The organism is Nonomuraea sp. NPDC048901 (assembly GCF_040649695.1).
Classification (GTDB): Bacteria; Actinomycetota; Actinomycetes; order Streptosporangiales; family Streptosporangiaceae; genus Nonomuraea.
This window is the reverse complement of sequence record NZ_JBEZFW010000012.1, coordinates 287,280-372,438: the sequence shown is the minus strand read 5'-3', so window position 1 is coordinate 372,438 and position 85,159 is coordinate 287,280. Positions and strand designations below refer to the sequence as shown.

The 85,159-nt window shown below is 68.8% G+C and carries 83 protein-coding genes and 4 pseudogenes (1 of these 87 running past the window's edge); 45 read left to right on the top strand and 42 right to left on the bottom strand.

Annotated features, from left to right (window positions below):
- Positions 1–105 (top strand): annotated as a pseudogene (locus AB0C30_RS37220) (IS5/IS1182 family transposase); the annotation flags it as partial.
- Positions 106–261: 156 nt separating this feature from the next.
- Positions 262–1,458, top strand: coding sequence for a pentapeptide repeat-containing protein (locus AB0C30_RS37215; RefSeq protein WP_357952860.1), 1,197 nt, complete (start codon positions 262–264; stop codon positions 1,456–1,458).
- Between the two features lie 11 nt (positions 1,459–1,469).
- Here AB0C30_RS37215 and AB0C30_RS37210 read toward each other — a convergent pair whose 3' ends face one another.
- From AB0C30_RS37210 to AB0C30_RS37175, 8 genes are all read right to left on the bottom strand, one after another.
- Positions 1,470–1,625, bottom strand: coding sequence for a peptidoglycan-binding domain-containing protein (locus tag AB0C30_RS37210; protein ID WP_357952859.1), 156 nt, complete (start codon positions 1,623–1,625; stop codon positions 1,470–1,472).
- A gap of 530 nt (positions 1,626–2,155) precedes the next feature.
- Entirely contained in the window at positions 2,156–2,278 is a 123-nt protein-coding gene (locus tag AB0C30_RS37205; RefSeq protein ID WP_357952858.1) for a hypothetical protein, read from the bottom strand.
- Positions 2,279–2,309: 31 nt separating this feature from the next.
- On the bottom strand, positions 2,310–3,536 hold the full coding sequence (locus AB0C30_RS37200; protein ID WP_357952857.1) for a DUF6236 family protein: 1,227 nt from the start codon (positions 3,534–3,536) through the stop codon (positions 2,310–2,312).
- 217 nt (positions 3,537–3,753) lie between these two features.
- Positions 3,754–5,943, bottom strand: coding sequence for a serine/threonine-protein kinase (locus AB0C30_RS37195; RefSeq protein WP_357952856.1), 2,190 nt, complete (start codon positions 5,941–5,943; stop codon positions 3,754–3,756).
- A 2-nt stretch (positions 5,944–5,945) separates the two neighbouring features.
- Positions 5,946–8,315 carry a protein kinase gene (locus AB0C30_RS37190; RefSeq protein ID WP_357952855.1) on the bottom strand — a complete coding sequence of 790 codons (2,370 nt, stop codon included), beginning with the start codon at positions 8,313–8,315 and terminating at the stop codon, positions 5,946–5,948.
- A 273-nt stretch (positions 8,316–8,588) separates the two neighbouring features.
- Entirely contained in the window at positions 8,589–9,947 is a 1,359-nt protein-coding gene (locus AB0C30_RS37185) for a serine/threonine-protein kinase (protein WP_357952854.1), read from the bottom strand.
- A 194-nt stretch (positions 9,948–10,141) separates the two neighbouring features.
- Positions 10,142–10,975 (bottom strand): siderophore-interacting protein, encoded by an 834-nt coding sequence (locus AB0C30_RS37180; RefSeq protein ID WP_357952853.1) that lies wholly within the window; start codon positions 10,973–10,975, stop codon positions 10,142–10,144.
- Between the two features lie 165 nt (positions 10,976–11,140).
- Positions 11,141–12,115 (bottom strand): alpha/beta hydrolase, encoded by a 975-nt coding sequence (locus AB0C30_RS37175; RefSeq protein ID WP_357952852.1) that lies wholly within the window; start codon positions 12,113–12,115, stop codon positions 11,141–11,143.
- 85 nt (positions 12,116–12,200) lie between these two features.
- Here AB0C30_RS37175 and AB0C30_RS37170 point away from each other — a divergent pair, with 85 nt between their 5' ends.
- Genes AB0C30_RS37170 through AB0C30_RS37160 form a run of 3 tightly spaced genes read left to right on the top strand, consistent with a single transcriptional unit; the run spans position 12,201 to position 14,687 of the window.
- The gene (locus AB0C30_RS37170) at positions 12,201–13,142 is read left to right on the top strand and encodes an ABC-2 family transporter protein (protein WP_357952851.1); all 942 of its coding nucleotides are present in this window, start codon (positions 12,201–12,203) and stop codon (positions 13,140–13,142) included.
- Entirely contained in the window at positions 13,135–13,923 is a 789-nt protein-coding gene (locus AB0C30_RS37165) for an ABC-2 family transporter protein (protein ID WP_357952850.1), read from the top strand. The genes AB0C30_RS37170 and AB0C30_RS37165 overlap by 8 nt, the downstream gene beginning before the upstream one ends.
- A gap of 2 nt (positions 13,924–13,925) precedes the next feature.
- A complete protein-coding gene (locus AB0C30_RS37160; protein ID WP_357952849.1) occupies positions 13,926–14,687 on the top strand; it encodes an ATP-binding cassette domain-containing protein in 762 nt (253 codons plus the stop codon).
- A gap of 84 nt (positions 14,688–14,771) precedes the next feature.
- On the opposite strand, the gene AB0C30_RS37155 is transcribed toward AB0C30_RS37160, so the two are convergent.
- On the bottom strand, positions 14,772–15,254 hold the full coding sequence (locus AB0C30_RS37155; RefSeq protein ID WP_357952848.1) for a hypothetical protein: 483 nt from the start codon (positions 15,252–15,254) through the stop codon (positions 14,772–14,774).
- 120 nt (positions 15,255–15,374) lie between these two features.
- On the opposite strand from AB0C30_RS37155, the gene AB0C30_RS37150 reads away from it, so the two are divergent.
- A complete protein-coding gene (locus tag AB0C30_RS37150; protein ID WP_357952847.1) occupies positions 15,375–15,908 on the top strand; it encodes an MFS transporter in 534 nt (177 codons plus the stop codon).
- 47 nt (positions 15,909–15,955) lie between these two features.
- Positions 15,956–16,705, top strand: a complete 750-nt coding sequence (locus tag AB0C30_RS37145) for a YcnI family protein (protein WP_357952846.1) — start codon at positions 15,956–15,958, stop codon at positions 16,703–16,705.
- Positions 16,706–16,816: 111 nt separating this feature from the next.
- Here AB0C30_RS37145 and AB0C30_RS37140 read toward each other — a convergent pair whose 3' ends face one another.
- The 3 genes from AB0C30_RS37140 to AB0C30_RS37130 are packed head-to-tail and all read right to left on the bottom strand — an operon-like array spanning position 16,817 to position 19,885.
- Positions 16,817–17,761, bottom strand: a complete 945-nt coding sequence (locus AB0C30_RS37140) for an ABC transporter permease (protein ID WP_357952845.1) — start codon at positions 17,759–17,761, stop codon at positions 16,817–16,819.
- Entirely contained in the window at positions 17,748–18,731 is a 984-nt protein-coding gene (locus AB0C30_RS37135) for an ABC transporter ATP-binding protein (protein WP_357952844.1), read from the bottom strand. Before AB0C30_RS37135 ends, AB0C30_RS37140 begins: the two co-directional genes overlap by 14 nt.
- A complete protein-coding gene (locus tag AB0C30_RS37130) occupies positions 18,728–19,885 on the bottom strand; it encodes a sigma-E factor regulatory protein RseB domain-containing protein (RefSeq protein WP_357952843.1) in 1,158 nt (385 codons plus the stop codon). The genes AB0C30_RS37135 and AB0C30_RS37130 overlap by 4 nt, the downstream gene beginning before the upstream one ends.
- A 145-nt stretch (positions 19,886–20,030) precedes the next feature.
- Between AB0C30_RS37130 and AB0C30_RS37125 the strand changes: the two genes are divergently transcribed.
- Complete coding sequence (locus AB0C30_RS37125) at positions 20,031–20,705, top strand: response regulator transcription factor (protein WP_357952842.1); 675 nt, start codon at positions 20,031–20,033, stop codon at positions 20,703–20,705.
- A complete protein-coding gene (locus tag AB0C30_RS37120; RefSeq protein ID WP_357952841.1) occupies positions 20,698–22,044 on the top strand; it encodes an ATP-binding protein in 1,347 nt (448 codons plus the stop codon). Before AB0C30_RS37125 ends, AB0C30_RS37120 begins: the two co-directional genes overlap by 8 nt.
- A gap of 126 nt (positions 22,045–22,170) precedes the next feature.
- Here AB0C30_RS37120 and AB0C30_RS37115 read toward each other — a convergent pair whose 3' ends face one another.
- Positions 22,171–23,040, bottom strand: coding sequence for a LysR family transcriptional regulator (locus AB0C30_RS37115; protein WP_357952839.1), 870 nt, complete (start codon positions 23,038–23,040; stop codon positions 22,171–22,173).
- 624 nt (positions 23,041–23,664) lie between these two features.
- On the opposite strand from AB0C30_RS37115, the gene AB0C30_RS37110 reads away from it, so the two are divergent.
- Both AB0C30_RS37110 and AB0C30_RS37105 read left to right on the top strand, forming a co-directional pair.
- Entirely contained in the window at positions 23,665–24,642 is a 978-nt protein-coding gene (locus AB0C30_RS37110; protein ID WP_357952838.1) for a neutral zinc metallopeptidase, read from the top strand.
- 135 nt (positions 24,643–24,777) lie between these two features.
- A complete protein-coding gene (locus tag AB0C30_RS37105) occupies positions 24,778–26,619 on the top strand; it encodes an LCP family protein (RefSeq protein ID WP_357952837.1) in 1,842 nt (613 codons plus the stop codon).
- A 98-nt stretch (positions 26,620–26,717) separates the two neighbouring features.
- Here AB0C30_RS37105 and AB0C30_RS37100 read toward each other — a convergent pair whose 3' ends face one another.
- Both AB0C30_RS37100 and AB0C30_RS37095 read right to left on the bottom strand, forming a co-directional pair.
- A complete protein-coding gene (locus tag AB0C30_RS37100; protein WP_357952836.1) occupies positions 26,718–27,476 on the bottom strand; it encodes a maleylpyruvate isomerase family mycothiol-dependent enzyme in 759 nt (252 codons plus the stop codon).
- Between the two features lie 196 nt (positions 27,477–27,672).
- Positions 27,673–28,167 (bottom strand): ATP-binding protein, encoded by a 495-nt coding sequence (locus AB0C30_RS37095; protein ID WP_357952835.1) that lies wholly within the window; start codon positions 28,165–28,167, stop codon positions 27,673–27,675.
- Positions 28,168–29,245: 1,078 nt separating this feature from the next.
- Between AB0C30_RS37095 and AB0C30_RS37090 the strand changes: the two genes are divergently transcribed.
- A complete protein-coding gene (locus AB0C30_RS37090) occupies positions 29,246–29,575 on the top strand; it encodes a hypothetical protein (RefSeq protein WP_357952834.1) in 330 nt (109 codons plus the stop codon).
- A 141-nt stretch (positions 29,576–29,716) separates the two neighbouring features.
- On the opposite strand, the gene AB0C30_RS37085 is transcribed toward AB0C30_RS37090, so the two are convergent.
- Together AB0C30_RS37085 and AB0C30_RS37080 are read right to left on the bottom strand one after the other, a co-directional pair.
- Positions 29,717–30,034, bottom strand: a complete 318-nt coding sequence (locus tag AB0C30_RS37085) for a hypothetical protein (RefSeq protein WP_357952833.1) — start codon at positions 30,032–30,034, stop codon at positions 29,717–29,719.
- Between the two features lie 101 nt (positions 30,035–30,135).
- Positions 30,136–30,903 carry an alpha/beta hydrolase gene (locus AB0C30_RS37080; RefSeq protein ID WP_357952832.1) on the bottom strand — a complete coding sequence of 256 codons (768 nt, stop codon included), beginning with the start codon at positions 30,901–30,903 and terminating at the stop codon, positions 30,136–30,138.
- A 202-nt stretch (positions 30,904–31,105) separates the two neighbouring features.
- On the opposite strand from AB0C30_RS37080, the gene AB0C30_RS37075 reads away from it, so the two are divergent.
- The 5 genes from AB0C30_RS37075 (at position 31,106) to AB0C30_RS37055 (ending at position 34,302) form a co-directional block, all read left to right on the top strand.
- On the top strand, positions 31,106–31,726 hold the full coding sequence (locus tag AB0C30_RS37075; protein WP_357952831.1) for a hypothetical protein: 621 nt from the start codon (positions 31,106–31,108) through the stop codon (positions 31,724–31,726).
- 153 nt (positions 31,727–31,879) lie between these two features.
- Complete coding sequence (locus AB0C30_RS37070) at positions 31,880–32,491, top strand: AAA family ATPase (protein ID WP_357952830.1); 612 nt, start codon at positions 31,880–31,882, stop codon at positions 32,489–32,491.
- 114 nt (positions 32,492–32,605) lie between these two features.
- Entirely contained in the window at positions 32,606–33,313 is a 708-nt protein-coding gene (locus AB0C30_RS37065) for a nucleotidyltransferase domain-containing protein (protein ID WP_357952829.1), read from the top strand.
- A 141-nt stretch (positions 33,314–33,454) separates the two neighbouring features.
- Complete coding sequence (locus AB0C30_RS37060; RefSeq protein WP_357952828.1) at positions 33,455–33,679, top strand: hypothetical protein; 225 nt, start codon at positions 33,455–33,457, stop codon at positions 33,677–33,679.
- Positions 33,676–34,302 (top strand): hypothetical protein, encoded by a 627-nt coding sequence (locus AB0C30_RS37055; RefSeq protein ID WP_357952827.1) that lies wholly within the window; start codon positions 33,676–33,678, stop codon positions 34,300–34,302. Before AB0C30_RS37060 ends, AB0C30_RS37055 begins: the two co-directional genes overlap by 4 nt.
- Here AB0C30_RS37055 and AB0C30_RS37050 read toward each other — a convergent pair whose 3' ends face one another.
- On the bottom strand, positions 34,303–35,322 hold the full coding sequence (locus AB0C30_RS37050) for an MFS transporter (RefSeq protein ID WP_357952826.1): 1,020 nt from the start codon (positions 35,320–35,322) through the stop codon (positions 34,303–34,305). It lies immediately after the preceding gene.
- A gap of 173 nt (positions 35,323–35,495) precedes the next feature.
- On the opposite strand from AB0C30_RS37050, the gene AB0C30_RS37045 reads away from it, so the two are divergent.
- The 3 genes from AB0C30_RS37045 (at position 35,496) to AB0C30_RS37035 (ending at position 38,281) form a co-directional block, all read left to right on the top strand.
- Positions 35,496–36,680 carry a PHB depolymerase family esterase gene (locus AB0C30_RS37045; RefSeq protein ID WP_357952825.1) on the top strand — a complete coding sequence of 395 codons (1,185 nt, stop codon included), beginning with the start codon at positions 35,496–35,498 and terminating at the stop codon, positions 36,678–36,680.
- Positions 36,681–36,795: 115 nt separating this feature from the next.
- Positions 36,796–37,635 (top strand): helix-turn-helix domain-containing protein, encoded by an 840-nt coding sequence (locus AB0C30_RS37040; RefSeq protein ID WP_357952824.1) that lies wholly within the window; start codon positions 36,796–36,798, stop codon positions 37,633–37,635.
- A 64-nt stretch (positions 37,636–37,699) separates the two neighbouring features.
- Complete coding sequence (locus tag AB0C30_RS37035) at positions 37,700–38,281, top strand: dihydrofolate reductase family protein (RefSeq protein ID WP_357952823.1); 582 nt, start codon at positions 37,700–37,702, stop codon at positions 38,279–38,281.
- 173 nt (positions 38,282–38,454) lie between these two features.
- Here AB0C30_RS37035 and AB0C30_RS37030 read toward each other — a convergent pair whose 3' ends face one another.
- The 3 genes from AB0C30_RS37030 to AB0C30_RS37020 all read right to left on the bottom strand — a co-directional run bounded on the left by AB0C30_RS37030 (position 38,455) and on the right by AB0C30_RS37020 (position 41,104).
- Positions 38,455–39,753, bottom strand: coding sequence for a serine hydrolase domain-containing protein (locus AB0C30_RS37030; RefSeq protein WP_357952822.1), 1,299 nt, complete (start codon positions 39,751–39,753; stop codon positions 38,455–38,457).
- 212 nt (positions 39,754–39,965) lie between these two features.
- Complete coding sequence (locus AB0C30_RS37025) at positions 39,966–40,619, bottom strand: hypothetical protein (protein ID WP_357952821.1); 654 nt, start codon at positions 40,617–40,619, stop codon at positions 39,966–39,968.
- Positions 40,620–40,693: 74 nt separating this feature from the next.
- On the bottom strand, positions 40,694–41,104 hold the full coding sequence (locus AB0C30_RS37020; protein WP_357952820.1) for a hypothetical protein: 411 nt from the start codon (positions 41,102–41,104) through the stop codon (positions 40,694–40,696).
- 152 nt (positions 41,105–41,256) lie between these two features.
- Between AB0C30_RS37020 and AB0C30_RS37015 the strand changes: the two genes are divergently transcribed.
- The gene (locus AB0C30_RS37015; protein WP_357952819.1) at positions 41,257–41,655 is read left to right on the top strand and encodes a hypothetical protein; all 399 of its coding nucleotides are present in this window, start codon (positions 41,257–41,259) and stop codon (positions 41,653–41,655) included.
- 126 nt (positions 41,656–41,781) lie between these two features.
- Positions 41,782–42,435, top strand: a pseudogene (gene istB, locus AB0C30_RS37010) (IS21-like element helper ATPase IstB).
- 95 nt (positions 42,436–42,530) lie between these two features.
- Here the strand turns inward: istB and AB0C30_RS37005 are convergent.
- Together AB0C30_RS37005 and AB0C30_RS37000 are read right to left on the bottom strand one after the other, a co-directional pair.
- Complete coding sequence (locus tag AB0C30_RS37005) at positions 42,531–43,256, bottom strand: dienelactone hydrolase family protein (protein ID WP_357952818.1); 726 nt, start codon at positions 43,254–43,256, stop codon at positions 42,531–42,533.
- A gap of 632 nt (positions 43,257–43,888) precedes the next feature.
- On the bottom strand, positions 43,889–45,058 hold the full coding sequence (locus AB0C30_RS37000) for an alpha/beta fold hydrolase (RefSeq protein WP_357952817.1): 1,170 nt from the start codon (positions 45,056–45,058) through the stop codon (positions 43,889–43,891).
- A gap of 99 nt (positions 45,059–45,157) precedes the next feature.
- On the opposite strand from AB0C30_RS37000, the gene AB0C30_RS36995 reads away from it, so the two are divergent.
- On the top strand, positions 45,158–45,775 hold the full coding sequence (locus tag AB0C30_RS36995) for a TetR/AcrR family transcriptional regulator (RefSeq protein ID WP_357952816.1): 618 nt from the start codon (positions 45,158–45,160) through the stop codon (positions 45,773–45,775).
- 50 nt (positions 45,776–45,825) lie between these two features.
- Here AB0C30_RS36995 and AB0C30_RS36990 read toward each other — a convergent pair whose 3' ends face one another.
- The gene (locus AB0C30_RS36990; RefSeq protein ID WP_357952815.1) at positions 45,826–46,554 is read right to left on the bottom strand and encodes an AAA family ATPase; all 729 of its coding nucleotides are present in this window, start codon (positions 46,552–46,554) and stop codon (positions 45,826–45,828) included.
- 172 nt (positions 46,555–46,726) lie between these two features.
- Here AB0C30_RS36990 and AB0C30_RS36985 point away from each other — a divergent pair, with 172 nt between their 5' ends.
- From AB0C30_RS36985 to AB0C30_RS36970, 4 genes and pseudogenes are all read left to right on the top strand, one after another.
- Entirely contained in the window at positions 46,727–46,915 is a 189-nt protein-coding gene (locus AB0C30_RS36985; protein WP_357952814.1) for a hypothetical protein, read from the top strand.
- Positions 46,916–46,999: 84 nt separating this feature from the next.
- The gene (locus AB0C30_RS36980) at positions 47,000–47,716 is read left to right on the top strand and encodes an NADPH-dependent F420 reductase (protein ID WP_357952813.1); all 717 of its coding nucleotides are present in this window, start codon (positions 47,000–47,002) and stop codon (positions 47,714–47,716) included.
- 148 nt (positions 47,717–47,864) lie between these two features.
- Positions 47,865–48,242: a MerR family transcriptional regulator gene (locus AB0C30_RS36975; RefSeq protein ID WP_357952812.1), complete on the top strand. Its 378-nt coding sequence runs from the start codon at positions 47,865–47,867 to the stop codon at positions 48,240–48,242.
- Between the two features lie 206 nt (positions 48,243–48,448).
- A pseudogene (locus tag AB0C30_RS36970) lies at positions 48,449–48,826 on the top strand (transposase); the annotation flags it as partial.
- 169 nt (positions 48,827–48,995) lie between these two features.
- Here the strand turns inward: AB0C30_RS36970 and AB0C30_RS36965 are convergent.
- Positions 48,996–49,796 carry a UbiA family prenyltransferase gene (locus AB0C30_RS36965; RefSeq protein ID WP_357952811.1) on the bottom strand — a complete coding sequence of 267 codons (801 nt, stop codon included), beginning with the start codon at positions 49,794–49,796 and terminating at the stop codon, positions 48,996–48,998.
- 464 nt (positions 49,797–50,260) lie between these two features.
- Between AB0C30_RS36965 and AB0C30_RS36960 the strand changes: the two genes are divergently transcribed.
- Positions 50,261–50,767: a hypothetical protein gene (locus AB0C30_RS36960; RefSeq protein WP_357952810.1), complete on the top strand. Its 507-nt coding sequence runs from the start codon at positions 50,261–50,263 to the stop codon at positions 50,765–50,767.
- A gap of 136 nt (positions 50,768–50,903) precedes the next feature.
- Here AB0C30_RS36960 and AB0C30_RS36955 read toward each other — a convergent pair whose 3' ends face one another.
- Positions 50,904–51,119, bottom strand: coding sequence for a hypothetical protein (locus AB0C30_RS36955; RefSeq protein WP_357952809.1), 216 nt, complete (start codon positions 51,117–51,119; stop codon positions 50,904–50,906).
- 71 nt (positions 51,120–51,190) lie between these two features.
- Here AB0C30_RS36955 and AB0C30_RS36950 point away from each other — a divergent pair, with 71 nt between their 5' ends.
- Complete coding sequence (locus AB0C30_RS36950; protein WP_357952807.1) at positions 51,191–51,394, top strand: hypothetical protein; 204 nt, start codon at positions 51,191–51,193, stop codon at positions 51,392–51,394.
- On the opposite strand, the gene AB0C30_RS36945 is transcribed toward AB0C30_RS36950, so the two are convergent.
- Entirely contained in the window at positions 51,382–51,843 is a 462-nt protein-coding gene (locus tag AB0C30_RS36945; protein ID WP_357952806.1) for a hypothetical protein, read from the bottom strand. The two genes, AB0C30_RS36950 and AB0C30_RS36945, sit on opposite strands and share 13 nt — an antisense overlap.
- A 195-nt stretch (positions 51,844–52,038) precedes the next feature.
- On the opposite strand from AB0C30_RS36945, the gene AB0C30_RS36940 reads away from it, so the two are divergent.
- Positions 52,039–52,944 (top strand): UTP--glucose-1-phosphate uridylyltransferase, encoded by a 906-nt coding sequence (locus AB0C30_RS36940; RefSeq protein WP_357952805.1) that lies wholly within the window; start codon positions 52,039–52,041, stop codon positions 52,942–52,944.
- Between the two features lie 139 nt (positions 52,945–53,083).
- Here the strand turns inward: AB0C30_RS36940 and AB0C30_RS36935 are convergent, their stop codons facing one another.
- A complete protein-coding gene (locus tag AB0C30_RS36935) occupies positions 53,084–54,052 on the bottom strand; it encodes a YafY family protein (protein ID WP_357952804.1) in 969 nt (322 codons plus the stop codon).
- A 92-nt stretch (positions 54,053–54,144) separates the two neighbouring features.
- Between AB0C30_RS36935 and AB0C30_RS36930 the strand changes: the two genes are divergently transcribed.
- The 3 genes from AB0C30_RS36930 (at position 54,145) to hemE (ending at position 57,329) form a co-directional block, all read left to right on the top strand.
- On the top strand, positions 54,145–55,008 hold the full coding sequence (locus AB0C30_RS36930) for an NADP-dependent oxidoreductase (RefSeq protein ID WP_357952803.1): 864 nt from the start codon (positions 54,145–54,147) through the stop codon (positions 55,006–55,008).
- Positions 55,005–56,108 (top strand): winged helix DNA-binding domain-containing protein, encoded by a 1,104-nt coding sequence (locus AB0C30_RS36925; RefSeq protein ID WP_357952802.1) that lies wholly within the window; start codon positions 55,005–55,007, stop codon positions 56,106–56,108. The genes AB0C30_RS36930 and AB0C30_RS36925 overlap by 4 nt, the downstream gene beginning before the upstream one ends.
- 141 nt (positions 56,109–56,249) lie before the next feature.
- Positions 56,250–57,329 carry a uroporphyrinogen decarboxylase gene (gene hemE / locus AB0C30_RS36920; protein WP_357952801.1) on the top strand — a complete coding sequence of 360 codons (1,080 nt, stop codon included), beginning with the start codon at positions 56,250–56,252 and terminating at the stop codon, positions 57,327–57,329.
- 193 nt (positions 57,330–57,522) lie between these two features.
- Here hemE and AB0C30_RS36915 read toward each other — a convergent pair whose 3' ends face one another.
- Positions 57,523–58,131 (bottom strand): XRE family transcriptional regulator, encoded by a 609-nt coding sequence (locus tag AB0C30_RS36915; protein WP_357952800.1) that lies wholly within the window; start codon positions 58,129–58,131, stop codon positions 57,523–57,525.
- A gap of 112 nt (positions 58,132–58,243) precedes the next feature.
- Here AB0C30_RS36915 and AB0C30_RS36910 point away from each other — a divergent pair, with 112 nt between their 5' ends.
- Positions 58,244–59,062: an MBL fold metallo-hydrolase gene (locus AB0C30_RS36910; RefSeq protein ID WP_357952799.1), complete on the top strand. Its 819-nt coding sequence runs from the start codon at positions 58,244–58,246 to the stop codon at positions 59,060–59,062.
- Between the two features lie 319 nt (positions 59,063–59,381).
- Here the strand turns inward: AB0C30_RS36910 and AB0C30_RS36905 are convergent, their stop codons facing one another.
- Both AB0C30_RS36905 and AB0C30_RS36900 read right to left on the bottom strand, forming a co-directional pair.
- The gene (locus tag AB0C30_RS36905) at positions 59,382–59,603 is read right to left on the bottom strand and encodes a hypothetical protein (protein WP_357952798.1); all 222 of its coding nucleotides are present in this window, start codon (positions 59,601–59,603) and stop codon (positions 59,382–59,384) included.
- A 70-nt stretch (positions 59,604–59,673) separates the two neighbouring features.
- Entirely contained in the window at positions 59,674–61,020 is a 1,347-nt protein-coding gene (locus AB0C30_RS36900) for a transposase (RefSeq protein WP_357952872.1), read from the bottom strand.
- A 66-nt stretch (positions 61,021–61,086) separates the two neighbouring features.
- Here AB0C30_RS36900 and tnpA point away from each other — a divergent pair, with 66 nt between their 5' ends.
- On the top strand, positions 61,087–61,503 hold the full coding sequence (gene tnpA, locus AB0C30_RS36895; RefSeq protein ID WP_357952797.1) for an IS200/IS605 family transposase: 417 nt from the start codon (positions 61,087–61,089) through the stop codon (positions 61,501–61,503).
- Between the two features lie 298 nt (positions 61,504–61,801).
- On the opposite strand, the gene AB0C30_RS36890 is transcribed toward tnpA, so the two are convergent.
- Positions 61,802–61,927, bottom strand: a complete 126-nt coding sequence (locus AB0C30_RS36890) for a hypothetical protein (RefSeq protein ID WP_357952795.1) — start codon at positions 61,925–61,927, stop codon at positions 61,802–61,804.
- Between the two features lie 38 nt (positions 61,928–61,965).
- Between AB0C30_RS36890 and AB0C30_RS36885 the strand changes: the two genes are divergently transcribed.
- Positions 61,966–62,856 carry an aminoglycoside phosphotransferase family protein gene (locus AB0C30_RS36885; RefSeq protein WP_357952794.1) on the top strand — a complete coding sequence of 297 codons (891 nt, stop codon included), beginning with the start codon at positions 61,966–61,968 and terminating at the stop codon, positions 62,854–62,856.
- Between the two features lie 142 nt (positions 62,857–62,998).
- On the opposite strand, the gene AB0C30_RS36880 is transcribed toward AB0C30_RS36885, so the two are convergent.
- Together AB0C30_RS36880 and AB0C30_RS36875 are read right to left on the bottom strand one after the other, a co-directional pair.
- Positions 62,999–63,208 (bottom strand): hypothetical protein, encoded by a 210-nt coding sequence (locus AB0C30_RS36880; protein ID WP_357952793.1) that lies wholly within the window; start codon positions 63,206–63,208, stop codon positions 62,999–63,001.
- 347 nt (positions 63,209–63,555) lie between these two features.
- Complete coding sequence (locus AB0C30_RS36875) at positions 63,556–64,557, bottom strand: hypothetical protein (RefSeq protein WP_357952792.1); 1,002 nt, start codon at positions 64,555–64,557, stop codon at positions 63,556–63,558.
- Positions 64,558–64,845: 288 nt separating this feature from the next.
- Here AB0C30_RS36875 and AB0C30_RS36870 point away from each other — a divergent pair.
- A pseudogene (locus AB0C30_RS36870) lies at positions 64,846–64,968 on the top strand (IS5/IS1182 family transposase); the annotation flags it as partial.
- Between the two features lie 94 nt (positions 64,969–65,062).
- On the opposite strand, the gene AB0C30_RS36865 reads toward AB0C30_RS36870, so the two are convergent.
- From AB0C30_RS36865 to AB0C30_RS36845, 5 genes are all read right to left on the bottom strand, one after another.
- Positions 65,063–65,443 carry a DUF5360 family protein gene (locus AB0C30_RS36865; protein WP_357952791.1) on the bottom strand — a complete coding sequence of 127 codons (381 nt, stop codon included), beginning with the start codon at positions 65,441–65,443 and terminating at the stop codon, positions 65,063–65,065.
- Positions 65,444–65,450: 7 nt separating this feature from the next.
- Entirely contained in the window at positions 65,451–66,002 is a 552-nt protein-coding gene (locus AB0C30_RS36860) for a TetR/AcrR family transcriptional regulator (RefSeq protein ID WP_357952790.1), read from the bottom strand.
- A 414-nt stretch (positions 66,003–66,416) separates the two neighbouring features.
- On the bottom strand, positions 66,417–66,677 hold the full coding sequence (locus AB0C30_RS36855) for a hypothetical protein (RefSeq protein ID WP_357952789.1): 261 nt from the start codon (positions 66,675–66,677) through the stop codon (positions 66,417–66,419).
- A 1,000-nt stretch (positions 66,678–67,677) separates the two neighbouring features.
- Complete coding sequence (locus AB0C30_RS36850; RefSeq protein WP_357952788.1) at positions 67,678–68,817, bottom strand: acyl-CoA dehydrogenase family protein; 1,140 nt, start codon at positions 68,815–68,817, stop codon at positions 67,678–67,680.
- Between the two features lie 37 nt (positions 68,818–68,854).
- Complete coding sequence (locus tag AB0C30_RS36845) at positions 68,855–72,367, bottom strand: indolepyruvate ferredoxin oxidoreductase family protein (protein ID WP_357952787.1); 3,513 nt, start codon at positions 72,365–72,367, stop codon at positions 68,855–68,857.
- Between the two features lie 95 nt (positions 72,368–72,462).
- On the opposite strand from AB0C30_RS36845, the gene AB0C30_RS36840 reads away from it, so the two are divergent.
- Positions 72,463–72,939, top strand: coding sequence for an Lrp/AsnC family transcriptional regulator (locus AB0C30_RS36840; RefSeq protein ID WP_357952786.1), 477 nt, complete (start codon positions 72,463–72,465; stop codon positions 72,937–72,939).
- A gap of 124 nt (positions 72,940–73,063) precedes the next feature.
- Positions 73,064–73,408: an Lsr2 family protein gene (locus AB0C30_RS36835; RefSeq protein WP_214643165.1), complete on the top strand. Its 345-nt coding sequence runs from the start codon at positions 73,064–73,066 to the stop codon at positions 73,406–73,408.
- 315 nt (positions 73,409–73,723) lie between these two features.
- Here AB0C30_RS36835 and AB0C30_RS36830 read toward each other — a convergent pair whose 3' ends face one another.
- Entirely contained in the window at positions 73,724–74,713 is a 990-nt protein-coding gene (locus AB0C30_RS36830) for a LacI family DNA-binding transcriptional regulator (RefSeq protein ID WP_357952785.1), read from the bottom strand.
- A gap of 189 nt (positions 74,714–74,902) precedes the next feature.
- On the opposite strand from AB0C30_RS36830, the gene AB0C30_RS36825 reads away from it, so the two are divergent.
- Genes AB0C30_RS36825 through AB0C30_RS36800 form a run of 6 tightly spaced genes read left to right on the top strand, consistent with a single transcriptional unit; the run spans position 74,903 to position 83,371 of the window.
- Complete coding sequence (locus tag AB0C30_RS36825) at positions 74,903–76,762, top strand: beta-L-arabinofuranosidase domain-containing protein (RefSeq protein ID WP_357952784.1); 1,860 nt, start codon at positions 74,903–74,905, stop codon at positions 76,760–76,762.
- Between the two features lie 12 nt (positions 76,763–76,774).
- Positions 76,775–78,145, top strand: coding sequence for an extracellular solute-binding protein (locus AB0C30_RS36820; protein WP_357952783.1), 1,371 nt, complete (start codon positions 76,775–76,777; stop codon positions 78,143–78,145).
- Entirely contained in the window at positions 78,145–79,026 is an 882-nt protein-coding gene (locus AB0C30_RS36815) for a sugar ABC transporter permease (RefSeq protein ID WP_357952782.1), read from the top strand. The genes AB0C30_RS36820 and AB0C30_RS36815 overlap by 1 nt, the downstream gene beginning before the upstream one ends.
- The gene (locus AB0C30_RS36810; protein WP_357952781.1) at positions 79,023–79,925 is read left to right on the top strand and encodes a carbohydrate ABC transporter permease; all 903 of its coding nucleotides are present in this window, start codon (positions 79,023–79,025) and stop codon (positions 79,923–79,925) included. The genes AB0C30_RS36815 and AB0C30_RS36810 overlap by 4 nt, the downstream gene beginning before the upstream one ends.
- 13 nt (positions 79,926–79,938) lie before the next feature.
- Entirely contained in the window at positions 79,939–81,852 is a 1,914-nt protein-coding gene (locus AB0C30_RS36805) for an Ig domain-containing protein (protein WP_357952780.1), read from the top strand.
- 16 nt (positions 81,853–81,868) lie between these two features.
- A complete protein-coding gene (locus AB0C30_RS36800) occupies positions 81,869–83,371 on the top strand; it encodes an Ig domain-containing protein (protein WP_357952779.1) in 1,503 nt (500 codons plus the stop codon).
- A 45-nt stretch (positions 83,372–83,416) separates the two neighbouring features.
- Here the strand turns inward: AB0C30_RS36800 and AB0C30_RS36795 are convergent, their stop codons facing one another.
- Positions 83,417–84,682, bottom strand: coding sequence for a hypothetical protein (locus AB0C30_RS36795; protein WP_357952778.1), 1,266 nt, complete (start codon positions 84,680–84,682; stop codon positions 83,417–83,419).
- Positions 84,679–85,159, bottom strand: the final stretch of a protein-coding gene (locus AB0C30_RS36790) for a glycoside hydrolase family 43 protein (protein WP_357952777.1). It continues 911 nt past the right edge of the window; only the last 481 of its 1,392 coding nucleotides appear in the window; its start codon lies off the right edge, out of view; the stop codon is at positions 84,679–84,681. Before AB0C30_RS36790 ends, AB0C30_RS36795 begins: the two co-directional genes overlap by 4 nt.

Below are 85,159 nucleotides of genomic sequence, written 5' to 3'. Positions count from 1 at the left end.
TCCTGGAAGGTGCTCACCAGGCTGCGCTGTTGTCCGCATCGCACGACCGCGCTCGTGCAGGCGAACCTCGTGCTGCAGCTCGTAGAAGAAGGCCGCTCAGGATGAAAAGGGCTCAGTGAACACGTCGTCGGACACCGCCCCCGTTCACAGGCACGATCGCGACGAACAGCGCGGCGACGATGGTCTTGGCGTACCGGCCTACCTTCATGAATGCCTCCCGGCATGCGAAAGACCCCGCCGCTCGGCAAGAGCCTAGACTTCTTGATCTTCAACCAGCTCGACAAGCCGTTACTTCACGGATCATGGTCGGCAACCGACTTCTTCAGCTACCGTCCGACCATGACCAGCCAGGACGAGTCCACCCTTCGCCTGCCGCCACCCGCACAGACGGCAGACGTCTCACCGACGCGGAAGCCGCAGGCCAAGGTGACCCGGACCTTCCGAAACCTGGCACGGCCGAAACCGGCCCTAGAATCACCCACCCCTCCTCCGGAGGTTCGGCCAAAGAGACGAAGGAGGCCGCGCGTCACCCCACCCACTCAGGAAGAACTCGACAGATTGCCCATTGAGAAGCGGCAAGAGATGTACGACGCCCGCCGGCAGCGACCTTGGCAGCACCTCACGTCGATCGGCGTACTACTCGGCCTCATCTTCACTGGTGGCGGTCTCGTCTACACTGCGCGGACATACGACACGGGCCAGGAAACCCTTCGAACCACGCAACAGCAGCAAATCACGGACCGCTACACCAAGGCAGTTGAGTCAATCGGCAAAGACAAGCCGATGGAGGTCCGCGTCGGCGGCTTATATGCGCTCGCCAGGGTTGCCAAAGATTCTCCTCCAGACGCTTCTACTATCGAGCAAGTCGTGACGGTATACACCTTGGAACATGACCGCGAAGACCTTGAGCGATCGCAAGATATTCGCGAGCCTAGGACCATCACTCCGTGGCACACCGGGGTCGATTTAGTTGCGGCCCTAAAAGTGCTGAGACAAGTGCACCTCGTCGACAACGGCAGCCTTGGGCTCCGCTCCCCTCTTCGGACAGCACGATTCATGGGAGCAGTTTGGAATGGCATGGATCTGTCCGAAGCGATGCTTTCCGAAGCGGACCTGACCGGCGCGAACCTGACTAGCGCTAACCTGATCAGCGCCGATCTGACCGATGCGAACATCAGCCGTGTGAATGCCACGAATGTCTGGCTGATCGACGCGAATTTGACCGGTGCAACCTTCTACGCTGCGGACCTGACCAGTGCGGCCTTTTCCGACGCCAACCTGACAGGCACAGATCTCACAAATGCGATCTTGGCGGACGCGGACCTATCTGGCGCGGTCTTGACCAACGCGACCTTGACCGGCGCGGACCTCAGAGGTGCGGACCTCAGAGGTGTACGCGGGGTGACGCCCGACAAGATACGCAAGCAGGCACGAACGGACGCCACGACTCAGTTCTGATCTCTCCTTGTTCATGACACTCGCAGCAGCGCCGCCCATGTCTTCGACCCGCACACACCATCCACCGCCAACTTCGCGGCCTTCTGAAACTGGCACAGCGCGTCGTTCGTCGCATCGCCGAACACCGTCTCGGCGATGCCGCCGTTCAGCCCGGCCCCCTCGCGCATGCAGCAGGTAGAACAGCGTCTTGACATGCCAGCGCAGCGGATCATCCTCGCTTCGGTCCTGTCATATGTCGTGACCGCAGGTTGGCTTGGTCGTGAGCATGCCGGTGCCCAGCGTCGGTAGGGCGCGTTTTCGTTGGGACACGCCAATGGCAAAACTGCGCGAAAACGTGGGCTCGTACGGCAAGGCCCCGTATCGTGCCAGGTAGAGGGCCTTCTCCTACTGGATCCACCCCGGACGGCGTCCACTGCGCATGCCGCGCATGGAGCCTGCTTCGGATGGGGTTCTTCGTCGGACAGGAGTTGGTTCGTATGGACCTGCAACGTGCGCTTCTTATAGCGCTCGCGATAGTCGCCTCCACCAGCATCGCGACTGCTCTCATGCTCGCGGACGGCTCCACGTGGCCCGCCGCACTCCTAACTGGCCTCGCCGCCGGCGGCGCCGTTTTGTGGGGGCTGCTCGGCTGTTTCAGGCGCCACCCATAGACGCACGGAAGGGACCCAGCTCTTCTCTAGGTTGGGCCTCTTCCTCGTCACCCCGGCACGGTTGGGGCCGCCACGAACAGCCCGTCCGGCAGCCGCCGCCCTCGCCCGTCGCGCCGTTCGACGCTTGCGACCCAGCCGTGCCGTGTCAGCTCGACGGGCGCTGCCCGCACGTCGCTCAGGCTCGCCTACATCTGAGCGCGGTTACGGCAACTGTCGCCGAACTGGGCTCGCAAAATCACTGGCCACCTTGTTGAGCAACGACTTCGGCTCTAGCTTGCCGACATGCAACAGGTAGCTCACGGACGAAGCAGCCAGCTTCTCGGCTCGTTCCTTCCTGGCTCCTCGCACGACGCCGAAGAGGCCGAACACGGCTCCGGTGCCTGCGAGGATGGGGTGGCCGGTGGCGACGGCTCCGCCCACAGCGGCGGCGGCAAGAGCCGGTACCTCGAACTTGACGTTCAGCGCTCCGAGGACCGAGTCAACACGAGCGCCTCGCATAGCCTTCCGTAGATCTCCCAGGGGTCGTTCGAATCGCCGCTCCACTTCCTGCCGGAGATAGACGTCGAGGACGTTGGGGTCTTTAACGTCTGCAAGAGCGTCGGCCAACTCGGCAACGGTGGCGGTCACAAGTTCACCGAACGCGTCGAAGTCAGCCCCGTACTTCTGACGGAGCCGGACGATCTTCTTGGTGGGGATGTCATTGAGGTTGGATGGGATGGCCACCTGCAGGGCCAAGAAGGCGAGCCTGTCGCTTAAGGCCTGCACCTCCCGGGCGGGGGTCTGCTTCCCGGTTGAGGCAAGCAGAGCATCGGTGATCTGGTCTGCTGTCCATTCCCGATCCGCGGATTGCGTGCCGATCTGGTCCGTGGTGGGCTGTAGGAGGCTTTGCCGCGCGACTTCCTTAGTAAGGGCGCATTTGTACGCCCATGCGAGTGTGGGATGCACGATGACCCAATGTTCGTGTCCTCCTTGGATACGTGATCCTAAATAGGCGAGGCCAGCCGTGAACAGCGTTTCACGGAGAGCGGGTTCGATTTCCCCGGTGATGATGCCTGTCGGCAGAGGTTCACCATCCGCATCGACTTCCAGTACAGCGGGCTCCGCGGTATGACTCCATTCATGGACGTTGCTGTGCCCTATCTGGATGGGAAGAGCGTCGGGCTTTGGGGGACGCAGATGACGTAGCCGGTCGGCGTGCGCCGTAATCACCTGAGCGAAAGTCGGAGCTATAGCCGACGCGGCTTGATCAGGGGCCACGTCTGCGACGAAGCCGAGCCCGTCCGCCAGAGCTCGCGCGACAGGGGAGTCGTTTGGCTGGTACCCGGCGGGCACGACGCGCGCCATGGCGGGCCAGTACAGTGCCGCCGCCTTTAGCCATCGGTCATCGCGGAAATGAATGTAGGGATAGTAGAGGCCGATTCGTTGCACGCTTCATCGTCTCTCGGCCGACGTGCCTGACCAAAGGTTTTCTCCGAAAATGGCCGGCCACGCAGCGCTGCCCGCGCCCCGCCTGCCGTGAACTCGGTGATCCGCTGGGGCTGATCTGCATGGCGATGGGTCTCGCCGGCCACCTCCAGGGCATGGGTCGGTGTTCTCCCGGCGAACCCGGCCGCGCCAGACGTCCCCCCGGCCTGGCGCGGCCACCTCATGCCCTGGCCCTGCTGTACCAGAGGGTGACCGCCTTGAGTTCCGTCGCGGGCCCTTCGGCGAGGACTCGCTGGGTCTTGCCGTTCAGGTCGGCCAGGACCAGCCGAGTGGTGCCTGCCTTGGTGACCGTGGCGAGGAAGTGCTCAGAGTCCAGCCAGCCGTTGAAGACCGTGCTCTCGTCACTCGGTATGACGGCTCGCCTGGCGCCGGTCGTCGCGTCCCACAGGCAGGTGCCCTTGAGCGTGCCCGGGCAGACAGTGGCGAATACCGTAGCGGTCCCTGTGCCGATGCGCACCGTGGCGGTGCCCACATTCATCAGATCGCCCTTGTCGCGGAACGTACGGATGACCGTGCCGTCCAAACCGACGAAAGCGATCGCGCCGTCCGCCTCCTGGCGCATCAGCGTCGAGGCGTCCGGGCCCCAGGAATAGCCGCCCTTGCGCCCTCCGGTCGTCAGGCGGGACCGGACGCTCTTGGTGGCGGCGTCCACGATCACGAATCCCGCCATGTTCAGCGAGCCCGGTTTGCGGGCAAAGAGGGTCATGAGCAGGTGACGGCCGTCGGCGTTCCACCTCGCGTCCATCGTGTCGCCGGGTTTGTCCGCGGTGCGGAGCTCGACGTCCTCGCCGGTGGCCGGCGTGACCAGCCTGATCGTGTTGTAGTCGGTACGGCTCAGCGTGGTGACGGACAGGGCGGCCACGTACGCACCGTGCGGCGAGACCGTCGGCTGCTGGAAGTTCCCGAAATACTGGAATTTGCCGGTCTTGGCATCGCGGACATAGGCGGGAGAACCCTCGCCCTGCTGCGCGGTCCCGTAGGCGGAGCTGACCCAGACGGGGTCGGCGGGGTTCTCGTGCAACGTGATCTTGGTGCCGGGGATCTTCACCGTGGTGGTCGAGGTCGTGGGCATCACGTCGTCGGCCGTCGCCGCGCCGGACGATGTCGAGGACGGGCCGACGGTCTGAGCGGTGGCTGGGGCTCCGGTCCCTGGGGCTTCGGTCCTTGGGGCTCCGGTCCCCGTGACGCTGGTCCCTGGGGTGCCGGTTCCCGTGGCGCCCAGGACGGTCGTACCGGCCTGCTTGATCGTGACGGCCACCGCCGCGGCCGCCACCAGCACCGCGGCGGTACCGATCAGCGCCACCCGCCGCCCGGAGCGCCGACCCGGAACCAGCGTCGACGGGGATGGCCCAGAGGGGACGGAAGGCACACCAGAAGCCGGCGGCACCGAATGCGGCACAGACGGCGACTCGGACTGCGATCCCCCGGACGGGGTCGCAGACGGTGAGGCGGCAGCGGGTGGAGCGGTAGTGGGCGAGGCGCCGGTGAGTCGAGCAGGGGTGGGTGGGGCGGCGGATCTGGTGCCCTCGGTGAGCAGGCCCTGGGGTGGGACCGGATGGCCGAGCAGAGTGAGCAGCGCTCGGGCGGCTGTGGGCCGGGCGGCGGGGTCCTTGGCCAGGCAGCGGGCCACCAGGTCACGCAGGTCGCCGCGCAGGTCGCCGAGGTCGGGTTCCGCCGACAGGATCCGGTTCAGTACGGACGGCAGGTCTCCCGAGCCGAAGGGCGGTTTGCCGGAAGCCGCGCACACCACCGTGGCCGCCCAGGCGAACAGGTCCGCGGGCGGCCCGGCGCCGGCGCCGCCGAACTGCTCCGGAGCCATGTACGGCGGCGTGCCCACCAGATGCTCGCCGGTGAGCTCACTGGAGTCCAGCGCCCGGGAGATGCCGAAGTCGATCACCCGGGGACCGTCCCTGCCGAGCAGTACGTTGCCCGGTTTGAGGTCCCGGTGCACCACCCCGGCCTGGTGGATGGCGGTCAGCGCGGTCAGGCTGCCGATCGCCAGGCGGCGCAGCTCGGCCGGCCGCAGCGGGCCCCGCTCGGCGAGCACTCTGGCGAGGGAGGGCCCGTCGACGTACTCGCTGATGACGTACGGCACGCCGTTCAGTTCGCCGGTCGCCAGCACGGTCGCCGTACAGAACGCCTTGACCCGTCGCGCGAGCTCGATCTCCTTGGCGAACCCCGCCCGCCCCTCATCCCCGGTCGCGTGTGTCAGCAGCTTGATCGCGACGCGCTCCCCCGCTGCCGACTCGCCGAGATAGACGACCCCCTGGCCGCCCTGGCCGAGCCGGCCCGCGACGCGGTACGGCCCCACCTGGGCGGGGTCGCCCGCGAGCAAAGGGCGCGGTTCCATGGTCACGGAGCCTTGGGCGCGAACTGCCGGGCGCTGTTGTTCGGGGCGACGTCCGCGAGGACGCGCTTGACCTCGCCCAGGAAGTCCACGATCTCGACGTGGGCCCTTCCCTTCTTGGCGGACTCCTGCACGAGGATGTTGTCCTCGTTGAACCAGCCGAGCACGTAGGAGTCGTCCTTGACGCCGGGCACGGTGGCCGTGCGGTCACCGGTCGTGGCGTCCCAGATGCAGATCTCCTTGTTATTGGGGCAGACCGTCATGAACTGCTTGCCCGACGGGGAATACCAGGAGACGTCGCGAGGCCTGCCCACCCAGTGCATGCTGTGGATGACTTTGCCCGACATGTCGTACGTCTCGATGCCCTGACTCTTGGTGGCGCTATAGCCTCTGGCGATCTTGCCGTCCGGGGTGAACGCGAACGGCAGGCTGCTGGCGTCCTTGTACTGCGCTTCCACGACGGTGGCCGTCCGCGCCTGGACGTCGATGACCGCGAAGCCCGTGATCAACGTCCGCTTGGCGTTCGAGACCGACAGCAGCAGCCGCCTGCCGTCCCGCGACCAGGCTGGGGACCAGGTCTGCGCGGGCTTCTTCACCGTGTTGACGGTGAAGGACTCCTTGGTGTTCAGATTGGTGAACCGCACCTGATCCATGTCGGAGCTCTGGAACTTGACCCACGGGTTGAGCGCCACCCAGTCGCCCGTCGGTGACAGGCGCGGCTCCTCGGCCAGCCCGACCTCTTTGAACTGGCCGGACCTGTCCCTGGCGAACGCCTTGTACGGGCTCTTGACCTGGAGGTAGGCGGCCAGCCATACGGGGTCGGCGGAGTTCTCGTGCAGGATGGCGTCGACGTCGGCCAGCTTGACGTCTTTGTCGGCCTTGGGCGCGACGCTGGCGACCGGCGCGCTGGTCACGCTGGGGGTGATCGGGGGCGCGGCGGTGATGACCGAGGTGGGCGCACCCGACGCGGCACCAGACCGTACGGGACCGGAGCCAACAGCCCCGGAACTGACGGGACCGGGGCTGACGGGACCGGCCGAAGCCGAACGGGGTGCGGCCGGGCCGGAGGCCGCCACGAGCCGCTGGCCGGTCAGCGCGTAGACGCCGATGCCCGACACCAGCGCCCCGGCGACGAACGCGGCCACAGCGATCAGCACTCCCCGGCCCCGCCGTGCGGGCAGCGCCGCCGCGACACCGTCCGACGCCCGCCCACCTGCCCCATGCCGCTCAAGCCCATCCGGCCCTCGACCGTCCGCCCCCTGCCGCTCAAGCCCGTCCGGTTCTCGACCGTCCAACGCCCGCCCTTCCGGTACCTGCCCGGTCGGCCCCGGCCACTCCAGTGCCTGCCCGGCCGACGACGGCCGCCACGGCGACGGCGGCGGCAACTGCGACGAGGGCGACTGCGAGGGTGGCGGCGAATCCAGGGAGGAGGAAGGCCGCGGCTGCGAGTCAGGTGGTAACCGTGGCGGCGGCAGGTTGTAGGGCAGCCCGGACGGTGGCGGCAGCCGGGCGGTCAGGAAGTTGGTCTCCCCGACCAGCCGCAGCAGCACCTCACTCGATGTGGGACGCGAGGCGGGATCCTTCGACAGGCAGGCCACCACGAGATCGCGCAGGTCCCCGAGGTCGGGCAGGTCGGGCTCGCCGTTGGTGATCCGGTTGACCGTGCCCGCCATCGAGCCGCCGTCGAAGGGAGAGCGGCCGGACGCCGCCGACACCAACGTCGCCGCCCACGAGAACAGGTCGGCCGGGGGCTCGGCGGCGGCCCCGCCGAGCCGTTCGGGCGCGGTGAAGGCGGGCACGTCCACCTTGCGGGTCGTGGCGGACGCCGTGCCCGCCATCGCCCGGCCGATGCCGAAGTTGATCAGCCGCGGCCCGTCTGGGCCGAGCACCACGTTGCCCGGCCGGATGTCGCCGTGGACGACGTTCGCCTGGTGGATGGCCACCAGCGCGGTGACGGTCCCGACGGCGAGCCGGTGCAGCGCCGTGTTCCGCAGCCGGGTGCCCGTCGCGGTCGTCCGCTCCAGCGTGGGGCCGTCGATGTACTCACTCACCACGTACGGCCGGCCGTCGTGCAGTCCAGACCCGAGCACCTGGGCCGTACAGAAGGCGGAGACCTCCTGGAAGGGCTCGATCAGGCGCAGGAAGCGCTCCTGGTCGATCTCCGGGTGTAGCAGCTTCACCACGACGAGTTCCGCCGATGACGGCGGCGGAGCCGACTCAACCTCCGACTCCGGCGGCGACGGCGGGGGCGGCGATTCATCCGTTCCGGCGGGGTTCGGCGTGCCGACGAAGACGTCCGGGCCCAGCCGCCCGATCAGCCGGTACATACCCACCTGGACGGGCTCTTCCTCGCGCAGCGGTTCGAACTCCGGCATCCGGATTTCTCCTCCCGGCACAACCAGGCCGTAGATCACCAATTATGGTGACTTGCCGCCAGGAATTGCAGGGGTTGCCAGCGATCCGGGGCTCAGGAGGAGCCGGTGGCCGGAGCGGTGACCGTTTCCGATACCGATGGGGTGATCGACGGGTCCGGCGACTCACCGGGGCCGTCCTGCGGGATCGTGGTGATGGACGCCGACGGTGGCGGGCAGTCGCGCCTGGCCGAGCCGCCGCGTCTCTTTCCCGCGGGGCCGGCACAGCCGCCCGTGTCAGCGTCGCCCGGTTCGCCCGGTTCGTACGTCGTCGGCGGATGCCAGGCCGTCTTCCGCTCGGGCGAGGGGTCGAGCACGATGACCGGGGCGGTCGTACGGGCCCGGGTGGCGGACACCGGCGGCGAGGTGATCGCCGTGCCCGCGACGGTGGCCGGGACGCTGGTCAAAGGCGTGATAGCGGGGCGCCTGGTGGAGTCGGCGCTTTCGTACGGCTGGACGACGGGCCGGTTCTCCGGCGGCGGAGAGGCCCCGCCGATGCTCGGACCACCACCGCCGCCGCCCGACGCCGCGATCACGGTGACGGCCGCGATGGAGACCGTGGCCAGCGCCGCGAAGGTGGCCGTGCGACAGGTGCGCCCCGGCCTTGGCCCTGCGTCCGCGCTTCGGCGTGGTCGTCGCCTCCTCGCCGGTCTCAGGCGTGAGCCGTACCCCTTCGCCGGTCTCGGGCGCGAGCCGTAGCCTGCCCGCTCCCGGCGGATAGGGCACGGGCGTCCAGATCTCCGCGAGTACGCCCGCCACCGCGGTCCGCAGGTCCCACGGATCGCCCACGCCCCCGGCGGCGAGCAGGACGCGTAACAGGTCGGCGGCCTTGGGCCGGTCGCCGGGCGCCTTGGCCAGCGCCGCCTCGACCGCGGGCCGCAGCAGGGCGGGCACACCCTCGACGCGCGGCGCCTCGAACAGGATGCGGCGGGTCAGCACATCGGCCTCGCCGCCGCCGAACGGGTGGTGCCCCGTGGCGGCGAACGCCACCAGGCAGCCCCACGCGAACACGTCCGACGCGGGCACGGCGGGCCCGCCGGTCAGCCGCTCGGGCGCCACCCAGCCCGGACTGCCCATGACCTGTCCCGCCTGCGTGTGCGCCGCCAGCGTGTCGACGTCTCGGGCGATGCCGAAGTCGATCACCCGCGGCCCGTCCTCGGACAGCAGTACGTTGCCCGGCTTGAGGTCGCGGTGGACCAGCCCCGCGTCGTGCACGGCGACCAGCGCCGCCGCCACGCCGAGCCCGGCGCCGTAGGCGAGGTCGGGCGTGAGCGGGCCGCGCGCCATCACGACCTGGGACAGGGCGGGGCCTGGAATGTACTCTGTGACCAGGTACGGGCGGTCCCGGTCGGTGCCGTCCTCGATCACGGCCGCGGTGCAGAAGGGCACGATTCGCCGCGAAAATGCGACTTCCTCCGCGAAACGGGCCCGCAACGTGGGATCGTTGAGGTGTACCGCGTGCGGCGTCTTCAGCGCCACCAGACCGCCCCGCGGGTGTTCGGCCAGATAGACCACCCCCATGCCGCCGATGCCGAGGCGGCCGAGGAGCAGGTATCTGCCGATGATGACCGGGTCGCCCACCGTAAGCGGCCGCACGCCTGGAGGCATGTCGCTCGCACCACGCGCCATCGGTTCTCCGCTCGCTGTCTGGGACACGGCCAAAGCACACTGTCGTCCCATTCGAGCGGGGTTTCCGCATGGTTTTCACAAGGGGTATCGGAGGTAAGGCGGTCGTGCCTCCACGGTAAGTAAGTGGTGTGACTCGATGGCCTGAAGTGGCGTTTTACCACCTAGCCGAGGGCCGCGGCCTCCTCGGCCTCGACCTGGCGGTTCCAGTCGCGCTTCGCGGCCCGCCAGCCCTCGTCGTCGGCGCCGAGCCGCCAGTAGCCGGAGATCGACAGCTGCTCCATTGGCACCTTGCGTTCGACCCGGAGATGGCGGCGCAGCTCCTTGACGAACCCCGCCTCCCCGTGGACGAACGCGTGCACGTCACCGTCGGGGAACTCCAGCTCGCGCACCGCCTTCACCAGCGCCTCACCGACGGGCGCGCCGCCGCGGTGCAGCCAGACGAGCCGCGTCTCACCCGAGACCCGCAGCTTCTGCTCCTCCTCCGGCCCGCCGACCTCGAGGAAGGCGTAGGCGGTGGCGCCGTCGGGCAACGCCTCCAGCGCGGCCGCGATAGCCGGGAGCGCGCTCTCGTCGCCGACGAGCAGGTGCCAGCCCGCCTCCGGGCGCGGCGCGTAGGCGCCGCCTGGGCCGAGCATGAACAGCTCGTCACCGGGCACGGCCCGCGCGGCCCACGGCCCGGCGATGCCCTCCTCGCCGTGGTAGACGAAGTCGAGCGTCATCTCCCCGGCGTCGGGGTCCCAGGCGCGCACGGTGTAGCTGCGCAGCCGCGGCCAGACCTCCCGTGGCATGGTCTCGCGTACATGCTGGACGTTGAACGGGACCGGATAGTCGACCCCCTCGTGCGGGAAGACCAGCTTGACGTAGTGATCGGTGAGACCCGAGGTGGCGAAGTCCCGTAGATCCTCACCACCGACCACGACACGGATCATGTGCGGCGTGATCCGCTCCGTACGTACCACTACGCCACGGTGGTGATCTCTGGGCTTGTCAGCCATCGGAACACTCCTCAAATATTAGGTATGCCTAACCTACACCCTGATTCCCGGTCTGGTCAGGGCGAGCGGCCACGGGCAACGACAAAGACCTGATTCCCGCACACCATTCACGCGCCGCGACCCATCCAGCATCGCATCACGACGACCACCCTGAACCCCAAGGGGTCAGGCCGCGTCCTCCAGAGAGGACGACCGCACCGCCGCGACCGCGGCGAAGAACCTCGTCATGTGCCGGAAGGCCAGCCTGCCCTCGGGCAGCACGTCGGCCAGGATCGGGAACACGTGCGGCATTCGCCGCCACTCCTCATACGTCACCGGCACCCCCGCCAGCCTGGCCTTGACCGCCACGCGCCGGGCCTCGTCCCGGAGCACCTCCGTCGAACCGGTGACGATCATGAGCGGCGGCAGACCGGTGAAGTCGCCGAGCACGGGCGACACGAGGGGATCACGCGAGTCCAGGCCGGAGGTCCAGCGCCGGGCCAGCCAGCGGATGCGGCCGGCCGGCAGCATCGGGTCCTGCCAGCGGTTCGCGCGCTTGGGCAGGTCCGTCAGGTCGGCCCAGGGCGACAGGCAGACGGCCGCGGCCGGGAGTGGCAGGCCGCGGTCGCGCAGGGCGAGCAGGGTGACGAGGGTGAGGTGCCCGCCCGCCGAGTCGCCGCCGAACAGGACGTCCTCGGTCGCGTACCCCCGCTTCAGCAGGCAGTCGTAGGCGTCCAGCGCGTCGCTCAGGGAGTCGGCCAGCTTGTGGACCGGTCCCTGTCGGTAGTCGAGGGCGAGCACCGGGCGGCGGGCCGCGACGGACAGGCGCCAGGTGATCGGCCGGTGCGTCCTGGGCGAGCAGGAGAAGTAGCCGCCGCCGTGGAAGTACAGCAGCACCTTGCCCTCGTCGGGCGCCGCGCCCGCGCGTACCCACTCACCGCCGCACGCGGAGAAGGCGGCCGGCTCGACGTCCACGTGGCCGGGCGGCCGTAACGGCACCAGCCGGCCCAGCTCGCCGAGCCGGGCGGCGCAGTCGATCGTCACGGGGTGGCGCATCAGGAGGTGGGAGGCCGGCTTGAGGGTCCCGCGCATCAGGCCGGTGACCGCGCGAGCCTGCCAGCTCAGTGGATAGTCGGGAGTGACGTCCCTGTCCAAGTCCATATATCCCTCCGATGAATCTCCTTCCCCCCAGAACATCGCTCTACTCGCAAGTAAGTATCTCCTCGCTTACGGGACTATTTCCGCGATGTGTCACAACAGGCCGGATGGCGGTCGCGCGTCGTTTATCGCGTTGCGGATCGCCGACCGGAAAGCAGATAATTCAAGGCTTCCATCGGCTTACCCGCGTGCGGGTCCGGGCACGGTTGGTCACCGTGTCATCACTATCCGGAGGTGCAAAACCATACCGCTCTATGCCCGGCTGGTCCGGTACGGCTTCCGCAAACACGCCACCTACGTCTGGGCCGCGATCGCGGGCGCCTTCACCAACAGCGTCTTCGGCATTCTTCGCGCCTACATCCTCATCGCCCTCTGGCAGGCCAGACCCGGCCTGGCCGGCTACGACGTCACCCAGGCCGTCACGTTCTGCTTCATCACCCAGGCCCTCATCGGCCCGATGCAGCTGTTCGGCACCGGCCTGGCCATCCCCGAGCGGATCCGCAGCGGCGACATCGCGCTCGACCTCGTCCGACCCGCCTCGCTCCTGCTCTGGTCCCTGTCGGAGGACCTGGGCCGGGCCTGCTACCTGTTCCTGGTGCGCGGCATCCCGCCGATGCTGCTGGGCGCCGCGTTGTTCGGCGTCACCTATCCGGCCGGACCCGGGCAGTGGTTCGCCTTCCTCGCCGGCTTCCTGGCCGGGATGATCGCCAGCTTCGGCTGGCGCTACCTGGTCTCGCTGTCGGTCTGCTGGCTGATCGACGAGCGTGGCGTGGGGGCGTTCTCGCTGGTGCTCACCACGCTCTTCAGCGGGATGCTGCTGCCGCTCAGCCTGTTCCCCGGCCTGCTCGGCGACCTGGCCAAGGCGCTGCCGTGGGCCGCGATGGTCCAGGCACCCACCGACCTCTACCTCGGCAAGGCGCCGGTCCTGGAGACCCTGGCCTTCCAGAGCTACTGGGCTGCCGCGCTGCTCGCCGCCGGTGCGCTCGGCACGCGGGCGATCCGCCACAAGGTGGTGATCCAGGGTGGTTAGCACATATTTCCTGCTGGCCTGGACCTGGACCCGCGCCGCGATGGCCTACCCGGCCTCGTTCGTCCTCACGATCGTGCTCGGCCTGTTCGTGGCGGGCACCGACGTGGCGGTGATCCTCATCATCTTCGCCAACACCACCTCCCTGGCCGGCTTCTCCCGCGAGGAGACGCTCTTCCTGTACGGCACCGCGAACCTGGCCTTCTGCCTGTGCGACCTGTTAGTCGGCAACATCGACCGGATCAGCCAGCACATCAAGGCGGGCACGTTCGACACCATTCTGATCAGGCCCGTGAGCGCCTGGATCCAGCTGGCGACCGACCGTTTCCTGCCGACCCGCGCCGGCCGCGTCCTGCAGGCGGCGATCGTGCTCGGCTACGCGATCAGCGCCCTCGACCTCGACTCCGGGCGGCTCTGGATGGTCCCCGTCATGATCGCGACGGGGATGGTCATCTTCGGGGCGCTCTGGACGCTGACCGGGGCACTGCAGTTCGTGCTGACCGACGCGCCCGAGGTGACCAACGCCTTCACCTACGGCAGCGGCCAGCTCACTCAGTACCCGTTCGCCATCTACGGCCGCGACCTGGTGCGCGGGGTGACCTACGTGCTGCCGCTGGCCTTCATCAACTGGCAGCCCGCCCTCTACGTGCTGGACCGGGACGACCCGTTCGGCACGCCGGGCTTCATGCGCTTCCTCGGGCCGGTCGCGGCCCTGGTCCTCGCCCTGCTCGCCGGGTTCGCCTGGCGCCTGGGCATCCGGCACTACCGATCCACGGGGAGTTAGGGATGATCGAGCTCGACCAGGCCGGGCGCTCGTTCAAGGTGCGAAGGAGTCTCAAGCTCAAGGGGAACATCGTGCACGCCGTACGCGACCTGTCGTTCACCGTGGCGCCGGGAGAGTTCGTCGGCTACCTCGGCCCCAACGGCGCCGGCAAGTCCACCACGATCAAGATGCTGTGCGGCATCCTGACACCCACGTCGGGGCGGGTGCGGGTGGCCGGGCTCGACCCCTCGCGCAAGCGCACGACGCTGGCGCGGCGCATCGGCGTGGTGTTCGGGCAGCGTACGACGTTGTGGTGGGATCTTCCGCTGCGGGACAGCTTTGAGCTGATCCGGCTCCTTTACAAAGTAGATCGCAAGGTATTCAAGACGCGGCTCGACGAGCTGACCGAGACGCTCGACCTGGGGAGCTTCACCCGCACGCCGGTGCGTCAGCTCAGCCTGGGCCAGCGCATGCGCGGCGACCTGGCCGCCGCGCTGCTGCACGCGCCGGACGTGCTGGTGCTCGACGAGCCGACCATCGGGCTCGACGTGGTCAGCAAGTCGAGCATCCGGGCGTTCCTGCGCCGGCTCAACGCCGAGCAGGGCACGACCGTCCTGCTGACCACGCACGACCTGGGCGACATCGAACGGCTCTGCCGCCGGGTCATGCTGATCGACCACGGACGGCTGGCGTTCGACGGCACGCTCGACGAGCTGATGGCCACGGCGCCCGAGAAGTCCACGATCGAGGACGTGGTCACCCACCTCTACACGGGCAGCCGCTGAGCACCCGACTCCCACGAGCACCCGTGAGAGCGAGGCGTTCATGCGGACGCCGGCCCGCATGAACGCCGGCCTCGAGGACGACGATCAGTAATAGCCGCCCTGGGGGCTCTCCTCGTAGTCCTCATCCTCGTCCTCGTGCCGCCGCGACCAGCGCGACGGCATCAGCACCGGGATGAACAGGGCGACCCCGAGCAGGGCGAACACGCCCGAGGTCAGCAGCGTCTTGTCGCCGGTGCCGATGTCCCTGATGATCTGGTTCACCGACGGCTCGGCGGGGATCAGGGAGATCGCCCGGTTCACATCGAGGGAGTAGACCACGGTCCAGGCCAGCAGCACCATCGAGGGCACGAACGTGGCCATCGGCGAGACCCGGCCCGCCACCACGAGTCCCACGACCAGCCCGACCGCCGCCATCGCGCCGAGGGCGATCCACATCTTCTGGCCGCCGACGGGGTTGGCCGACGCACTGGATAATGCCTGCTGGACGGCCCAGCCGCCGCCTCCCAGCACCGCTGCGGTCACCACGACGCCGATGAGCAATCCTGCAAAGTGCCGCAACGTTCTCACCTCAATGTCAACGTGTTCGGCACGACCCTAGCGACAATTGCCGCAAATCGACCAGCATTGCGCGGCTTGGGAGTAGCGGTCTCCCCGATCTCTGCCCCCGTGAGAGCATGTGACACACCCATGCGCGCGGAACTTCCCCTCAGGCTCGCGCGGACGGCCGCCTTCGCCGCCGTCTGCGTGGGACTCGCCGCGCTCGCGCACGCGATGGGCGGCGGTTCGGTTCCCCCGCCGCACACGGCCGCGCTCGGCCTCGGCGCCGTGCTGCTGCCGGCCCTGGCGCTGAGCGCCCGGGAGCGCTCGGCCGCGACGATCAACGTCGCGCTGATGTGCGCCCAGTTCGGGCTGCACGAGCTGTTCGGCGCCGACGGCACCGCCTACGTCATCTCGCACTCGCACGGCCGCGGGCTCGGCCAGGCCGCCGGCATGCTGCTGGCGCACCTGACGGCCACGCTGATCACGGGATGGTGGCTGGCGCGCGGCGAGAGCGCGCTCTGGGCGCTGCTGCACCGCCTCGGTCACCGTCTGGCACTGCTGCGCCCGGTCGCCGTTCCCGCCGTGCGGCCGGCCGTCCCGATGGTGATCGTACGGATCGTCCCCGTCGATCCGCTGCTCCTGCACTGTGTCGCCAGGCGTGGTCCTCCGCTGCCCGCCTGATCCTCTGACACCTTTTCGACCCCCGCTCATTCCAGTGGAGATCCATCATGTCCTTCGTGCGACGTACGGCCACGGTCCTGGCCGCCGCCACCGCCATCACCGCCGGCCTCGCCCTTCCCGCGCTGGCCCACGTCACGATCAACCCGGGCACCGCCGAGCAGGGCGGCTTCAGCAAGGTCGCCTTCCGGGTGCCCAACGAGCGCGACGACGCCTCGACCGTCAAGGTCGAGGTCTCCTTCCCCACCGACCACCCGCTGGCGTTCGTCTCGGTCAAGCCGGTGCCGGGATGGAGCGTCAAAGTCACCGAGGGCAAGCTGCCCAAGCCCGTCAAGACCGAGTACGGCGATCTGAAGGAGGCCGTCACCAAGGTCGTCTGGTCGGGCGGGAAGATCGGCAAGGGCGAGTTCCAGGAGTTCGAGGTGTCCATGGGGCAGTTGCCCACGGACACCGATCAGCTCGCGTTCCCGACGACGCAGACATACTCCGGCGGCGAGGTGGTCAAGTGGGCGGACGCCCCGAAGGCGGACGGCAGCGAGGCGGAGCACCCGGCTCCGACGCTCAAGCTGACCCCCGCGACCGCGTCCGACTCGCACCACAGCGGCTCCCCGTCGGCCGCCGCGTCAGCCCCCGCGGCCTCGGCGCCGGCCTCCGCTGACGGCATGGCCCCGTCGGTCAGCAAGGTAGCGGCCGGCTCGTCCTCGGACGGCACCGCGCGCCTGCTGGGCGGTGCCGGGCTCGTGGTGGGCATCATCGGCATCATGGTCGCCGTCCTGGCCCTGCGCCGCCGCCCGTCCTGATGGCCGGGCCCCGCGCCGCCGCCCGTCCTGACGTACGGGCGGCTCGGGCGGCTCTCTGTTGAAGGCGGACCGCCGAGACGGTCCGGGTCGGATCTCACCGGCCCGGACCGCTCAGGAGGTGATGTCCTTGCCCGAGAAGCGGGCCCACGCGATGGAGCCGAACAGCAGGATGTACGCCCCGAAGACCAGCAGCCCCTGACCGAGACCCGCGAAGTCGACGGGACTGCGCAGCACCGCGTCGAACTTGGTCCACCAGCTGGGCAGCAGGTAGGGCGTGATCGCCTCGAGCTGCGGGATCGCCCTGAGCACCTGGGTGACGATGATCAGGACCATCGTCGCCGCGATGGCGCCGATGGACACCTCGGTGAACGTCGACAGGGCCACCGCCACGGCCGCCAGGGCCGCCATGCCCGCGCCCACGTACCCGACGGTGAGGAGGATCCGCAGCAGGCCCTCGGCCACCGAGATGGTGCTGCCCGACAGCAGCGTCACCGGCCCCACCGGGAACAGGATCAGCCCGGTGACGAGCGCCGACAGCGCCACCACGACGGTGATCGCGTAGCCGAACACCACCGCGTTGAGGTACTTCACGACCAGCAGCCTCGTCCGGCCGGCGGGCGCGGCGAGCAGGTAGCGCAGCGTCCCCGCGCCCGCCTCGCCCGCGATCGAGTCGCCGCCGACCACGCTCACCGCGATCGGCATCAGCAGCAGCACCAGGAAGGAGAACGAGGCGAACGTCAGCATGAGGCTGTTGCCCGCCACAGCGCCGATGAGCCCGCCGACCGCCTCGTCGGCGCTGGCGATGCGCAGCGCGATGCCGATCAGCACCGGCACGCTCGCCAGGACGGCCAGCATCACCTGATTGCGGGGCCGCCGGAACGTCAGGCCGAGCTCGGAGCCGAGCAGCCGCCAGAACGCCGACGCCAGGCGCACCGGCGGCGCGGCCGGCTCGGATGAACCGGGCGCCGAGGACGGCCGCCGCTCGGCGGTGCGCATCGTCTCGGTCACCGGCACCAGCCCCGGCGTCCGGCGCTCCTGCGTCTCAGCCGTCGACATCGAATCCCTCCCCTGTCAGTCCCACGAACACGTCCTCCAGGCTCGGCCGTACGACGGCCAGGCCGCGCACGGCGACGCCCTCCCGTACCAGCGTCGCGTTGATGTCCTCGGGCGCGTGCGCGCCCAGGTCCGCCGTCACCGCCGCGACGCCCCCGTCAGGCGTGCGCACGTCGGCCAGACCGAGCGTGCCGAGCACCCGCGCCGCGTCGGCGACGTCCGGTGTCTCGACTCTGACGCGGGTGGTGAGGCCGCCGTTGAGCGAGGCGATCGTGCCCTGGGCGACCAGGTTGCCGGCCCGCATGATCGCGGCGTGCGTGCACATCTGCTCGACCTCGGTCAGCAGGTGCGAGGAGACGAAGACCGTGGTGCCGTCTGCGGCGATCTCCTTGACCAGCGCGCGTACCTCGCGGGTGCCCTGCGGGTCGAGCCCGTTGGTGGGCTCGTCGAGTATGAGCAGCTCACGGGGTCCGAGCAGGGCGGCGGCGATGGCCAGGCGCTGGCGCATGCCGAGTGAGTAGTTGCGGAAGCGCTTGCCCGCGGCCGCCGACAGGCCGACCCGCTCCAGGGCCTCGGCGACCCGCTTCTTCGCGGTGCGGCCGGCGGCGGTGGGGTCGGCGGCGTCGAAGCGGTACAGGTTCGCCTCGCCCGACAGGTACGGATAGAACGCCGGCCCCTCGACCAGCGCCCCCACCCGGGGCAGTGCGTCGGCCAGGGGCAGGCCGAGCACGGAGTACTCGCCGGCCGTGGGCGCCACCAGGCCGAGCAGCATGCGGATCGTGGTGGTCTTGCCCGAGCCGTTGGGCCCGAGGAAGCCGAAGACCGATCCGCGCGGCACGGTCAGGTCCAGTGCGTCGACCGCGACCTGGCCGCCGCGGAAGCGCTTGGTCAGGCCCTGGGTGACGATCGCCGAGTCGCCGGAGGGCGGGGCCGCCCCGAAGGGCGCCCCCGCTTCATGCGTGACAACGGTCACTTGGTGCCCGCCGCCTTGGTGATCTCCTCCGGCGTGACCGCGCCGACCAGCAGCCGGCCGTCGTCGGTCAGCAGCGCGGTGACGAGCTTGGTCTTGATCAGCTTGCCCGAGCCCCACGTGCCGCTGACGGGGGTGGCCGTCTTGAGCACGTTCTGGACGAGCGCGCTCGGGTCGGCGCCCTCCGAGCCGCCCTTCCAGTGGCTGCCCGGCTTGCCGTCGGACGGGGTCTCGGCCGGCTTGGCCGTCAGGTCCGCCAGCGTGGCGGGCAGGACCGCGACCCTGCTCCAGCCGGCGCCGACGACCTTCGCGCCCTTGGCGGCCTCCTTGGCCGACTCCGTCTTCTGCTCGGCGTGCTCGGCGTCACGGCCGGCACCGAGCGTCTCCTCCTTGACCTTGGCGCCCGCGGGCGGGGTGAAGGAGAAGTTCTCCTCCGCCGGCGGCGTGAAGGTCACCTGGGTGAAGCCGACCTGGAAGGCCGGCTCGGCCGAGCCCTTGGCGAAGACCTGGACCTGCAACGGCATGTACGTCTCACCGTCGAGCGCCAGCCGCACCTCCTGCACCAGCGAGCCCTCGTCCTTGGGGGCGAGCACGAGCTGGTAGGCGGCACGGCCGGCCACCTGGGCGTTGTTGGTCACCCGGATCGCGGTGTGCTCGTCGGCGTTGGCCAGGAGCTTGGCCGCCACCTGCTGCGGGGTCACGTCGGCCGGCCCCGGCGTGGGCAGCTCGTGCGGCTTCTCGGCGCCCTTCGCCACCTTGATCTTGGTCGCCGTGTTGTCGCCGCTGTCCCAGTACCAGATCTGGTCGCCATTGACGATCAGGTTGGACTCGTCGAACTGCGTCGGCATGGCGACCCTCAGCTTGTCGCCGGCGCCGTACCAGACCTTCACCTCGTGCGAGCCGGACAGCAGGCTCAGCGGCGACGTGCCACCCATGTCGGGCAGTGCGGGCAGACCGAGCGAAGCGGTCTGCTGCACGGTGCCGGACATGGGCGGCGGGCCGGCCTTGTCCTTGGTGGCCGCCGCGGCGTCGGCGAGCAACTGCTGCGCCGTACGCTCGGGCAGCACCGGATCGCCGCTGACCGCGGCGATGACCGGACCGGCCCCCATAGCTCCGGCGATCACGGCCGCGGCCGCGATCGGAACTCCCCATCTCACGAACGTTCCTCTGCGCATCTCACTCCTTAACGGTATGTCGATGACCAGAGCCTGCGTCATGCATGCTTAGGCGAGCCTGAGACCAGCTGAGACGGCTCTCAGCCTTCTCAGCGTGGTCACAGGGGAGGAACGGGAGAATCGCCACATGAGAGTACTTGTCGTCGAGGATGAGCGGCGGATGGCGGCCGCGCTGCAGCGGGGGCTCCAGGCCGAGGGGTTCGCCGTGGACCTCGCCCACGACGGCGAGCAGGGACTGCACGCGGCCAGGCACGGCGACTACGACATCGTGGTGCTCGACATCATGCTGCCCAGGCTGTCGGGCTACAACGTGTGCAAGCAGTTGCGCGCCGAGGAGAACTGGGTGCCGATCCTGATGCTCTCCGCCAAGGACGGCGAATACGACATGGCCGACGGCCTCGATCTGGGCGCCGACGACTACCTGACCAAGCCCTTCTCGTACGTGGTGCTGGTGGCCAGGCTGCGCGCGCTGCTGCGGCGCGACTCCGGGCGGCGGCCCGCCGTGCTGACGGCGGGCGACCTGACGCTGGACCCCGCGCGGCGCAGGGTGGAGCGGGGTGAGCAGGTGATCGAGCTGACGCCCAGGGAGTTCGCGCTGCTGGAATATCTGCTGCGCCGGCGCGACGAGGTGGTGTCGAAGTCGGAGATCCTGGAGCACGTGTGGGACACCTTCGACACCGACCCGAACGTGGTGGAGGTCTACGTGGGCTACCTACGGCGCAAGATCGACGCCCCGTTCGGCAGGAACGCCCTGCAGACCGTGCGCGGCGCGGGCTACCGGCTGGCGGGCGACGGTGGCTGACTCGCCGCTGCTCTGGTGGCGCCGCCAGGGGCTGCGCTTCCGGCTGACGGTCGTGGCCGCCGCCGTCCTCGCGCTCGCGCTGGCCATCTCGGCGTCGGTGCTGCTGACCGTCCTGGACCGGGCCCTCATCGGTACCGTGGACGACTCGACCAGGCAGCAGGCCCAGACCGTGCGGGTGCAGGCCGACGCGGGCACGCTGACCAGTCCGATCGCCACCCACGACGGCACGATCGTGCAGGTGATCGACGCGGCGGGCCGCATCACGGACGTCACGTACGGCGCCGACCGGCTGGTCCCGCTGCTGGACGCGCGGGAGCGGGCCGAGGTGCTGCGCGACGGCCAGGCGACGTTCCTGGACGGCCGGCCGTTCGCGATCTCGGGGCCGCTGCGCGTGGTGGTCATCAGCGCCGACCATGGCAGGACCGTGGTCGCGGCCCGGCCCATCGGCGAGATCCAGACCAGCCTCGGTACGGCCGGCCGGGTGCTGCTGGTCGGCACGCCGATGCTCATCGTGGCGCTGGCCGTGGCGAGCTGGGTGGTCATCGGCCGGACGCTGCGGCCGATCGCCGCGCTGCGCAGGGGCGCCGCCGAGATCACGCACACCGCCAGGTCGCGCCGGCTGCCGGTGCCCGAGTCACGCGACGAGGTGCACTCGCTGGCCACCACGCTCAACGACATGCTGGCCCGGCTGGAGGAGGCCGAGCAGCGTCAGCGGGCGCTGGTCTCCGACGCCGCGCACGAACTGCGCAGCCCGCTGGCCAGCATCCGGCTGCAGCTGGAGGTGGCGCTCGGCCATCCGGAGGGCCAGGACTGGCCGGAGACGGCCGAGGGCGTGATGGAGGACGCGATGCGGCTGTCCAGGCTCGCCGAGGACCTGCTGGCGCTGGCCCGCCTGGACGAGCGCGGGGGCGTGCCGGCCAGGCGCGAGCCGGTCGATCTCGACGAGGTGGTGCGCCAGACCGTCGACAGGTACGGCGAAGCCCGGCTGACCGTGTGCGATCCCGTCGTGGTCCGCGGCGACGCGCTGGACCTGAGCCGGGTGCTGACGAACCTGGTGGACAACGCCGTACGGCACACCTCGTCGAAGGTGGAGGTGGCGCTGACGGCCGACGGGGTGCTGACGGTGACCGACGACGGGCCCGGCATCCCCGAGCAGGATCGCGAGCGGGTGTTCAACCGGTTCACCCGGCTGGACTCGGGCCGCAGCCGCGACGAGGGCGGCGCTGGGCTGGGCCTGGCCATCGTCCGGGAGACCGTGCGGGCGCACGGGGGCGGGGTGCATCTGGAGGACGCCGCACCGGGGCTGCGTGCGGTCGTGCGGTTGCCTGTGGCGAGATGAGGAGGGGGTTCGCGCACGGGGTGCGTGCGGGGTTCGTACGGGGTTTCTGCGGGGGGTTCGTGCGGGGGTGAGTCCTCGCTTCCGGCCGGGCGCGGCGGCGGCCGAAGGCGATGTGCTCAGGACGGGTCAGGCGGCGCTGCCCTTTTCGGCGGCGGCCAGGAAGTCCTGGGCGATCAGCGGCAGGCGGCGACGGGCGTGCACGACGGCGATGACGCGGCGGACCGCGGGTTCCAGCGAGCGCACCACGAGGCCCGCCCGACCGGCCTGTTCGGCCATGCCGCGGTACCACAGCAGTGACGCCTGGCCGGTGCGTACGGCGTTGAGCCAGCCGTTGCGCTCGTCGGTTTCGAGCACGACGACCGGGCTGACGGCGTACTTGCCGAACATCGCGTCGAGTTCCCTGCGCCGGACGCTGCCCCGTGCGGGCAGGGCCAGGCGCATCCCGTCGAGCTTGCCCATGGGCACGGGATTGGGCAGTTCGAGGCCGGGCGGGGAGATCAGCACGATCTCCTGGCGTTCGAGCGGATGGGTGATCAGATCGGTGGGTACGGGCAGATCGGTCAGGCCGAGGTCGGCCCGCTGATCCCTGATGGCGTTGACGACGGCGTCCCGGCCGTCACAACGGACGATGTGCACGCGGACACCTGGGTGCTCGGCGGTGTAGGCGGGCAGCAGCCGTCCGGCCAGGCCGGGTTCGAGGCTGGGCGTGGCGGCGATGCGGAGCTCCGCCTCCCCTGTGCTGCCGTGATTGGACAGGCTCTCGATCTCGTGTACGGCATCAAGAGCCTCCCTTGCCAGTTTGACCACCCGCCGGCCTTGTGCGGTGACGACGACACCGCGTCCGGACCTGGCGAAGAGCGTCATGCCGAGTTCCCGTTCCAGATCGCGGATCGCGCGCGAAAGCGCAGGTTGCGCGATATAGAGCGATCTGGCCGCGTCGGTCATGGTGCGGTGCTCCGCAGTCGCGACCACGTAGCGGAGCTGCTGGAGGTTCATGTCAAAGAAGCTAGGACACCAGCTGCCGCGCGGTCCGGGACATAGCAGAGATCACCTCGAATGATTTCGGACCGTAGCCAGACACCGCGACTTCTGTGACGGGTGATAAATCGGTATGCTTCTGCCCCAAATTCGGCAAATGTCCAACCAGTGACGTACCAAGTCACCCTTTACGGACAACCGAGTCAAGGGGGATACACGGTGACAGGCAACGGGCAGCATCCACCCCCGCCTCAGGGGCCAGGTCAGCCCCTGCGGCCACCGTCGCGTCCGTGGCCGCCGCCGGGTCACCGCGAGCCGCAGTCCCAGAGTTACGGTCATCCGGGGCAGCAGCCGCCTCCCCCGCCTGGACCGGTCTATCCGCCGCCTCCGCCGGGGCCCGTCTATCCGCAGGGGCCGGTGCATCCCCCGCAGGGCCAGCCGTACGGGGCGCCGCCTCAGGGGCAGCCGTACCCGCCTCAGGGGCAGCCGTACCCGCCAAGCGGGCAAGGCCGGCCGCACCCGCCAGGCGGGCCGTATGGGCCGCCACAGGGCGGCTCCTGGCATCCGCAGCAGCCGCCTCCTCCCCCGCGCCCGCCCATGCCGCCGGGGCCGTGGGGGCCGCCGCCGCGGAAGAAGTCGGGCATGGGGGTGATCGGCATCCTCGGGGCGGTCTTCGGATCGATGGCGGCGCTGTTCGTGCTGCTCGTGATCGCCGCGGCGATGCTCAAGGGCTCGTCCAGGCCCGACACGACCACGCCGGTCGCCATCCCCTCCTACACCTACAACACCGGGACGCCGTCCCCGTCGGAGTCGCGGAGCCAGACCCGGTCGAGCGAGCCGACGGCGACGCGGTCCACCGAGCCCGAGACGCCGACCCGGCCCATGCTGAACACGAGCACGAGGAACAACACCCTGTACCGGGTCGGCACCCTGCCCAGGGTGGCCTGCCCGGCGGGCGGCGCGAGCATCTTCAGCCACAGCCAGCTCAAGGCGCTGATCCTGAAGACCGGCAGGTGCATGGACCGGGCCTGGGGGCCGATCATGCAGCGGCAGGGCATCCGGTTCACGCCGCCGAGGTACTCGATCGTGGCCACGCGTGGCAGGGGAGCCTGCGGCGACTACCCGTCGCCGGGGAGCATGGTGCCGTACTACTGCCCGCGCAACAACACCATCTACGCCTCCACCTCGGCCATGGCCAGGGGCAACGGGAACGCCCGCGGCTACGGGGAGATCATCTCCTGGCACGGCGGGATCATCAGCATGCTGGCCCACGAGTACGGGCACCACGTCCAGAACATCTCGGGCGTGATGGACTCCTGGTGGAAGCAGACGGTCGACTCCAGCAGCCGGAGCGGCAAGCTGGCACTGAGCAGGAAGCTGGAGCTCCAGGCGACCTGCTTCGGCGGTATGTGGATGCGGTCGGTGGCCGCGTCCTACCCGGTCAGCACCGCGAACCGCGCCCGCCTCTTCGCCTTCTACGGGCAGGTGGGTGACTATCCCGGATATCCCCGCGACCACGGCAACAGAGTGAACAACAGCCGGTGGTTCCGTCAGGGCTGGGAGAGGAACCAGGCGTTCCAGTGCAACACCTGGATGGCGGCTTCGTCGACGACCTCCTGATGTCATGGCCTGTTCATCTCAGGTTGGGTACATGTCTTGGATGTCCCTATATGGGAGCTAGACTCCTGGCAATCTTGTGCCCTACGGGGTGCAAAAACCATGGGTTTCGCCAGGTAGGCGTGTGAAGGAGCCGGTGTGAGCAAGCGCGATGGGGTGGACACCGCGCCCGAGGGCAGGAAACGGCGCGCTCCCCGCCGCTCGGGCACAGGGTCCGAAACCGGACCAGGAGAGGGTTCGGACCCCGGCCGTTCGGGCGAACCGCCGGACGCGGACGACACCCCGCAGAACCGCACCCCCGCGGACGACACACCGCAGAGCGACGCCCCCGCGGACGGCCCCCCAGCCGCGGGCGGCCACGGCACGCGTCCGGCCGGCACGCATCCGGCGGGTCCCGGTGGGACCGGGCCGGGCGGCACCGGTCCGGGTGGGAAGGGCCGGGGCGGAAAGGGCGCTCGTGGTCCCGCGTCCCCCGGCGCTGGGCGGCCCAAGCCCCGGCCGCGGGCGGGCTCGGGGGCACCGCAGTTCGCCAAGCCGCTCTCCACGGGCGGTCTGCTCGGCTGGACCCTGCTGTCCGCCATCGTCCCCGGCACCGCTCACCTGCGCGCCGGGCGCCGTCGTACCGGCCTGATCATGCTCGGCGCGTACGTGGTGCTGCTGCTCGCCGGGCTGGCGTTCGGGCTGACGCGCAACGATGGCAACATCGCCCAATTGGTCGGCGCCGACATGCAGATGACGGTCATCGTCATCGCCGCTGTCCTCGCACTGGCCTGGTTCGCCATCATCGTGCTGTCGTACGTGGCACTCGGCCCCAACCGGCTGAACCAGCAGGGCCAGATCGTCTCCGGCATCGTGGTCGGCGTGCTCTGCGTCTCGGTCATGGCCCCCTTCGCTTTCACCGCGAACCTCGTCCTGACCTTCCGCAACGCCTCCCAGAAGATCTTCGTCCCCATCGCCCTGAGCACGGACCCGAGTGTCGCGCCGATCAAGGAGAACGATCCCTGGAACGGCAAGGACCGGGTGAACTTCCTGCTGATCGGCGGCGACGCGGCCGGCGACCGTACCGGCGTGCGCACAGACAGCATGACGATCGCCAGCGTGGACGTCGCGACGGGCAAGACGGTCCTGTTCAGCCTGCCGCGCAACCTGCAGCACGTGCACTTCCCGACGTCCTCGCCGCTGCGCAAGCAGTTCCCCAACGGCTTCATGGCGGAACTGCCCAACGGCGGCCTGCTCAACGAGGTCTGGCAGTACGCCACCGACAACCCGCAGATCATGGGCGGCAAGAACAAGGGCCCGCGCGCGCTGATGGACGCCATCGGCTACACGCTCAACTTGAAGATCGACTACTACGCCATGATGAACATGTACGGCTTCGCGGACCTGGTCGACGCCATCGGCGGCCTCAAGATCCGCGTCGAGCGTGACATCAAGTGGGGCGGCCACTTCGGCACCGCGGGCACGATCAAGGCGGGCTACAAGAAGCTGACCGGCGAGCAGGCCCTCTGGTACGGCCGGTCTCGGGTGGACAGCGACGACTTCTCGCGCATGGCCCGCCAGCGCTGCGTCATCGGCGCGTTCGCGCAGCAGGCGACGCCGGACAAGATCCTGTTGAACTTCGGCAAGATCGCCGATGCGACGAAGCGGCTCGCGCAGACGAACATCCCGCAGGAGCTGGTCGAGCCGCTAGTGGCGCTGGCCGTCAAGGTGAAGAGCGCCAGGATCACCAGCTTGCAGTTCGTGCCGCCGGAGTTCCTGTCGGGGCGTCCCGACTGGCTGAAGATCCGGCGGGCCGCAGAGAAGGCGATCAAGGACTCGGTCCGGCCGGCTCGGAGCGCGCAGGCGGCTGACGTCACGTCCTCGCCCGGGACGCCCACGACCAAGCCGACTCGTTCGTACGCAGCCGCCAAGCCGACCCAGACGCCCACCCAGAACAGCCAGAAGACCGCCCAGAGCCTGTCTGAGCTCTGCGGGCTGTAAGCCCCGCCGCCCTGCCAAGCCGCGTTGCTCTTCGGCCGCACCCACCCGGTGCGGTCGGAGAGCGCTGCTGGGTCACCGGGTCACTCAGGTCACTGAGGTTACTGGGTCGCGAGGGAGAGGAGTCGGCGCAGGTAGGTGACCTGCTCGGGGTCGCCGGTGACCGACACCTCGCCACCCCTGCCCCACACCCAGCGCAGCAACTCGTCGGGCGCCCCCGACACGACGGTCCGCGCCTGCTCGACCGCCCTGTCGGCGGTCTCGTCGGTGACGGTGATCTCGGTGGGCGTGGCCCGTACGAGCCAGGCGCGCTCTCCGCCGACGACCGCGATCGCCCCCTTGAGGTCGGGGCGCAGGGCCTCGGCGAAGCTCTCGGGGTAATGGGCGAACTCGTGCGCAAGCATCACCTTGAGCCCCTCGTCCACCCCGTCGAGGGCCAGGTCGTCGGCCGCGGGCGTCACGGGCAGGCCGGCCGCGAGCTCGGCGTCGACGCGGTGGATCACCGTCTCCTGGGCCATGCGCCTGATCCAGAAGCCGACGCTCTGGTCGGGCTCGTACCAGGTGAGCGCGTAGTCGTCCGGGGCCCTCGCGGCGAACTCCGCCATCAGCTCGGCATAGGCCCGGTCGAGCACCGCGAACGGCTCCTCACCGGACAGGTCGGGCGGCCACGGCGTCGGCCACTCCCCGCGCAGCATCGTCTCGGCCTTGTGCAGGTAGACCTCAGTGATGTGCGCGACCAGATCGGCGGCGGTCCACCCCGGACAGCTCGGCACGGGCGCCGCGTCCGGCGCGGCGGAGGCCGCGGCTCTGAGCAGGCCGTATTCATCGGCCAGACAGGCCAGCAAGCGAGGGGCATCCATGGCACCCACCCAACCACGCATCGCCGGCACACGGCATCGCATTAAAACCGGCGGCGTGTCGCCAGATAAGCCAGCAGCGTGCCTTGCCTGGTCGGCGACGTATCGCCTCAGGCCAGCGGTGTGTCGCTGTGAACAGCTCGCGGATCGAACAGGCGCCCCCACAGCGCCCGTTCCTCTCCCGCTCCGGCGTCAGGTGCTAGGCGGCGCTTCCGGGCCCTCTCCCGGCGAACAGCCCGCCCCGCCGTACGGCCGGCATCCTCGGACGCCGGTACGGCAACGCGAACCATGTCGCCTTCCCGATACGCCCCGGACTGGTGACGTACTTCTGGGGATGGCATCCCCAGAAGCCTTCGGAGAGCGCGGCGACGATGCACAGCCCCCGCCCGCGCTCGGCGTCGGCGTCGACCAGACGGGCCACCGGCAGCGGCGGACCGCAGTCCACCACCATGCACACGATCTCCTCGGGATCGGCGTGAAGCACCAGCTCATAGGGTGCCTCTCCATACAGGAAGGCATTTGTCACCAATTCGCTGGCCATTAGCACGGCGTCATCGACGAGATCGGGACTCAGTTCCAGTCCGGTCAGCGCGTCACGGACGACCGTTCGGGCATACCGGACGGCCTGCACATCTTCGCGCAGGGGCCAGGCATGCTCGGCGTGTGTTCGCGGGACGGATCGCAGTGGGGTCATTGGCTTCTCCTTCCGCGTTCAACTGTCGAAACGTGTACGGAAGAGAGGTCAAAAAAGGCGGATCTTGAAAAATCGTTTTTCGCCGGACCCGCCACGCACCGCGACCCGCCGCACATGGTGACCCGCCGCACACCGCAGCCCGCCGCACACCATGGCCCGCCGCGTACCGTGCCCCGGCGACCTCTCCGCTCGGCGACTCTCCGTAACGCCCTGCCCGGTAAGCCCAGACCTCCCAGCCGCAGCCGGGCCCCGTCCGATCGGTTCATGGCCCCGCACGCTGACTCCTTTCGCCGCGCTGACTCCTTCCACAAGGACATGTCAGCGCCACGCCAGCGATACGAAAGCCGAAGCGGCGAGCATGAAGTCCGCAGCCTCGAAATCCCTTGGAGATTCGCGACAAAAGGAGAGTCGCATTGAGAACGACAGCACGATTACTCGCGATGACGACACTGGCCGCAGGTATGGCGCTCATCGCGGCACCCGCGAACGCCGCCACGGGAACACTGACTCTTTCCACCAGCCCCGCCGGGCAAAGAATCGTGTATAACAATCCCACGGCCGGTTGTTACAGCACCACATCAGCCTTCAACAATGCCACAAATCGCACGAATGTCGCTGTCACCGTTTACCAAGGAACGCACTGCCAGGGACTGTCCCTAATCATCGCTCCGGGTACGAGTCCCGTGCCGGTCGGAGACCGTCTCAGCGTCTCCGTCCCCGCCTAAGGGTTTTCGATCCAGAAGAAGGGATGAAGTATGCACAATCGCATGGCGAGGCGAATAGCCGTCGGCGTAGTCGGCCTGGGTCTGGCGCTGACTCCCGTGGTCCCCGCATTCGCGGCGCAGAGCAGCTCGGCGAGCCGGCAAGTGGCGGGTCCCGCGCAGGTGGAGAGCCACACGGAATGGGGCGGGTGGTATTCCAGCGTGGACAGCTGCGCCGAAGTCGGCCGGGCATACGTCCACCAAAACGGAGCTATTGGATTCACCTGCCGGCCTCTCAACGGCCAGTGGGCCCTCTGGGTCGTCTACGACCCCTCCCCCTGACCTTCGATCCGATGAATCAAACTCAGGAGAGAACAGTGCGGAAAATCAAGAAGGCCGCGACGACGCTCGCGATCACGGCCACGCTCGCCGCCGGCGGCATGACGCTGGCCGCGCCGACTTGGGCGGAAAGCGCATCGTCCACCACGCAGGCGAACGCCGCGGCGGGAGTCTGGTACATCTTCAATTTCTATCCGGACGAGGGGACCTGCGAGGCTCAGCGCAGATGGGGCGCCAGTCAGGGCTGGTGGACCTGGGACCATTCGGCCTGTGCGACCAACGGTCGGGACTGGGCGCTCTTCATCCTCTACGACGCGGCCCCTTCCGCGAAGCAGGCGCCACTTCCCGAGGGTTGGCAGCGGTCCTGATTTCTCGGCGAAATATGAGATAGCGCGAAAAGGTGCCTTCTAACCTGTCTGGCGGCGACTTGCTGGGGTCGCAGCGGAGGCAGAGTGGAAGGCACCTTTTCGTACCGGAATTCGGGGTCCGGCATTCGTACGATCGCCAGGTCAGCAGGCCCTGACTTCGTCGAGGTAGGAGCCCCAGCCGTGCCGGAAGAGGAAGGTCTTGTGCGGCTTGAGCACCTTGCACTCACTGTCGAAGTTGTACTGGATGACGATCTTGACGCGGATGGTGTGCCCGCAGTCGTTGCGGACCTTGACCCACTTGTTGTAGTCGTGCCCGGTCCAGGTCGTGGCGCAGTCTGGGGCGCCGTCCCGGGCGGCCGACTCGGTCGAAGCCGAGGCGCCGTAGGCCGGAAGTGCGACCAGAGCGGCAGAGACGAGTGCCGCCATCGCCGCGAGTCGGATCTTTTCTCTCATGCTCATCTTGCGCGTCCCCTTTCTCCGTTTTCTCCGTCCGAAATGTCACGCCGACCGTAGGAGCGGGGATGTTGAGGTCATGTTGAGGATGCGTCTAGGGCCTGGCGCTACGCGCGGGCGCGGGCGTGCGGGCGGAGGGTGGCCAGCCAGCGGCGAAGGAGGCCGGCGAAGGCCTGGGGGCGTTCCAGATGCAGGAAATGCCCGGTCCCGTCCCACGTGACCATCTGTGACCCGGAAGGTGCGGGGATCGAGGACTCCCACGCGGCCGGCTCGCTCAGCGAGCGGACGCAGAGGACCGGGCGGGTGCGCCTGGCCAGGTAGCGGCGCGTCGCGGGCCGGGCGCCGAACGCGTCCGGGCCCAGGTACATGCCCTCATAGCAGGCGGCCAGTACGTGACCAGGGGTGGCGAGCAGCTGAGCGCGTACCTCGGCGGGCAGGGTGCCGAGCTGGCGGACGGCCGCCGCCGCGCCCTTGGCCCGCAGGGCGGCCAGCCGTTTGCCGAACAGCCGCTCCTCGGCGGCGTCCGCACCATAGGCGGGATCGACGACCACCAGCGCGGAGACGTGTTCGGGGTGCTCCACGGCCATGGCGGTGACGACCTGAGCGCCCATCGAGTGCCCCACGGCGACGACCGGTCCGGCGTCGAGGCGGTCGAGCAGGGCCACGAGGTCCCCCGCCAGGTCGATGGGCCGGTAGCCGTCCATGGGCGCCGGCGACCCGCCGTGCCCGCGCAGGTCGGCGGCGATCACCCGGTGACCCGGCTGGAGGGCGTCGGCGATGGGCGCCCACGTACGGGCGTGACCGCCCCAGCCGTGCACGAGGAGCAGGGTCTCGCCCTCGCCACGATCGGTGTGGCACAGCGCGATGGGGGCCATCAGCGTGAGCTCTGGCGGATCATGGGACGCCCTCCTTGAAAGCGCTTTCCAGCCATCGTAGGCGCTGCCGGCCCGAACCCGGCCGATGAGGTCTCCTGGACACCGTCGGCGTACGCGTCGCGGCCCGCACGCACCATTGACATTCACCGGCCGTCCACGCGGGCGCGCAAGATGTGTCGGAGTGATCATGTAGGTTCCTGGCATGCCTGATGACGACGATGAACCCGACGACGCTACGGATGAGCCGGCAACGGAACGCGCATTCTTACGGGAGCAGATCGAACTCGCGGTTCTCGGCGGTTTCGCCGATGAATATGACATAGAGGACTGGCTGGAGGATGAAACGACCGACGAAGATCTGCTGGAGGAGCTGAAGGCGTACGCGGAAGAGCTGTTCCGGCAGGAGCGGGCGCATGAGGACACTTGGCTCACCCCCACCGTGAACGACGCCATCGACCAGGCGTTCGAGGAGCTGAACGAGCGCGGCCTCGTCGCATTGCAGAACGCGGGTTTCACGATGTCCGACGGTTGGACCGACGCGCTCGAAGCCGCCTCTGAGCTACCGGACAAGCCCCGCGGCGCGGTCTTCTATCACGGCCAGGACCTCGAGTCCGGGGTTCAGGGCCACGGGCTGATGCTGGCGTTCGGCGCCTTCGAAGACGACGAGGCGAAGAGCGAAGCGGCGAGCGCCGCCATCGCACGAGAGGTGTGCGACACCCTCACCGCTCACGGGGTCGAGGCCAAGTGGAACGGCTCCGTCAACTCGCGCATCGAGATCACGCCGTTCCCGTGGCGAAAGCGCCGCTGGACCGATGCCCCTTGATTCTCGGCCCGCTGCCCAGGGAACAGTCTGTGACGCTATCCCCCTGGATCTGCGGATAAAGACGCTGATGCGGCACTCTTGTCACCTGACGTGCAGCAAAATGTGACCAAAGCACGTGTCCGTCCTATCGGGGTGAGGGTGAGGGTGAGGGTCTTGAGTATCTCGGTGCCGGCGGCTCCGGAGGCCGCTGGGACGCTGCGCTACCCGGCCGGCTCCCTGGTGATCCTCACCGGCCTGCCCGGCGCGGGCAAGACCACGCTGCTGCGCCGCCTGTACGCCCTGGACGGCACGGAGAGCCGCCCGGTCGTGGCGGGGTCGGTGGTGGTGATCGATTCGGCGCAGTCACGCCTGAGGTGGAGCACGCGTCTGGGCTGGGCGCCGAAGCCGGTGCGTACCGCGGTGGTGTTCACGACGCATGTGTGGCGCATCGGCCGGGCGTTGCGGGGCGGGAGCGCGGTGATCGCGCACAATCGCGGCTGCGGGTCCGCCGTGTTGCACGGGTTCGCCTGGCTGGCGCGCCGGTCGGCGGTCCCGTTCCATCTGCTGCTGCTCGACGCCCCTCCAGCGGACGCGCTGGCCGGCCAGCAGGCCAGGGGCCGGGTCGTGGCGACGCGGACGTTCGCGCAGCACAATCGCCGCTGGGAGGCGCTGCTGACGCGGGTCCGGGCCGGCCGCACCAGTCCGGCCACCGGCGCGCACGTCCTGGACCGGCCGACCGCCGATCTCCTCGAAGGCATCCACTTCGACGGGCCTGTCCCCCGCTGACCGCACGCGCGCCGCATCGGCTGCGTGCCTGGCCCTGCGGCGGGAGCCTGCGGGCTCCTACGACACCCACCACCTGCGGGCGCTGCCCGATCACCACCCCCCGAAGGATCTCCCGTGACCAACATCCCCGGCACCGTGCTGCTGGCCGGCGTCGTCGGCTCCACCGCCTACGGTTTGGCCGGGCCCGACTCCGACGTCGACCGGCTCGGCATCTTCGCCACCCCCACGCTGGCCATGGTCGGCCTGTCCCGGCCCAAGGACAGCATCGTCCACACGAACCCCGACCGGACGCTCCACGAGGTGGGCAAGTGGTGCTCTCTCGCGCTGGGTGGCAATCCGACCGTGATGGAGCTGGTGTGGTTGCCCGACGACCTGTACGAGACCCGTACACCGGTCGGTGACCAGCTGATCGCCATCCGGACCGCGTTCCTGTCCGGTCCGCGGGTCCGCAATGCCTACCTCGGGTACGCCACTCAGCAGTTCCAGCGCCTCGACCGGCGCGGCGACGGCTCGTTCTCGGCCGACACCCGCAAGCGGACCAGCAAGCACGCCCGCCACCTCGCCCGCCTCTTGCACCAGGGGCGCGAACTGTACGAGACCGGCCACCTGCCGATCCGGCTCCCCGACCCCGAGGCGATCCGCGCCTTCGGCGAAAGGGTCGCGGAAGGCAGCACCCAGGAGGCCCAGGACCTCCTGGCGGCCACCGAGAAGGCGTTCGACACCGCGCGCACACCGCTGCCCGCCCAGGCCGACGCTGCCACGGTCGAAGCATGGCTGCGCGAGGTCCGCATCGCCCACTGGAACCCACCGGCCGACCGCTGACCGCCCTGCTGCGGACCACGGCCGTCGCTGTCTACCGGGGCAGCTCAGGAACTGGTCGGGCAACAGCGCTGCGGGCAGACATGTCGCCACAATCTGCAACCTAGGTTGCCTTTAATCGTGCAACCTCGGTAGCCTAAACTGATGATGAGGAAGCGGGATCTGGAGCGACGCATGCGCAAGCTCGCCAAGGAGTACGGCGTGCCCGTTGAGTCCACCGAGGGTGGCAGTCACACCAAGTGGCATGCCGGTTCGGAGGCGATGCCCGTGCCTCGTCACTCGGAGGTCAACGAGCGGACGGCGAAAGGAATCTTGGAGAACTGGGAGAACATCCTTGCTGAGGTCGCGAAGGAGCAGGAGGAGCAGTGAGCAGGAACGACACTTTCACCATCACCGCCAGTCGGAGCGATGACTGGTGGGCTTTGACCGTCTCCGGACCCGGCCTCAAGCGGAGCTACCACACACAGGTGAAGCGCTTGGAGCAGGCGGAGGAAATGGCGCGTGACCTGGTGGCCACCATGCTGGATGTGGACATCTTCGAGATCAACGCCGACTTCGACCTGACCGTGGCCGACGATGAAGTGGCTACAGAACTGGAAGCCACGCTGGTGACACGCCTCGCGGCGACCCTCGTCAAACAGAAGGCCGCCGAAGCGACGCAAGCGACAGTGGCTGATCTGGCGCGAAGAGGTTACGTTCACCGCGACATCGGCTACCTGCTAGGCATGTCACATCAGGCGGTCGGAAAGCTGCTGAACGAGGCGGAGAAGGAGACAGCCGCTTCCGCGGACGATGCCGGTACACGTTCCCTGGCACTCTCCCTCAAGGAAATGCTTGATCGGCTGCACATGACCCGCGCCACGGAAGCGCTGTTGAAGTCTTATCTGCTCGAGGTGGCCGCGGGCGATCCGATGGACCGCAAGCTGAGCAGGCTGAGGGCGCTGGGCGAGCAGCTGCGTCACGGCAGACGGCGGAGGCTGACAGACGCCTGATCAGGGTCGGAAGGCGGAGCTGAGGCGGCACGCCCGGTGCGCGCGGTGACCACCATCACGGCGAGGCCGAGCGCCACGACCGCGGCGCCCACGTACAGCGGCGCGGTGTAACCCAGGCCCGCGAAGCCCGAACGCCGCGAGCGTGGCGGCGAGTCCCGCCAGGGACACGATCAGCGTGCGGTCGCGGTCGCGGTCGGCCCCCCGGCCCCCGGCGACGTTGCCGATCACCAGGCCGCTGCCGTAGACGACGAGCAGCCAGGCGACATCGGCGCTGGTGAAGCCGGTGACCTCGGTAAAGGTGTAGGCGATGTAGCTGAACGCCCCGAACATGCCGCCGTAGCCGAGGGCGGTGGCGGCCAGGGTCAGCCAGACCTGCCGGGAGCGGAAGGCGCGTAGCTGGGGGCGCAGACCGGCCGGCCGGTGGGCCTCGTGCACGGCGCCCGCCCAGGCCGGAACCCACACGGCGATGGCGGCCAGGGCCAGCACGCCGATCCCGGTGATGGCCCAGAACGTGGCGCGCCAGCCCCAGCGTTCGCCGACCAGAGCGCCGAACGGTACGCCCAGCACGTTGGCGACCGTCAGCCCGGCGAACATCACGGCGACCGCCTGCGAGGCCCGCTCCGGTGGGACCATGCGGCGGGCGACCAGCGAGCCGATGCCGAAGAAGGAGCCGTGGCACAGGGCGGCGACGACGCGGCCGAGCAGCGCCACGGCGTAGCTGGGCGCGACGGCGGACAGCAGGTTGCCGAGGACGAACAACGCCACCAAACCGACGAGGACGGCCTTGCGGTGGATGCGGGTGGTGGCGGCGGTCAGCAGGATCGCGCCGATCGCGACGCTCAGGGCGTATCCCGAGATGAGCCACCCGGCCGTGGCCTCGGAGACGTCCAGGCCGCGGCTCACCTGGGGCAGCAGGCCCGCGATCACGAACTCGGTCAGGCCGATCCCGAAGCCGCCGAGCGCGAGCGCGACCAACCCGGCGGGCATCCGCCGCGCGTTCCCGTCCTGTCGGATGTTCACGTATAGATCATGGGGGGTCGGTCGCCAAGCTTGACAAGGCTGTCCGCGACAGAGGTATGGGCCGGACTCACATGTGCGCCTCCGGGAATTCTGGTGCGTGCCACATATCAGGCCGTTCGCCCGGAACGTACCGTCACGGGCAATCGCCAGGCGTGTGAACCACGGAGTCGCCGATGTTTCCACTCCCCAGCCGAGCCGTCGTCAGAGCCGTGACGGCGCTCGTCCTCATCCTCGCCGTACTCGCCGTCGCGCGCCCGTCCCGGGCGGCCTCCCTGACGAAGGTCACGGGGTTCGGCTCGAACCCGGGTGCCCTGAACATGTGGGTCTACCGCCCCGACGGCCTGCCCGCGGGCTCCCCCGCCGTCGTCGCTTTGCACGGCTGTACGCAGAGCGCCGACGCCTACTACACCAACTCCGGCTGGCGGAAGTTCGCCGACCTGTACGGTTTCGCGCTGATCTTCCCCGAGGCCACCACCCCGCCGTCGAACTGTTTCCAGTGGTTCCAGGAGGGCGACATCGGGCGCGGCCAGGGCGAGGCGCTGTCCATCGCCCAGATGGTGTCGTACGCGACGAGCACCTACCAGCTCGACCCAGGTCGCATCTCCATCACCGGCCTGTCCGCGGGCGGCGCGATGACCGCGGTCATGGTCGCGGCGTACCCGGAGCTGTTCGACGCGGCGTCCATCGTCGCGGGCCTGCCGTACCGCTGCTCCCCACCCGCCTCGACCAGCACCTGCATGAACGGCCCGGTCACCAAGACCCCCAAGGACTGGGGAGCCTTGGTGCGCGGCGCGTACCCCGGATACACCGGGCCGCGACCGAGAGTCTCGATCTGGCACGGCCAGGCCGACTACGTGGTCAACAAGGCCAACGGCGTCGAACTCAGGGACCAGTTCACCGACGTACTCGGCCTGTCGCAGACCCCCGCCTCGACGACGAGCCTGCCGGGCGGCACCACGATGGAGACGTACGGCGGCGGTGAGGTCCGCTTCTACCGGATCGCCGGAATGGGGCACGGCACGCCGGTCGATCCGGGCGGCGCCGCGGAGCAGTGCGGCACGGCGGGCGCCTATTTCCTCGACACCATCTGCTCGGCGTACTACGACACCCACTTCTTCGGCCTCGACACGGGATCGCCGCCGCCCCCCACACCGACGCCCACCCCCACCCCGTCGCCGCAGCCCTGCTTCACCGCCACCAACTACGCGCACACCCAGGCGGGCCGGGCCCACCAGTCCGGCGGTTACGCGTACGCCAACGGCTCCGGCCAGGCGATGGGCCTGTGGAACACGTTCGTGACGACGACCTTGCGGCAGACGGGACCGAACTACTACGAGGTGGCCGGCACCACCTGCTAGGTCAAAGGGGGCGGTTGATCATCAGGCGCTGAAGGAGAAGCGCCCGCCGCGGTTCTACGGCGGACGGCGTGCGACGATCTGGCGGTCCGCCCGTGCATCGGCGATGCTGTGACGCGTGAAGTACGTGTCCAGAGTGCCGCGACCGCCGCTGGACGGGCTGATCGACGACCTTTACTACCTGGAGGGTGAGCCGCCGTACGCCCGGCTGACGCTGCCGCCGATGCCTGCGGCGTTGCTCGTCGTCAACCTCGGGGCGCCGTTCCGCATCCGCGCCGGCACCGACATCGAGTCGGCCGGGTACGCCGACGGCTGCGTGGTCACCATGCCCACCCGCGCCTTCGAGTTCGGCTATCCGCCGGGGACCCGGTCAGTCGGCGTGCACATCAAGCCGTGGGGGCTGGCGCCGTTCCTGCCGATGCCCGCGGCCGAGCTGTGTGACCGGCCGGTGACTGTGGAGCAGGTTTGGGGCCGGCCCGCCATCGCTGAGCTGCGGGACCGGCTGGCCACGGCGGCCGGGCCCTACGAGATGCTGACGCTGCTCGAGGAGGAGCTGATGCGACGGCTGTGCGAGACCGCCGGCCTGGGGCTGGTCCGCCATACCAGCAGCGTCATCGCGGCGACCAGCGGGGCGGTGGCGATCGGCGACCTGAGCGTGGCGGCCGGTGTCAGCAGCACTCATCTGGCGCGGCGGTTCAAGGAGCTCATCGGCGTCACGCCGAAGCGGCTGGCCCGCACCTACCGCTTCGCCGCCACCGTGTTCGCGATCGACCCCGCCGGACCGATCGACTGGGGCGACCTCGCCGGTGGCGCCGGCTACTTCGACCAGGCCCACTTCGGCCACGAGTTCCGGGCGTTCACCGGACTCACGCCGACCCGGTACGTCGAAGTCCGGCGGCGGTTCCTGCGCGAACATCCCGGCCACGTGCTGGACGGCTGGCCGCTGCCGGCCGATTGATTTCTTACAAGAGCGACAGCTCACGACACGCTAATTTGGGGCACCCCAAGCAGAGGAGAGCCCCGTGGGCAAGGTGGTCATGTACAGCTCGGTGTCGGTGGACGGCTTCGTCGCGGACGAGAACGACCAGCCCGGACCGCTGTTCGACTGGTTGTCCAGCGGTGACGTCCCGTTGGACGAGAGCGGCGAGCTGAAGGTGTCGCAGACGTCCTACGACTACACCCGGCCGTACTGGGACCAGATCGGGGTGACGATCGTCGGCCGCCACGTCTTCGACATGACGGACGGCTGGGACGGGAAGCCTCCGAGCGGCATCGACCACGTGGTCGTCGTGTCGCACCGGCCGATGCCCGAGGGCTGGGACCCCGAGGCGCCGTTTCACTTCGTCGACGGCGTCGAGGCAGCCATGGCCAAGGCGCAGGAGCTCGCGGGTGACCGCATGGTCGAGGTCGCCGCCGGCGACGTCGGTGGCCAGGTGCTTGCCGCGGGCCTGATCGACGAGGTGCGCATGGACGTCGTACCCGTCGTGTTCGGGTCCGGCAAGCGCTACTTCGGGTCGGTCGACGCACAGCACCTGTTGGAGGACCCTGACGTGGTGATTCAGGGCAACCGGGTGCTTCACCTGCGCTATCGGGTGCGCCGATAACTGATCTGAACGGGTACGCGAAGAAGCTCCTTCATGCTGGCCAGTCGCCGCCGGAGCGAAGCCATGAACCTCCCAGAAGCGCCGCACACAGCGCATCCGCCTTTCCCGGCCCGAGCCGGTGGATTTCCCGGCCCGGGCCTCTTTCTTCGGGGCGGCTACGCCGTGGCCGCGCGTCAGCCGCCACCGCCGCCGTCGCCGGGCGACGCCCCGGTGATGGCCCGCGTCTGCTGTCCGGTGATCTCCTGCAGCGGTATGTCGTCGTAGTTGCTGAGGACGACGCCGACCCACCCGGCCTCCGGGTAGATGCTCCAGTGGGTGGAGCTGCCGGGGTGGACGCCGCTGCGCGAGAGCTCCCACTGGCCTTCGACGATGTGGGCTGTCGGCCCGTAGGTGCTGAACCCCGGGGAGCCTCGGAAGTTGGGGGCCTTGACCGAGGTGAACACGTCGGCCCAGGCCGGGTCGAGCACGGTGCCGTCGTACAACGCTTCCGCGAACCGGATCAGGTCCGGTGCGGTGACGAACCCGCCGTCCGGGACGAAGTTGCGGGCATTGTTCTGGCCCGCCAGGCCCGGGCTCGGGCTGTCCTTGTCCAGGTTGCGGACGGCGTCCACCCAGCTGCCGTCGGCCTGTTTCATGTACGAGTGCGCGATGTGCTCGTCGGCCAGCCACTGCGGCCTGGTGTAGTACGCCGAGCCGGCCATGCCGCAGCGCCCGAAGATGTGCTCACGCACGTAGTCCCAGAACGTCATGCCGGTCACCGCCTCGACGATCTGCACGGTGACGTCCGCCCCCCAGCCGGGTTTCTCTGAACCCGCGCCGGGGGTGGCCACCAGCTTCGCCTGCCGTGTGTACTGCTGGTAGTACTCGTGCTGCTCCTCCTGGCTGTGGAAGATGCGTTTGTAGTCGTGCGCCGGAAAGGACAACCCGGAGGTGCCCATGAGCAGGTGGTGGATGCGCACCTGCTCAGCGATCTCCTTGGCGAAACCGGTCAGGTAGGTGCCCACCGTGTCCCACAGCTTCACCTTGCCCCGCTGCGCCAGCTGCACAATGGACAGGCTGACGAACGGCCCGCCGTAGAGATTGAACGCGACACCTTCGTGGTTACGGATCCCCTTCTCCTTGTCGGCCATGCCGTAGCTGCGCGACAGCACCGTCCGGCCCCGGTGCGACAGCAGCACCACTCCGGAGAACTTGTCCTCGGCGGCCAGCTTCGCCACGTACCGGTCGTAGGCCCCGCCGGGCCGGGTGTCCGGCGGGATCCGGTCCTGCTCGGACGGCTCGGACGCGGCGGCGGGGGCGGCGCCTAGGCACGCGCCGGCCGCCATCACACCGGCGGCCAGACCGCCCCATTCGAGCAGCCGCCGCCGCTCGACACCCCGTACGGAATCCGAGTCCATCTCATCGCTTTCCCCGCGCGAGGCAGGAGGCGAGTGCTCGTTGAGGACGCGATGGTCCTGGGCGCTGTTGGTCATGGCTGCGATATTTCGTCGCGAATATCACCGGCCCGCGCGCGTGATGTCACCGTTGCTCGACAAACCCCTGATCTCGACCGGGACTCCGTGACAGTGGCTGCTGGCCGCAGCGCCGCCCGGGAACGTTGACATCAGCGTTCGGCGTCGGCGCTCGCCCGCGTCAGTGCGCCCGGTTTGCCGCTGGACAAGGGCTCCGTCCGTCTTTCAGCTCGTCAGCCGGCAGCGACCGGATACCGGGCTGCCGCAAGGTCGTCGGCGAGATCCTTCACGGCAAGATCAGCGTTCAGCGCGGTGACCACCCCCCGCGTCAGCGGACGGAGGGCATAGACGTGCCGCACCGCATCGAGATCCACGGGCACCTCGTAGTAGTCCTCCGCGAACCGCCGGAACGCCTCCGGAGACGGATCGACGAGCCGTGCGAACAAGTACACCGCCCCATCGGGATCGCTCACACCGTCCGGGTAGTCAATCTCACCCACCCGCCAATGACCATCACCGACCTCACGCCATAGGCAAGCGGTCACGACCGGCATTCCGTCCTCATCGCAGAACGCCGGCTCCTCCGCACAAGGGCGGAAGACCTCGGGAACGTAGTCGAGCACCCCCGGCCACGGCCCATCGTTGCCGTACGGGCTCATCGCCGACTCGTGGGCGAAGCCGCGGATGTACGCACCTGCCGCGGAGAAGACGATGGAGTACTCATCTCCCGAACCGTTGCGCATCGAGGCCATCTCCTCCCCAGGGCTCCAGCCCGCGTCGAAGGAGTGGTAGCGACTGGACCATTCCGGACTCAAGATGGCCTCCAACACCGCCATGGACCGGCACAGATCGCGAAGCACCGGGATATCAGGCAGCAGCCGGGCCACATCGTGAGCAGTCATGAGCTCATCCAATCGGATGCCAGCGACATCCCTGTGTCCTTCCGATGGGCATGAGACTTTCAGCACTTCACATCCGCCATGTCCGTACCCGGCGGCAGCGACTCCCGGGTCCCGTTAGTCCAGGTGACGGCTATACCCCATGGCCGGTCGGTCGTCTCGCGGACCACCAGGTCCAGCTGGATCCGCGCCTCGTTATAGAGCGACTTCTCCAATACGCCGGTGACCCAGAATCGCCGTACACGGCGGATCAACTCGGTCCGCGCTTGCGTCGAAGGAACGTCTGCAGGCCGCTCGTCCTTCTGCACGACTTCCAGCACTGCCATGGCGATCACGATCACCAGCATCAGCGGCCACGCCACCCATAGTCTGCTCTCCCATGCTGCTGGCAGAATCCCGGTGGCGACATTGGTCGCCACGCCGAGCATCGCGATGAAGAGGACCGAGAGCACGATCTGAGCGCGACGCAGCATGACACTCTTTCTACATCTAGCGCTTGCTGGTTATGGGGGAAGGGATGCGGACCCGCGGGCGCTTCGGTCGTTCAACCGGGATGCGAATCCCCCAATGACCCGGCCGCTCTGTGTCCTCTCCTGTGGGCCGACCGCAAGCACCTGACCACGGATTGTTCTCGTCAACGCCCATCGGTGGCCAGAATGCGGCGGCTTGCAAGGCCCATGGCGACCGCGACGGCACCCGCGCGCTGATCGAAGTGCTGCTCCTGACCCGTCACATCCCTACCGAGCATCTGGTCACCGGCCTGGCCGCCGCGCTGCGGGCCGGCGCCCTCACCGCGGACGCGGTCGCACTGGAGGCCCGCAAAGCCGCTGAGGAAGATGAACAAGCCGCTCCCGAGCCCGCCCAGCACGACAACCACGAGGCAACGGTGACGTTCCTGACCGAACGGCGCCTGGCCCGGCTTCCCCGCGACACCCGGCCGCTGCCCTCGGTGACGGCCTATGACCAGCTCCTCAAACGCGCCCGGCCGCCCGACGAGCGCCCAGCCCAAGAAGGAACACCATAAGCGTCCCCCACCGCGGCATGACCGAACAGGCCGCCCGGCCTCCATCGATCAGGCCTGCTGGATGCTCCGCCTGCCCAGCTCCGCACCGCCTTTCCCGAATTGGCAGAGCAGGCGACCCGCGAGCAGATGTCCTACCTGGGATTCCTCACCGAACTCCCACTAACCGAATGCGACGACCGCGCTCGCCGCCGCTCTGAACGCCGCATCAAGGCCGCCCAGTTTCCCCGCGACAAGTCCCTGCGCGCCTTCGACTTCCACGCCAACCCCAACATCGATCCCGCCACCATCCATACGCTCGCCACTTGCGAATGGGTGAAAAGGGGTTAGCCCCTCTGCCTGATCGGCGACTCCGGCACCGGCAAGTCCCGCCTGCTCATCGCCCTCGGGACCGAGGCCGCAATGAAGGGCTACCGGGTCCGCTACACCCTCGCCACCAAGCTCGTGAACGAACTCGTCGAGGCCGCCGACGACAAGGTTCTCGCCAAGACCGTCGCCCGCTACGGACGCGTCGACCTGCTCTGCATTGACGAACTCGGCTACATGGAACTCGACCGGCACGGCGCCGAACTCCTCTTCCAGGTCCTCACCGAACGCGAAGAGAAGAACAGCGTCGCCATCGCCAGCAACGAGCCCTTCTCCGGCTGGACCCGCACCTTCACCGACCCGCGCCTCTGCGCCGCGATCGTCGACCGGCTCACCTTCGCTGGCAACATCATCGAGACCGGCACTGACTCCTACCGCCTTGCCCAAACCCGAGCCAGAGCCGAACAAGCCGGCTGACCACACTCACAGGGGTGGGACCCCAATACGCCAGAAACCTGCCGTGGTGACCGGTAAGCGCTGGTCAGCGGGTGGCCGAGCTTGGACTGACCAGATCACTCCGTCACGGGCAGGCACTCGGCGAGCAGGTCGACGACGTCGCGCCAGGCTCGCTGCGCGTGCCGTGGGTGGTAGCCGACGCCGGGGACCACGGCGTGGTCGACCGTCGGGTGGTGGAAGGCGTGCAAGGCTCCGCCGTAGACCACGAGGCGCCAGTCGACGCCCGCGGCCTGCATCTCGGCGGTGAACGCGTCCCGTTGCGCGGGCGGCATGATCGGGTCTTCCGACCCGACCCCGGCCCACACCGGGCAGCGAATGCGCGCCGCCTCGCCCGGTCGGCCCGTGGTCAGTGCGTTGACTGTCCCGATGGCGCGGAGGTCGACGCCGTCGCGCCCGAGTTCCAGCCCGATGGCGCCCCCGGTGCCGTAGCCGACGGCGGCGATCCGGTCGGGGTCGGTCCGCGGTTCGGCGCGCAGCACGTCGAGCGCCGCGTGGCCGATGCCCCGCATCCGGTCGGGGTCGGCGAGCAGCGGCATGCAACGGGCCAGCATCTCCTCGGGGTCGGTGAGCAAGCGCCCGCCGTGGAGGTCGAAGGCCAGCGCCACGTATCCCAGCTCGGCGAGCGCATCGGCTCGGCGGCGCTCGACGTCGCTGAGCCCTGGGCCCTCTGGTCCGAGCAGCACCGCGGGGCGGCGCCCGGTGCCGGAGGGCAGCGCAAGGTGCCCGATCATCGTCAGGCCGTCGGCCGGGTACTCGACCGTGCGGGTTGTCACTGTCGTCATGAGACTGGACTGTAGTGATCGTCGAACACCGGTCGGGCCGGTGTTCACCGCTGGCAGAGTTCACCGCTGGCAGAACAGCGCGGGTGTGCCTCTGAAATGCGGCGATGGCTCACAAGGTCCGTCACAAACCCCGTTCTCGCGGCAGCGTTATCGGATCATCTGCCCTGGCCACGGTGCTGGAGACTGACCCTCGCGGCAGGTTTCTGGCATATTCCGGCCCACCCCTCACACAGCGTCACGAGAGCCATGCCCCAGACCCACGGGCATGGCTCTCGTTTTCACCAACACCCAAGGCAGTTGATCAGCAAGTGGCTCTCAAACCGACCGACACATGGCTCTCGGATCCACCTTCATAGCCAGCGGGGCGAGCAGCTCATGGCGGTCCTCGCGTTCATCTTGGCGCCTTTGGCTTTCTATCTGGGTCAATTTAGTGGCCTCCTTGGCGGAGTCCTTCGAAGCGACAGCCGATGCCTCTGACGCGTCCGCGGATCGTACTGACGCCCGGTACGAAGCGTAAGCGATCACGATGGCGATCGTGCGAATGACGCCGGACACTAAGGGTGACCTACGGTCATGCCACCGGCCCTGACGGTCCCGGCCTCATGAAAGCGACCGCGGGCCGGCCTGCGAGGTCAGTCGGCGAGCAGGGTGTCGAGCCAGTCGAAGGTGCGCTGGTGGAACAGGGAGAGCGCGCCCTCGTGGCAGTGCTCGCCCGCGCCTTCGTCCTCGCGGAAGGAGATCAGCTCCTTCTGGCAGGTCAGCTCGTCGAGCAGGCGCTGCGGCTGCCCCTTGAAGAACTGGTCGTTCTCGGCGTCGAGGACGAGTGTCGGGCAGGTGATCTGGTCGGCGATACCCGCCATGGTGTACGCCTCGCTTGCCTTGACCAGTTCGTCGATGTCGGAGACACCGAAGGTCCACTGGCCGTTGCGCACAACCCAGCGCACCATGGTGTTCTGCGCCATCAATGCCTCCATGCCGCCGGGCATCGAAGCGGCACGGCCGGCGGTCGCCGCGATGACCGCGTGGAAGTCGTAGACGCCGTCGTGCAGCACGCACGCGGCGACGCGGTGCTCGAAGGCGGCGGCCCTCGCGGCGAGGTAGCCGCCCAGGCTCGTACCGACAAGCACGAGTCGCTCGGCGTCCACCTCGGGCACGGTGAGCGCGAAGTCGACGGCGGGGGTGACCACGGCCTCCCAGTCCGGCCGGAAGTGCAGGCCCTGTTCGCGGACGGTGCTGCCCTGGCCGGGGCCGTCGAAGGCGATGACGTTGTAGCCGCGCCGCAGCGCGCCCGCGGCCAGTGCCAGGTAGTCCTCCTCGAGAGTGGAGTCGTACCCGCCGTGGTAGAGCAGGGTCGGGCGCGGGGTGCCCGAATCGTCGGTGAGGAACAGGTAGCCGGGAAGCGTGGTGTCCTCGTACGGGATGCGCAGGGCGCGGGCCGGAGTGTCGAGCAGGGCGGCCGCGTCGGCGAACGTCTGCTGGGAGGCCTTGGCGAGCCGCGCCGACTCGGCGTCGGCGGCGGGATTCTCGCGGCGGTAGAAGTCGGCGGTCCGGTAGTAGTTGGACGCGCGCAGCAGCGCCTCCCGGGCGCTGACTCGGTGACCGGCGGCCAGCGCGTCCCGACCGATGCGCTCGATGCGCGCCGCCGTCGCGGCCCACTGGGCCGACCAGGCCTCCTCGTCACCTTCCGGGATCTGCCGGCAGGTGACCAGGACCTCGCCGAGGTCGGCGCCGCTATAGGCGGCGTAGCCCGCGGCGCGCAGCGCCTCGAAGGAGAAGGACTCGTTGTCGTAGAGGAATTTCATCGTCGGCTCTTTCCGAAAACGGAACGGAACGGCAGCGTTCCATTACGCCGATAAGGTAACACATGGAACGACACCGTTCCGTTCGCTATGCTCGAGAGCATGACAGTGCAGCAGCAGAAGAAGGGCCAGCCGGCGACCGGCGGGGCGGTCCTGCGGCAGCGGGTGACCGAGGCGATCACCGAGGCAGCCCTCGCCGAACTCGCCGAGACCGGGTACGCGCGAATGTCGATGGAGTCGGTGGCCCGGCGCGCCGGCGTGGGCAAAGCCGCGCTCTACCGGCGCTGGCCCTCGAAGCAGGCGATGGTCACCGAGTTAATCCGTAGCAAGGTCACCGACGCGATCCCGCCCACACCGGCCACGGGTGCCCTGCATACGGACCTGCGCGAGCTGCTCGCCACCTTCCGCGGCCAACTGGCCAATCCGCTACTCGCCCGGATCGCGGCCGGACTGCTCGCCGAGGCCAGGTACGACGACGCCCTGGCGGAAGGGCTCTACACCGGAGTGACCGCACCGCGGCGGGCGGCGGCGCGCGCGATACTGCAGGGCGCGATTGATCGCGGCGAACTCCCCCAAGGGCTGGATCTGGACCTCGGCACCGACCTGCTGATCGCACCGCTCGCATTCCGCGTACTGGTCATACAGGGCCGCAGCGACGATGAGTATCTGGAAACGCTGACCAACGCGATCGAGGCGGCGCTGAAAGCGGCCGTCCGCTGACCTCGCCGTTTCGGCTGGGGCGGAGTCAGCCAACAGCGAGGTTAAGCGTCTCAGTCCTGATCCAGGGCGTACCTCAGATAGAAATCGGGTTTGGCGAGGAATCGTCGCCAGTGGTCCACCAACTGGAGCTTTTCCCAGTCGGTGGTGCGGATACCGTGGTCACCGAGTTCGATGACCTGCGCCCCCGGAAGGCTGGTGAGAATCGGCGAGTGGGTGGCGCAGATGATCTGTCCGCCTTCGGCGGCGACGCGGTTCATGAGGGCTACCAGGCGCACGCATGACTGGAACGACAGGGCGGCTTCGGGTTCGTCCATGAGGTAGAGCCCCGGCCCCGACACCATACGCTCAAGAACGGTGAAGAACCCTTCCCCATGGGATTGCTCCGTCAGGTCGTTCTCCCAGAATCCATACCGGCCAGACACGTTCTGCCCCAGGTTGAAGAGTGTTTCGGCGCGGAAGAAGAACGCCCGCCGCTTGAGGCGGGGGCCGTGAAGCAGTCGCAGCCCCGTTGCGGTGAGGTCTGCGTCAAGGACCTCCCCCAAGGGGGTGGCGGGTCCGGTGCTGGCGTACTTGGTGCCGGCTTTGCCGCCTTCCGAGTTGAGGCCGCAAACATCGGCGACCGCTTCCATGATGGTGGACTTTCCGGAGCCGTTCTCCCCGACGATGAAGGCCACAGGGGCGGCGAGCTCGAGACCTCGTTCCGCCAGGTGGCGAACAGGCGGCAGCGTCGCGGCCCAACCTGGTGGAAGGCTGCGGGCAGTTAGCTGGGTGAGCAACACGGCTGATGCCTTCCTGCGGGCTGGATCAGCCGGGCCGCGTGCGCGCGTACCGGACTGACAAGAGTTGGGTGGTCACCACTCCGGGCGGCACGATCGAGAATATGCGCCGCGGCAGCAGACCGCTGCGGCAGACGGCCGTCGGGGCGTCGAGGACGTTCAGTACGGATATTTGGTGCTTATCGCCGCGGGGATGGCGGCGTGTGGCGCGATGTTCATGCCGGCCGGTCGCCGCCGGAGCGAAGCCAAGGACCCCCAGAAGCGCCGCGCACAGCGCATCTGCCTTTCCGCCATCGGCCCGGAAAGGATCATCGACCGCGCCGCTCCATCGCGCACCGCTGATTTGCCTCTGACATTGATGTGAGGTCTTAACGTGGCCCAGGGTGGCCGATACGTTCACGGGTGTATGGGCTCGGAGGAGGCCACGACGTAGAGGGAGGAATCGGCGATGTCGACTCTGGGAATCATCGGAAGCGGAAAGATCGGCTCGGCGGTCGCGCGGCTGGCGGTGGCGGCGGACATCGACGTGGTGATCGCCAACTCGCGTGGCCCGCAGAGCCTGGCTGCGCTGGTCGAGGAACTGGGGCCGCGAGCCACGGCAGGCACCGTGGAGCAAGCTGCCCGCGCTGGCGAGGCGACCTTGCTCAGCATCCCGCTGACCGCCTACGGTTCCGTGCCCGCCGAGCTGCTGCAGGGACGGACCGTGCTGGACACCGGCAACTACTACCCCTTCCGCGACGGCCGGATCGCCGAACTCGACGCCGAGAAGGTGACCACGACCGAGCTGGCCCAGCAGCTCTTGCCCGGTGCCCTGCTGGTCAAGGCGTTCAACAACATCCTGGCCCACCACATCCCGCAGCTCGCCCGGCCCACCGGAGCCCCGGACCGCAGCGCCCTGCCCATCGCCGGCGACGACCCCGGCGCGAAGGCTCGGGCAGCGCAGCTGATCGAGCGGCTCGGCTTCGACACCGTCGACGCCGGAACTCTGAGCGAGAGCTGGCGTTTCGAGCCCGAGTCCGGCGCCTACACCCAGATCTACCTCGCCGACCCCGACGTACCGGTCGAGCGCATACTCCAGGCCCCCGCCGCGCCGCTGCCGGCCGACAAGCTTCGCGCCGCGTTGCAGGCGAGCCAGCGGGTGAGGGTCGCCGAACGCACCTTCTAAAGCTCACACCAAGGCCTCCTGTCTGGCGCGCCGTGGCGAAGCCGCCGGGTCATGCGGGCAACGTGAAACCACCTCCAGGGGCTCGTGGGGCACGCCGCTACGCTAAACCTGACATCGATGTGCGAGGCAATCCGGGATGGAGGTGGCCGTGCGGATCGGTGATCTCGCGCAGCGGACCGGGGCCAGCGTGCGCTCCCTGCGCTACTACGAGGAGCAGGGCATGCTCGCCAGCCGGCGCAGTGCGAGCGGGCAGCGCCACTACGACGAGGACGCTGTGTGCCGCGTGCTCTTGATCAAACAGTTCTTCGCCGTCGGAATGACCGGCAAGGTCATCGCCGCGCTGCTGCCGCACGTCAAGGACTCCGGGGAGCGCTGCCCTCCGGCGGTACTACGCCAGCTCACCGCGGAGCGCGACCGCATCGACGCCCAGTCGGACGAGCTCGCCCGCACCCGGCAGACCCTGGACGCTCTGATCACGACCACGCAGGAGGCCATGCGTGGCGCCCCACCCATGAACCCCACCTGACCGGCATCCGATCAGGCCCGCCATCTTGCGAGGGCTGACCGGCCTTCATGTTTCACCCCGGCCACCGACAGTCGCTCCTAAATCGAACGGGGTGTGCTGACCGCCCCGGATGAGGCATGGGACGTGGCGGTCCGCCGGGCGGAGGTGATCGGCCCGCCGGCCGATCAGCCGCGGCTGGGGTCAGCGGCCGCGGACACGGCGGCGGCGCGATCGATGTGGGCAGCCGCTGCGTGATCGGCCTGATGGTCATGCTGGAGGCGCCCTCGGCGCTGTCGGCCGGGCTGTGCCTGGCACGCATGGTGTGCGACAAGCGGCCGTGGCTGGAGCGGCTCGGCGTGGAGGGGGTGGCCTGGCCCATGAGCGGCAAGCCGGACGAGATCTACGTGGACAACGCCGCCGAGTTCCGCAGCGAGGCGCTGCGCCGGGGCTGCGCGCAGCACGGCATCCCGCTGACGTACCGGCCGAAGGGCATGCCGCACTTCGGCGGCATCATCGAGCGGCTGATCGGCGCGATGATGCAGATGGTGCACGAACTGCCCGGCACCACCTTCTCCAACCCGGCCGAGCGCGGCAGCTACGACAGCCGCCGGGCCAGCAGCAGGGCGGTCGCCCGGCCGATGCCGCCGGACGCCCCGGTCACCAGTACCGGACCATGACGAGACGCACCTTCCATATGTGGGCCTTCCTCGCAGCCGCTCCCACGGGGGACGGGTCATCCCAGAACCAGCGGTCCGCTGACCAACCAGCACCAGGTCAGGCGTACAGCTGATAGGTGGCGGCGTCCTGCCGTGCCGTGCGCAGGACCGTCAGCCGCAGGGCGACCCACCAGCAGCCCCCGGCCAGGACTGCTGCCCACACCCACCATCCGGCCGCGGCGACATCGCGGGTCAGCCACGCGGCCGCCACCGGCAGGGCCGCCAACGCGCAGGCGGCCACCAGCCGCACCGGCCACTGCCCCACCGCCATCGGCAGCGTCCGCCGCCCGCAACGCCGGTCGCCGGGCACGTCTCGCAGGTCCTCCACGAACCCCACCAGCCAGTACGCCGTCCCCGCGGCGACCCACGGCCAGGCGCGCGGGGTAAGGGGCCCGGCGATCTGCCAGCCGGCTGCCAGCAACGCCCACGCACCGACCACGATCGCCGGATTCTTCACATACCAATGGCGCATCAGCCCTCGGTAGGTTCGCAGACCCACCATCGCGACCCACAGCACCGTCCAGGCCAGGATTCCCATCAGCGCCCCGGCGAGCAGGAACGCCGCGACCGCCAACCCCCAGCGCACCCAGGCACCGCGCGCGGTCATCAACCCGGCGGGAATCGGCCTCCAGGGCTTGTTGACCTGGTCTTCGGCAACCCCGCTGGCCTGGTTGGACAGCGTGTGAACGCACAAAATCAGCCAGAAGTAGACCAAGGCCTTGGCCAGCACCCACGGCAGCTCCGCCAGGGGCAGCGCGTACGCGCGCCACGCGGCGGCGGACGCCAGCACTCCTGGGATCACCGCGGCCGTCAGGTCGGTGACGTTGCACCGCCATGCCAGCACCACCTCTCGCCACACGCTCGCCTGCTGGAACTCGCCACGCCTGGCGGCACCTGCACTGGTACCCCAGCGTGGAGCACGCCCTCGCCGCCACGCGCGGAGCTACCGATGAGCCAACGGTCGCTCTCGCGTGGATCGTTCCATGCCAGCCGGTCGCAATGCGGCGTGGCCAGACCCGCAACAGCGCTGATCACCCGCAGAACGACAATTGCGTAAAACCCATCCGTACGGGCGCAGCAAGGCGGCCGGGTGGACTGCCGCCCTGCCCCGGCGAGGTCGGTGGCATTTATCGTCTTCTCGTCTTCGTCAATCTCCGTTCCCCAATCTCGTCACGACCGATATGCGGCAGAGCCGACGGTGGATGAGGACAGGGTTGGTGCGCGAGAGAATCCACCCGCGGTAACGCCGCTACGCCTAGGGCGTGGTATCGGAAGTGTTCTAGGTTGGCTCAGGTGAGCATGCGGGGGTGGAACTATCGGTACGTGGGACCGGCCGATCTTAAGGCCACGCTCCGGCCTGGCAGCGGCGGCTGCCGGATCGGCTCTGCGGCTGATTTCGACAACTGGGTCGCCGAGCGTTCCGCGGCGGAGCTGGTTGAGCCGTTCACCTTCGTGGTCGGCGCGGACGGCGTGCTTCGGCTGGCGCCGCGACGAAGCGAGCATGTGGCCTGTGCAGGCGGACGATCGGTCCTGAGCGCCGGCGAGATCAGCTTCACCCGCGAGGCAGGCAGATGGGTCGTGGGCGATGTCAGCAACCATTCAACCGGGTACTGCCCGGACGTTAACTCTTGGCCGTCGGTCGCCCAGGCTCTCGATTGTGTAGGGCTCGGACGGCCGTCCGGTTTCACGCACGAAGTGGTGTTCCGACGCTGTCCTGGGTGCCAGGAGCACAACATCGTGCGTGAGAGCGACTTCGTCTGTGTCTTCTGCGGCAGTGAGCTGCCCGAGAAGTGGAACGTGGACCTGCTGATTGAGAGCGGTGGGTCCTAGCCGCTCGTTGGCGGTCCGTTACGAGGACGGTCGCCTCGTAGCTGGCCATGCGCGATGCCTCTTGAGGCAGTTGATGCCGCATTTCACAGCGTGCCGCTCGCGGTAGTCGACCGGGGCGAACTTCGGCGACCAGCCATCACTCCTCGGCCAGTGGCGGGCGCGGCTGGCGGTGGATCTTGCGCGAGCGCATGCGCAGCGTCGTCAGGTGGATCAGGCGGTGGTTTAGTTGCTGGAGGCGGAGAGCATCACGCCTGAGCGGATCCGTATCCATCGGGCCGTGCGGCAACTCGCGTCGGATCTGCGGTAGATGCGGGATCCGGCGTCGGCCGACCTGGCGCGCGGTGGTGCGCACAGCACGATCGCCACCTACGTTGACGTATCCCCAACGACGACACGGCCGCCGGCCAGAAAGAAGCATGAGCCGTGGACCGCGTCGTCGAGGGGTACATCGAAGGCGTCTACTATGCCGTGACCGTGGGCCGGTCCCGCCGGAACGCCACGGCGACGATCGGCACGGCATCGCGCTCCGTGCAAGCGTGCCGACTGCTGGAGTTTCACAACGGCCGGGCGCTGCCGCAGCCCGGACAGGGGTTGCGGCTCTCCCGGGTGGGTTTCTATGGATGGTAGAGCCAGAGCTCGACCCGGTAATCCGAGACTTCCCAGCAATATGCCTGGTAGCCGCTAGCGTTCCAGACCTTTCCCATCTCGATGCACTTGTTGCAGTTGTTGGTGCCGGTGAATGCCGTGCTGTAGTTGTACCACCATGGCGGCGGCGTAGAAGAACAACTGGCGAGCAGAGCGTTCTGCGGAGCGCTCGTTACCTGAGAAGAACTGGCGAAGGCCGACTCGCCGACGCCGGCACTGGCGGGGAATGTGCCAGCAAAAAGGGCCAGTAACGTCATGAGGAACATCGTGACAAGCGCCTTGCGGATCATTTCTCTCCCCTCGATCTTGCGTTGCGGCAGGTTCTTGGTACCTATGCGTTCGATGCTGCCTCGCCAGGGTGAACACAGCCAGGGCATCCGCCGGACATCCGCCGGGCATTGTCGTCCTGGGCCATTGCCGTAGGAATCCACAGAAAAAAGATGGGAGCGAGAGCAGAACTACGCCTCGCCCAGATCCCTGGCCGTCCAGATCGCCGCCCGGGACATGTTCGGACTTGACCGGACCACGCTGGACGACGTGGACGACTACGAGCTGGAGAGCGTTGCTAGTGTCGGACCGTGTCGTGCTGGCCGGCGCGGTGTACCCGCTCAACGGAAAGAGACTTGATGCGACCGACGATCCGCAGGGCGGTGATCCCCGCTGCCGGACTCGGCTCCCGCCTCCTGCCGCTGACCAAGGCCATCCCCAAGGAGATGCTGCCGGTCGGCGACAAGCCGGTGATCGAGCACACCGTCCGTGAGCTGATCGCGTCCGGCATCACGGACATCACCATCGTCGTCTCCGGCGGGAAGTCTCTGATCCAGGACCACTTCCGGCCCAACCCCGCGCTGGTGCAGCAGCTGCGCGCCGACGGCAAGGGCGCCTACGCCGACGCTGTGGAGGAGGTCGCCGAGCTTTCCCGGCAAGGCCACATCACCTACCTCGACCAGCACGGCCCGTACGGCAACGGCACCCCGGTCCTGAACGCCGCGCACGGCATCGGCGACGAGCCGATGCTCGTCCTGTGGCCCGACGATGTATTCGTGGCCGAGGTGCCCCGCGCCCAGCAGCTGATCCGCGCCTATGAGGCGACCAGGTGCCCGGTGCTGGCCCTGATGCCGATCGACCGGCAGGACTCCGCACGGTACGGCGTGCCCGTCGTCCAGGAGAACCTCGAGCGCGGCCTGCTGCGGATCACCGGCCTGGTCGAGAAGCCCAAACCCGCCGACGCCCCCTCCGCCTACGCCGCCATCGGCGGCTACATCGTCACGCCCGCCATCATCGACGAACTGCGCGAGCAGACCAAGCGCTGGTACGAGCACCGCATCGGCGAGGTCTACCTGACCGATGCCATCAACGCCTGCGCCAGCAGCCACGTCGTATACGGGCAGGTCATCTCCGGCCGGTGGTACGACACCGGCAACCCAGCGGACTACCTCACCGCCCAGTTCGCCTCCGCCCTGGCACACCCCGAGTACGGGCCGCTCCTGCGCCGCCTCACCCGCGACCTCAGCGACAACCACCGCCCCTGATCCGCGCCCCCTGTCTGGAAATGGCGACGCCCCACAATCGTGAGGTCGCACCTCCCATCCATGCCGGGCCGGCCAAGCTCAACAAGCGCCGTGCAGGCGAAGCCTGCCTGGGTGGGGCGTCCGAGCGGAGTGAGGCCCTTCAGAGGTCGGGGCTTTGGCCCGAGCGGGTGGCCCGGATGAAGCGGGCGCCCCATTCCTGGACGTGCGCGGCGAATTCCGGCGGTCCCAGCACCTCGAACTCGGCGCCCACGTTGCCCAGGGCCTGGGTCGGCCAGTCGAGGGAGGTCGAGGTCATGGTGATCCGGCAGCGGTCCTGATCGAGCGGTTCGATGGTGCCCCATTGGCCGACCGCCTGCCGTACCCGGGCCGCGGGGGCGTGGACGAGCGCCTGGACCGTGTACGGCGCCGGGGCTCCGCCGGCCGCCTGGACGAAGGCCGCGGCGTCCTCGGCCGGGAGCGGGCGTGGACGGAAGCGGGTGCCGGTCGCGGCCGGCTCGGTCAGCCGGTCGAGGCGGAAACTGCGCCAGTCGTGCCGGCCCAGGTCGTAGGCCACCAGGTACCAGCGTCCGCCGAGTGCGACCACGCGGTGCGGCTCGACCTCGCGCTCAGTGGGTGCCGAGCCCCTGGCCGTGTAGCCGAAGCGCAGCCGCTCCTCGTCCCGGCAGGCCTGGGCGACCGCGGTGAGCACCTCCGCCGCGACGATCGGCCCGGAGGCGGCGACGGCCAGGGTCATCGCCCGCAGGGCGTCCACCCTGGCCCGCAGCCGGGGCGGCAGGACCCGTACCACCTTGGTGAGTGCGCGCAGCGACGCCTCCTGCATACCGGCGATTCCGCTCTGCGCCGCGTCGCCGATGCCCACCGCCAGCGCCACCGCCTCCTCATCGTCGAGCAGCAGCGGCGGCAGCACGGCGCCGGGCGCCAGCTGGTAGCCGCCGTCGGTGCCCCGGGCCGCGCCGACCGGGTAGCCGAGCTCGCGCAGCCGGTCCACGTCGCGGCGAAGGGTCCGCTCGGAGACACCGAGCCGGTCGGCCAGTTCCAGACCGGGCCAGTGCCGGTGGGTCTGCAGCAGCGAGAGCAGTCGGAGGGTCCGTGAGCTGGTGTTCGCCATACCCCCATCCTTGCCCGACTTCCGGTCAAAAAGTGGCCGGAAGTCTTTCTAGAGTCGATCTCAACGGCAACGCCCGAGGTGAGGACAGACGAATGATCACCCGTGAGATCCAGCTGACCGCCCAGATCACCGGCGCCCCCACGCTCGGCCATTTCACCGTCGCCAAGACGGAGGTGGACGGCGAGGTCCTGGTGCGCACCGACCAGATCGGGCTGGCCGCGACCTATCTGGAGCTGATGCGGGCCGACTGCACCATCCCGGTCCCGGCCTGGCAGCCGGGGCAGCGGGTGGGCGTGGCGACCATCGGCACCGTGGTCCGCTCCGACAGTTCCGAGCTCGCGGTTGGCGACCTGGTCCAGTCGATGACCGGCTGGAGCGAGTACTCGGCGGGCCCGGCCGCCCAGTACATGAAGCTTGATCCCGTCGCGGACCCCGGCTACTACCTCGGTCAGGGGCCGACGGCCTACTACGGGATGGCCGACGTGGCGGGCGTCGGCGAGGGCGACGTGGTGTTCGTCTCCGGCGCGGCGGGCGGGGTCGGCTCACTGGCCGGGCAGATCTCCAAGTGCCTCGGCGCGGCGCGGGTGATCGGCAGCGCCGGCAGCCCCGCCAAGGTCGGCGAGCAGTACCAGGCCGCGCTGCAGGCGGCCAGGCCCGGCGCCCGCTTCGCGCTGTGCGGCTCGCTGTCCAGCCAGCTCGGCGACGCGGCCGAACGCTTCCCCGCGCCCGACCATGCCGCGGCCCAGGCCAGCGGCATTCAGCTGCTGCCGTTCTCCTGCCACCACACCCCCGACCAGATCGCCGCCTGGCGGGAGCACTTCAGCGCCTGGCTGGGCGAGGGCCGCTTCGTCTATCCGCAGACGGTCATCAAGGGCGGGGTCGAAGACGTGCCGCAGGCGTTCTTGTCCCTGCTCCAGGGCTCCTACCGGGGCAATGTCTCGGTGCGGCTGTCATGAGAACTCTCTCGAGCAGGGTCCTGAACCGGGCCCTGCTGGGCCGCCAGTTCCTGCTGGCCCGCACCGATCACACCCCGCTGGAGGTGATCGGACGCCTGGTCGCGCTGCAGGCGCAAGAGCCGAACTGGCCCTACGTCGGGCTGTGGAGCAGGATCTGCGGCTTCACCCACGCCCAGCTCACCACACTGCTGCAGGACCGCAAGGTGGTCCGCTCCGGTCTGCTCCGCAGCACCCAGCACCTCGCCGCGGCCGACGACTTCCGCCGGCTGCGGCCGCTGCTGCAGCCCGTCCTCGACCGCACCGCCCGCTCGGCGTACTTCGCCCGCGACAACGCGGGCCTGGACACCGCCTCACTGGTCGCCACCGGGCTTGAGCTGCTGGCGGGCGAGACGACACCGCGAAAGGAACTGGCCCGGCGGCTGGCCGAACGCCACCCAGGCCGCGACGGGCGCGTCCTCGCTGGGGAGGTCGAGCTCAGAACCCCTCTCATCCACAACCCCGCCGCCGGCACATGGGGATCCTGGGGCACCCGATCGGCCGTCTCCGTCACGCCCGCCGAGACCTGGCTCGGCCAGCCCATGGCCCCGGCGACCGCCAAGGACCTCATCCGCCGCTATCTGGCAGCATTCGGCCCAGCCGGGATCATGGACGTACAGGCCTGGTCCGGGCTGACCCGCCTCGGCGAGATCGTCTCCGGCATGCGCGCCGAACTGCGCCACTACCGCGACCCCGACGGCAGGGAACTGATCGACGTCGCCGACGCGGAACTGCCCGACCCCGACACGCCCGCCCCCGTACGACTGCTGCCCGCCTTCGACAACGCCCTGCTCGGCCACGCCGACCGGACCCGCATCATCAGCCACGAGGACCGAAAGCGCGTGATGCCCGGTCAGGCACGAGTACGGCCCACCTTCCTGGTGGACGGCCACGTGCACGGAACCTGGTCCCTCCAAGGTGACACCCTGCTCATCACGCCGTTCCGCCCGCTGTCCGCGATCGATCAGGCGGCCTTGGAACAGGAGACGAAGCGCCTGCTGCCGTTCGTGGGAGGCAAGAACGTCTCCTACAGCAGCCCGGCCGTCACCAGTCTGTCGATCTAGGTAGTGGGCGTAGATAGGGTGGTAGCGCACACCTTCACTTGTAGGGGCGCGTGTGCTGATCGGGCCGGTCGGGGCTCGCGTATCTGGGCAGGACGGAGGCGCGTGAGCGTCGATATGCGGGAAGAGTCGGACGTCGATCACGTGGCGGGCGAGGCGAGACCGAAGAAGCTGCTGTTGCGCGCGCTCGCGGGCGAGCGCACCGAGCGACCACCGATCTGGCTCATGCGGCAGGCCGGACGCTATCTGCCGGAGTACCACGACGTCCGCGAGGCTGCGGGCGGAATGGTGGGGCTGTGCAATTCGCCCGAGCATGCGGTCGAGGTCACCTTGCAACCGCTCCGCCGCTTCACGCTCGACGCCGCGATCCTGTTCGCGGATCTTCCCCAGATCGCGGCGGCGTTGGGGCAGACCTTGGAGTACCGGGTCGGTGACGGCCCCGTCCTCACGCCCCCGATCCGTTCGACTTCGGACATCACCGAGTTCTTGAGCGCCTCCCGCTTGCACGAAGAACTGGCCCCGATCTACGAGACCGTCAGACGACTCACTCGCGCGTTGCCTGACGAGATCACGTTGATCGGCTATGCCGGTGCGCCGTGGACGGTCGCGACCTACATGGTCGAAGGGCGCGGCGGTGGCAGCTCAGAGCACTCCATCGTCAAGCAGTGGGCGCTGAGCGATCCGGAGGGGTTCCAACCCCTGATCGACCTGCTCACGGCGGCCACCATCGAGTTCTTGGACCGTCAGATTCAGGCGGGTGCCGAAGCGATCCAACTCTTCGAGAGCTGGGCCGGAATACTCCCCGACCCGCTGTTCCAGCGTTGGTGCGTCACGCCGGTCGCCGCCATCGTCGCGGCGCTGAAGGCGAAGCATCCGAGTGTTCCCATCATCGCCTTTCCGCGCGGCGCGGGGCTTGCCTACAACGGCTTCGCCGAGGCGACCGGCGTGGACTGCGTCGGGCTCGACTCGGCAGTGCCTGTGGAGTGGGCCGCGCGGAAGGTGCAGCAAGAACTCGGCCGGTGCGTGCAGGGCAACCTCGACCCTCAGCTCCTGGTCGCGGGTGGGCCCGCACTCCACGCGGAAACAGAGCGCATCTTGAACGCGCTCAGTGGTGGCCCGTTCGTGTTCAATCTCGGACACGGAATCGTCAAGACCACACCTCCCGAGCATGTGGCCGCTCTCGCCCAGCAGGTACGGTCCTGGTCCGCGGCTTTGACGCAGTAGAGAGCCTGAACGCGTCGGCTAGAAGGCAGCCAGTCGGCGAGCAGCGCCGGGCCAGTCGGTGCCTGGCCGCCGACGGTCAGCCGCATGGGTACCGACACGTCGCGGAGCTGCTCGCGAGTCGGCTTTTCCGGAGAATGCCGTGAGTGCGGCGATGCCCTAGCCGGCTTTGTCCAGGCCCGCAAGCTGCGGCCGATCAGGTTCTGCGCGAGATGACCATGATGTATTCGCAGGGAGCGTTCGTTCGGTTGGCGAAGCCGTGGTCCGCGTCGGCCTGGAAGAACAGGGAGTCGCCTGTGTTCAGGGTCTCGCTGATCCCGCCGATCGCGACGGTGAGGATGCCTTCGAGCACCACGAGTTGTTTCTCCGTACCCGGCGGATATGCGGGCAGCAGCCCGGTAGAGACCTGCGCGGGGAGGTAGTGGACGACCATCTCGGCTCCTCCCGCGCCCGGGGCCGCTGACACCATGTGCCGCTCGAAGCCGGTTTCCGGGTCACGGAAAACGGGGCGATCGTTCTTACGCATGACAATGGCCACACCAGACGCGGCAGCAGCCGGCGCACCGATCAGGTCCGAGAGCGACGCGTCGAGCGCGTGGGCGATCCTGGACGCGACGCCGATCGTCGGGCTCTTCTCACCGCGTTCGACCTTGGACAGCATCGCCCGGCTGACCGACGACTGTGTGGACAGCTGTTCCAGCGTCAGGCCCGCCTCCTCGCGGCGTCGCCGCACGTTACCGCCGAACGCGCCGGCCAGGTCGTCACCGTGCTGTGATTCGGGCGCGTTTCCGTCTTGCTCGACCACCGTGCTCCTTGATCGTTGGGTACCTCGCTGCCCACAGTGTAGGGTTTCTCCTAAAGAAGATAAGATCTTCTATCGGAGAGGCGCGATGTGCGCCCAACACGACGGAGGCTCCATGCGTTTGATCTCGAGTGGCCAGCTCCATGCCACGTTCGCATTCGGCGATCTGCAGGTGATCTCGTTGCGAGACGGGTACATCGACATGCCGCCGACACGGCTTCGCGACGAGGATGGGCGCACGCTCGATGAGCTGCCAGCCGCCGTTCCGCTGGCCGGCGACAACTTGCGGCTGTCGGTCAACGCCTTCTTCGTCACCGACGGCACACGGTCGGTTCTCATCGACACCGGCGCGTCCAACGCCTGGCACGACCCCACCATGGGATTGATCTACGACGCGCTCGACGAAGCGGGAATCGACCGCGCGCATGTCACCGATGTGGCCATCACCCACAAACACGAAGACCACGTGAGCGGCCTGATCGCGCCGGACGGTTCAGAGGCGTTCACCAAACTCGAGCGCGTGTGGATCGGCGCGGGCGACACCTCGGTGTTCACGGGGCGGCTCGAGCCGATCCGCGACCGGGTCGTACCCGTGTCGGAGAGGGTCGCGATCAACGACTGGATCACCGCGATCCCGACACCAGGCCACACACCCGGTCACACCGTCTACGACGTCAGGAGCGGCACCGGCCACCTTCTCGCCTGGGGCGACACCGTTCACGTTCCCACGCTCCAATTCGATCAGCCGAACGTGTCCTGGGAGCTCGACGGCAACCAGTCGCAGGCCCGCGCCGCGCGAGCGGCCCTCCTCGAACAACTGACCCGACCACACCACTTCGTAGCCGGCGCCCACCTCGACTCACCCGGCATCGCCCGCGTAACCCCCTCCGGCGACGGTTATGCGCTGGAATACCTCGCACCACCGATCGGCTGATCGAGCCTGTCGGCTCCGGGCCGCGCCGGCCTCCTCGGAGGCCGGTCGACCGGATGCCGTCTGGCAAGGGGTTCGGCCTCAGCACGCTGCTATCCGCCTTGTTCAGGGCCGCCGGCTCGGCCTCGAAGCGCTGTAAAACCTCGTTGGTGAAGACCAGCTCGCCGAGCCACCGCATGCGTTTGGCTTCGGCCAGGCGTTCGCGGGTGTCGTCTTCGCTCTGCGGCAGACGGGGACCCTGGGCCAGGTCGATCCGCAGCATCGGACAGCGGACACACGCTTCTTTGAACTTACGCTTTGAATGCTGATCGATTCCGGAGTATCAATGCTCGCGATTGAGTTCGTGGTAGGCGATCACTGTTTCAGACTTGATTTCCTGCAGGGTCCAGGGGTGGACGGAGTAGTCATCTGTTGCCACGCCTCCGTGCTCAAGCAGCAGCGCGACCATTTGGTGAACCTCTGCGGTGCCGTCGATCCGTCCGGAGATGTCGATCTGCACTGCCCAGGTGGGGTGGTGTCCGACCGCCGCTTCGAGGACCGCCACGTCCTCGGGATCCCAATCGGAGAAGAGTTGACCTGCTCCCCGCTCTGAAGGGGCGGGGATTCCCGTGCCGCTATGCGGCAGCTCGTGCCGCTTGCGCGGTCCGCGCTGTGGGACGGGGTGCTTGACGTTTCGCGGACCCGGGTGGGTCTCCACGCCCTGAGACGACCAGCCCGGCCGCCTGTCCTTTGCTCTTGATGTTCCTCGCCCCGATGATGTCGGCGTGCTCGGTGTGCCCGCAAGAGGTGCAGGAGAAGATCGCTTGGCTCTTGCGGCTCTTCTCGTCCACCTTCCCGCACGCAGGTTCCGGGCACGTCTGGGACGTGTACGCGGGGTTGATCTTATGGATGACGCTGCCGGTGTAGCGGGCCTTGGAGCGGAGAGCGACTTCCAGCCCGTACCAGCCCTTGTCGAGAATCGCCGTGTTGAGCCCGGATTTCGCCGCCGCGCCGTTGCGCAGGAACCTGCCCGGCCGGTCGGGGTCGGGCTTGGGCTTGACGGCCGTGCTCATGCCCTTGGTGTTCAGGTCTTCGATGACCACGTGCCCGTAGGCGCGGGTGAGCCGGTGCGCGGCTTGGGCGTTGAAGTCAGCGCGCCGCCACCGCACTCGCCGCATGACCTCACTCATCGCAGCCCTGACCCTCTTGCGGCGCCTCGATCCCTTCTGCGTGCGGGCGAGTCGGCGTTGCAACCGCAGATACCGTTCCGCCTGGCCGGGCGTGACATACCCGAGGTCGCCCTGCCGGTCCTGTTTCGTCTCCCGTTTCGTCTCCCGTGGCGGCTGCCGGGAGGAGACACCGCCGGTTCCGGCGTGGCGGCGGTCGAAGAACTCCCCGTCCGAGGTCACGGCGGCCGTGACCACCCCCCGGTCCACGCCCACCCAGCCAGGGCAGGCGTGTTCCTCACGCTCGGCGATCCCGTCGTCGAGCAGGAAGCTGATGAACCAGTGCTTGCCGTCCCGGGACACGGTCGCGGACTTGACGCTTCCCCCGAGCGGGCGCGACATCCGAAACCGCGCCCACCCGAACTTAGGCAGGAAGACTCGCCCCCACCTGCGGTTGATCCGCTCCACCGGCAGGTGCTTGGCGGTGGGGAAGCGAAACGAGGGCCGCCACTTCGCCTTCGACTTCCAGTGCACTCTCCACGTGCCATGCGTGCGGCACGCTTGGTCCAGGTCCTTGAGGGTCTGCTGGATCACCTGGGCGGGGGCGTCGGCGAGCCAGTCGCAGTACGGGTCCTTCTTCGCCTCGGCGAGTTGCCTGCACTGCTCGGCATAATTGATCCACCCTCCGCGCCGCCGGTATTGCCGCCGTTGTTCGAGGCCGGTGTTCCACACGGCCCGGCAAATGCCGCCCAGCCTTTCGGCGAACGCCTGCTGCCCGGAGTCGAACTCCAGGCGGTACTTCCGGCCCGCCAACATGCGCAACACCCCCTCTCCCAGGCGCCACTCTCGTCTCCCCGACTCGAAAACAATATCGTCTGGTCTATGAGCCAGGAAGTGGAATATCGACGAGGCAGACACGTGGTTTCCGCGATGCACGCCCATCTGGTCTTTATCACCAAATATCGCAGAAATGTGTTCGACAACGCGATACTGCGCCGCTGCGAAGACATCATGATCGAGGTATGCGACAGTTTCGAGGCCGAACTCCGCGACTTCAACGGCGAACACGACCACGTCCACCTGCTCGTCCACTACCCGCCCAAGGTCGCGATCAGCAAACTCGTCAACTCGTTGAAGGGCGTCTCCTCGCACTACCTGCGCAAGGAGTTCACCGGCCGCATCAACCCCGCCATCATGCACGGCCCCTTCTGGTCACCCAGCTACCTCGCCGCCTCCTGCGGCGGAGCGCCCCTATCGATCATCAAGGCGTACATCGAACAGCAACGCCACCCCACCTGAGGCTCCAAATCCACGCTCCGCGCTCCGGGATGCCCCGCCTACGGCGGGCCATCCCCCAAAGGGGGACCGCATTCATCCCCGGCCTGAAGGCCGAGGCTTTCTGCGGACCTTCGGTAACCGGTCTGCTCATCGTCGATGTCGATGTAGAGCTTGCCGTCCAGCGTCCACGGTCCGCTCTGTTGAGGCAGGAGCTGATCAAGTGAGGCGACGGTCTCAGCTCGCTCACCGGCAGGGAAGACGAACACAGTGCGCCTGGGGAGGAGCGGAGGCTGTGCGGGTTTGCGACGACCACGGATATTCAGGACTGGGTGCTGCGGCCCGTCGACGTGGTGGTGCGGATCGCGCTGTCGGCAAGAGTCGGCATTCCCAGGTGGACCGCCGCCGAGCGCCGGGCAATGAGGTTGTCGAGCTGGGCAGGTTTCACCTCCCGCTCCGCCTGCCGCCTCAGTACTGTGACTTCGCATGACCGAGATCGAGATCACCGCAGACCTGGTCCGCGACCTGCTGCAGGAGCAACATCCAGACCTTGCGGGGCTGGCCATCCGTGAGGTGGTGGGCGGTTGGGGCAACCAAATGTGGCGCCTCGGGGACGAGTTGGCCGTGCGCATGCAGCGCATGGACCCCAGCCCGGAGCTCCAGCTCAAGGAGCGGCGGTGGCTACCCGTGCTGGCCCCGCGCCTGCCGCTCCCGGTGCCGACCCCGGTGCGGTTCGGCGAACCGTCCGAGCGCTTCCCCAAGCACTGGACCGTGATGACGTGGGTTCCCGGCGAGCCGCTGGACCACGGCTCGATCAGCCGCGGCGCCCACGCGGCCGACACTTTGGCGGGTTTCCTCCAGGCGCTCCATGTGGAGGCGCCCGCCGAGGCGCCGATCGCTACGGACCGCGGTGCCCATCCCAGGAACTGCACGGTCGGCTTCGAGAACTTCTTCCAGGCCGTTGCCCTCGACGACATCGCTGCCGACGTCCGGGACGTCTGGGATGACGCCGTCGCGGCCAACGCGTGGGAGGGCCCGCGGGTCTGGGTGCACGGCGATCTCCATCCCGCGAACGTCGTCGTCTCAGACGGAACGCTCTCGGGCATCATCGACTTCGGTGGCATGTTCGCCGGCGATCCGGCGTGGGACCTCGCCGCCGCATGGGTGCTGCTACCCGCGGGCACGGCCGCACGGTTCTTCGACATGTACGGGCATGCGGACGAGGCGGCGATCCGGCGCGCCCGCGGGCTGGCCGCTATGAAGAGCCTCTTCCTGATGCTCATGGGGCAGAACGGAGATCGGGGCCTTCCCGGCGGCAAGCCGCACTGGGGACCTGCGGGCCGGGCGGCACTTGATCGTGTTCTGAAGGGCATTTGACGCACACTTCTTGCTCGGCCTCAGCGATGCGGGCGGTCAGGTTGTCGCGGATCTCCTCCGGCCGGCCGCGCTGGGCCGGGTCCGGCCGGAGGAGCGCGGCGAGGTGATGCCTCACCGGCTGATCGGCGCCGCGGATCGGCACTCAGCTGGTCGAGGCCTCCACCGAGACGCATCGGTGGAGCACGGAGCCCGTCTTGCCGGCGGGACCGTTGATCCTGATCACCGGCCTGATGTTGGTCCTTCCAGGACCCACGGTGATCAAGGCGAAGGTCGATCGAGTCTCGGCGAACTCCTGATGATTGGCGAAGTTGGCCGGTCCGAACGCCCCTTCCGACTTAAGGGAGTCGTTCAAACTGTAAGTGAGTCGCATCTCGGCACCCGCCTCAACGGAGACGTCCGCGGTGACCTCCACCTTTACTGTCGTCGTAGCCGGAACGTCGACGAAGACCGGGTTATCGAGGAGGCCCACGTACACGGCCGAACTCGCGGTAAGCGGGAAACCGCGGGGATCGCACATCGCCTGGCTGAGGGGAAGGGCGGCGGCCGGTCGGCTCAGCGCGAATGTCGTGATCGCCGCAGGCCCCCCTCACTGCAAGGGCGTTCCATCCAGTTCCACAACGAGGAACGGCCGCACGGGACGAAGCGGAGGCCGAGATACCGCAAGGGCACATACTCCTGCGCCTGGAGCCCCGCTGGCTCCTAGAAGCATGGCAAGCTGTATCGGCGGTCTTCCACATGGTCGTAGATAGCGCGCAACCACGGCTCACGAGCCGCCGGTAGCCGCGCCAGCGTGTGGAGGAACACGCCTACATCAGGTCTGAAGGGCCTCCATGGCAGCCGTGGCGGCGGATCGTCGCGGCGGACAATGTCGGGCATCCCTGCCGCCGCGAGGGTAAGACGCCGATCGTCATTGAAGGCCATGTACGTCCACACGTCAGCCGCCAGCGGCACCACCGCTCCCGCGCCGCACGGCCACACCTCGCCGCTTTGCGGATGCCGCGGCACCAGGGCGATATCCGCGGTCACGCCGGACAGGCCAGGCCCGGCCAAGACGAGGTTCCGTGCCGACGGGCCTGCAGGGAGCAGCGTGTCGAGCGCCTTGCGAAAAGCCTCGGCGACCGGTCCGTCAGGGACGGCAATCCGCTGGCCGCCTGACAACGCCAACAGGTGTGCCAACGCCACCGCGACCGCTGCTTCCCACCGTGGGCTCCACCATCCGGGCTGCTCAACGGGCGGTGTGGCCGGATAGGCCGTCCGCAGCGCCTCCCAGCCGACCACCGTGCACGCGGGGCCATCGACGCAGACGGGTCGTACGGCACTCGGATCCAGCCACACCACCTGCCAGAACCCGCAGTCATCAATGCGGGTCGCCACCGCACGCCCGCACTCCACACACGCGAGGTTGGCGCCGTTCCGGCCGTCCAGGCCACAGCAGCAGCCATCACAGCGCTCTCGGATGAGGACGGTTCGTCGGACATCGCCGGGCGCGATCCCGATGATCCCCGAGGGTCCATACGGCAGGGAATACACCTGTAGGTACACGCCACCGGCTGCCGCCTCCTCCCAGACCCGCCATGGCGGGTCGGAGGCTTGGGAATGCACCGCGTACGTTCCGGGCTCCAGAAGTGCGGGGAGCAAGTCGTGGCCGTACTTCTGATCGGCGTGGTCGGGAAGCGCGACCCGCGACACCTTCGCGGTCAAAACGGCACCACACCCCGCGCATGCGAAAACGACCAAGTGCCCCTCTCATGTCTCAACGATTCGATAGCAGCCTCTGATCTGTGGTAGCCGAGGCATCAGCTGATCCAAGTGCATGGAGTCGCCGGAAACGACATCATTCCCGAACTCATGTGCCGACGACGGGTGAATCCTGGGTCTGGCAGGAATCCCGGAAATTAGCCAGAACCGGAGCACTTGGCCGTTGACATTCGGTTGGGCGCGGGTGTTGTGCCGACCGTCGATCGCCGCGTTCTGCTCACTCAGTGTGCCCGGCTCGGACCGGGACGCCCGCGCACGGGTCCCGGCAGGGTCCGTGCCGATAAGGCGTACGGCTCCCGTTCCCGCCGCGCCTACTTGCGCAGGAGCGGTATCACCTGCACGATCCCGGAGAAGACCGGACCGCCCAGCCGTAACGGTGGTGGGTCGGCGGCGTGCGCGCTTCGCCTGCGCGGGCACCGGAAGGCCGCGTCGGCTGAGGCCTGTAGCTCTATGAGGCGGTGAAGTGTGGTCGTGGCTGCGTCAGGCAGACGATCGCGGGGATCGGGAAGAGCATGAGGTAGAGGTTCGGCAGCCACCAGGCCAGTGAGAAGTCGCCGCGCAGGGTCCAGAACGCGATCGCCATCAAGCCGGACGCCATGGTGAGCACGAGCGAGACCAGCATCAGGCCTGGACCCGACCGCGACGCTCGGCGCAGGAGGTACAGGCTGGCTAGGCCGGTGGCGCTGGCCAGCAGGTCGATCCAGAGAAACGACCAGTTCCAGTCGGCCATTACCGGGTTGGTGTAGTCGGCGAACGCCCATTCGGGCGGGATCGCACCCAGCCCGGTGATGGTGAAGTAGACGACGAATGCCAGATCCGTGAGCAGCATCAACGCTTTAGTGGCGCGTAGCACGGTCGATCGCCTCCATCAGGTAGCGCCTGGTGTGTTCGTGCAGTGCTGCGTCTGGTTCGCCGAGGCCGAGAAGCCTGGCCGCCCACCAGCCGTCGATGGCCAGCCGTACCGCCGTCGCCGCAGCCGGATCGATGCCGTCGTCGGTCAGTCTGGCCTGCCAAGCAGCGAACCGCTCTCTCAGCGGCGCCAGACCTGCCGGGTCCACGAGCACCGCGGCCAGCAGTGCTGCGGTCACCCGGTCGGCCGGAGTGTTGGTCGCGGTGTGGTGTTCGGGGATCGTCGCGTTCAGGTAAGCGCGCAGGAAGTCGCCCGGCTCGGCGCCCACCTCGGCCAGTGCCTGGTCGAAGGCCTTGATCAGGCGGTCGACCATGGCGGCGACCAGTGCCTGCTTGGTGGGGAAGTGGTAGAACAAGCCGCCCTTGGACACGCCTGCCTGCCGGGCCACCGCTTCCAGCGTCAAGGCCTCGGCCCCCTTGGACAGCAGCACCTCGGCCGCGGCGTCGAGCAGTCGCTCTTTCGAACTGAGACGAGGCACAAAGGAAACTATACCGGCCAACCGGTATAGTTTGCTTTTGTTGAGGTGGCCGGCAGGGCCCCGGTGAGACCTGGGGCGCAGGGACTATTTCCTCACGTGCCGGTTCTCAAGCACTGCGCCATGCGATGACGTGTGTCACCGATCTCCACTGGTGAGGCATCCGCCTGGGCGGCCTCGGCAGCCGATCGTCCAGCCGCCCCGCCTACGGTGAGCAACCGAGTTGGCATCGTTACGACGGCGCACGGCCCGCACAGTCTCGGTCTCGCCCACGGCGCCGGCGATACGGCCACCTGGTTGAGGAAGCCCAGCGTGGTGCACTCCCCCGAATGGCACCCGGACGAGCGCATCCCTGGCCCCTCGCCCCCGGGGAGGAACTCCCGCTCCGGCGTGGCCAGGAAGCCGTAGCGCGAGACGCTACTTGAGGATCTCGAGATGGTAGTCCGACTTCTTGTGCGACCAGTGCTCACCCGTCATTTTGCGGCACCGCCAACTCCCCTGCCACTGCTTGCCCTCGACCATGCACTTGTTGTAGCCCGCAGTGGTGAGCGGATAGGCCGCGACGTATTCCCAGACGTCGGCGCTGGCCGGAGCCGGTACGAACGCGCCGACGGCGGCCGCTGCCGACACCGCGACCGCCACATTCCTCACCTTGTTCCACATCCTGAAGTCACTCATCCTTTCTCGATTGCACAGAGAGCCTCGCAGCCGGGGCTTCTGTGTCTCTTCTCTGTTGCTTCCGGCCGAGTTCCGTTGCGCGGATTTCCGTCAGCTGTGCGGCGACGCGAGGGATCCTGGCCGTGACAAGCCCTCTTAGCGCGGGCCAGAGCCCTCATCCCCGCCTCCGCCTCCCGACTGAATCAAGCCGACGTCGCCTAAGAGCACCTGTCGCGAGCCCGTGAGATGGCGGCGCGGGTTGGCGAAGGGCGCAATGATGACAACACCGAGTTCGGACCGGCCAACGTCGCGCTGCATGAGGTGGCCGTGGCGGTGGAAGTGGGCGAGGCCGGTCACGCGCTGCGCGTCGGAGCCGCAGTAAACGCCTCGACGCTGTCGGCGGAGCGGCGGGCGCGGCTGGCCGTTGATCTGGCTCGCGCGCATGCGCAGTGTCGTCAGGTTGATGAGGCGGTGGCCCAGCTCCTTGAGGATGAGGCCATCGCTCCGGAACAGATCAGATCGTGCGGCAACTCGCGTCGGATCTGTTGTCGATGCAGGATCCCGCGTCGACTGAGCTGCGGGAACTGGCAGACCGAGTGGGTGCCTGGAAAACACCGCTGCGGCGGGTGGCAAAGCTACGAACGTCCAAGGTCTGGGATCTGGGCAGCGTCTGGCTCTACGACGCTCCTTGGAGAGGACGACCGCGGACTGCATACAATCGCGAGTTTCGCACCTGCTATCCGTCTCGGGTCGGCCACGGTCAACAAGGGCCATGCAGGCGAAGCCTGCCTGGAAGGGGCGTCCGAGCGCAGCGAGGTCCTTCAGGGGTCGGGGCTTTGGCCCGACTGGAAGCAACGCCTGAGCCCTGAAAGGCGCGAAGCGCCCCCAAGCGAAGCCCGTTGTGCGCCGAAGGCGCCCCCAAAAGAGCGCCCGGAGCGAAGCGGAGGCCCTTTTTGGCGGGGCGGGCATCAGACGGGCAACCACCGAATCGGGTAACGGGTGGGCGCGAGACAGGTCAGGGTCAGCGGGCCAGGTCGCGGCTGATCACCAGCCTTTGGATCTGGTTTGTGCCCTCGAAAATCTGCATAATCTTCGCCTCGCGCATGTACCGCTCCACCCGAAACTCACGCGTGTACCCATACCCCCCGAACACCTGCACCGCGTCCGTCGTCACCTTCATCGCGGCGTCCGTGGCCACCAGCTTGGCGACGCTGGCCTGTCGTCCGTACGGACGGCCGGCGTCGCGGCGGCGGGCCGCGTCCAGGTACGTGGCGCGGGCGCTGTCCACGGCCACCGCCATGTCCGCGAGCAGGAAGCCCAGACCCTGGTGGTCGATGATCTTGCGGCCGAATGTCTGGCGTTCCTTGGCGTAGGCGACCGAGGCGTCCAGTGCGGCCTGGGCGAGGCCGGTCGCGCACGCCGCGATGCCGAGGCGGCCGGAGTCGAGGGCGCTGAAGGCGATGGGCAGGCCCTGGCCCTCCTCGCCGAGCAGGCGGTCGGCCTCGATGACGGCGCCGTCCCAGTGCGCGCTGGTGGTGGGGATGGCGTGCAGGCCCATCTTCTCCTCCGGGCGGCCGAAGGTCAGGCCGTCGGCCGCGCCGGGGGCCAGGAAGCAGGAGATGCCCCGGCTGCCCTGGCCCGTGCGGGCGAACAGGGCGTAGAAGTCGGCCTTGCCGCCGTGGGTGATCCACGCCTTGTTGCCGGTGATCCGGTAGCCGTTCTCGACCTTCTCCGCCTTGCAGGTCAGGGCGGCGGCGTCGGATCCGGCCTGGGGTTCGGACAGGCTGTAGCCGCCGACGAGCCGGCCCGCCAGCATGTCGGGCAGCCAGCGTTCGCGCTGCTCGGGTGTGCCGTAGGTGGCCACGGGGAAGCAGGCGAGGGTGTGCACGCTGGTGGCCACCGCGACGGCGGCCCAGCGGGCCGCCAGCTCCTCCAGCACCTGCAGGTAGACCTCGTACGGCTGGCCGCCGCCGCCGAACTCCTCCGGGTACGGCAGGCCGAGCAGTCCGGCGGCGCCGAGCGTGGCGAACAGGCCCTCCGGATAGGTCTCGGCCCGCTCATGCTCATCGACCCGGCTCGCCAGCTCTTTGTCGGCGATGTCCCGGGTGAGGGCGATGAGGTCCTCGGCGTCCTGGGTGGGCAGCAGGCGGTCGACGGTCACGTTCTCTCCAGAGGGCTGGGCAGCAAGCGGTCGACGGTCACGTTCTCTCCAGAGAGCGGGGTCCGGTGGGCTCGCTCAGCTGCGCGAGGGCGGTCCTGGCGCGATCGCGGAACTCCGCGACCCGCGCGAGCTTGATGTCCTCATACCCGCGAACCGCCTCCGGCAGCGCCGCGATCGCGGCCACGGCGTCGGCGGTCGCCGGGCTCAGCCGGGCGAGAGCGTCACGCATCAGGTCACGGTACTCGGTGATGATCGCCCGCTCGACGCGGCGTACTCCTGCGTACCCGAACACGTCGAACGGCGTACCCCGCAGGAACCTGGCGGCGCGCAGCACGCGGAAGACGACGTTCGCCGAGCGGCGCAACCTGATCTTGCGCTTCATGCCCAGCGCGCGCAGCAGCGGCGGGTGCAGCAGCACCGACACGACGGCGTCAGCGCCGAACTCCCGCTCCCGTCTGGCTCGCTCGGCCGGGTCCAGGTGCAGCCGGGCGACCTCGTACTCGTCCTTGTAGGCCATGAGCTTGTGCAGCCCCTTGGCGTAGGCGAGGGCGATCGGCGCGGCGGCCTCCTCCCCCGCGCGGTCGGCGGCGAGCGCGGCCACGCGGCGCACGTCCTCGGCGTACCGGGCGGCGTAGGCCGCGTCGCGGTAGCCGGTCAGGTCGGCGATCCGCGTGGCCAGGGCCTGCTCGAACGTCTCGGCCTGCGGAGCGGGAGTCTCCACGGCCGCCAGCACCGCCTGGCGGTCGGCGACGGCGGCCCGGCCCCAGCGGAACGCCGCGAGGTTCTGCTCGGCCGCGGCCCCGTTGAGCCGGATGGCCCGTTCGACGGCCTCGGCGGACACCGGCAGGCAGCCGTGCTGGTACGCGGCGCCGACGAGCAGCATGTTGGCGGGCATGTGGTCGCCGAACAGCGCCTCGGCGAGCCCGTGAGCGTCGAGGTAGAGGTTGTCGGCGCTCCGGGTGGCCGACTCGACGCGGGTGATCGCGTCGGCGGGCGAGTCCGGTACGGTGACGCGGCCGGTCACCATGGCGGCGGTCGGCACGACGGCGCTGCTGACCACGGCGACGGTACGGTCCGGCGCGGCGACCGCCAGGTTCGTGTCGGCCGCCGCGCCGAGCAGATCGAAGCCGATCAGTACGTCGGCGGTGCCGCGCGACGCCTTCGGGGAGCCGGCGATCGGGTGCGGGGAGATGCGGACGTCGCTGACGACCGGGCCGCCCTTCTGCGCCAGGCCGGTCTGTTCGAGGCCGGCCGCGTGCAGGCCGTCGAGGTGGGCCGCCATCTGCAGGATCTGCGAGACCGTCACGACGCCCGTGCCGCCGATGCCGGGCATCCGCAGCAGCACCTCACGGCCGGGGAATCGGGTGATCGGCTCGGTCAGCTCCACCGGAAGCTCCAGAACCGGCCGTGCACCGAGTGCTTGGATCGGCCGTGGTCCACGATCCGCCGAAAGCTCCGGGGCTGGCCGCGCCTTGCCCGGCTTGACCAGCAGGAACGATGGGCAGTCGCCCTTGAGGCAGCTCAGGTCGGAGTTGCAGGACGGCTGGTGGATCCGGGTCTTGCGGCCGTACACGGTCTCGACGGGCTGCACGGACAGGCAGGTCGACACCTCGCCGCAGTCGCCGCACCCCTCGCAGACCCGCTCGTTGACCACGACCTTCTCCACGGGTACGGGCAGTTTGCCGCGCTTGCGCAGCCGGCGTTCGTCGGCCGCGCATCGGTCGTCGTGGATGAGCACGCTCACCCCGTCGAGCTCGGCCAGCTCCTTCTCGGCCGCCGCCAGCCCGTCGCGGTGCCGAACCGTGGCGATCGGCGCGAGCCGGACACCCCGGTAGGTCTCCGGTTCGGGGGTGGTGATCACGATCCGGCGGACCCCCTCTGCGGCCAGCGACCGCGTCAGCGCGGGCACGTCGAGCCGGCCTTCCGCGCGCTGCCCGCCGGTCATGGCGACCGCGTCGTTGTAGAGCAGCTTGTACGTGATCCGCACCCCGGCCGCGACGGCGGCCCGGACGGCCAACGAGCCGGAGTGGTGGAAGGTGCCGTCGCCGAGGTTCTGCACGAAGTGCCGGTCGTCGGTGAAGGGGGCCAGGCCGATCCACTGGGCGCCCTCGCCGCCCATCTGGGTGAGGCCGACCTGGTTGCCGCGGCCGGCGCCGTCCAGGGCGATCATGGCGTGGCAGCCGATCCCGACGCCGACCAGCGTGCTGTCCGACGTACGGGTGGAGGTGTTGTGCGGGCAGCCCGAGCAGAAGTACGGCGTGCGCGCGGCGACCACCGGCAGCAGGCGGCGCGGCTGCGGCTTCCGGGCGGGAGCCAGGTGGACGGTGGCCCGCGGCAGCGTGTCGGCGAAGGAGGCCAGCGCCTTGGCCACGTCCTCCGCGCCGAGCGTGCCGCGGGGGGTGAGCAACTCGCGCCCGACGACAGCGGGGGTGCGGGCGACGTCGTAGAGCGCCTGCTTCAGCTGCCCCTCCAGGAACGGCACCTTGTCCTCCACCACGAGCACCCGGTCCAGGTCCGCGGTCATGGCGGCGAGGTCGGCGGGCGCCAGCGGGTACGGCATGCCGAGCCGGATCAGCCGCAGCCCCAGGTCCTCGATCGCGGCCTCGTCCAGCCCGAGGTCGGCCAGCGCCCGGCGTACCACCGCGAAGGACGCGCCGGAGGCGACAATGCCCAGGCGGGCGTGCGACGAGCCGGCCACCACCCGGTTCAGGCCGTGCGCGCGGGCGTAGTCGCGGGCCAGGTCGAGCCGCCGGGTCAGCATGTCGTGCTCGGCGTCCAGCGCGGCCGGGCCGACCAGGGCGGCCGGCGTTGGGCGGCTCGGGTGGTCCGGGGCCGGGATGCCGTCACGCAGCGAGCCGAGGTCGACGGTGGCCGACGCGTCCGCCAGGTCGGCGACGATCTTCAGGCCGGTCCACAGGCCGCTGGCGCGCGAGAGGGCGACCGCGTGCAACCCGAACTCGATGATCTCCGCCACCGAGCCGGGCGCGAGCAGCGGCACGCACAGGCTCTGGCACATCGGCTCGCATGTGCTGGGCACGGTCGAGGACTTGCTGCCGGGGTCGTCGCCGATCCAGGCCACCGCGCCGCCGAGCGCGGCGGTGCCGGCCAGGTTGCCGTGGCGGATGGCGTCGGCGGCCCGGTCGAGGCCGGGGCTCTTGCCGTACCAGAAGCCGGTCACGCCGTCGTGCCGCCGGCCCGGCAGGCGCTCCAGGAGCTGGGTCCCCGCCACGGCGGTGGCGGCCAGCTCCTCGTTGAGGGCCGGACGGACGACCACGCCCGCTGGGTCGAGCAGCCGGGCGGCCCGGCCCATCTCCAGGTCGACGCCGGCCAGCGGCGAGCCCGGGTAGCCGGAGACGAACACGCGCGTGTCCAGCCCGCGCTCCTGGTCCAGGCGGCGCTGTTCGAGCGTCAGCCGGACGAGGGCCTGCAGGCCCGACATGAGCACGCGACCGTCCGCGGCCGTGTACTTGTCGTCGAGGGTGACGCTCATGCGGGCCTCCCTGGGGTTCGTGGAGACCCCAGCACAGCAACGCGGGCGGGCATCGCGCAAGTATCGGCCAAGAAGACACGACAAAGACGCAAAACCTTTGCGGCCTCGGCCTCTTTCGCTATGGTTCTTTCCATCAAAAACCGAGGAGTGCCCACATGCCAGAAATAGATGACATTGATCATCGGGTGTTGCGCCTGCTGCGCGAGGACGGGCGCCGCACCTTCTCCGACATGGCGGGCACGATCGGCCTTTCCGTGGCCGCGGTCAAGCGCCGGGTGGACCGGCTCAAAGAGCTCGGTGTCATCACCGGTTTCAGTGTGCAGATCGACTACGCCAAGCTCGGATGGGGCATCGAGGCGTTCACCGAACTGCGTTACGCGGGCACGACGCCGGTGAGCGAGATCGTCCGCACGGCGACCGACGTGGCGGAGGTTCAGGCCGTTTTCACCATCGCCGGCGACCCCGACGCGCTGATCCACGTACGGGTCCGCGACCTCGGTCATCTCCAGCAGGTCATCGATCACCTGCGCCGCGCCGGGAACGTCACGGGCACCAAAACGCTGTTGGTGCTGGGCTCGTGGACCCGCGACGCACTGACGCCGCGACCGCCCCGGATAGCGGGAATGAAATAGCTCGCTATGCAATTAGGCGAGCTTTCTTTGTCCTGGCTATCCACCGCCCCAGGGGTGCGCCGGACAACGGCACCATACGCTACAGTACTCATTGTCTTCTCGCCTCTGAATTCGGAGCACCAGCATGGCCAAGCAAATTCAAGAGATCTTCCTTGACGACCTCGACGGATCCGCCTTGTCGTCCGAGAACACAATCAGGTTCGGCCTCGACGGCTTTGCCTACGAGATCGACCTGTCGGATAAGAACGAGGAGAAGTTGCGCAAAGCCCTTGCCCCGTTCCTGGTCAAGGCGCGTCAGGTCCGCAAGGAGCGCGGTGGCAAGGTCCGTCGCGGAGTCGGCTCGGCACGCTCGGTCAGCCGCGACAAGTCCACCGAAATTCGCCAGTGGGCGAAGCAGGCGGGACTACCCGTGAGCGAGCGCGGACGTATCGCCGCGACCATCGTGGAGCAGTACGAGGCGGCTCACTGAGATTGCCGCTCCGGCAATCACCGCGGCGATAATGACCGGCACCTCCTGAATTCGAAATGCGCCCGCCCATCGGCCTTTGGCCGCCGCGACGGCGGGTGCGCGGCGGGAGGATGGCGATCAGAGTCGGCCGGCTGCCTTTAAGGCCGTACGGCCCGCCGGTCCAGGCGAGGGGACCGGTGGCGCAGCCGTCAGCCGACGTTGCCCAGACACTCCAGATTCGCTCCGAATGTCCGACCGCCTGACCGCTAGGCCGCTTGACCAAAGCTCCTCAGGCGCGGGTCGACAACCCCCCAGACGACCCCTCAGGCAACCCCCTCAGGCGCGGGTCGACTCCCGCAGCACCAGGCTGCACGGCATCCGCCGTACCCCGCCCTGATGCGGCACACCGCCGATCACGTCCAGCAGATGCGTGGCGGCCGCCCGCCCGATCTCACCGAGGTTCATGTCGACCGTGGTGAGCGGCGGCCGTGAGCCGAGCGCCATCGGCGCCCAGTTGTCGAAGCCCACGAGCGCCACGTCGTCGGGAATGCGCCGGCCCCGATCCCTGAGCGTCTCGGCGACCCCCCTGGCGATCTGGTCGCTGCCGCAGAACACCGCGTCCACGTCCGGCTGGGTGCGGAGCAGGATGTCGGCGCCCTGCCGCCCCCACTCCTCCGACCACTCCCCGAACAGCGTCTCGCCCGCCGCCGTCGCCCCCGCCTCCGCCAGGGCGTCGGCGAACCCCGCCGCGCGGGTCCGCGCGGCCAGGAACCGCTGCGGCCCGGTGATGTGGCCGATCCGCCGCCGCCCGGTGGCCAGCAGATGCCGTACGGCCAGGAGGCTCCCGCCCAGATCGTCGGGGATCACCGAGAAGTCGGTGGGTTCGGTCGACTGGGTCATGGCGTAGACGACCGGGACGGGCAGGCCGGTGCCGATGCTCGGCCGGGGCTCGGTACGCCGGCCGGTGACGATGATGCCCTCCACCCGCCTGGCCAGAAGACGCTCGACGTAGTGCTGCTCCCTGATCGGGTCGTCGCGCGTGTCGCACATGAACACCGAGATCTGACCGGCGCCCAGCGCGTCCTCGGCGCCGAGCATCACCGGGATGCTGAAGCGCCCGAAGCTGTCGCACGTCACCAGGCCGACGGTGAAGGTACGGCCGTGCAGCAGGCCCCGGGCGAGCGTGTTCGGCCGGAACTCCAGACGCTCGGCGGCGGCGATCACCCGCGCCCTGGTCTCCTCGCGCAGCCGGCCCTGGCCGTTGAGCGCCTTGGACGCCGTGCCGATCGACACTCCGGCGGCCGCGGCGACCTCACGAATGGTCACTGCGCGCTGGGAAAATTCAGACAACCGGTTTCCCTCCCTCGACATCCTGGTCACGGTCCAACTACCCAGAGGGTTGACCAGTGATGTGTAACACCTTACTGTTCGCCAAGGAAAGCCTATTCCCCATGTGCGAGGAGTTCGATGGACCAGGCCTGCGGCCCTGCCGTACCGACCGCGGAATCTAAGGCCGTGCAGCGGCCGCTGGGCATCCACGACGTCGTGATCACCGGTGGTCCGTTCGGGCGGTGGCAGAGCGTCAACCGCGCGGCGAGCATCCCGCTCGGGCTGGAGCAGATGGAAGAGGCGGGCAGCCTGCCCAACCTGCGGCTGGCCGGAGCCGGAGGAGCGGGCGAGGGCGAGTTCCGGGGCTACCGCTTCCAGGACTCCGACCTGTACAAGCAGCTCGAGGCCGTCGCCTGGGAGCACGCCAGGCGCCCGTCGGCGGAGTACCCGGAGTTCGTGGAGCAGGCGGCCGAGGTGCTCAAGCGCGCTCAGCGGCCCAACGGCTATCTCAACTCCCACTATCAGGTCGTCAAGCCGGACAAGATCTACGCCGAGCTCGAGTACAGCCACGAGATGTACTGCGCGGGCCACCTGTTCCAGGCCGCCGTCGCCGCCACCCGCGCGGGCACCGGGGCGGAGCTCCTGGAGGTCGCCCGGAAGTTCGCCGACCACCTGGCGGAGGTCTTCCTGCGCGGCGGCAACGACGGCATCGACGGGCACGCCGAGGTCGAGACCGCGCTGGTGGAGCTCTACCGGGTCACCGGCGAGCGTTCCTACCTGGACCTGGCCGCGAAGCTGATCGACAACAGGGGCAAGGGGCTCATCCGCGACAGCGGGCTCGGCATCCTGTACGCCCAGGACCACCTGCCGGTCAGGGAGGCGGACACGGCGGTCGGCCACGCGGTGCGCCAGCTGTACCTGGAGGCGGGCATCGTCGACGTCTACCTGGAGACCGGCGACGAGTCGCTGCTGGAGTGCTCGATCCGGCGCTGGGAGGACCTGGTCGCCACCAAGACCCACCTGACCGGGGGCATGGGCAGCCGCCACTCCGACGAGGCGTTCGGCGACCGCTGGGAGCTGCCGCCGGACCGCGCCTACAACGAGAGCTGCGCGGCCATCGCCAGCATCCACTGGAACTGGCGGCTGCTCCTGGCCACCGGCCACGGCCGTTACGCCGACCTGATCGAGCGCACGCTCTACAACGCCTTCGCCGCCTCGACGTCGGCGGACGGCATCCGCTTCTTCTATGTCAACCCGCTCCAGCGCAGGGACGACCACGTCGAAGGAGCCTACGCCGGTCGGCGGCGCGAGTGGTTCGCCTGCGCCTGCTGCCCGCCGAACATCATGCGGCTCGTCTCCTCCCTCGGCGGCCACGTCGCGACCTCCGCCGAGAACACCCTGCTCGTCCACCAGTTCATGCCGGGGACCGTCACCGACGGCGCGCTCGCGCTGGCCGTCGCCACCGACTACCCCTGGGACGGCCGCGTCACGTTCACCGTGGAGCGCGCGCCCGGAACTCCATGGTCGCTGGCGCTGCGGGTGCCCGCGTGGAGCGCCTCCACCACGGTGACGGTCGGGGGCGAGTCGGCGGCGGCCGTACCGGACGAGCGCGGCTACGTCGTGCTGACCCGCGAGTGGCGGGCGGGCGACACCGTCGAGCTGGAGCTGGACATGGCGCCCCGGCTCGTCCACCCGCACCGCCGCGTCGACGCCGTCAGGGGATGCGTCGCCGTGGAGCGCGGGCCGCTCGTCTACTGCTTCGAGCAGGCCGACCAGGCCGAAGGCGTGGACCTTCCTGATCTGGCGCTGCCCGCGGGCGCCGAACTGCGCGTCCTGGACAAGGACGACCTCGATGGCGTCGGGCGCACCGTCCTGATCGAGGCCGACGCCCAAGTCGTTTCCCAGCCGGTGGGCGGCCTGCCGTACACCACCACACCCCCCGGGGAGCTCTCGACCGGCTCCCGCGTGACCGCCACGGCGATCCCCTACTACCAGTGGGACAACCGCGACGGCCGCGGGATGCGGGTCTGGATCCCCCTCGCGTAAAGGAATCACCCCATGAATAGACGTGATCTCTTCAAGATCGGCGGCCTCGCGGCGCTCGGCGCGGCGGCGGCCGCGTGCGGGAACGGCGGCGGCAGCAGCTCGAGCGGCGCCAAGCAGCTGCAGTTCATGTACTGGGGCTCCACCTTCGAGCAGAAGGCCGTGGAGAAGATGCTCAGGCAGTTCGAGCAGAAGAAGCCGGGCGTCAAGGTCAAGGCGCTGTTCACCCCCGACGAGTACGACGTCAAGCTCAACACCCTGGTGGCCAGCGGCCGGGTGCCGGACGTCGGCTACGTGCCGATGGCCATGTCCTTCCGCTTGGCCGAGCAGGGCAAGCTGGTCGACCTGTTCCCCTATTTGAAGAAATATCCGCAGCTGGCTGGCTATCTGCCGGATGCCTACCTCTGGTACGGCCAGGACAAGCTACACGGCGTGGCCACGGCCAACGAGGTCGAGCTGCTCTGGTACAGCAAACAGGCCATCGCCGATGCCGGCATCGCTCCCCCACCGGCCGACGCCGCCTCCGCCTGGACGTGGGACCAGATGGTGCAGAACGCCTACAAACTCACCATCGACCAGAACGGCAAGCATCCCGACGAGTCAGGCTTCGACCCCAAGCAGATCAAGCAGTTCGGCATCTCCAGCAGCATCACCTATGGCGCGGCCTGGTACGGCTTCCTGCGCAGCAACGGCGGCGACTTCGCCGACGAGGCCGGCAAGCGATGCCTGCTCGACTCACCCGAGGCGATCAAGGTGTTCCAGAACCTCCAGGACCTCATCTACAAGCACCGGGTCATGCCCGGTCCCGGCCAGCTCGCGGCCACCGGCGACGACGTGCCCGGCACGAACATTCTCCTCAAGACCAAGCGCGTGGCCATGGTGGTCGACGGCCACTGGTCGCTGCTCGACATGAACGAGAGCAAGACCGACTTCGGCCTCGGTGTGCTGCCCAAATACGCGGAACCGTTCACCGCCACCCAGGTGGCGGGCGCGTCGGCGGTATTCGCCGGGACCAAGCACGTGGAGGAGGCCGTCGAGCTGTTCGCCTTCCACAACGACCCGCGCTACGTCGACCTGTACAAGCAGGGCCTGTGGATGCCGCAGGAGAAGAAGTACTACGAGGACCAGGCGTCCATCGACTCCTGGATCAAGAACGACCAGCACCCGCCGGAGTTCAGGACCGCGGTCGTCGACTTCGCGCGCGACCACGGCGTGCCCGTGTTCGGCAACCGGGTCAAGAACATGTCCGTGATCAGCAGCGACGTGCTCGCCCCCGCCCTGCAGGAGATCGAGTCCGGCAAGCGCCCGGCGGGTGAGATCCTCAAGGCGGTCGCGCCGAAGATCACCGGGATGCTGCAGGGCTGGCAGCACACGCAGGCGCTCTGATGCGCCGGTTCGAGACGCGGTGGGGCATCCTCATGGCGTTGCCGGCCATCCTCGGGTTCGCCATCTTCACCATCGGCCCGATGGTCGCCTCGTTCTTCTTCAGCCTGACCGACTGGCAGATCGGCGGCAGCCCGTCGTTCGTCGGCCTGGACAACTACAGCAGGATGGTGGACGACGAGCTGTTCTGGAAGTCGCTGAGCGCCACGACGTACTACACGCTCGGCGCGGTGCCGCTCACGCTGATCGTCAGCTTCGCGGTCGCCATGCTGCTCAACCAGAAGGCGCGCGGCCTGTCGCTCTGGCGGACGATCTTCTACCTGCCGACGCTGGTCCCGGCGATCGCCAACGTGGTGCTCTGGATCTGGATCTTCAATCCGGACTTCGGGCTGCTCAACTCGCTGCTGCGCCAGACCGGGCTGCCGACCTCCCAGTGGGTCTACAGCGAGGAGATGGCGATCCCGTCGCTGATCATCATGAGCACTTGGGGCTTCGGCAACACCATGGTGATCTTCCTGGCCGGGCTGCAGGGCGTGCCGCGCCACCTGTACGAGGCGGTGTCCATCGACGGGGGCGGCCCGTTGCGCCGCTTCTGGCACGTGACGCTGCCGATGATGACGCCCACCATCTTCTACAACCTGGTGGTGGGCGTGGTCGGTACCTTCCAGGTGTTCAACCAGGCGTACGTGATGACCGAGGGCGGGCCCAACCACGCCACGCTCTTCTACGTCTACTACCTCTTCCGCAAGGCCTTCACCGAGAGCGAGATGGGCTACGCCAGCGCGCTCGCCTGGGTGCTTTTCATGATCATCATGGTGGTGACGTTCCTGATGTTCCGCAACGCCCGCCGCTGGGTCTACTACGAGATGGCAGGTGCCCGATGACCACGCTGGCGGCGCGGGAGAGGACCCGCGCGAAGGGCGTGGCGCCGACCCAGGGCCTGCGGCGGCCGCGCAGGTACGGCAGGGCGCTGCTGTACGTGGCGCTGGCCGCGGGCGCGATCCCGACGCTGCTGCCGTTCGTCTGGCTGGTGCGCAGCGCGCTGATGACCGACAGCCAGATGTTCGTCGCGCCGCCGGAGTGGATCCCGCGCCCGTTCCAGTGGTCGAACTTCGGCGAGGCGCTGACCGCCCAGCCGTTCGGCCTCTACCTGGTCAACACGGTGATCATCGCGGTGATCTGCGTGCTCGGCACGGTGTTCACCTGCTCGGTGGCCGCCTTCAGCTTCTCCCGGCTGCGGTGGAAGGGGCGCAACGTCGTCTTCGCGCTGCTGCTGACCGGCGTCATGCTGCCGTACGCGGTGACGATCATCCCGACGTTCGTCATGTGGCAGGAGCTGGGCGCGCTGAACACCTTCGTCCCGCTCACCGTGCCCGCCTGGTTCGCCGGGGCGGGCGGCGGGGTGTTCAACGTGTTCCTGCTGCGGCAGTTCTTCCTGACGATCCCCTTCGAGCTCGACGAGGCCGCCTACATCGACGGGGCGTCGCCGTGGCGGGTGTACTGGACGATCGTCATGCCGCTGTCCAAGCCGGCCATCATCGTGGTCACCATCTTCACCTTCATCGGCACGTGGAACGACTTCCTCGGCCCGCTGCTCTACCTGCAGGACGAGGAGAAGTACACGCTCTCGCTCGGGCTGGCCTCGTTCCAGAGCGTCTTCATCACGCAGTGGGGCTACCTGATGGCGGCCTCGGCGGCCGTCATCGTGCCCATCGTGGCCCTGTTCTTCTTCCTCCAGCGCTACTTCATCGAGGGAGTCACGCTCACCGGCATCAAGAACTGAAAGGTGTCACATCATGAAGCGATTAACCGTCGCGCTTCTGCTGCTGAGCTCCTTGTTCGTCGGAGTGCAGCCAGCGCACGCCCTGTCCGCCGCCCAGGTCGTCGACATGTTCGGCAGAACGGTCAACACCTACGGCGTCAAGCTGGTCGACTGGGAGGGGTACCTGGCCAACCCGTACATCCAGCTGACCGTCAAACCCCCGCAGGACGCCCAGTTCCCCGTCACGATCGACCTCAAGGCCGAGGGCACCTCCCGGCTGATGATGGACCTGCCCAGCCAGCTGACCGCGACGGGCGCCACCAAGACGCTGACGTTCGCGAACGCGTCGGAGCAGAAGACGTTCAAGCTGGAGATCGCCTCCAAGCGCGGCGCCGGCCAGGACGAGATGCACACGCTGCGGCTGGCGATCAGGGACGGCAGCGGCGCGACGTTCCAGCAGTCGATGCCGATCAGGGTCCAGCAGGACGAGAAGACCGCCCTGCAGCCGACGATCCCGATCACCTTCGACTACCGCTATGACACGGTCACCGGTTACTTCTCCGACCCGGCCTTCAGGACCGCCGCCGAGGAGGCCGTCAAGGACTGGTTCAGGTTCTTCGACGTGACGCCCTTCGACACGGTGGCGGCCGGGGCGGAGAACAACCACCTGCCGGGCAACGACTGGCAGAACGAGATCACGGTCACCAACAACGCCGCCTACAACGGCATGTACGTCTTCTTCAGGGGCATCCAGTCGCCCTACTCGACCGGCTACCCGGCCGCCAACGGCAAGTACTTCACCAGGAACGGCCAGCAGGTCGCGGGCCCGCTCCACCGCTCCACCGCGATGATCTTCGAGTACGACGAGGCGAACAAGCAGCTGTTCACCTCCCTGGCCGACGAGGACTGGTACAAGACCGACATCGCCGGCTCGGTGCTCGACGTGCACGGCCTGGTCATGCACGAGTACGGCCACGCCGTCGCCTACCACAGCGACTGGGCCGGCATGCGCTCCTACGTCAGCGGCGGCGGCAACGACCCGGACGTCGTCGACTACATGGGCTACGCCGTGCCACTCGACAGCAGCTACCACATCCCCGGCGACCAGCGTAACTGGGACCGGCTCAGCGGGCAGAGCGGCGGCTGGACGCACTACTTCCCGACCCGCAGGTGGATGCTCACCAAGCTCGCCCTGCTGGTGGCCGAGAACGCGGGCTGGAAGCTGAACCGCAACCTCACCCCGTTCCTCAAGCCCTCCATCACCACCACCTCCCTGCCGCAGGCCACGCCCGGCCAGAGCTACCAGCAGACGCTCGCCGCCAAGGGCGGAGTGCCGTTCTACGACTGGCAGGTCACGAGCGGCTCGCTGCCCGCCGGGCTCAGCCTCGACCGGTTCACCGGCGCGATCAGCGGCACGCCCACGACGGCCGGGACCTCGACATTCACCGTGCAACTGCGTGACTACGACAGCAGGAGCACGCCGGTGACCAAGTCGTTCCAGCTCCAGGTCGGCGGCGGTGGCCCCACGCCCGTCAACCTGGCCACGAGCGCGACGCCGTCCGCCTCGTACACCTCGCCCTGGGAGAGCATCGCGGCGATCAACGACGGCATCGACCCGCCGAGCTCCAACGACACCGTCAACCGGCGCTGGGGCACCTGGCCCAACACCGGCGCGCAGTGGGCCGAGCTGACCTGGCCGGCCGCGCAGACGATCCGGTCGGCGGACGTGTACTTCTTCGACGACAACGACGGCGTGCGCCTGCCGGCCTCCTGGAAGCTCCAGTACTGGAACGGCACCGCGTACGTCGACATCCCGGGCACCTACCCGACAGCGCTCAACGCTTACAACCACGTGACGTTCACCGGTGTGAACACCACCAAGCTCAGGGTCGCGCTCCAGAGCGGCCAGGCATCCGTCGGACTGCTGGAAGTGAAGGCATTCGCTTGAGAAGAAAGAGCGCTCAGTGAGAAAGATCGGCGTCGTTACCGTCCTGGCCGGGCTCGTGGGCGCGCTCTCCGTGCCCACGCCCGGCCTGGCGGCCCGCCAGGCGGCCCCGGCCCTGGACGTGTTCGACATCTTCTACCGCAACGTCAACGACCATGGCGTCCGGCTCGTGGACTGGCAGGGCTACCTGGCCAACCCGTACATCGAGCTGACCGTGCGGGCGCCGAAGGTGGCGGGCATCGCCTACCCGCTGACCGTCGACCTCAAGGCCGAGGGCACCTCCAGGCTGATGCTCAACATGCCGAGCGAGCTCACGGCGACCGGCGCGACCAAGACCTTCACGCTCACCGGCCCGGCCGACCGTGAGGTCGTCCGGCTGGCCATCCACTCCAAGCAGGGCCCCGGCCAGGACGAGCGGCACAAGTGGGTCATGAAGACCACGGACGCGACCGGCGCCACGATCACCCAGACGATGCCGATCACGGTCCAGCAGGACGAGAAGACCGCCCTGCGGCCGACGATCCCCATCGACTTCGACTACCGCTACGACACGATCACCCGCTACTTCTCCGACCCGGGCGTGCGCAAGGCCGCCGAGACGGCGGTACGGAACTGGTTCGCCTTCTTCGACCTCAAGCCGTTCGACACCGTCCCCGCCGGGGACGAGGTCAACAAGCTGCCGGGCGACGACTGGCAGAACGAGGTCGAGGCCACCAACGCCAAGCCGTACAACGGCATGTACGTCTTCTTCCGCGGCATCCAGACGCCGTACTCGACCGGCTACCCGACCATCAACGGCAAGTTCCACACCCAGAACGGCAAGCCCACCCCCTACCACCGCTCGACCAGCATGATCCTGGAGTACGACGAGCAGCTCATGAAGCTGGTCAGCTCGCTGGCCGACGAGGACTGGTACAAGACCGACCTCGGCCAGGTCATCGACGTGCACGGCCTGGTCATGCACGAGTACGGCCACGCCGTCACCTTCCACAGCGACTGGGAAGGCATGGCGAAGTACGTCGCGAGCAAGGGCAGGGACGACCAGGAGGTCATCGACTACCAGGGCTACCCGGTCCCGCTCGACACCAGCTATCACGTGCCCGGTGACGAGCCGTACTGGGACCGGCTCAGCGGCCAGAGCGGCGGCTGGCGCCACGTCTTCCCGACCCGGCAGTGGGAGCTGACCAAGCTGACGCTGCTGATCGCGGAGAACGCCGGCTGGAAGCTGAACAAGAAGCTCACCCCGTTCCTCAAGCCCTCGATCGAGACCGCCTCGGTCAAGGCCGGCAAGGCAGGCGCCGCCTACGACCAGCGGCTCCAGGCCAAGGGGGGCGTGCCCTTCTACGACTGGCAGGTCACCGGCGGCGCGCTGCCCGAAGGGCTGGCCCTCGACCGGTTCACCGGCGCGATCACCGGCAAGCCCGCCGCGGCGGGCACCTTCTCCTTCACCGTGCAGCTCAGGGACTACGACAAGCTCAGCACTCCCGTCACTCGCGACTACAAGCTCACCGTCAACGCGTAAGTAGGGCGGCGGCCTCGCGTGGCCGCCGCCCTACTTCACGGAGGATCAGCGCCCGTAGCGGCTCTTCAGGTGCCGCCACCAGTCGCGGAGCATCCAGGCGTCGAAGTCGGTGATCGAGGTCGCGCTGCCGGCCTTCATCAGGAAGCAGCACACCCCCGTCGGAGTCCAGTCGTAGAAGTCATCCAGGCCGAACGAATGGCCCATCTCGTGCAGCAGGATGTGCACATTGTCGGTGTTGAGGTTGCTCATGTAGTACTCGCTGCCGATGCGCTGACCCCAGTCACCGCCCGCGCCACCGCCGAAGCCCGCGGTGAGCCACAGCGACATGTCGTAGTGGTGGGACGCGCCACCGGGACAGTTCGGGTAATTGCCGCTCTGGTTGAAGAAGCGGCCGCACGGCTCGGCGCACTGCGGCGCGTTCTCGCGGATGTTGTTGACGTAGATGTCGACGGAGTTGTCGCTCCACTGGAGCTGGGCGCGGTCGCGCACGGCCCAGCCGACGACCTTGACCGGCACGTTGGTGTAGGGCCAGTTGTTGTGCCCGGCCATCACGTCCATCCACTTCTTGAACTGCCTGGCCAGCGTCGCGTGGATCTGGTCACGCTGGGCGGCGGTCACCGTGGCCGAGCTGTCCCAGCGCACGCAGTAGTTGATCGAGCCGCCGTTGGCCATGACCTGGTCCCAGCCGTAGTTGCGGAAGCCGTACAGGTCGGGATAGGTGCTCTCGACGTGCGCCCAGACCTCGTTGAGCGGCGTGACCAGGTTGGCGGGCGGGTTCCAGGTGCTCGGGCTGCCGCCGCCGCCCGGGTCGTTGGTGAACGCCTTGACCTCCAGCAGCCCGACCGAGCCCTGGCCGCTCTGCAGGAGTACGCGCAGCCGCGTGGTGCTCACCTGGCCGAACGTCACCTTGTTGTAGGTGTTGAGCGCCGTGGGGTAGCCGGTCGCGTTCGGCACGTCGTTGTAGGCGCTGCCGGTCCAGTACTGCAGCTTCCACGAGGCGGGGACGCGCACGCCGCCGTTGTCGTCGAAGAAGTAGACCTGGGCGACCCTGAGCGTCTGCGCCTGGGCCCAGGTCAGCTCGGCCCACTGCTGGCCGGTGTTGGGCCAGGTGCCCCAGCGGCGGTTGACGGTGTCGTTGGAGCTCGGCGGGTCGATGTTGTCGTTGATCGCCGCGACGCTCTCCCACGAGGAGGTGTACGACGCGCTCGGGGTCGCCGTCGTGGCCAGGTTGACCTCGGCGGCCACGGCGGGACCGGCGGGGACGAGGAAGAAGCCGAGTAACAGGATCGGGAGGAATGCCATGCGTTTCATCGCGGTACCTGCCATTCGAGGACGCCGGTCGAGAAGCCGGTCTTCGAGGTGACGCTCAGCCGGAGCCTGGTCGTCGAGACCGCCGTGAACGTCGTGGTGTTGAAGGTGTTGGCCGCCACTCCGCAGGCCGACTGTCCGGGCACGTCCACGTACGCGCTGCCGTTCCAGTACTGGACCTTGCACGAGGCGGGCAGGTCGATGCCCTGGTCATCGTCGAACCAGTAGACGCCGACCCGGTTGACGGTCTGCGCGGACGGCCACTGGTACTCCAGCCACTCGGTGCCCTGGTGGTTCCAGTTGCCGTAGGCGCCGTGGCTGTGGTCGGCCGAGTTGGCCGGGGTGAAGCCGTCGTTGACCGCGCCGAGGGTCTCCCACGGCGAGACGTAGGAGGTGGACGCCGTCGCGCTGAGCGCCAGATTGCCGGGGTTGGCGGGACCCGTCGTCTGCACGACCTTCTGCATGGTGCCGTCGGCGTTC

What these genes read in the sequence shown, in the direction of transcription:
- AB0C30_RS37190 (WP_357952855.1), bottom strand. Translation starts at nt 8,315, where the DNA reads ATGCCGGAGTTCGAACCGCTGCGCGAGGAAGAGCCCGTCCAGGTGGGT.
- AB0C30_RS36820 (WP_357952783.1), top strand. Translation starts at nt 76,775, where the DNA reads ATGAATAGACGTGATCTCTTCAAGATCGGCGGCCTCGCGGCGCTCGGC.
- AB0C30_RS36865 (WP_357952791.1), bottom strand. Translation starts at nt 65,443, where the DNA reads ATGCTGCTCACGGATCTGGCATTCGTCGTCTACTTCACCATCACCGGG.
- AB0C30_RS37080 (WP_357952832.1), bottom strand. Translation starts at nt 30,903, where the DNA reads ATGGCCCCCATCGCGCTGTGCCACACCGATCGTGGCGAGGGCGAGACC.
- AB0C30_RS37125 (WP_357952842.1), top strand. Translation starts at nt 20,031, where the DNA reads ATGAGAGTACTTGTCGTCGAGGATGAGCGGCGGATGGCGGCCGCGCTG.
- AB0C30_RS36795 (WP_357952778.1), bottom strand. Translation starts at nt 84,682, where the DNA reads ATGAAACGCATGGCATTCCTCCCGATCCTGTTACTCGGCTTCTTCCTC.
- AB0C30_RS37175 (WP_357952852.1), bottom strand. Translation starts at nt 12,115, where the DNA reads ATGGACTTGGACAGGGACGTCACTCCCGACTATCCACTGAGCTGGCAG.
- AB0C30_RS37150 (WP_357952847.1), top strand. Translation starts at nt 15,375, where the DNA reads ATGCGCGCGGAACTTCCCCTCAGGCTCGCGCGGACGGCCGCCTTCGCC.
- AB0C30_RS37005 (WP_357952818.1), bottom strand. Translation starts at nt 43,256, where the DNA reads ATGACGACAGTGACAACCCGCACGGTCGAGTACCCGGCCGACGGCCTG.
- AB0C30_RS36930 (WP_357952803.1), top strand. Translation starts at nt 54,145, where the DNA reads ATGATCACCCGTGAGATCCAGCTGACCGCCCAGATCACCGGCGCCCCC.
- AB0C30_RS36885 (WP_357952794.1), top strand. Translation starts at nt 61,966, where the DNA reads ATGACCGAGATCGAGATCACCGCAGACCTGGTCCGCGACCTGCTGCAG.
- AB0C30_RS36840 (WP_357952786.1), top strand. Translation starts at nt 72,463, where the DNA reads ATGCCAGAAATAGATGACATTGATCATCGGGTGTTGCGCCTGCTGCGC.
- AB0C30_RS37020 (WP_357952820.1), bottom strand. Translation starts at nt 41,104, where the DNA reads ATGCTGCGTCGCGCTCAGATCGTGCTCTCGGTCCTCTTCATCGCGATG.
- AB0C30_RS37210 (WP_357952859.1), bottom strand. Translation starts at nt 1,625, where the DNA reads ATGCGCGAGGGGGCCGGGCTGAACGGCGGCATCGCCGAGACGGTGTTC.
- AB0C30_RS37160 (WP_357952849.1), top strand. Translation starts at nt 13,926, where the DNA reads ATGATCGAGCTCGACCAGGCCGGGCGCTCGTTCAAGGTGCGAAGGAGT.
- AB0C30_RS37095 (WP_357952835.1), bottom strand. Translation starts at nt 28,167, where the DNA reads ATGACCCCACTGCGATCCGTCCCGCGAACACACGCCGAGCATGCCTGG.
- AB0C30_RS36835 (WP_214643165.1), top strand. Translation starts at nt 73,064, where the DNA reads ATGGCCAAGCAAATTCAAGAGATCTTCCTTGACGACCTCGACGGATCC.
- AB0C30_RS36910 (WP_357952799.1), top strand. Translation starts at nt 58,244, where the DNA reads ATGCGTTTGATCTCGAGTGGCCAGCTCCATGCCACGTTCGCATTCGGC.
- AB0C30_RS37195 (WP_357952856.1), bottom strand. Translation starts at nt 5,943, where the DNA reads ATGGAACCGCGCCCTTTGCTCGCGGGCGACCCCGCCCAGGTGGGGCCG.
- AB0C30_RS36925 (WP_357952802.1), top strand. Translation starts at nt 55,005, where the DNA reads ATGAGAACTCTCTCGAGCAGGGTCCTGAACCGGGCCCTGCTGGGCCGC.
- AB0C30_RS37000 (WP_357952817.1), bottom strand. Translation starts at nt 45,058, where the DNA reads ATGAAATTCCTCTACGACAACGAGTCCTTCTCCTTCGAGGCGCTGCGC.
- AB0C30_RS36805 (WP_357952780.1), top strand. Translation starts at nt 79,939, where the DNA reads ATGAAGCGATTAACCGTCGCGCTTCTGCTGCTGAGCTCCTTGTTCGTC.
- AB0C30_RS37115 (WP_357952839.1), bottom strand. Translation starts at nt 23,040, where the DNA reads ATGAACCTCCAGCAGCTCCGCTACGTGGTCGCGACTGCGGAGCACCGC.
- AB0C30_RS36815 (WP_357952782.1), top strand. Translation starts at nt 78,145, where the DNA reads ATGCGCCGGTTCGAGACGCGGTGGGGCATCCTCATGGCGTTGCCGGCC.
- AB0C30_RS37170 (WP_357952851.1), top strand. Translation starts at nt 12,201, where the DNA reads ATGTGTCACAACAGGCCGGATGGCGGTCGCGCGTCGTTTATCGCGTTG.
- tnpA (WP_357952797.1), top strand. Translation starts at nt 61,087, where the DNA reads ATGAGCCAGGAAGTGGAATATCGACGAGGCAGACACGTGGTTTCCGCG.
- AB0C30_RS36980 (WP_357952813.1), top strand. Translation starts at nt 47,000, where the DNA reads ATGTCGACTCTGGGAATCATCGGAAGCGGAAAGATCGGCTCGGCGGTC.
- AB0C30_RS37180 (WP_357952853.1), bottom strand. Translation starts at nt 10,975, where the DNA reads ATGGCTGACAAGCCCAGAGATCACCACCGTGGCGTAGTGGTACGTACG.
- AB0C30_RS37085 (WP_357952833.1), bottom strand. Translation starts at nt 30,034, where the DNA reads ATGAGCATGAGAGAAAAGATCCGACTCGCGGCGATGGCGGCACTCGTC.
- AB0C30_RS37030 (WP_357952822.1), bottom strand. Translation starts at nt 39,753, where the DNA reads ATGACCAACAGCGCCCAGGACCATCGCGTCCTCAACGAGCACTCGCCT.
- AB0C30_RS36855 (WP_357952789.1), bottom strand. Translation starts at nt 66,677, where the DNA reads ATGAGTGACTTCAGGATGTGGAACAAGGTGAGGAATGTGGCGGTCGCG.
- AB0C30_RS37140 (WP_357952845.1), bottom strand. Translation starts at nt 17,761, where the DNA reads ATGTCGACGGCTGAGACGCAGGAGCGCCGGACGCCGGGGCTGGTGCCG.
- AB0C30_RS36935 (WP_357952804.1), bottom strand. Translation starts at nt 54,052, where the DNA reads ATGGCGAACACCAGCTCACGGACCCTCCGACTGCTCTCGCTGCTGCAG.
- AB0C30_RS37145 (WP_357952846.1), top strand. Translation starts at nt 15,956, where the DNA reads ATGTCCTTCGTGCGACGTACGGCCACGGTCCTGGCCGCCGCCACCGCC.
- AB0C30_RS37060 (WP_357952828.1), top strand. Translation starts at nt 33,455, where the DNA reads ATGATGAGGAAGCGGGATCTGGAGCGACGCATGCGCAAGCTCGCCAAG.
- AB0C30_RS37100 (WP_357952836.1), bottom strand. Translation starts at nt 27,476, where the DNA reads ATGGATGCCCCTCGCTTGCTGGCCTGTCTGGCCGATGAATACGGCCTG.
- AB0C30_RS37045 (WP_357952825.1), top strand. Translation starts at nt 35,496, where the DNA reads ATGTTTCCACTCCCCAGCCGAGCCGTCGTCAGAGCCGTGACGGCGCTC.
- AB0C30_RS37075 (WP_357952831.1), top strand. Translation starts at nt 31,106, where the DNA reads ATGCCTGATGACGACGATGAACCCGACGACGCTACGGATGAGCCGGCA.
- AB0C30_RS36995 (WP_357952816.1), top strand. Translation starts at nt 45,158, where the DNA reads ATGACAGTGCAGCAGCAGAAGAAGGGCCAGCCGGCGACCGGCGGGGCG.
- AB0C30_RS36940 (WP_357952805.1), top strand. Translation starts at nt 52,039, where the DNA reads ATGCGACCGACGATCCGCAGGGCGGTGATCCCCGCTGCCGGACTCGGC.
- AB0C30_RS37110 (WP_357952838.1), top strand. Translation starts at nt 23,665, where the DNA reads ATGGGGGTGATCGGCATCCTCGGGGCGGTCTTCGGATCGATGGCGGCG.
- AB0C30_RS36900 (WP_357952872.1), bottom strand. Translation starts at nt 61,020, where the DNA reads ATGTTGGCGGGCCGGAAGTACCGCCTGGAGTTCGACTCCGGGCAGCAG.
- AB0C30_RS36810 (WP_357952781.1), top strand. Translation starts at nt 79,023, where the DNA reads ATGACCACGCTGGCGGCGCGGGAGAGGACCCGCGCGAAGGGCGTGGCG.